This window comes from Luteimonas composti (assembly GCF_042678665.1).
Classification (GTDB): domain Bacteria; phylum Pseudomonadota; class Gammaproteobacteria; order Xanthomonadales; family Xanthomonadaceae; genus Luteimonas; species Luteimonas composti.
Genome location: NZ_JBHTKU010000004.1, coordinates 280,466 through 391,737 on the forward strand (window position 1 = coordinate 280,466; position 111,272 = coordinate 391,737).

Sequence of the window (111,272 nt, forward strand, 5' to 3'; positions counted from 1 at the left end):
CCATGGTCTCGGGCCTGCTCGGCGGGCTGTCGGTGGGCGCCTTCAGCCTCGACATCCCGCCGCAGGCCTACCTGGCGCGCATGCACCAGGAGATGGAGCTGCGCCATTTCCTGATCGGCATGTCCAAGGCGCCGCTGTTCGCGATGGTGATCGGCCTGATCGGCTGCCTGGAGGGCATGCAGGTCAAGGGCACGGCGCAGTCGGTGGGCGAGCGCACCACTTCGGCGGTGGTGCAGACGATCTCGCTGGTGATCGTGTTCGATGCGTTCGCCGCGATCTGGTTCATGTACATGGATTGGTGATCGGTGACTGGGCATTCGAAACAGCAGGGAAGCCAAGGCCGGGATGCCGGAGGTGATGCCCTGGCCCGGTCCAGCCGGGAATCCCCGATCGCCGATCACGCCAGCAGCGCGCACGCGCCGCTGATCCAGGTCCGCGGCATGGTCAACCGCTTCGGCGCGCAGACCGTGCACGAGGGCCTGGACCTGGAAGTGCGCCGCGGCGAGATCATCGGCGTGGTCGGCGGCTCGGGCAGCGGCAAGTCGGTGCTGATGCGCTCGCTGATCGGCCTGCGCCAGCCCGACGCCGGCGAGATCTCGGTGCTGGGCGTGGATCCTCGTTCGGACGATCCGGGCGAGCGCCTGCACCTGGAGCGCAACACCGGCGTGCTGTTCCAGGACGGCGCGCTGTTTTCCTCGCTGACCGTCGGCGAAAACGTGCAGGTGCCGCTCAAGGAGCACCACCCGGACCTGCCCGAATCCCTGCGCTACGAGCTGGCGCTGCTCAAGGTGCGGCTGGCCGGCCTGCCCGCCGATGCGCTGGACAAGCTGCCCTCGCAGCTCTCGGGCGGCATGCGCAAGCGCGCGGCGCTGGCGCGGGCGCTGGCCCTGGACCCGCCGCTGCTGTTCCTGGACGAGCCCACCGCGGGACTGGACCCGATCGGCGCGGCCGCGTTCGACCGGCTGATCCGCACCCTGCAGCAGGCGCTGGGCCTGACCGTGTTCCTGATCACGCACGATCTCGACACCCTGTATGCGATCTGCGACCGCGTCGCGGTGCTGGCCGACCGCAAGGTGGTCGCGGCGGCGCCGCTGGACGAGATCGAGCGCATCGACCATCCCTGGATCCACGACTATTTCCATGGCCCGCGCGGGCGTGCGGCGCACGCGACGGCGGCCATCGCTGAGGACACCTGACATGGAAACCAAGGCCAACTACGTGCTGATCGGCGCGTTTACCATCGGGGTGACGCTGTTCCTGCTGCTGTTCGCGCTGTGGGCCGCGAAGTACTCGTCGGACCGCAGCTGGAACGAGTACCACGTGGTGTTCCGCGAGCCGGTGACCGGCCTGACCGAGGGCAGCAGCGTGCACTACAACGGCATCGCCATCGGCACGGTGGACGACCTGATGCTGGCCCCCAACGATCCGCGCCAGGTGATCGCCAGGCTGAAGCTGCAGGCCGACGCCCCGGTCAAGGCCGATACCCGCGCGCGCCTGTCGATGACCAGCCTCACCGGCCCGCCGATCATCCAGCTCACCGGCGGCAGCCCGGAAGCGCCGCCGCTGGCGGCTGGCCCCAACGGGGGTCCGCCGGTGATCGAGACCGAGGCCTCGGCGCTGCAGAACATCGCCGACACCGCCAACCGCCTGGTCGAGCGCCTGGACAACATGCTCAGCGAGGAGAACGTCCAGCGATTCACCGACACGCTCGACAACATCCAGACCATGACCGGCACCATCGCCGAGCAGCGCGAGGACATGCGCGAGATCCTGATCAACGCGCGCAAGGCCAGCGAGCAGCTGAACGTCACCATGTCCTCTGCCAACCGCACGCTCGACACCTTCGACCGCGAGCTGGTGCAGAAGCTGCCGGCGCTGGTGGCGCGGATCGATTCCACGCTGTCCCGGCTCGACTCGGCCGCCGGCGGCGCAGACGCCATCCTCAGCGAGAACCGGGCCGCGATCAGCAGCTTCGCCAACGACGGTCTCGGCCAGCTCGGCCCGACCCTGGGCGAGCTGCGCGGGCTGGTGCGCGACCTGCGCCGGATCAGCGACCGCCTCGAAGGCAACCCCGCCCGGTACCTGCTCGGCCGCCAGGGCCCCAAGGAGTTCGAACCGTGAGTCCAGCCCCCGCCCGCCCCGCGTTGACGATCCGGCATGCCGTCGCCGTCCTGCTACCGCTGGCCCTGGCCGGCTGCTCGCTGCTCGGCGGCGGCGATCGCGAACCGTCCACGATCTACGCACCCGATCCGCGCGTCACGCTCGACGCCTCCGCGCCGACGGTGGAGTGGCAGCTGGCCCTGGTCGCGCCGCAGGCCGCGCGCATCGTCGACAGCTCCCGGATCGCCGTGCGCCCCCTGCCCGGCGAACTGCAGGTCTATCGCGGCGCCAGCTGGGCCAAGCCGCCGCCGGACATGCTGCAGGACGCGCTGCTGCGCGCGCTGGAGGATTCGGGCCGGATCCCGGCCGTCGCGCGCCAGGGCGCCGGCGTGTTCCCCGACTACAAGCTGCTGACGGACGTGCGCCGCTTCGAGGCCGACTACGCCGGCAAGGCCGTGCCGGCCGCGGTGATCGAGGTCAACGCCAAGCTGGTCCATGGCCGCGACCAGTCGATCGTGGCCTCGCGCACCTTCGAGCGCGTCACCCCGTCGGCGGGCACCGACATCGCCCTGGTCGCCGACGCTTTCTCGCGCGGCATGGAACAGCTGACCGGCGAACTGGCGCTGTGGATCCTGACCACGGGCGACGCCCACCAGCGCAGCCAGCACCCCGGCGAGCCGCGCTGAGCCGCGCCGCCCGCCATCGTGCGGTCACGAGGGCGGCGCAGGCGATCGCACCCGGCGGAAGGTGAGGTTGATCCTCGCGCCGGCCGCCCTGGCGGTCCGCGGCAGCGCATGCCGCCAGCCGGCCTGGGTGTCGCCGCGCATCAGCAGCAGGCTGCCGTGCGGCAGCTCCAGCGCGAGCTTGCGCGCGGGATCGTCGCGTCGTCGCAACACGAACCTGCGCGTGGCGCCGATGCTCAGCGAGGCGATCAGCGGGCGCGGACCCAGCTCGGGTTCGTCATCGCTGTGCCAGCCCATGCTGTCGCGTCCGTCGCGGTACAGGTTGGCCAGCACGCTGTTGAAGTCCGCGCCGGTCTCGGCGGCCAGCCGCCCGCGCAGCGCCGAAAGCGCCTGCGGCCAGGGATGCGGCGCATGGCGCACGCCGGAGTAGCGATAGGACGCGCCGGGATCGCCGATCCAGCAGCTCAGTCGCGGCGAGTCGATCTCGCGGCCGAACATCCGTACGCGGTGCACCTGCCAGGGCAGGCCCGCACGCAGGGTCTCGAACAGGGCCGACGCCGCCTCCGGGGCCAGCCATCCCGGCAGCAGAACCACGTCCGGTCCGCCGCCTTCCCCATCGGCTCCGGTCATCACGCGGGAAGGGCCGCACGCCGGTCCGGGCGCGGCTCCATGCGGGTCCGCACCGGCCTCAGCGGACCTCGGCGATCTCGACGCCGTCCAGGCCCTGCGACAGCGTGCGCGCGTCGCCGCCCTGGGCGAGCTTGATCTTGAGCCGCACCTCGTTCTGCGAGTCGGCGTAGCGCAGCGCGTCCTCGTACGAGATCTCGCCGGCCTGGTACAGCTCGAACAGGGCCTGGTCGAAGGTCTTCATGCCGAGGTTGGTGGACTCCTTCATCACTTCCTTGAGCTTGTGGATCTCGCCGTCGCGGATGTAGTCCTGCACCAGCGGAGTGCCGAGCAGGATTTCCATCGCCACGCGGCGGCCCTTGCCGTCGGGCGTCGGGATCAGCTGCTGGGCGACCACGCCCTTGAGGTTGAGCGAGAGGTCCATCAGCAGCTGGCCGCGGCGGTCCTCGGGGAAGAAGTTGATGATGCGGTCCATCGCCTGGTTGGCGTTGTTGGCGTGCAGGGTGCACAGCACCAGGTGGCCGGTTTCGGCGAAGGCGATGGCGTGGTCCATGCCCTCGCGGGTGCGCACTTCGCCGATCATGATCACGTCCGGCGCCTGGCGCAGGGTGTTCTTGAGCGCGTTCTCCCAGCTGTCGGTGTCGATCCCGACCTCACGCTGGGTGATGATGCAGCCCTCGTGCTTGTGCACGAACTCGATCGGGTCCTCGATGGTGATGATGTGCCCGGTCGAGTTCTGGTTGCGGTAGCCGATCATCGCCGCCAGCGAGGTCGACTTACCCGTGCCGGTGGCGCCGACGAAGATGATGATGCCGCGCTTGGTCATCGCCAGGGTCTTGATGATCGGCGGCAGGTTGAGCTCTTCCACGCTGGGGATCTTGGTCTCGATCCGGCGCAGCACCATGCCCACCTGGTTGCGCTGGTAGAAGCACGACACGCGGAAGCGCCCGACGCCAGCGACGCCGATCGCGAAGTTGCACTCGTGCGTCTTCTCGAACTCCTCGCGCTGCGGCGGCGACATCACGTTCAGCACCAGGTCGCGCGACTGCTGCGGCGTCAGCGGATTCTGGGTGATGGGCTGGATCTTGCCGTGGACCTTCATCGACGGCGGCATGCCGGCGGTGATGAACAGGTCCGACGCCTTCTGGTGCGCCATCAGCTTGAGGAAGGAGGTGAAGTCGATGCTGCTCATGGTGGCTCCTGCGGAGCCGGGAACCGTGGGCCAGGGACGGGGCTTGCCCCGGCCGCGGCCAGCAGCTCCTGGCCTTTATCGCACCCGGGCGTCCGGGTGCCTCGAAAACGTCGTTGCCGGCGCGCGCCCGCTCATTCGAACAGGCGCTTTTCCTTGGCGTATTCCCGGGCCTGCTGGCGGGTGATCATGCCGCGCTTGACCAGGTCCTGCAGGTGCTGGTCGAGCGTCATCATGCCGTGCTGCTGGCCGGTCTGGATCGCCGAATACATCTGCGCCACCTTGTCCTCGCGGATCAGGTTGCGGATGGCGGGGATGCCGACCATGATTTCCCAGGCCGCGGTCCGCCCGCCGCCCACCTTCTTCAGCAGCGCCTGCGAGATCACCGCGCGCAGCGATTCGGACAGCATCGAGCGCACCATCGGCTTCTCGCCGGCGGGGAACACGTCGATGATGCGGTCGATGGTCTTGGCCGCCGAGCTGGTGTGCAGGGTGCCGAACACCAGGTGGCCGGTTTCGGCGGCGGTCAGCGCCAGGCGGATGGTTTCCAGGTCGCGCAGCTCGCCGACCAGCACGATGTCCGGGTCCTCGCGCAGCGCCGAGCGCAGGGCCTCGTTGAAGCCATGCGTGTCGCGGTGCACCTCGCGCTGGTTGATCAGGCACTTCTGCGAGGTGTGCACGAACTCGATCGGGTCCTCGATGGTGAGGATGTGCCCGTACTCGTTCTTGTTGATGTGGTCGATCATCGCCGCCAGCGTGGTCGACTTGCCCGAGCCGGTCGGGCCGGTGACCAGGATCAGGCCCTGCGGCTGCTCGATCAGCTCGCGGAAGATCGGCGGGCAGCCCAGGTCCTCGAGCGTCAGCACCTCGGAGGGAATGGTACGGAACACCGCACCGGCGCCGCGGTTCTGGTTGAAGGCGTTGACGCGGAAGCGCGCCAGGCCCGGGATCTCGAACGAGAAGTCGGTTTCCAGGAACTCTTCGTAGTCGCGCCGCTGCTTGTCCGACATGATGTCGTAGACCAGCGCGTGCACCTGCTTGTGTTCCAGCGCCGGGATGTTGATCCGGCGCACGTCGCCATCGACCCGGATCATCGGCGGCAGGCCCGCGGACAGATGAAGGTCGGAGGCCTTGTTCTTGACCGAGAACGCCAGAAGTTCGGCGATATCCATGCAAGCTCCCCTGGCTGCAGTGTGTCGTGATGCGGCCGCCACGACGGTTGGCGACAGCCTATCCCCGGTCGGGAGTATAGCCATGTACGCGGGTCACAATTCAGCCCTGCCCGTGCCGTGCCGGACGGGTCGCCGGCCGGCCGCAGGCGCCGCCGGCCGGTCCTGGCCGCGGCGCACGGCGATGACCCGTTCGCCCGCGCCGCCTGCCCGTCCGCGACATGCGATGGGCGCGGGTTCGCGCTAGGGTGGTGGCCCCGTCCCGCCCCCCGTCCGCCATGACCGAGTCCGCTACCGCCGCGCCCTCCCTCGCCCCGATCGCCTTCATCGGCGGCGGCAACATGGCGCGCAGCCTGATCGGCGGACTGGTGGCCGCCGGCGCGGACCGCAACCGCATCCGCGTGGCCGAGCCCGATGCGCGCACCCGCGCCGGCCTGGCCGAGGACTTCGGCGTGGCCTGCTTCGCCAGCGCGGCGGAGGCCGTGCCCGGCGCGGCGACCTGGGTGTTCGCGGTCAAGCCGCAGGTGATGCGCGAGGTCTGCGAATCGCTGACGCCGATCGCCCGCGCCGAGCGCCCGCTGGTGGTCTCGATCGCCGCCGGGATCACCGCCGCCCAGCTCGACCGCTGGCTGGGCGGTGGACTCGCGGTGGTCCGGGCGATGCCCAACACCCCTGCCCTGCTGGGGGCCGGGGTCACCGGCCTGTTCGCCAACGCCCGGGTCGATGGCGGGGAACGCGAGCGCGCCAACGGGCTGCTCGCCAGCGCCGGACAGACCGTCTGGATCGCCGACGAGGCGCAGATGGACGCGGTCACCGCCACCTCCGGCAGCGGCCCGGCCTACGTGTTCCTGCTGGCCGAGGCGATGGAGGATGCCGCGATCGCGCAGGGCCTGCCGGCCGACGCGGCGCGCATCCTGGCGCAGCAGACCATCCTCGGCGCGGCGCGCATGCTGACCGGTTCGGGCGAGCCGCCGGCCGAACTGCGCAGGCGCGTCACCTCGCCCAACGGCACCACCCAGGCGGCGATCGAGACCTTCGAGGCCGGTGGTTTCCGGGCGCTGGTCGGCCGTGCGATCGAGGCGGCCACCCGCCGTGGCGCCGAACTGTCCGCCGCCAATGACTGAGGGGTCGGCGAGGCTGCGTGCGCTGGCGGCGACGCTGGCGCTGGGCCTGCTCGCCGCCTGCGGCGGCGCGCCGGCCGACCCGGTCGAGCTGTCTGCGCAGCGCACGGCGTCCCTGCAGCCGGCCACGCTGGAGGTGGGCGACCTGCGCATCAGCGCAAGCGTCGCGCCCTCCGCGTCCTTGGGCCCGGCCATCGCCGCCCGCTATGGCGTGTCGCCCGACCGCGGCGCGCAGCTGCTGCTGGTCGGCCTGCGCCAGGGCCCCGAGCACGACGAGACCGCGCTGCCGGCGCAGGTGAGTGCCCGTGCGCGCGACCTGCGCGGGGTCTGGCAGGACGTGGCCATGCGCGAGGTGCGCAGCGAGGGCTTCATCGACTATGTCGGCATGGTCCGGGTGGCGCCGCCCGATACCCTCGCGTTTGAGGTCACCGTCCTGCGCGAGGGCGCCGAGGCCCCGCAGGTGCTGCGCTTCAGCCGCGACGTCTTCGCGCAGTAGTCCGCCCCGTTCCGCCGCCCTTCCCGTCAGGCGCGGCGGTCGGCCCAGCGCCGGATGATGCGCGCGATCTCGCCCACCCCGTCGGTCAGCGCCGCCGGGCCGGGCTGCAGGATCAGCGGCGAGCGGATTTCGTGCAGCTCGCCGTCGCGTACCGCGGGGATCGCGCTCCAGCCCGGCCTTGCGGCAACCTTCTCCGGCCGGAACTTCTTGCCGCACCACGAGCCGAGAATGATGTCCGGCGCTCGCGCGACCACCGGCGCGCCGTCGGCCAGGATCCGCGCCTTTGCAAGCGGCTCGGCGGCGAGCTCGGGGAACACATCGTCGCCGCCGGCAATGCGCACCAGTTCGGCGACCCAGCCGATGCCGGTAATCAGCGGATCGTCCCATTCCTCGAAATAGACCTTCGGCCTGGCGTGCAGCGCCGCCGACGCATCGGCGATCGCCTCCAAGCCGCGCGCCAGCGCGTCGGCATAGGCGTCGGCGCGTGCGCTCGCACCGACCAGTGCGCCCAGCCGGCGTACGTAGTCGAGGACGCCGTCGACGCTGCGGTGGTTGCTGATCCACACTTCGACCCCGCGACGCACCAGCTCGGCAGCGATGTCGGCCTGGATGTCGGAGAAGCCGACCACGAAGTCGGGCCGCAGCGCCAGGATGGCCTCGATCTTCGCACTGGTGAAGGCGCTGACCTTCGGTTTCTCGCGGCGCGCGCGCGCAGGGCGCACGGTGAAGCCGCTGATGCCGACGATGCGGTCCTGCTCGCCGAGCGCGTACAGGACTTCGGTGGGTTCCTCGGTCAGGCAGACGATCCGCCGCGGGCCGATGCTCATGCCAGCGACTTGCGGAAGCAGACCACGCGTTCGGTTTCCTCGAATCCGCAGCGCCGGTGAGCGCCCACCGAGGCGTGGTTGTCGATCAGCGCATCGGACGCCAGCTCCACGCAGCCACGGCTGCGCGTCCACGCTTCAACGCCGTCGACCAGGGCACGGCCCACGCCGCGCCCGCGCCATTCCGGGACCACGTACCAGGCTTCGAGGAAGCCGACCGGCGAGGTCGTGGTGCCGTTGACGTACTCGCTGCGCAGGCGCGCCTCGGCGAATCCCACCGCCTCGCCGCCGGCGACGGCGAGCAGCACGCAGGCGGCATCCTGCGGGTGGGCGGCGGCGAGCAGTTCGGCGAGCGTGCCGACGGCAGGCTCCTCGGGCCACAGCGCCTGGCGCATGCCTCCCCAGGCAGCCGCATCGTCCGGCAGCCTGGCCGGGCGCAGCGCCACGTTCGCGGTCACGGATACAGCATCCGCTTGGCGCACTGGCCGGTCAGGTCGAACTCGTACAGCCAGCGCTCGTGCAGGCGGAACATGCCGCCGTACCAGAACTCGATCCGGTCCGGGCGCACGCGCAGGCCGGTCCAGCGCGGTGGCCGCGGCACCTCGCGCCCGGCGAATTCGGCCTCCAGCTCGCTCACCCGCTGTTCGAACTGGTCGCGCGATGCCAGCACTTCGGACTGCTTCGACGCCCAGGCCCCGAGCTGGCTCACCCGCGGCCGCGTCGCGAAATAGGCGTCGGCCTCTGCGTCGTCGACGATCTCGACCGGCCCCTCGATGCGGACCTGCACGCCGCTGCGCACGCGCGGCCAGTGGAACAGCAGCGCCGCGTGCGGGTTGAGCTGCAGTTCGCGGCCCTTGCGCCCGTCCAGGTGGGTGTAGAACACGAAGCCGCGCGCGTCGTGCGCCTTGAGCAGCACGGTGCGCGCCGAGGGCAGGCCGTCGCGCGTGGCGGTGGCCACCGTCATCGCGGTGGGATCGGGTTCACCCGCCGCCAGCGCCTCGGCGAACAGGGCATCGAAAGTGGCCAGGGCCTCGGCCTGCAGGTCTGCGCAGCTCATTGGGCTATTGTGGCGCGATGCCCCCCGATGCGCACGCGGCTCCGCCGCACGGATTCCCGGATGCGCTGGTCGCGTGCGTGCTCGACGACGCGCTGGAGGCGGGCGCGGAGGTCTACGGCATCTCGGGCCTGCAGGGCAGCGGCAAGTCGACGCTCGCCGCGCAGCTGGTCGCGGCGGCGCAGGCGCGGGGGTTGCGCGCGGTGGCGGTGTCCATCGACGACTTCTATCTCGACCCGCCCGAACGCCAGCGCCTGGCGCGCGAGGTCCATCCGCTCCTGGCCACGCGCGGCCCGCCGGGCACCCACGACCTCGCGCTGGCCTGCGACACGCTCGACGCCCTGCGTTGCGGACGCGCGGTCGCCGTACCCGCCTTCGACAAGCTGGCCGACCGGCGCCTCCCGCGTCCAAGTTGGCGCTGCGAGGCGGCGGACCTGGTGGTGTTCGAAGGCTGGTTCCTGGGCACGCCTGCCGAACCGGAGGCCGCGCTGCAGACGCCGGCCAACGCGCTCGAACGCGAAGAGGACGCGGACGGACGCTGGCGGCGCCACGTCAACGCGGCCCTCGCCCGGGACTATCCCGCGCTGTGGCGGCGCATCGACCGTCTGCTGTTCCTGCAGCCACCGGGCTTCGACGTCGTGCCGGCGTGGCGCTGGCAGCAGGAGCAGGCGCTGCAGGCGCGCGATCCCTCGCGTGCCGGCATGACGCTCGAGCAGGTCGAGCGCTTCGTCCAGCACTACGAGCGCGTCAGCCGGCAGGCGCTGCGCACGCTGCCCGGTCTCGCCGAGGCCGTGGTCGCGCTGGACGCGCAACGCCGGCCCGGGCCGCTGCGGAAGCGCGGGTCCGCCGCCGCGCGGCGCTGATCGCCGCGCGGCACATGCTCAGCCGCATTTCGCGTAGGGCGAACCGCGCAGCCAGTCGCGGAATCTTTCCGGCATCGGCGGCCCACCCGGCCAGCCGAAGTCGTGCGGCTCGACCACCAGCGCACCGGGCTTCTCGTCATGGTCGGTGATGACCAGGATCGGATTGCCGCCGGCGTCGCTCCAGTAGGGCCAGAACGCCCCCGACATGCCTTCGTAGGTCGGGCCGAAGAAGCTGGCCGAATACTCCACGGCCGGTGCGCGCTCGACCCTGCCGCCGCCGCGGTCCAGCGCGAAGCCGGTGGCGTCGATCAGCACCTGCGGGTACTTCGCGCAATCGCCGCCGGGCCCATAGCGCCCGTACAGCGAGGGGAAGTCCTGCAGGTGCTCCAGCGTCACCGCGCTGGCGGGGCCGGCGCTGGCGAGGTAGGTGGCCGCGGCCAGCGCGAGCGGTGCCAGGAAAGAACGGGTGTGCATGGCGACCCTCCGCGTCAAGCCTGCGCGGCGGCTGGCGGGGACACCAGCGCCTGGTAGGCATCGTCGATCACCTTCAGGTTGCCACGGACCTTCCAGTGCACCCAGCCGGCGATGGCCAGCATCGGGATGCCGAGGATGGCGCCGATGATGGTGATGGTCAGGAGTCCGCCGATGGCCAGGAAGGCCAGCGAACCGATCTTCGCCGGTTGCTGGCGCTGCAGCAGTTCCTGCCTGCGCGCTTCCAGCACCACGGGATTGGCGGTGCCGGCCTGGGTGATGTAGCCGCTGGCGTATTCGGGGGTCAGGCTGAGCATATGGACCTCGCGTCGGTGGTGGAGTACCGGGCCGTGCGCGGCCCGGCGCGGAAAAATCCTTCAGTCGGAGCGGCGGTAGCGCATGCCCACCGGACCGGACAGGGTGTCGGCATCGACCCTGGTGAGCACCAGCGCGGCGGCGGCATCCTCCGACAGCCGCACCCGGATCCGGTCGCCATCGACCTCGTAGGCCAGTTCCTGCTCCACGCCCGCCAGCGGGCTGCTCATCACTACCCGGCCGTCGGGATGGAAGCTGAGCACGCTCATGCCGTGCTCGTCCTCGAACGTGCCGTCCAAGCCGCCGCCGCAGGCCGACAACAGCAGTCCCAGCGCCACGGCGACAGCCCGTCTGCAGGTCCGGTGTACGCGCATCGCCTGTCCTCCCTCCCCCGCGTGCCCCCATCCTCGCCGCGGCCGGTACGCAAGTCCTCAAGACGGGTTCAAGGAACCTTCAAATCGCGCGCCGGAGCGGGGGGACGGTGCCCGAGCGGCCCGCCCGCGTGCAGGCGCGGCTATGATCCGGACCCATGCCCCAGGCCCTCCCGCCGCCCGACGACCGGGTCTACCGCTGGCGCTTCGGCGCGGTGGAGTTCGACGAGGCGCGCCACGAACTGCGGGTGTCCGGCCTGCCCGTCGAGGCCGAGCCAAGACCGCTGCAGGTGCTGGCCCTTCTGCTGCGCCACGTCGGCGAGGTGGTGACCAAGGAGGAACTGTTCGAGTCGGTCTGGGCCGGCCGGGTGACCGTGGACCATGTGCTCGCCACCGCCATCGGCAAGCTGCGCAAGGCGCTCGATGCCGGCGGCGAGTCGCGGATCGTCACCGTGCCGCGGATCGGCTACCGCTTCGACGGGCCGGTCGAGCGCATCGCGCTCGGCCACCGCCCCAGCGGCGAGCTGACCTTCGAGCCCGGCCAGCCGGTGCCCGGCCGCGAACACTTCCTGCTCGAGCGCCCGCTCGGGCAGACCCTCGGCAGCGAGGTCTGGCTGGCGCGCCAACCGCGCAGCCGCGAGGCGCGGGTGTTCAAGTTCGGCCGCGGTGGCGAGCGGCTGTCGGCGATCAAGCGCGAAGCCACCCTGATGCGGGTGCTGCGCGACACGCTGGGCGAGCGCGAGGATCTGGTGCGGGTGCTGGACTGGAACTTCGAGACCGAACCGTGCTTCCTCGAATGCGAGTACGGCGGCGACTCGCTGGTCGAGTGGGCCGCGGCGAACGCGGCCTTCGCCGGCTGGGATCGCGACCAGCGCGTGGACTTCTTCCTCCAGGTCGCGTGCGCGGTCGACGCCGCCCACGGCGTAGGCGTGCTGCACAAGGACATCAAGCCGGCCAATATCCTGGTCCGGCAGCGCCACGGCGGCGGCTGGCAGGCCTGCCTCACCGACTTCGGCAGCAGCCGGCTGCTGCAGCCCGGGCGGCTGGCCGAGCTGGGCATCACCGGCCTGGGCCTGACCGTGACCCGGCCCGACGCCGGCAGCGGCGGCACGCCGCTGTACCTGGCGCCCGAACTGGTGGCCGGGCAGCCGCCGACGGTGCGTAGCGACCTGTACGCGCTCGGCGTGCTGCTCTACCAGTTGCTGGTCGGCGACCTGCGCCGACCGATGGCGCCCGGCTGGGAGCGCGACATCGACGACCCGCTGCTGACCGGGGACATCTCCCGCGCCACCGACGGCGATCCGGCCAGGCGCCTGGGCAGCGTGGCCGAGCTGGTCGAGCGGCTCTCGACGCTGCCGCAGCGTCGTACCGACGCGCAGCGGCGCGCCGGATCGGCACGCGCCGCCGAACAGGCGCAGCGGGCGCTGGAGCAGGCGCGCGCGCGGCGGCCGTGGATCGCGGCCACCATCGGCGTGCTCAGCATCGGCCTGCTCGCCAGCTCGCTGCTCTGGTACCGGAGCGAGCGCCTGCGCGAGGCCGCGGCCATGCAGGCCGCGCGGGCCGAGGCGGTGTCCGGCTTTCTCAGCGACGACCTGCTCGGCGCGCTCAGTCCCGGCGGCAGCGGTTTCGAGCGCGACCCCAGTGTGCGCGAGGTGCTCGAGCTGGCCTCGGACCAGGTCGGCCGGCGGTTCGCCGACGACCCGGCCACCCGCGGCGGCGTGCACGCCGCGCTCGGCCAGGCCTGGCGCACGCTGGGCGACCGCGAGCGCAGCGTGGCCCACCTGCGCGAAGCCGAGCGCCACTATGCGCGCGCCTTCGGCCCCGCTGATCCGCTCACCCTGCGCACGCGTTACGCGTTGGTGCGCACGCTGGCCTACTCGAACACCGCCGCGCACATCGCCGAGGCAGGCACGCTGCTCGAAGCCACCGATGCAGAGGTCGGGCCGCGCCTGCAGGAGGATGGCGAGCTGGCGCTGGAAGCGGCCTACGCGCGCGGCGTGTTCCACTTCCAACAGCTGCAGGTCGAACCGGCGCTGGAGGCCTATCGTCGCGCCGACCGGCTGCAGCGGAAGCTGCGGCCGGACGATGCGCAGATGGCCGCGAACATCCGCAGCAACCTCGCCGACGGCACGCTGCGCCAGGGCGATCTGGCGAGCGCGATCGCGCAGCTGCGCGCGATGCTGGCCGAGCCGCTGTTCGACGCGCGCCGGATCGGCGAGGGCAAGGTGGCCGGCCACCGCATCATGCTCGCCCGCGCGCTGCGCAACCTCGGGCAGTATGACGAGGCGCTGCCGCTGGCCGAAGCCGCCGCGGCCGCCACCGGGCGCATCCTCGGCCCGGACGACTACACCACCCTGGTCCAGCTCTCCACCGTGGCCAGCATTCATGACTACGCCGGGCGCTGCGAACAGGCGCTGGAGATCGCGCGCGTGGTGCGCACGCGCATGGCCGCGCGCTACGGCGAAGAACGGCAGGCGACGCTGGTCGAAACCGGCAACCTGGGCTTCAAGGAATACGACTGCGGCGATCGCGAGACGGGCCTGGACTATCTGCGCCAGGCCGAGTCCGGCCTGCGCCGGCATTTCGGCGAGGACAACGTCGCCGCCCACAGCTTCCGCTATGCGCTGGCCAAGGCCCTGGCCGAGGAAGGCCGGCACGCCGAGGGGTTGCGCGTGCTGGACGGACTCAATGTCGCATCGCTTACCGCCGGCGACTCCACGCCGGGCTGGGACCAGCGCCTGCGCGCGCTCCGCGGACGACTGCTGCTGCAGTCCGGCGAGACTGGCGCAGGCCGCGCGCTGCTCGCCGAGGCGGTGGAGGCCCTGTCGGCGCTGGGCAGCGCGGATCCCCACGAGATCGCCAGCCTGCAGGCCTTGCTCGCCGATGTCGACGCCGGTCAGGCGCTCGCCTCCCCGTCGACGCCCAACGGCGTCCCGGTGCCTGCCACCGCGCGATAGGGTCGACCGCGTGTGCGGGCCGCACCGGCGGGTGGGCTGTGCAGTGCGCAGGAGTTTGGGAGCGGCCCGCGTACTTGCCGCTGCTGCTGACGTCGTGATTCGTCGAGGCGGACCAAGCCTCCTACGGCGGACGGGACCAGCGTCGCGATGCGCAGGTCACACAGAATCGGCGCGGGGCTCCGGCGTAAGGAAACTGGCGCAAGGACACGCGCAAGGAAGTTGGCGCAGGAAACGGCAGTAGCGAGCGGCGGCAGGAGCGGACCGTGGGGACACTGTCCCGGGGACGCTGGTCGTCAAGACGGTTGCGAGGAGAAGCCGGCAGGGAACGGTCGCGGTTGCAACCGTCCATGTCGCGCTCGCCACCGCGGCGACCGGTGGCCGCGGACTGCTACGATCCACGGCATGAACCCCGCCCCCAACCTGGTGCTGGTCGGCCCGATGGGCGCCGGCAAATCCTCGATCGGCAGGCGCCTGGCCGGGCGCTTCGGCTTGGCGTTCGTGGATGCAGACCGCGAGATCGAGACGCGGACGGGCACCACCATCCCCACCATCTTCGAATGCGAGGGCGAGGCCGGCTTCCGCGCGCGCGAATCGGCGACGCTGGCGCACCTGCTGCTGGACGAGGGCCAGGTGATCGCCACCGGTGGCGGCGCGGTGCTCGATGCCGGCAGCCGCCAGCGCATGCGCGAGCGCGCCTTCGTGGTGTACCTGCAGGTCAGCCTGGCGCGCCAGCTCGACCGCCTGGCCCGCGACCGCAGCCGCCCGCTGATCGCCGGGGACGACCGCGAGCAGGTGCTGCAGCGCCTGTCCGAGCAGCGCGCGCCGCTGTACGAGGAAATCGCCGACCTGCGTTTCGACACCGACCCCTGGTTCCCGCCGCAGGCGGCCGTGCAGCTGGCGCGCCTGCTGCAGGCGCGCTGGCATCGCGGCCCGGATCCGCAGCTGAAGGACACCGCCAGCGCATGACCCAGCCACGCCGCGAGGTCGCCGTCGGCGGCGACCGCGCCTACACCATCACCATCGGCCCCGGCCTGCTCGACGACGGCGCCCTGCTGGCCGCCACCCTGCGCGGCGGCGACGCCTTCGTGGTCAGCGACGACGCGGTCGCCCCGCTCTACCTGCAGCGCGTGCTCGACGCGCTGCGGGCGGCGCGCCCGGGGCTGCGGGTCGGACACTGGACGCTGCCGGCCGGCGAGGCCTCCAAGACGCTGGCGCGCTTCGGCGAGGCCATCGACGCGATCGCCCGCGCCGGCGCGCGCCGCGACGCCACCGTGTACGCCCTGGGCGGCGGCGTGGTCGGCGACCTGGCCGGCTTCGCCGCGGCGGCCTGGATGCGCGGCGTCGACTGCGTGCAGCTGCCGACCACCCTGCTGGCGATGGTCGACTCCTCGGTGGGCGGCAAGACCGCGGTCGACCTGCCGCAGGGCAAGAACCTGGTCGGCGCCTTCCATCCACCGCGCGCGGTGCTGGCCGACACCGCCACCCTGCGCACCCTGCCCGCGCGCGAACTGCGCGCCGGCCTGGCCGAGGTGGTGAAGTACGGGGCCATCATCGATGCCGCCTTCCTCGACTGGCTCGACGCCAATGCCGCGGCGCTGCTGGCGATGGACGACGGCGCGCTGGCCGAGGCGATCGCGCGCAGCTGCGCGCACAAGGCCGCGATCGTCGAGCGCGATCCGTTCGAGCACGGCGAACGCGCCCTGCTCAACTTCGGCCACACCTTCGGCCATGCGATCGAGACCGAACAGGGGTATGGCGGGCTGATCCACGGCGAAGCGGTGGCCGTGGGCATGGTCCAGGCCGCGCGCCTGTCCGAACGCCTGGGCCTGGCCGGCGCAGCCGACACCGCGCGCCTGCGTGGCCTGCTGCAGCGCTTCGGCCTGCCGGTCGATCCGCCCGCCGGCCTGGACACGGGAGCCCTGCTGGGCCACATGCGCCTGGACAAGAAGGCCCAGGCCGGCGGCCTGCGCTTCATCGTCTGGGACGGCCCGGGCCGCGCCCGGGTGCAGGCCGACGTCCCCGAGGACGCGGTGCGCGCGGTCCTGGAGGCCTGATCCGGCCGCCGGCGCGCGGGGTCGGGCCGCGGCCGCGCCGCGACGTACAATGGGCGGCCCATGCGCCTGCTCCTGCAACAACGTCCCGACGGTCGCGAAGCCCCGCGCTTCGTGCAGCTGACCCTGCAGCCGGACCTGCTGGGCGCCTGGACGCTGCTGCGCGAAACCGGCCAGACCGGCGGCCGCAGCACCCTGCGCCGCGAGCAGTACCTGGACCACGCCAGCGCGCTGGCCGCGCTCGAACATGCCCGCGACGCCCAGCTGCGCCGCGGTTTCCAGCTGATGTACGCCGAAGGCACGGGCGCGCCGAAGTGAGCATCGCCACGCCGCGGACCCTGCCGCCCCGGCCCGTTCCACCCATTCCCGCCCTGCCCGCGCACCGTCGCTGCGGGCCGCCCGGTCGCGCGCTGCGCGCGACGGGCCGTCCGGGCCGACGACCGCCGATGGAAACGCCATGACCAGCCCCCTGAAGAACGATCGCTTCCTGCGCGCCCTGCGCCGCGAACCCGTGGACCGCACGCCGGTGTGGCTGATGCGCCAGGCCGGGCGCTACCTGCCCGAGTACCGCGAGACCCGGCGCCAGGCCGGCAGCTTCCTGGGCATGGCCAAGAACCCGGACGTGGCCTGCGAGGTCACCCTGCAGCCGCTGCGCCGCTTCCCGCTGGACGCGGCGATCCTGTTCTCCGACATCCTCACCATCCCCGACGCCATGGGCCTGGGCCTGTACTTCGTCGAGGGCGAGGGCCCGAAGTTCGAGCGGCCGGTGCGCAGCGCCGCCGACGTGGCGAAGCTGGGCGTGCCCGACATGGAGACCGAGCTGGGCTACGTGATGGACGCGGTGCGCGTGATCCGCCGCGAACTCGACGGCGCGGTGCCGCTGATCGGCTTCTCCGGCAGCCCCTGGACCCTGGCCTGCTACATGGTCGAGGGCGGCGGCAGCAAGGATTTCGCGCGCATCAAGGCGATGGCGCTCAACGAACCGGCCGCGCTGCACGCGCTGCTCTCGGTGACCGCCGACGCGGTGGTCGCCTACCTCGCCGCGCAGCGGGCGGCCGGCGCGCAGGCGCTGCAGGTGTTCGACACCTGGGGCGGCGTGCTCTCGCCGGCCATGTACCGCGAGTTCTCGCTGCCCTACCTGCAGCGCATCGCGCAGGGCCTGGAGCGCGGCGAAGGCGCGCAGCGCACGCCGCTGATCCTGTTCGGCAAAGGCACCGCCGCCTACCTGGAAGACCTGGCCGACACCGGCGCCGAGGGGATTGGCGTGGACTGGCTGGTCGAGCTGGGCGAGGCTGCGCGCCGCACCGGCGGCCGCGTCGCCCTGCAGGGCAACCTCGACCCCACCACGCTCTACGGCTCGCCCGATGCGGTGCGTCGCGAGGTGCGCCGCGCGCTCGACAGCTACCGCGACGGCAACGGCGGCTCGCGCGAAGGGCACGTGTTCAACCTCGGCCACGGCATGTCGCCGGACATGAACCCGGAGCACGTGGCCGTACTGGTCGACGAGGTCCACGCCTACAGCGCGCGCTGAGGCCTCGCTGGCGGTGGGGCGGACGGCCTCGCCCCGCGGGTCGGGCCGGCCTCATCTCGGCTCCATTGGCGGCATGTCGTGGCGCACGCGCAGGAAGCGTGCGAAACGCGGCACGCCCCGGCCGGTCACGCCGCTGTAGCGGTAGGTGACCAGGCTGCCGAGCGGCGGCGGCGATGCCGGCTGCGCATCGTCGAGCCCGCTGCCCAGGCGGAAGCGCAGCCCGTCGGGCCGCTCCACCACCAGCGCCCCGGTCATGCCCGCGTACTTGCCGCGCCCGGGCGTGTATCCGACCACGCGCGCCTCGGCGTCCTGCCAGGGCTTGAGCTTGAGCAGTCCGCTGCTGCGGCCGGCGAGGTAGCGCGCATCGCGATGGTGCAGCATCAGTCCTTCCCCGCCGGCTGCGACCACCGCCTTCAGCCGCGCCTGCAGCGCGCCGCCGTCGGCCAGGCGTTCCTGCCGGACGGGCAGCAGCCACGGCACCCCTGCATCGTCGAGCAGCCGGCACAGGCGCGCCAGGCGTGCTTCGAACCCGCCTGCGTGCGTCGGCAGGTCGAACACCATGAAGCGCACCTGCCGCCACGCGGCGTCATCGGCCTGCCCCGCACGCACGATCGCGCTGACCTGGTCGAAACGACCGCGCGCGACCCAGAGTTCGCCATCCAGCGGCACGGACGGCCAACCCGCGACGAACCACGCCGGCGCCGCGATCCGCCCGCCGCCGCGCGTCCACAGCGCGTGCCCGTCCCAGTGCCCGCGCACGCCGTCGAGCTTCTCGCTGACCCAGTAGTCCTCCACCCGGATGTCGGGCCTGTATTCCGTGGCCAGCATGACCCGCGGCGGCTGCGCCGCGCACGCGCCGGCCCAGACGGCGATGAAGACGAACAGCAGCAGCGCGCAGCGGGTTCCCATGGGGCGGCTCCGGTCGGATGGCGCTGCAAGCCTGGCCTGCCCGCGCAGCGGCGGGCATCGGTCGGATGCCGCCGGGCTTGTCGGAGAATTCCCAGTGCAGGACCGGACTACCGGAGCGGCTGGCGCGGAAACGCGTGGAGCACGGCGCAGCTCCGGGGCCGGCGCTCAGCGCCGCACGACCTCCGCCAGCACGCCGGCGAGCATCGCGCCGGTCACCGGCTTGCGCAGGAAGGCGTCGAATCCCGCCTCGGCGGCGGCGGCCTCGGCCTCGCCGTCGGCGCGCGCGGTCACCGCGATCAGCGGTGCGTCGAAACCGTTGCCGCGCATCAGCCGCGCCAGCGCCAGGCCGTCGATGCCGGGCAGGTCGAGGTCGAGCAGGGCGGCGTCGAACGCGTTCACCGGCAGCTCCGACAGCGCGGCCAGTCCGTGCGCGACATGCACCACGCGGTGGCCCTGGCCTTCGAGCAGGCCGCTGACCACGCGCGCGATGGTGGCATCGTCCTCGACCAGCAGCAGGGACAGCCCTCGCGGCGCGGCGACGATCTCCGCGGGCTCCTCCTCCGCCGGCGGCGCGCAGGCCTGCAGCGGCAGCTCGACGATGAAGGTGGTGCCCTGGCCCGGCGCGCTGTCGATGTCGATGCGGCCTCCCATCGCCGCGGCCAGTTCCTGCGAGATCGCCAGGCCCAGGCCGCTGCCGCCATAGCGGGCGCTGGTGCGGGCGCCCTCGGCCTGTTCGAAGCGGCGGAACAGGCGCTGCCTCTGCTCCTCGTTGAGCCCCGGCCCGGTGTCGCGCACGCTCAGGCGCACGCCTTCGGGCTGCATCGCGTCCACGTGCAGCGCCACGCTGCCGCGCTCGGTGAACTTGACGGCGTTGCCGAGCAGGTTGAGCAGGATCTGGCGCACGCGCCCGGCGTCGCCCAGCATCCAGCGCGGCACCCCGGGGGCGATCGCGTCGTCGAAGGCCAGGCCGCGCTGCCTCGCCTGCGGCGCGCAGAACGCCACCACCTCGCGCACCAGCGCATGGAGGTCGAAGGGCTGCTGGTCGAGCTGCAGGCGGTCGGCCTCGATCCGCGCCAGGTCCAGCGCGTCGTTGACCAGGCGCAGGAGGTGTTCGCCGGCGCGGCGGATCGATTCGACGTGCCCGCGCTGGCGCTCGTCCAGGTCGGTCGCGGCCAGCAGTTCGCTCATGCCCAGCACGCCGGTCATCGGCGTGCGCACCTCGTGGCCCAGGGTGGCCAGGAAGCGGGTCTTGGCCAGCGAGGCCTGCTCGGCCAGCTCGCGCTTGTGCTCGGCCAGCTGCCAGGCGTGGCGGCGCTTGAGCCGCGCGCGGTACTGGCTGGCCACCAGCGCCAGCAGCACCAGCACCGACAGGATCCAGATGGCGGTGGCCGTGCCCGTGCGCCACCACGGTTCGCGCACCCGCAGCTCGAGCCGCTGCACGGGCGTCCATTCGCCGTCGGCGGTGCGCGCCTGCAGCTCCAGCACGTAGCGGCCGTGGTGCAGGCTGGGAAACACGCGCTCGCCCGAGGCACCGGCCTCGACCCAGTCGGGATCGTAGCCCTGCAGCCGGTAGCGGTAGCGATGGGCGTGCGCGTCGGTGAACGAGAGCAGGCGCGCGACCACGCGCAGGTCGCGATCGTCGTGCTGCAGGACGATGGGCTCATCGACCGGAAGGTCGACCACGGCCTCGCCGCGGCGCAGGCTGACCGATTCGACCGCCAGCGTCGGCGCGCGGTCGCTCACCTGCACCTGGCGCGGGTGGAACAGCAGCAGGCCATCGGCGGTGCCGACGGCGATGTAGCCGCGCGACGAGGCCTCGAAGGGATAGTCGCTGAACTGCTGGCTGGGCAGGCCGTCGAGCACGCTGTACACGCGCAGGCGCTCGCGCTGCGGGTCATAGCGCACCAGGCCGCGCGGCGTGCTCATCCACACCACGCCCGAGGCATCCACCGCCAGGCCGCCGGGCGCGACCGCCGGCAGACCGTGGCGCGCGTCCACGGTGCGTTCGGCGATCAGCTCGGCGCCGGTCCAGCGGTACGACACCAGGATGCCGCTGCCGCCGACCCAGACCGTATCGTCCGGCGCATAGCCGAAGGCGAACACCTGCCACCCGGGCCCGCCCGGGACCGGCTCGAACGCGCGCGCGCCCGCATTCCACATCAGCAACCCGCGCGAGGTGGCCAGCCACAGCGCGCCGTCCGGGCCGCGCGACACCTGCTGCAGGGCGTTGCCGAGCGGAAAGCCTTCGGGACCACCCGCCGCCACGGTGGCGCGCAGCTCGCCGTCCGGACCGCGCAGCTGCAGCGCATCGGTCGAGGCGAGCCAGATCGCACCGTCGGGCTCCTCGACGATCTGGGTGACCACGCCCGGCGGGGCCGGATCCACCGCATCGCCCTGGAACCAGCGCCGCATCGCCCCGATCGCCGGGTCGTAGCGGGTGATGGAGCCATGGCAGCCGATCCACACGCTGCGGTCGCGCACCTCGCGCACCACATACGGCAGCAGGTCCCCGCAGACGCCGCTGGCGCGGTGCTGCACGCGGGCCGTGTGCGGATCGAGCCAGTCCAGCACGCCGCCGGTACCGACCAGCCAGAAACCGCCGTCGATGGCGGGCGTGGCGCTGTAGACGAAGGCGTTGCCGGAGGAGTCCGGATCGTCGAGGCGACGGCGCAGCGCGGTGAAATTGCGCCAGTTGGCCGGCAGGTGCCACAGCCCGGTCTCGGAGCTGGCCAGCCACAGGCCGCCCTCGCGGTCTTCGAGCGCGGCCGACCAGGCGGGCCGCACCAGGCCGCGACTGGTGTTGCTGTACAGCGGCACGTCCTCGATGCGGCCGCCGCGTTCGAGCGCCAGGCCGCTGCGGGTATCGAGCCAGTGCGCGCCCTGGCCGTCCTGCACCAGCATGCTCAGCACCGGCTGCCCCAGCACGGGATCGCGCCAGGGCGCCGGCTCGATCGCGCCGCTGGCGTCGCGATACACCCAGGCGCTGCTGGAGGTGCCGATCCACAGGTCGCCGGCCTGGTCGAGCACCAGTGCGTTGACCGCCGGGCTGGGCCGCACGTCCTGCAGCAGGCGGTCGAAGCCATCGCCGGTCCAGCGTGCCAGCCCATGGTAGGTGCCCACCCACAGCCGGCCACGCCGGTCCACGCGCAGCCAGGTGACCGAGGCCGAGGGCAGGCTGCGCGGATTGCCGACCTCGGGCATGAAGCGCCGGATCGTGCCGCCTTCGTCGATGCGGTGCAGGCCGCCGTCGGCGGTGCCGAACCAGATCGCGCCATCGGGCGTCTGCGCCACCGACCACACGTCGTCGCTGCCGATCTGCGGATGCGTGCCGCGATCGAAATGGACGAAGTCGCGGCGCGACGCGTCGAGCATCGCCAGTCCGCCGTTCTGGGTGCCGATCCAGACGCGGTCGCGGTCGTCCACGAACACGGTCCAGACGTGGTTGTCGCGCAGGCCGTCGCCGACGCGCCAGATGCGGTAGCCGACGCCATCGTAGCGGGCGAGCCCGTCGCGCGTGGCGATCCACAGGTAGCCCTGGCGATCCTCCGCCAGCGCGTTGATGCGGTTCGACGGCAGCCCGTCGTACACGCTGATCTGGCGCGGCATCGGCAGCTGCGGCGGCGCGAGCGGCTCCGGCGCGGCCGCCGCACCTGCCGCCGCCAGCCACCACAACAGCACTGTCAAGGCGATCGTCCGCACCGGCCTCCCCTGCTCGCCACGCCCGTCCCTGGCGCACCCGCGGCGCGCGACCCGGCATCGTCGCAACGCACCGTTGTCGGCGCAAGCCCGCGTGGCCGGCGTCGGCGCGGCCTAGAATGCCGCACTACCCGCCCGCGAGCCGCCGATGCCCCGCCTCCTGCCGCGACTGTCCGCGATCGCCTGCCTGCTGCTCGCTTCGGCCGTGGCCACGAGTGCCCGGGCCGCGCCGCCTGCCTATGCGCTCGATCCGGTGCATACGCGCATCCTGGTGGCCGTCGACCACGCCGGCTTCTCCACCGCGCTGGGCACGGTGTCGGGCAGCACCGGCACCATCCACTTCGCTCCCGGCGACTGGGCGCAGGCGCGCGTGGAGGTCGAGATCCCGCTGCAGCGGCTGGATTTCGGCGACGAGGCCTGGAACAAGGCCACGCTGGGGCGCAACCTGCTCGATGCCGGCACACATCCGGTCGCACGTTTCCGCTCCACCCGCGTCGAGGCGCTGGACGAGCGCAGCGCCATCGTCCACGGCGAGCTCGACCTGCGCGGCGTGACCCGCGAGGTGGCGCTGCAGGTGCGGCTCAACGATGCCAGTCGCCATCCGCTGCCGCCGTTCCGGCGCACGGTCGGATTCTCCGCGACCACGACCCTGAGCCGCGCCGAGTTCGGCATCACCGCCTGGCGCTCGATGATCGGCGATGCTGTGGAACTGCGGATCGAGGCGGAGGCCACCCGCACGCGCGATCCGGGCGCGGCGGAACCGCAGGACGATGTCGCCGGTCCAACGCCGCAGACCCGGCAGGCGCCCTCTGAATCTGAAAACGCCTCCGGGCAGGCCGAGCCCGAACCCGTTTCCCAACCGGAGTCCGTCCCGTGACCCTGCGCAACACCCGCGAACGCTGGGGCGCCGTCAGCCAGGCCTTCCACTGGCTGATCGTGCTGCTGATCCTGGTGCTGGCCATCGCCGGCCTCGTCATGGACGACCTGCCGCGCACGCCGAAGTACTTCTGGGTCTATACCGCCCACAAGTCGCTTGGCATCACCGTGCTGGCGCTGATGCTGGCGCGCCTGGGCTGGCGCCTGTACGCAGGCGCGCCCGCGCCCGTGGCCGGCACGCCCGGCTGGCAGGCCGCGATCGCCAGCCTCACCCACTGGCTGCTGTACGCGGTGGCGCTGGCGATGCCGCTGTCGGGCTGGCTCTACGATTCGGCCAGCGGGCTGCGCCCGTTCCGCTATTTCGGGCAGTTCGCGGTGCCGAAGCTGGTGGCGCCCAGCGAGTGGCTGGCCGATGCCGCGCGCGAGGCGCACGGCCTGCTGTTCTGGGTGCTGGTGGCGCTGGTGGCCGCCCATGCAGGGGCGGCCTTCTACCATCACCTGTTCCAGCGCGACGACACCCTGCTGCGCATGCTGCCAGCGCGCGGCGCCCGCGCCCGATCCGGCCAGGAGCCCTGACATGTCCCACCCCCTCACGACCCCCGCCGCCGTCGCCGCCCTGCTGGTGTCGATGCTCGCCCCCGCCCATGCCGCCGATTACGTGCAGGCGCCCGGTTCCTCGCTGGCCTTCGCGACGAAGTACGACGGCGAAGTGTTCAGCGGCCAGTTCGGCGGCTTCGACACGAAGCTGAGCTTCGACCCGGCCCAGCCGGGCCAGGCGCGGCTCGATGTCACCATCGACCTGGCCGGCACCCGCACCGGCAACGCCGACCGCGACTCCACCCTGGCCGGCGCCGACTTCTTCGATGTCGCCCGCTTCGCGCAGGCGCGCTACGTGGCCGAAGGCGTCCGTCCGCTCGGCGAGAACCGCTATGCCGCCGACGGCACCCTCAGCCTGCGCGGCGTCAGCCAGCCGGTCACCCTCGAATTCACCTGGACGCCGGGCAAACCGGCCCTGCTCTCGGGTCGTGCCACGGTCAAGCGGCTGCAGTTCGGCGTCGGTGGCGGCGACTGGGCCGATACCGGCACGATCCCCGACGAAGTGGCGATCAGCACCCGCGTCTACCTCCATCCGGCGCCCTGATCAGGGCGCCGACCGCAGCTCGAAGCGGGCGCGCGCACGGTCTTCCGACGCAAGCCAGCCTTACATTCCAGCCGCGTCGGAGTGGATCTCCAAATCCGGCACCCGCCGCGAACGCATCAGCAGCAGCGCATCCCACACCCCGTCACGCGACTGCAACGGCGGCCCTGGCGACCGGCTGCAGCGGCTCGGCACTGTCGCGAGCATCCGGCGCAGGTTGGCCAGATCCAGTTCGCGGGGCGCGCTGGTCGCCGCGCGCAGCACGACGATGCGTCCGATCCACGCGACGTCCACCACTTCGCCCACCGCCACGCCCTGCCAGCGGACCGGTTCGGTCGCGTCCGCGGGCTTTGCCCGGTGCACGCCGGGCGCGTCGCCCTCCGGCAGCGCCGGAGCGGCGGCCATCGCCATCGCCTTTACCGCGCGACCGCCTGCAGTTGCGCCGCATCGAACGGCCAGTCCAGTTCGGCTCCGGTCGCGGTGTCGTGCAGCACCGGCACGCGCGTTCCGTAGCGCGCTTCGAGTTCGGGGTCGTCGTCGATGAACACACTGCGCGGCTCGGGAAACCGGACCCGCGCCAGCAGGTCCAGGGCCTGGTCGCACAGGTGGCAGTCGTCGCGCTGGTACAGGATGTGGCGGGACATGCGGGCGCTGGATGCGGCGAAGGCGCAAGCGTAGCCGCAAGCGCCGTAGCGCGCCCGTTACCCATGCAACCAATACAATGGGCCTGTCTTCCGGGAGCCCGCCGTGTCCGTCAGTACCTTCGACCTCTACAAGATCGGCATCGGCCCGAGTTCGTCCCACACGGTGGGGCCGATGCGCGCGGCCGCGCGCTTCGTGCAGCGCTGGCTGGTGGAACCCGGTCGCCTGCACGAGGTCGCGCAGGTGCGCGCCGAGGTGTTCGGCTCGCTGGCCCTCACCGGCCGCGGCCACGGCACCGACAAGGCCCTGCTGATGGGCCTGGAAGGCCACCTGCCCAACCTGATCGATCCGGACATCATCCCCGCCGCGCTCGAACGCATCCGCGGCGAGCGGCGACTCCTGCTCGGCGGCAGCCGCCCGGTTGCCTTCGTCGAGAAGCGCGACCTGGTCATGAACAAGCGCCAGAAGCTGCCGCACCACACCAACGGCATGCGCTTCACGGCGTTCGACGCGGCTGGCGAAGTGCTTGCGACCCGTGATTACTATTCGGTCGGCGGCGGCTTCGTGGTGAACCAGGACGAGGCCGCCGAGGACCGCATCGTGGCCGACACCACGCCGCTGCCCTACCCGTTCCGCAGCGGCGACGAGCTGCTCGCGCAGGCCCAGTCCCACGGCCTCAGCATCGCGCAGCTGATGCTGGAGAACGAGAAGGCCTGGCGCAGCGAGGAGGACATCGCGCAGGGCCTGCGCGAACTGTGGGCGGCGATGCAGGCCTGCGTGGCGCGCGGCATCCGCGCCGAAGGCACCCTGCCCGGCGGACTGCACGTGGCGCGCCGCGCGCCCGCCCTGCACGCCGAATTGCGCTCGCGCCCGGAAGCGGCGATGCGCGATCCGCTGACGGTGCTCGACTGGGTCAACCTCTACGCGCTGGCGGTGAACGAGGAGAACGCCGCGGGCGGGCGCGTGGTCACGGCGCCCACCAATGGCGCGGCCGGCATCATCCCGGCGGTGCTGCACTACTACGACCGCTTCTGTCCCAACGCCAGCGAACAGGGCGTGTTCGACTTCCTGCTCACCGCGGCCGCGGTGGGCATCCTCTACAAGGAAAACGCCAGCATCTCCGGCGCCGAGGTCGGCTGCCAGGGCGAGGTGGGCGTGGCCTGCTCGATGGCCGCGGCCGGCCTGACCGCGGCACTGGGCGGGACGCCCGGGCAGATCGAGAACGCCGCCGAGATCGGCATGGAACACAACCTCGGCCTGACCTGCGACCCGATCGGCGGCCTGGTGCAGATCCCCTGCATCGAGCGCAACGCGATGGGCTCGGTGAAGGCGATCAACGCCAGCCGCATGGCCCTGCGCGGCGACGGCAAGCACAAGGTCAGCCTCGACAAGGTGATCCGCACCATGCGCGACACGGGCCGCGACATGCAGGACAAGTACAAGGAAACCAGCCGCGGCGGCCTGGCGGTGAACGTCATCGAGTGCTGAGAGCTCAGCGGCACCCGGTGCCGGCGGCGACGCAGTCGGCGCGGTTGTCGCGCTCGGCCACGTCCCTGCCGATCTGGTAGCCCAGCAGCGCCGCAAACAGGGCCAGCACCAGCAGCCAGCCGGTCGCGTGCAGGGCGCGCGTGGCGGCTGGCGGCGGCACGGGGGTGATGGGTGATCTCTGCGGCTGCATCCGTGGACTCCGTGTTGGCGGTCTGACGATGCTGGCCGCCAGGCCGGGCGGGCGCCACGACTGCCACCCGCCAGCGCCCCGACAGGCGGGCGACATCAATTGCGGATCAGTGGCTTGCGCGCGATCGCGGGCCGGTCAGCGGCAGTCGCCGCGGCCTTCCGCCTCGCACTCGGCGCGGGCCTCGCGATGCGCGAGATCACGCCCGACCTGATAGGCGACGCCGAAGGCCAGCAGGAACACGATCGCCAGGCCCACCAGCAGCAGGCCGTAGCGTTCGAGCGCCGTGCGCGCCCAGGGCGGCGGCGCGCCCGTGTCGCCGGACGGCGGCGACGCCGGGAATTCGCACGGGGCCGCAGGAGGCGAAGCGGACGCCTCGCACAGGGCGGCCGGCGCCACCTCCAGGGCCGAAGCCAGGGCCATCCGCGTCTCCGCGGACGCGGTGCCCCCGGTTTCCGCGCGCTGCACGGTGCGCACGCTGAGTCCAGCGACCTCGGCCAGCTGCTCCTGCGACCAGGCGCGGGCTGCGCGCAGCGCGCGAATCCGGGCGGGATCGATCTTCATGGCGTGCATGATGCATGCCTGCCGTCGAGCACGCATCAGGGCGCGGCGGCGCCGGCCGCCGCGGCAGGGTCAGCGCGCCGTCCAGATCCGCAGCACGTCGTCCAGAAGCGCGGCCGCGGTGACCCGTGCGCCGGCGCCCGGCCCCTGCACCACCAGCGGCTGGTCGCTGTAGCGGTCGCTGAAGATCGCCGCGCGGTTGTCGGTACCGTGGCCGCTGGCCAGCGGATGCGACAGCGGCAACGCCCGCAGGCCGACGCTGGCGCCGCGCTCGGCGTCGAAGCGGCCCACGAAACACAGCCGCGCGTCGTTGCGGTAGGCGTTGAGGAAGCGCTCGCGCAGCGGCGCGTCCAGCGCCGCCAGCTGCGCATCGACCGCCTCCGGCGCCGCATCGCGCAATGCATCGGGCACCAGCGACGACACCCGGATCTCGCGCGCCTCCAGCGGCAGGCCCGAGGCGCGGGCGAGGATCAGCAGCTTGCGGCGCACGTCCTCGCCCGAGAGGTCCTGGCGCGGGTCGGGTTCGGCGTAGCCGGCGTCGCGCGCCTCGCGGACGAGATCGGAGAACGGGCGGGTGTCGTCGTAGCGCGACAGCAGCCAGGCCAGCGAGCCGGACAGGACGCCCTCGACGGCGTGGATGCGGTCGCCGCCGGCGACCAGCTCGCGAATCAGGCGCAGCAGCGGCAGGCCGGCGCCGACCGTGGCCGAATCCCCGTAGCGCGCGCCTTCGCGCTGAGCCTCGACGATCGCCTGCGCACGCGCCAGGTCGCCGCCATTGCCGAGCTTGTTCGCGGTGACCACGTGGATGCCGCGCAGCAGCCATTCCGGATGCCAGCCGGCGACGGTGTCGCTGGCGGTGGCGTCGATGACGATGTCGCCGCGCGCCAGCGACTCGCCTTCGGCCCAGGGCGGGACGGGGCCGCCCGAGCGCGGCGCCGAGCGGGCCTGTGCGATTGCCGTCTCCAGGCAGTCGCCGGCGGCGACCTGCACGCGCGAGTTGCTCAGCCAGGCGAAGGGCGGCAGCGGCACGCCGCGCACGCGCAGCTGCCGGTAACGTTCGACCACGGCGCTGCCGACCACGCCGGTGCCGAGCAGGGCGACGCGGCCGGTGCGCGGGGGTGCGGCGGGGCGCAAGGGCGTCACCGTGCTCATGCGTCCACCCGAAGGCTGGCGGCGCTGGTGGCGAAGGCGAGCGCACGGTCCAGCGCAGCGGCCAGGTCGGCCTGCAGGTCCGCGCCGTCCTCGATGCCCACCGACAGCCGCACCAGCCCGTCCGGGATGCCCGCCGCGGCGCGCGCCTCGGGCGTCATCGCCGCATGGGTCATGGAGGCCGGATGCGCGACCAGGCTTTCCACGCCGCCCAGCGACTCGGCCAGGGTGAAGTGGCGCAGGCCGTCGACGAAGGCGCGGACCGCGTCGACGCCGCCGTCGAGCTCCAGCGACAGCATCGCGCCGAAGCCCTTCTGCTGGCGTGCGGCCAGCGCGTGGCCCGGATGCGAGGCCAGGCCCGGGTAATGCACCCTGGCCACGGCCGGGTGCGCCTCCAGCTGCGCGGCGATGGCCTGCGCGTTCTCCTGGTGCACGCGCAGGCGCGCGTCCAGCGTACGCAGGCCGCGCAGGGTGAGGAAACTGTCGAACGGCGAACCGGTGATGCCCAGCGCGTTGGCCCACCAGGTGAACCGCTCGTGCAGTTCGGCCGTCGCCGCCACCACCGCACCGCCGACCACGTCGCTATGGCCGTTGACGTACTTGGTGGTCGAATGCAGCACCACGTCGGCGCCGAAGGCGATCGGCGTCTGCAGCGCGGGCGAGAGGAAGGTGTTGTCCACCACCGCCAGCGCGCCGGCGCGATGCGCGGCCTCGATCACGAAACGCAGGTCGGTCACGCGCAGCAGCGGGTTGGACGGGGTCTCGATCAGCACCAGCTTCGGCGACTGCGCGAGCGCGGCGGCCAGCGAACGCGGATCGGTGAGATCGGCCGTGATCAGTTCGAAATGCCCCTTGCCCGCCAGCGCGTTGAACAGGCGCCAGCTGCCGCCGTAGGCGTCGTGCGGCACCACCAGCTTCTCGCCCGGCGACAACAGCGCATTGAGCACGAGCGTGATGGCACCCATGCCGGTCGCGGTGACCACGCCGCCGGCGCCGCCTTCGAGTTCGGCCAGCGCCTCGCCCAGCAGGTCGCGGGTGGGATTGCCGCTGCGGGTGTAGTCGTACTCGCGCTTGTGGCCGAAGCCTTCGAAGCTGAAATTGCTCGACAGCACGATCGGCGGCGTGACCGCGCCGAAGGCGCTGTCGCGATCGATGCCGGCGCGCACCGCGCTGGTGGCCGGTCGACAGGCCGCGGGGCCGGCAACGGACGTGGGGATGGCGGTCATGCGGAGTCTCCAGGGTTGCGCAGCGCGGCGGCGAGGATGCCGTCGATGCGGTCGGTTTCCTTCAGGAAGGCGTCGTGGCCATAGGCCGAGCGCAGCACGCGCAACTGCCCCGGCGTGCCGAGGGCTTCGACCAGCGCCACCGAATCGGACAGCGGCACCAGGCGGTCGCCTTCCACAGCCACCACCAGGGTGGGCACCGTCACCTGCGCGGGATCGATGCGGTGCAGGTCGATCGATTCGGACAGGCGCAGCCAGGCGTTGACCGGGGTGCGGGCGACGAAGCGCGCGCCGGCGGCATCGAGGTAGTCCTCGGCGGCGACGCGCACGCGGCCGTTGACCACCTCGGGCGGGGCGTCGAAGCGCTCCTCGAATTCCTCGGGCGTGCGGTAGCTGAGCATCGCGAACTGGCGCGCCAGCGACAGGCCCTGCACGTCGGCGCACTGCAGCTGGCCCAGCGCCACCGCCTTGCGCTGCAGCGCGCGCCAGGCCGCCGCGTAGGGATGCGCGCGATGCGCGCCGCTGACCGCGACCAGACGATCCAGCCGGCGCGGGTGGCGGATGGCGAACTGGAGCCCGACCAGCGCACCGTAGGAATAGCCGACGAAGGCACGCAGGGCATCGATGCCGAGCGCGTCGAGCACCGCAGCCACGGCATCGGCCTGGTCGGCGGTGTCGATCGGCGCGTCGATGCGGCCGTCCGCGCCCAGGTAGTCGACGCCGAGGATGCGCCAGCGCGCCGGATCCAGGGTGCGGCCCGCGCCGACCAGGTCGTTGGCCCAGCCCGCTTCCGGGAACAGGGCGTTGGCCGCGGCGTGGCGGTGGGCGGAGATGCCGCCGGCCACGAACACCACCGGGGCGTCGGCCGGGCCGTCGAGTTCCCAGGCGATCCGCACCGGACGCGGCCCCGCATGGCGCAGCGACAGGCCCAGTTCGAGCACGCCGCGGCGCGGGCCGGAGGCCGGAGCGTCGGGCAGGCGCAGGTCCGCCGCGGCCGCCAGGGGCGACGGGCAGTGGCTGGCGGTGGCGTGGACAAGACCCATGGCGCTATCCGGTGGAAAGGACGGCCAACGAGGCTTGCGGGGATCGGAAGGCGCCGGCTGGGCCGGCCAGATGCGCATCCACCCTGGGCGGGCGGCGCACAACCATCTTCCGGTGGACGCTCAGGTCCCCGCAGGACTTGGCACCGCGATGGAGCCGGCCTTGCGGCCGCTCCCATCAGGTTGCCCCGGCGTCTTCGGGCCTGTCCCTCAGCCGGTCTCGATGGATGGACGCAGGTTGCCAGCCCCCGGGGCGCTTGTCAATCGCTTCATGCCGATGAAGCGATATTCCGATTCGGCAAGGCTTGCGGCGATAATCCGTCCATGCGCATTGCCCTCCCCTTCCTGGCGGCCCTGGTGCTGGCCGCCTGCGCGACGCCGCGTCCGCCTGCCACCCCCGCCGCCTCCGGGGCCGCCCTCGCGCGCCCGGCCGAGGCCGTCACCGTCCCCGAGCGCTACGTAAGCCAGGAAAACCCGGACGACGAACTCGATTCGCTCGCCACCTGGCCCACCGAGGACGGCGCCGTCTGGCTGATCGCCACGGCCAAGAACACCCACGAACTGGTGGTGTTCGACGCCGACAGCGGCGAGCAGCTGCGCAGCGTCGGCCAGCGCGGCACGGCCGACGGGCAATTCCTGCGTCCCAACGGCGTGTTCGTGTACGGCGACCTGCTGCTGGTGTCCGAGCGCGACAACCGGCGCGTGCAGATGCTGTCCCTCCCCGGCTTCCGCTCGCTGGGCAGCTTCGGCCAGGACCTGCGCAGCCCCTATGGCCTGTGGGCGTACGAGGCCCGGCCCGGGGAACTGCAGGTCTACGTGACCGACAGTTTCATGGACGGCGCGGACTTCCGGACGGTGCCGCCGCTGGAGCAGCTGGGCCAGCGCGTGCGCCGCTTCCGCATCGACATCGCGCCGGACGGCCAGCCGCGCCCGGACGCGATCGGCGCGTTCGGCGACACCGCGCCCGACACCGCGCTGCGCATCGTCGAATCGCTGATGGGCGACCCGGCGCACGACCGCCTGCTGGTGGCCGACGAGGACATGCGCCACGGCACCGCGCTGCGCGAATACACGCTGGGTGGCCACTTCACCGGCGGCGGTGTTCCGCCCGGATCGTTCCTCGCCGAGCCCGAGGGCATCGCGCTGTGGGCCTGCACGGCCGACACCGGCTACTGGATCGTGGCCGACCAGCTGCGGCCGTTCACCGTGTTCCGCGTGTTCGACCGCGAGAGCCTGGCGCCGCGGGGCGCCTTCAGCGGCCAGGTGACCGCCTGGACCGACGGCGTGGCCCTGCACGCCGCGCCGACCGCGCGTTTTCCGCAAGGGGCGCTGTTCGCCGTGCACAGCGACCGCGCCGTCGCCGCGTTCGACCTGGGCGACGTGGCCCGGGCGCTCGACCTGGATCCGGCCTGCCTGCAATGAGCCGGCGCCTGCCGGCGGTGGCCGTGGCGCTGGTGCTGGCCGGCGCGACCCAGGCGGCCGACGTCTATCGCTGGACCGACGCCCAGGGCCGCGTCCATTACGCCGATCGCGTCGATCCCGGCATCTCCGCCGCCGAGCGCGTCGCGGCGCCGGTCGAAGCCGCGGCGGTGGCCCGCCTGCGCGTCGAGCCCGACGCCGATGGCGCGGCGGCCTGGGTCGACAACCTGCTGGCCGGTCCGATCGAGGTGATGCTGCTGGCCGAGGGACGCGGCGCCGTCCTCAGCGAACCGGCCCTGCCCGCGCGCGCCAGCGTGCCGCCGCATTCGGGCGCCCTGCTTGCGCGCATCCGCGGCGGCAATCCGCGCCTGTCGGTGATCGCGGTCCCCGGTTCGCCGAACGCGCGGCCGCGCGACGTGGAATACGCCTGGCCCCTGCCTTCTTCACCGCTGCGCGTGCAGCAGGCCTGGGGCGGGGCCTACAGCCACGGCGACGCGGAAAACCGCCATGCCGTGGATTTCGCCGCGCCGGTCGGTACCCCCGTGGTGGCCGCGCGCGATGGCGTGGTGATGCAGGCCGAATCCGGTTTCGACGAAGCCGCCGCCGGCGAGGACGAGGCAACGCTGCTGACGCGGGCCAACTTCATCCGGGTGCTCCACGACGACGGCACCATGGCGCTGTACGCCCACCTGCAGGCCGGCGGGGTGCTGGTCCGCGTGGGCCAGCGCGTGCATCGCGGCCAAGCCATCGGCCGCTCGGGCAATACCGGCCTGAGCAGCGCGCCGCACCTGCATTTCGTGGTCCACGCCAATCGCGGCATGCGCCTGGAATCGGTGCCGTTCCGCATGTTCGGCCCGCACGGGATCCTGCGCTTCGGCGAACCCCCGGAGGGGTGAGGCCGAGACCGGTCGCGCCGGGCCGCGGCCTGGAACCGCCCCGCGTATAATTCGCGGCTTTCCGCACCTACCCCGGCGCCACCGCGGCGGGGCACGCCATGCCCGACGTTTCCACCGAAGCCGCGCGCCGCCGCACCTTCGCCATCATCTCCCACCCCGACGCGGGCAAGACCACGCTGACCGAGAAGCTGCTGCTGTTCGGCGGCGCGATCCAGATGGCCGGTTCGGTCAAGTCGCGCAAGACCTCGCGCCACGCCACTTCCGACTGGATGGCGCTGGAGAAGGAGCGTGGCATCTCGGTGACGTCGTCGGTGATGCAGTTCCCCTACGAGGGCCGCATCGTCAACCTGCTCGACACCCCCGGCCACGCCGACTTCGGCGAGGACACCTACCGCGTGCTCACCGCGGTGGACAGCGCGCTGATGGTGATCGACGTGGCCAAGGGCGTGGAGGAGCGGACCATCAAGCTGATGGAGGTGTGCCGCATGCGCGACACCCCGATCATGACCTTCATCAACAAGCTCGACCGCGAGGGCAAGGACCCGATCGACCTGCTGGACGAGGTCGAGAGCGTGCTCGGCATCCAGTGCGCCCCGGTGACCTGGCCGATCGGCATGGGCCAGCGCCTGAAGGGCGTGGTGCACCTGGTCACGGGCGAAGTGCACCTGTACGAACAGGGCCGCAACTTCACCCGCCAGGACTCGACCATCTTCCCCTCGCTCGACGCCCCGGGGCTGGAGCAGAAGATCGGCGGCGAGATGCTGGCCAACCTGCGCGAGGAACTCGAACTGGTGCAGGGCGCCAGCCATCCCTTCGACAAGCAGGCCTACCTGGACGGCAAGCAGACGCCGGTGTTCTTCGGCTCGGGCGTGAACAACTTCGGCGTGCAGCCGCTGCTCGACTTCTTCGTCGAGCACGCGCCTTCGCCGCGACCGCGCGCGACCACCGGGCGCGACGTGGCCCCGCAGGAAGACAAGCTGACCGGCTTCGTGTTCAAGATCCAGGCCAACATGGATCCACAGCACCGCGACCGCGTGGCGTTCATGCGCGTGTGCTCGGGCCGCTTCAGCGCCGGCATGAAGGCCTTCCACGTGCGCAGCGGCAAGGAAGTGAAGCTGGCCAACGCGCTGACCTTCATGGCCAGCGACCGCGAGATCGCCGCCGAAGCCTGGCCGGGCGATGTCATCGGCATCCACAACCACGGCACCATCTCCATCGGCGACACCTTCACCGAGGGCGAGGCGCTGGGCTTCACCGGCATCCCCAACTTCGCGCCCGAGCTGTTCCGCCGCGCCCGCCTGCGCGATCCGCTCAAGCTCAAGCAGTTGCAGAAGGGCCTGGCCCAGCTGTCGGAGGAAGGCGCGACCCAGTTCTTCCGCCCGCTGATGAGCAACGACCTGGTCCTGGGTGCCGTGGGCGTGCTGCAGTTCGACGTGGTCGCCTACCGGCTCAAGGACGAGTACGGCGTCGACGCGATCTTCGAGCCGGTCCAGGTCGCGACCGCGCGCTGGGTGAAGTGCGAGGACGAGAAGAAGCTCGAGGAGTTCCGCGACAAGCACGCGCTCAACCTGGCGATCGATGCCGCGGGCGAGCTGGTCTACCTGGCGCCCACCCGGGTCAACCTGCAGCTGGCGGAGGAGCGCTCGCCGGCGATCCGCTTCATGGCCACCCGCGAACACGCGCACGCGGTGCGGACCGACTGAGTGACCGGTGGGCCACGCCGTGGCCCGGAATCCTCCGGACCGGCCGGCCTCGACGCCGGGTCCACCGACATGCGGTAACGTACGGGGCGTGAGCACTCCCCACAGCGAGTTCCGGGAAACGCGCGCGCGGCGCCGGGCCGCGCGCCTGTCGCATCTCCGCGACGAGATCGCCAGCGCCCTCACCCATGGCTTCGGCGCCGCCGCCGCGCTGGCCGGCGGCGCGGTGCTGATCACCCTGGCCGCGATCCACGGCGACGGCTGGCAGCTCGGCGCGGCCATCGTCTTCGGCGTCACCCTGCTGCTGCTCTACCTGGCTTCGACCCTTTACCACTCGATCCAGCATCCGGTCGCCAAGGGTCGGCTCAAGGTCTTCGACCACTGCGCGATCTACCTGCTGATCGCCGGCACCTACACGCCGTTCACCCTGATCGGCCTGCGCGGTCCCTGGGGCTGGAGCCTGTTCTTCGCGATCTGGACCCTTGCGCTGGCCGGCGTGGTGTTCAAGCTGTTCTACACCGGCCGCTTCAAGCGCCTTTCGACCCTGGTCTACGTGGCCATGGGCTGGCTGGTGCTGGTCGCGATCAAGCCGGTGATGGCCACGCTCGACGGCTGGACCTTCGGCTGGCTGATCGGCGGCGGCGTGTTCTACACGCTGGGCACGTTCTTCTACCACCGCGAATCGATTCCCTACGCGCACGCCATCTGGCACCTGTTCTGCATCGCCGGCAGCGTCTGCCATTACGTCGCGGTGTTCGCCCAGGTCGCGTCCGCCGCTTGATGCGCGCTTCGCGAAACTGAATCCGCACCGCGCCTTCGCGCCAGTGTGACGCGCGCCGCGCAAGCCTGCAGGGCATGCGCGCCCGCCTCCGCTTCCGCCCTCGCCTCCCACGCCTGCACACCCGGCCGTCCCGCCGCACGCTGGGAATCGTCGGCGCGGTGTGCGCGGCCATCGTGCTGCTGGTCCTGCTGTGGGACTGGAACTGGTTCCGCGGGCCCGTGGAGCGGCTGGTCGAGGCGCGCACCGGCCGCGAGTTCGATATCGGGGGCGATCTGGACGTGGACCTTGGACGCGTCACCACCGTGACCGCCGACGGACTGCGGCTGGGAAATCCCGGGTGGGCGGAAGATCCGGAGATGGCCAGCGCCCGGCGGCTCGTGCTGCAGGTCGAGTCCTGGCCGCTGCTGCTCGGCCGCGTGCGCCTGCCGGAATTGCGGCTGGTGGCGCCGGACGTTCGCCTGCAGTCCAACCCGGAAGGCGGCCCGGGCAACTGGGACTTCGGCTTCGAGGACGACGACGACGGGGAGCCTCTGCAGCTGCGGCGGCTGTGGATTGACGACGGCCGCCTGCGGTTCGCCGATGCCCGCACCCGTACTGACATCGACATCCGCCTGGCCAGCCGGGAGGCGACGAAACCCGGGGCGCCCCCGTCGGTGGCACTGGAGGGCAGCGGCGCCTGGAGCGGCAACGAATTCAGCCTGGAAGGGACGGCCGAATCGCCGCTGGAACTGCAGGACACCGAACGCCCCTTCCACCTCGACCTGCGCGCACGCGCCGGAGCGACACGCGCGCACGCGCGCGGCAGCCTCACCGATCCGTTCCGCCTGCGCGACTTCGACCTGCAGTTCGCGCTGGCCGGCCGAAACCTCGCCCACCTGTATCCCCTGCTCGGGCTGGCGTTGCCGGATTCCCCGCCCTATTCCATCGACGGCCGCCTGACCCGCGACGGCCGCACCTGGCATTACGACACGTTCACCGGCAAGGTCGGGCAGAGCGACCTGGGCGGATCGGCAGCGGTGACCACCGGCGGCGAGCGCCTGTTCTTCAAGGCCGACCTGGTCTCGGACCGCCTCGACTTCGACGACCTCGCCGGCTTCGTCGGCGGCGCGCCGGATCCGGAGGGCGAGCAGCTCGACCCGGAACTCGAGCGCCAGGCCGCGAAACAGCGGGCCGAGGGCAAGGTCCTGCCGTCGCGGCCCTACGAGCTGGGCAAGCTGCGGTCGATGGATGCGGACGTGCGCCTGCGCGCACGACGCATCAACTCGCCCGGCCTGCCGATCGACGACATGGACGCGCACCTGCTGCTCGACGCCGGGCTGCTGCGCCTGGCGCCGCTGAACTTCGGCGTGGCCGGGGGCGACATCCGCTCCGACGTGCGGATGGACGCGCGGCGCGACACCATCCATACCCAGGTCAAGGCCGAGCTGCGCCGGGTGGAGCTGGCGCAGCTGTTCCCGGACGTCGCGCTGGCCAAGGACACCGTGGGTCGGCTGGGGGGCAGCTTCACCCTGGCCGGCACCGGCAACTCGGTCGCGGCAATGCTCGGCTCGGCCGATGGCGACGTGGCAGTGGGCATGGGCCGCGGCGAAATCAGCAACCTGCTGGTCGAACTGGCCGGCATCGACATCTACGAAGCGGTGAAATACCTCATCGGCAAGGACCGCAAGGTGCCGGTGCGCTGCGCCTTCGCCGACTTCGGAGTGAAGCGGGGGGTCATGGACGCGCGCGCGCTCGCCTTCGATACCACCGACACCATCATCGTCGGCCGCGGCACGATCGACCTGGGCGAGGAAACGCTGGACCTCGAGCTGCGGCCGCGGCCCAAGGACCGCAGCATCCTCGCGCTGCGCTCGCCTCTGCACGTGGGCGGCACCTTCGCCGACCCCAGCTTCCGCCCGGATTTCGCGCGCCTGGGCCTGCGCGGCGCGATCGCCCTGGCGCTGGGCAGCATCGCGCCGCCCGCCGCGCTGCTGGCCACCCTCGAACTCGGACCGGGCGAAGACAGCAACTGCGGCGGCGAATACGCGAAGTAGACGCGGATGCGCCGCACTGCCTGCGCGGTCGCCTGCCAGGGGAATCGACGTGTTCCGTCGCGCCACCGCTCCCGTCGTCTCGCTCGCGGCCTTCGCATCGGTCGCATCGGCCCAGTCCCCCGTGAGGCGACCCCGCACAAGAGGTTCAGGATCGGGCAACCCAATGCCGCACTCCAGCGACAGTCCCCGGATCGCTACAACGAGCCGCCGCGCGTACTGCAGGCCTTTTTTGCCGATCTATCCCGCGAGTCGGCTTCTTGCGGGGAGGACCAGCAGTTGCAGCATCAGCTTCCGGATCGATCCCGACGGCCGCGCCAGCGATCCTTCACCGAGTCCGAATCCTGACGCGGACGAAAAGATATGCGCCCATGCGCTGTTGGCACTGCAGTACTGGCGCTTCAAGCCTGCGACGCGGGCGGCGAGGCGGTCCGCAGCCGGTTCAGGATGCCCGTCCACCACGCTATCCAACGCTGAAGATCAGCCGGCGATGTAGCGCTGCAGCTGGTCCAGTTCGTGCTGCTGGTCCTCGATCACCGCGGCGACCAGGTCGCCGATCGAGATCATGCCCACCACCTCTCCGCGCTCCACCACTGGCAGGTGGCGGATGCGGTTCCGGGTCACGATCTGCATGCAGGCCGGCACGACGTGGTCGGGCCCGACGGTGACGACTTCCCGGGTCATGATCGCGCTGACCGGCGTGTCCTTGGACGAGCGGCCTTCCAGCACGATCTTGCGCGCGTAGTCGCGCTCGGACAGGATCCCGGCCAGTCGCGAACCGTCCATCACCAGCACCGCACCGATCCCCTTGACCGCCATCAGGCGGATCGCGTCGATCACGGGGGCATCGGGCGCGACCGCGAACAGGTCAGGCGTCTTGGCTTCCAGCAGTTGCCGCACCGTACGCATGGCGCTTCCCTCCCGGTGGCTCCGATGCGTCCGAGGATACTCCGCTGGCGGTGGGACGCCAGTCGTCGACCAGGTACAGCGGCCGCTGCTTGGATTCTTCGTACAGCCGGCCCAGGTATTCGCCGATCAGCCCCAGCGCGACGAGCTGCACGCCGCCCAGGAACAGGATCACCACCATCATCGTCGGCCAGCCCGCGACCCGGTCGCCGTACAGCAGCGCCTTGGCCACGATCACCAGCGCGTAGACGAAGGCGAGCAGCGCCACCGCCAGCCCGGCATAGGTCGCCAGCCGCAGCGGCGCGGTGGAGAAGCTGGTGATGCCCTCCAGGGCGAAGTTCCACAGCTTCCACAGGTTGAACTTCGTGCGCCCGGCCACCCGAGCCTCGCGCCGGTAGGGCAAGGCGATGCGGTTGTAGCCGATCCAGCCGAACAGGCCCTTCATGAAACGGTGGCGCTCGCGCAGCTGGCGCAGCGCGGCCAGCGCGCGTGGCGAGAGCAGCCGGAAGTCGCCGGTATCGGTCGGGATCGGCGTCTTGGACAGGCGCTGGATCACGCGATAGAAGGCGTGCGCGCTCGCCCGCTTGATCCAGCCTTCGCCTTCGCGCTGCTCGCGCATGCCGTAAACGTCGTCGTAGCCCTCGCGCCAGAGCGCGACGAACCGGGGGATCAGCTCCGGCGGGTCCTGGCCATCGGCATCTAGGATGATCGCCGCGCCCTCGGTGACCTGGTCCAGGCCCGCGGTGAGCGCGGCCTCCTTGCCGAAGTTGCGCGACAGCCGCAGCAGCGCCACGCGCCGGTCGCCGTTGGCCAGGCCGCGCATCACGTCCCAGGTGCCGTCGCGGCTGCCGTCGTCCACATACAGCACCCGGCCCTGCACGCCGTCCGCCGAGAGGTCGTCAAGCACGCGCGCCAGGCGCAGGTGCAGCAGCGGCAGCGCCTCGGCCTCGTCGCGCGCCGCGATGACGACAGTCAGCAGTTCCTGGTCCATGCGTGCATCGTATCCGAGACCGGCGTAATGCCGGTGGCAGGGCCGGCACCGCGCGCGCGTCCGCCCGGCTCAGTCCAGTGCATCGACATAGGCCGCGCCCCCGATCTGCCGCATGTTGCGCTCGATCGCGACGGTGCGCCGCTGCACATAGGGTCCGGGGCGGGCCGCGCTGTAGCGACGCGGGCTTGGCAGCACCGCCGCCAGGCGCGCGCTCTGCGCGGCGCCGAGCGCATCCGCGTCTCGGCCGAAAAAGCTGCGCGCCGCGGCCTGCGCGCCATACACGCCATCGCCGAACTCGGCCACGTTGGCATAGACCTCGAGGATGCGGCGCTTCGGCCACATCAGTTCGATCAGCACCGTGTACCAGGCCTCGACGCCCTTGCGCACCCAGCGCGAAAGCCGGCCGCTGCCCTGCCAGAGGAACAGGTTCTTGGCCACCTGCTGGCTGATGGTGCTGCCGCCGCGCAGCCTGCCGCCCTGCTCGTTGCGCTTGCGCGCCTGCTCGATGGCCTTGAAGTCGAAGCCCGAGTGGCTCGCGAAGTTCTGGTCCTCGGCCGCGATCAGCGCCACCGGCAGGGACGGGGCCATCCGCTCCAGGTCGCGCCAGCGATAGGCCACGCGGAACCCGCCATCGCCCTGTGCCCAGGCCTCGACCTGGCGGATCGCCATGAACGCGGAAAACGGCGGATCCACGAACCGCAGCACGGCCACCTGCAGCACGGTGAACAGCAGCAGCCAGACCGGCAGCCACAGCAGGCGCCGCAGCCACCGGCGGCGCGGACGGCGGCCGGTCGCGGACGGCTGGCCGGTAGGCAAGGCTTGCGCCATCTTCTGTTCGCCCCAATCTCGACTTCGACGCGACATCCGCGTCGCCACTATTCGACCACGCAGCGCAGGCTGGAAGCGAACCGATGACCGACCCCCACCCCGCCGCCGGCCCCGACCGGCTGACCCGCTTCCTCCTTCCCGGCGCTGGCGTGCGCGGCGTGCACGTGCACCTGCAGGAGGCCTGGCAGCGTATCCGCAGCCGCGACGACTATCCCGCGGCGGTGTCCGAACTGCTGGGCGAAGCCGTCGCCGCCTCCGCCCTGTTCACCGGCCACGCCAAGGTCGAGGGCCGGCTGTCGGTGCAGCTGCGCGGCCAGGCCCGCGTGCGCACCCTGTTCGCCGAGTGCACGGCCGCGGGCACCCTGCGCGCGATCGCCCAGCTGGCCGAGGACGATACGACCCCGGTGTCCCGCGACCTGCGCGGACTGGGCGAAGGCGCGATCCTCGCCATCACCATCGAGAATCCCGGCCTTCGCGGCCGCGACCCGGCCCGCTACCAGGGCCTGGTGCCGCTGGAGTCCGATTCGCTGGCGGGCGCCTTCGAGGATTATTTCCGCCAGTCCGAGCAGTTGCCCACGCGCCTGCTGCTGGCCGCCGACGACACCCGGGCCGCCGGCCTGCTGCTGCAGAAGCTGCCCGGCGACGAGGGCGATGCCGACGGCTGGGCCCGGGCTGGCGCCCTGTTCGACACCCTCGGTCCCGACGAACTGCTGGCCACCGCCGCCGACACCTTGCTGGTGCGCCTGTTCCACGAAGAAGGCGTGCAGCAGTTGGGCGGCCGCGCCCTGGCGTTCGGCTGCTCCTGCTCGCGCGAGCGCGTGGCCGGCATGCTGCGTTCGCTCGGCGCTGACGAGGCGCGCGCGGCGGTCATCGACGGTGCCGCCCGGATCCGCTGCGAGTTCTGCGGCGAGCGCTACGCCTTCGACGCGGCCGAGGTCGAGGCCGTACTGGCCGACGACAGGGTTGACACGGAGGCCCCTGAGCGCGTTCAGTAACCGTGCAGGAAACCTGTGGCAGTGGGATTGTTAAATAAACATAAACGCGCTAGGCTCCACATCCGCATAGAGAGGGAACTCCCGCCGCCGAAGCGGGTCGATAGCACTCCATGGCACGCCACCCCGCCCGACTGCTGACCGCACTGCTGCTGGCCCTTGGCCTGGCGGCGAGCGCGCACGCGCAGGTCAAGCGCGAGCAGGCGGTGCTTCCGGTGGTCGACCACAGCAGCGGCAAGGTGCAGGCGTACCTGCTTCTGGAACCCACCTCCGCCAACCGCGCCGGCGCCCGCTGGCGCCCGGGCAACGACTCGCTCGACCGGAGCTTCGGCCTGCAGGCCGGCAGTTCGCTTGCCCTGCTGTGCAACCAGCGCAGCGGCGTGTTCAGCGCCGTCAGCAGTCTGGCCGACAACTGCCAGCTCGCCTCGCTCGACGAGAACGAGGGCGGCCGCGGCGGCAGCGCCACGGCCGCGTTCCACCGCCCGGGCGGCGGTTTCGGCGTGAGCCTCGGCCAGGGCAGCCAGAACCTTCCCGCCTGGATGACCCGCGGCGGCGCCAGCGGCAATCCCCAGCTGGACCTCAACGACCTGACCGTCTTCGCCCAGAAGAACATCGGCGATGCAGCTTACGTGACCATCGCCGGTACCGTGGCCAAGGCCACCCTGATCCCCTACGCCGAGGCGCCGGCCGACATCAGCGACCAGTGGAGCGGCAAGAGCCTCTCCATCGGCGGTGGTTACGGCGCCTTCAGCGCCAACGTCATCGGCCGCGTCATCGAAACCCCCGGCCAGCCCCGCTTCGAGGGCCTCGGTCTGGGTGTCACTTGGCGCACCCCGTGGAGCGGCCAGCTTACGGTGGGCGCGGAGAACGTGGTCACCCGCGGCCGCAATCCGTTCTCCCCGAATGGCGAGACGAACGATGAAGGTGCGGTACCGTACGTTCGGTACGAGCAGGATCTTTAGCAGGTCCGGACCCGCCCGTATTGTCAGTTTCGTGCGGTGACACCACCGTTCTGACTGCCGCGTTAACAAGAAATTTATTTGTTAACGACACTTTAATTTCTCTCCAAGGGTCGCTAGTATCGGCCGCAACCTTGCTGGCTTTGGTGTCCGTATTGGCCCCGGCGGGAAGGTTCCCGTGCGACAACATCACGAAAGACTGTTGGAGAGAGAATCAGATGACCTTTAAGACCACCAAGCTCCGCGACGCGATTAGTCTCGCGCTCGTGGCGGGTGCTACGTTCGGTGCCAGTTCTGCCTTTGCGCAGGAAGCGGAAACCGCCGGCGCCACCACCCTGGACCGGATCGAAGTGACCGGCTCGCGCATCCGCCAGGCCTCGGTCGAGACCGCCCAGCCGGTCGTCGTGCTGAGTCGCGAAAACATCGAGAACATGGGTGTCACCAGCGTCGCCGACATCCTGCAGAACCTGACCTCCGCAGGCTCGCCGGCCATCTCGCGCGGCGACGTGCTGGCTTCCGGCGAGAATGTCGGTGGCTACTATATCGACCTGCGTAACCTCGGTGCCTCGCGCACCCTGATCCTGGTCAACGGCAAGCGCCTGGGCGCCAACACGACCGGCCTTCAGGACCTGGGCCAGATCCCGGCCTCGGCCATCGAGCGCATCGAAGTGCTGAAGGACGGCGCCTCGTCGATCTACGGCTCCGACGCGATCGCCGGCGTGGTCAACGTGATCACCCGTCGCCGCTTCGAGGGCGCCGAGCTCAACGCCTACTACGGCCAGCTCAACGAAGGCAACGGCACCAACCAGACCGTCGACTTCACCATCGGCACCTCGGGTGACCGTGGCAGCGTCACCATGAGCATCGACTACGGCAAGGAAGAGCCGATCTGGGCGCGTGACGTGTGGTATGCGCGTGACGGATCGCGCGGTCCGGCCTTCCCGGGCGCCGGCTGGAGCCCGGTCAGCCAGAATGGTTCGTTCTGCGATCCCTGCACCCCCTCGAGCGCCGCGGTGTGGTGGACGCTGATCCCGGGCCAGGATCCCACGGATCGTGACAGCTACCAGGTCCACACGGCTGCCTTCAACGCGAACAGCAACGAGCAGATGATGGCGCGCACGGGCATCGAGCGCCGCTCGATCTTCGTGGCTGGCGAATACGACGTCACCGACAATGTCCGCTTCGTGGCCGACGCACTGTACAACCACCGCGAAACCACGCAGACCGTCGCCGGCTATCCGTTCCAGACGGCCGCGTTCGGCATCCCGCTGTCGGGCGACAGCGCGTTCAATCCGACCCCTGGCACCGACCTGACGATCCGTCGCCGCCTGTGGGAGGTGCCGCGCACCACCGAGAGCAACCTCAGCACCTACCGCCTGACCGCAGCGTTCGAAGGCTACTTCGAGCTCGGCAACACCACGTGGGACTGGGATGCCGGCGGCATCTGGAACCGCAACGAGATGCTGAAGGTCGGCCGGGGCGACGCCAGCCTGGCGGCGATGGACCTGGCCATGGGACCGTCGTTCGTCAACGCACAGGGGATCGTGCAGTGCGGCACGGCTGACAACCCGATCCCGCTGGGCACCAACCTCGGCGCCGGCGAATGCACCCCCGTCAACCCGCTTCTGCCGTACGGCGTCGCCGGTGCCGGCTCGTTGTCCGACCCGAATGTCCAGGCGTTCCTGTTCCCGTACTACCACGACCGCGGCCTTACCGAGTCGACCACGTACTTCGCCAACCTGTCCGGTACGCTCTTCGAACTGCCGGCCGGTGACCTCGGCATCGCGGTGGGCTACGAGCACCGCAACGAGCAGGGTCGCTTCGTTCCGGACGCCTTCAACCAGGCAGGCCTGAGCACCGGTCTCCCGGCGACCACCACCGCCGGCGGCTACAAGCTGGACGAGTTCTACGTCGAACTGGCCGTGCCGCTGTTGAGCGAAGTCCCCGGCGCCCACGAGCTGACGCTCAACGTCGCCAGCCGCTACTCCGACTACAGCACCTTCGGCGACACCACCAACAACAAGTTCGGCCTGGTGTGGCGTCCGGTCGAGGACCTGCTGGTCCGCGCGACCTACGCCGAAGGCTTCCGTGCCCCGAGCGTGGACAACCTGTACGGCGGCGTGGGCGGTAGCTTCGAGTCCTACACCGATCCCTGCGGTTCGACCGGTCCGGGCAATGTCGCCGGCGGCGCCACCTGTACGGCTTCGGGCGTCCCCGCCGACTACGTGCAGCTGGGCCAGGGCCTCGTGCCCTGCAGCACCTTCCCCTGCCAGACTCCCGACCAGTTCCTGTCCGGTTCGAATCCGAACCTGACGCCGGAAACGGCCGAGACGATGACCGCGGGCATCGTGTACAGCCCCGAGTGGGTCAGCGGCCTGGACATCAGCCTCGACTGGTACAAGGTCGAGATCGACAACCTGATCGCCTCCGACAGCGTCACCGACATCCTGCAGGACTGCTACCTGCGCGGCATCGCCGAGCGCTGCACGCTGTTTACCCGTGACCCCACCGACTCCCACATCAACGCCCTGAACTTCTCGTTGACGAACAAGGGCCGCCTGGAGACTGAAGGTTACGACCTCGGCGTGCGTTACCGTCTGCCGGAGACCGCCTACGGCAACTTCAGCTTCGACTGGCAGGTGTCGTACATCTCCGAGTACAACCTCTGGGCGAACAACAACCCGGACACGGTCGCGCAGCCCTCTGTCTCGTTCGCCGGTACGTTCCGTACCCGTTCGAACCTGGGCGTCGACTGGCAGTACGGCGACTTCGGTGCCACCTGGACCGCCCGTTACTACTCGTCGATGAAGGAAGGTTGTGCGGTGACGGCGTCGTACGACCCGACCTACTGCAACATCCCGGATTACGTCGCTCCGGACGTGCCGGACGGCCTGCCGCTGCGCAAGGTCGGTTCCAACACGTTCCACGACGTGCAGTTCCGCTACAACACCCCGTGGAATGGCACTGTGTCGGTCGGCGCCAACAACGTGACGAACCACCATGGTCCGATCATGTTCTCGGCCCCAAACAACCAGTTCGCCTACTACGGCGGCTTCGACTTCGGTCGTACGCTGTACATGAAGTACCAGCAGCGCTTCTGATCGAGTCCTGCTCGATGTCCAAGAACACGGCCCCGCAAGGGGCCGTGTTTTTTTTGCGCCCCCCGAATGCCGGAGGGCACTTGAAAAAAAAATATTTAACTGCTCTTTAATCTATGAACAAGCGCAGGTAGTATCCGACCGACCTTGCCGGTTTTGGCGGTTCGATTGACTTCCCCGGTGAGGTTCCCTGACGGCTCACACGGAGAGAGAGATGAGACTCAAGCGCAACAAGCTGCGGGACGCTATCGCGTTCTCGCTTGCAGTAAGTGCAGTCACCCTCGCCAGTACCGGCGCCGCGCTTGCCCAGCAAGCCGAGCAATCCCCACCAGAGGCCACCAGCCTCGACGCGATTACCGTCACCGGCTCGCGTATCAAGAGCCAGACCTTCACCGCCTCCAGCCCGATCACCGAAATCACGGCCGAAGAGTTCACCCAGTATGGTGCGACCACGGTCGAGGACCTGGTCAACCAGTACCCGCAGGTGGATCTGAGCTTCGACAACTTCGCCAACAACGGCTCGTTCGGCCACGCCACCATCTCCATGCGTGGACTCGGCCCGCAGCGCACCCTGACCCTGGTCAACGGCAAGCGCCTGCCCGCCAGCCGCAACGAGATCACCGACCCCTCCATCGTCCCGGCAGCCATGATCCGGCGCGTGGACATCCTCTCCGGCGGCGCCTCGGCGATCTACGGCGCCGACGCCGTGGCGGGCGTGGTGAACTTCGTCCTCGACGACAAGTTCGAGGGCATCAACCTCAACTTCGGTTATTCGGCCTACCAGCACGACAACGATAATGCCTACTGGCAGAACCTAAACGAGGAATCTGGCTACGAGGCGCCGAGCGGCAACTCGGGCTTCGATGGCATCAGTCGCAGCGCCGACCTCGTCATCGGCGGCAGTTTCGCCGAGGACAAGGGCCATGCGGTGGGCTGGATGACCTGGCGCGAGAACGAGGCGCTCTATCACGGCCAGCGCGACTACTCGCACTGCTCCGTGTTCTACGATTTCCCGGTCTGCGGTGGTTCCGGTACGGCCGATCCGGCACGTTTCGTGGTCAACGAGTTCGCCGACGGCGCCGTGCGCCCATGGCCGCCCGGCACCAACAACAACTACGTGTACAACGGAAGCGGTTACGAGAACGGCGTCTACCTCTACAACTACGCACCGATCAACTTCTACCAGCGTCCGGACAAGCGCGTCACCGCTGGCTTCATGGGCAGCTACAGGGTCAACGACTACTTCGAGCCCTATATCGAGGCACTGTTCCTTGAGCGTAACTCGGAAGTGCAGATCGCCGAGTCCGGTGCGTTCGGCGTGCCGATCAATGTGTCCTGCGACAACGAGCGTATCGGTACCCTGTGCGCCGACGCCGGCGTGACCACCGACATGGCCCGTGTGGTGCTTTGGAAGCGCAACGTCGAAGGCGGCCCGCGCATCAGCAGCGCCGACGACAGCACGTACCGCGTCACCGCCGGCCTGCGCGGCTCGCTGTTCGACACGTCCTGGACGTACGACGTCTCGCTGCTGTCGGGCAAGACCAAGACCATGGACGTGGGCAAGAACGACTTCCTGATCACGCGCATCGCCGCCGCTGCGCTGGGCTGCGAAGACCCGACCTACGGCACGTTCCAGGGCTGCCTGCCGTACGACATCTGGACCGATGAGATCGACCCCGATGCGGCCCAGGCGATGGCTGGCACCAGCTTCGCCGTCTACAAGACGACCTATCGCGCATTCTCGGCCGAAGCCAATGGCTACCTCGGCTGGGGCTTCCCGGGCGCGGATGGCGAGGAGATCGGCTTGGCGGTCGGCATGGAGCGCCGCGACTACTCTTACTACACCGAGTACGACAGCGACTCCGCAGCAGGCAACTTCGCCGGTGCCGGCGCGGCCAGCCTGCCGGTGAACGCCTCCAACTCCGTCAGCGACTTCTTCGTCGAGGCTGCACTGCCGTTCTACGTTGCCGACGGCGGGTTCAACCGCCTCGACGCCTCGCTCGGCTACCGCTATTCGGACGACGAGACCTCGGGCAACTACGACACCTACAAGGTCGGCCTGAGCGGCATGTTCTGGGACAGCAAGCTGCTGGTGCGTTCCGGCTACAACCGTGCGGTCCGCTCCCCCAGCCTGAACGACCTGTATTACACCCAGCGCATCGCCCTGAACACCGGCGGCACCGACCTTTGCGCCGGCCCCAGTCCGAGCTACAGCGCCGAACAGTGCGCACGAACCGGCGTGCCGCTCGATGTGTACGGCAACGTGCCGAGCAACCCCGCCAACCAGTACTACAACGTGACCGGCGGCAATCCCAGCCTAGCACCCGAAGTGGCCGATACCTACACCGTCGGCTTTGCGGTGGAGCCGATCGAGAATCTCAACCTCTCGCTCGACTGGTACCGCGTGGAGATCGAGGGCGCCATCGGCGGCATCGGCTACAACACCATCCAGATCCTCTGCATGGAGCAGAACCTCTACTGCGACCGGATCAACCGCGATCCGCGCGCCGGTGAGTACGATCTGTGGGTGGGTCCGGCCTCCGACCCGCTGTCGGGCCATATCAACAACCTGCCCGACAACATCGGCGTGTTCGAACGCTCCGGCCTCGATTTCGCCGCAAACTACTCGTTCGCGCTGGGTCCGGGCCGCCTGACCACCAGCGTCGCGGGCAACTACGTCCTCAAGGACTACACCCAGACACTGGCGTCAGAGCCGAGCACCGGCTACGAGTGCAAGGGTCTGGTCAACGAGACATACCTCTGCCAGACGCCGAAAATGCGCGCCATCACCTCGGTACGCTACGGCTGGGACCGCTATGCGCTGGGCCTTCGCTGGCGCTTCATCGACGGCATGGACTACCGCGATGTCGACGGCAGCGAGTTCACCGACGATGACCGGGTCATCTGGCTCGATGGCGGCGTTCCGTCCTACAACTACCTCGACCTGAACGGCAGCGTTAGCTTCGGCCAGGCCACGGTGACCTTGGGCGTGAACAACGTGCTCGACAAGGAACCGCCGTTCTCGGGCGACAGCGGCCTTTCCGCCAACGCCAACGCCCTGGGTGGTTACGACCAGGTCGGTCGCTACATCTTCGGCAGCATCTCGCTGAAGTTCTGATCCGGGCAGGAAGCCCCAAAAAGAAGGCGGCGGGCCTCGGCCCGCCGCCTTTCTTCATCCTGGATTCGAGTGCCGACGCCGCATCGTATCGACGCCGGCGCGCGACCTTCAGCCCTCGCCCACCTTCGGAATGGACCTGGCGTCCAGTTCGCGTACCGCCTCCCTGGCGGCCCGCTGCCGCGCTTCGTATTGTTCCGGCGTCATGCAGATCCGCTTTTTCATCCGGCTGCCCGTGACGTCCTCGTACTGGCAGATCTTCCCATTCTTGTCCGGCTGCGGCGCCGGGCGGACCGGCGCGTCCTCTGCCGTTCCCTCCTGCGCTGTCACCGCGCCCATGCAGAGCAGCCCGGCTGCGAGGAAAGACCAGCGCAAGCATGCGGCCCGAACGCTGGTGCGGGAGAGAGAACTCGAAGCGGCGTTCCAGGCGTTCATGGCGATGTCCTCGGACGGCGGATGATGCTGGCACGGGCAACAGCGAAATGGGAAGCACCGCTGGCTGTCTGCCGGGACCGAATCTGCACCCTGCGTGCGTCCGCAGGGTATTCCGCGGACCCTGCCGAGGCACCACGGCCGCAGGCGGCGCCGGGCCTACGCCTTCGGCTGCATGTCGAAGGCGATGGTCAGCCGCGGCTGGTGGTCATCGAACGGGACCGTACCATGCCACATATACGATGGGAACAATGCCAGATGTCCTGGTTTCGGCTGCACCAGGCGACGCGGCGGCAGGTCCAGCCCCAGTTCCTCAAGCGGCTCTCCGAACTGGATCCAGCCCTCGCGCGACCCGGCCCGGGGGGCGCGCACGCTGTCGGGCAGCGATACGTAGAACGCCGAGCTCAGCCAGCCCTTGGGATGGATATGGTTGGCGTGACGCCCCGCCGACCGCAGCCGCACCGACCACGAACCGGCGAAGCGGACGCTGCGCCGCCGGTACGACAGGAAGGGGTGGGCCGGATCCGGCGAAAGGGTCGCCAACCAGCGCTCGGCGGCGTCGCGCAATGCCTCCTCGGCCGCGCGGACGGGGGGATCGCTCCTCCCGAACAGCAGTCCCGTGGTCTGGGTGCCGCCGCGCACGCTCTGCCGCATGGGTTCGCGGCCCGCCAGGTGGAGGGCCTCCAGCGCAGGCGCCAGCTCTGCAAGGAACGCGTCCAGGCTGGCGAAGCCGCGGGGCGGCACGATCTCCACGTAGCCGACCAACCGGTCGTAATCGCACAGCCAGTGCTCGCGCTCGTCTCCGAGCAGCCTCCATGCAGTCCCCAAGTGGCTCCAGCCTTCCTGGTTGCGCGGCTCGACCTCCACCGCCTTCTGCGCGCAGGAGGCGGCCAGCTCGATCCGGCGCGTGCGGAACGCGTGGCGGGCATGGGCGTTGAGGAATTCGGGATGCCCGCCCAGCGCGCTGCGCGCGACCGATGCATAGAGCGTGCTGGCCTGGGCGTATTCGGCCAGTGCGTCCAGCGCGTCGGCGGCGAACCAGTCCAGCAGCGGGTCGCCGGGGTCGCGTTGACGCATCCGCTGCAGCAGCGGCAACGCCTCCGCGGGGCGCCGGACCGTCAGCAGGGTGCGCGCGAGCGACAGCTGGAGGGTGCGATTATCCGGCTGGGCGAGGGCCGCGGCGCGGAACGCATCGAGCGGGTCTTCGCCGGGCGCGAGTTCACGCCCGTGCTCCCACAGCAGGTGGCCCAGTGTTTCGTGTGCCAACGCATGCGCCGGGTGGCGTGCCACCAGCGCGCGCGCGCCGGCCAATGCCTCCGCGGGACGACCGGCATCGGCCAGCACGCCATTGATGGCGTCTTCCAGATCGACCGACTCCGCGCCGCGCTGCCGCTGCAGGTCCACCGCCCGGCGCATCGCTGCGAGTGCGCCGTCGACGGCGCCCAGCAGGCGCCTGACCGCGCCAAGGTCCGCCCAGGCGAACGCGAGGTCGGGTGCGAGCGCCACTGCCCTTGCCAAGGCGGGTTCGGCGGCCTCGAGCTCCCCCTGCTCCCGCAGTGCCTTGCCGTGCCGCGCCAGGAACAGACCGTAGTTGCGCGAGACTACCGCGCTGCCGGGCACCAGCGCCAAAGCGCGCTCGAATGCTTGGCGCGCTTCCTCCTGCCTCCTACTCCCTTCCAGGCACATACCCAGAAGCTGCCAGGCATCCGCCGCGGCCGGGGCCTGGCGGGCCAACGTCTCGGCGATGGCCAGTGCAGGCGCATGCGCGCCGGACTGCAGCAGCGCCATCGCCTGCCGGAAACGGTCCGCCTGTGCGCTGTCCAGCGCCTGGCTGCGCGCCGCGGACATCGGCCGCCTCAGCGGGTACGGCGCACGCGCAGGATGACGCCGTTGGGCATCACCAACTGGTAGGCACCCATCAATCCCTTGCGTACCTGCACGATGTCGCCCGGCTGCACTTGCCCGGTGCTGCGTGCGTCGGCCTGGATCCAGGCCTGCCCGTTCTCCAGGTGGAAGATGCGCTGCGCGCTGCCTGGATTGCCGATCCGGGCGACGCGGCTTTGGATACGCTCGGGATCGCGGGCATCCACCGGCGCAGCGCCCGCTTCCTTCTCGCGCGCCGCGGCCAGCCCGAACCGGGACTCGGCGCGTTCCCGGGCGGCCTCGTGCACTTCCGGCGGCGGCGGAAACGCCCTGTCGTAGCAGGCCAGGCGCGCGGCGGCTTCGGGCTCGCTCGCGCAGGGATGAGTCTGGGCCTGCGCCGCCGCGGCCATGTCCATCGAAAGCAGGGCAGCAAACACGAGCAAACGGGTCAAGGTCATTATCGGAGCCTCACCTGCTGGTCCGGGTCACGTGGTCGCCGGTACGCCAGTCGCGCATGGCGCTCGCCAGTGCCATGGCCATTTCCCGCTCAGCCTGGCTCAGCAGCGGATTCCATACGTCGAACATCAGGATCACGCGGAGCTGGTCGCTATCGTTTCGCGCCTCGTGCTCGATCGTGTCGTCGAACACCCAGCACTTGCCCTCCTGCCACTGCCGCCAGTCGTAGCCGACGCGGTAGCTGCACCGGTCCGGCACCACCAGCGGCAGGTGCGCCACCAGGCGCGCATTGGTCTCGCCGGTGTGCGGCGGAATGTGGGCACCCGGCGCCAGCGCCGAAAACATCGCATTGGGGCACAAGCCGGCGATGTCCACCGCGTCCACCAACGCCAGTGCGTCGGCCGTCCGGGGGCACTGCGCCAGGTGCTCGGCCACCGGTTCACCGTGCGCGTAGAGGTGAAATCCGCTCCAGTTGCGCGAATGGTTGAGCTTGTCCCACTGGTTCACCGGGTCGCCCGGTCGGTATTGGATGTACGGCACGAAGTCCTCGCCCTTGTTCGCGAGCATCTCCTGCAATTCGGCCTTGATCGCATCGGTGCGCGACTCGAGTTCGCGCATCCACGGGAACAAAGCATCGTCGTAGAAGGTGATCGCCGGCAGCCGCGGCACGTGCAGCTGGTTGCACTGCGAGTGGTAGGGCCGGGTGCGCCCGGCGAGGATCGACACTGCCTCGTCCCAGCGCGCCAACGATGCGCGGTTGATGGTGGCCTGCGTGGCCGCCACACGATGGCCGAGAAACTCGACGAGTTCCCGCGTGTCCTGCTCGACGATCTCGCGCGCGTGCGCAAGCCGTCGCCGCAGCGGCGCCGGCCATGTGGCTTCATCGGACGCGACCCTGAGCACATCACGATATGCCGCGGCCGCGACCCGCGCTCGGGCCTGCCGCTCAAGGAACTCCGCCTTGCCCAGCAGCGCGGGCAGGAAATACGGATCGATCTCCAGCGCGCCGATGAGCGAGCCCCACTCAAGATCCGCCTCCCCGGCCTCGCGATGGACCCGGCCGATGGTCAGCTGGATCATCGGGTCGCGCGGCGCGCGTGCGCGCGCCTGCTGAAGGTATTCCAGCGCCGCCTGCGCGTCGCCCCGCTGGAACGCGTGGACGCCAAGGCTGAAAAGCGCCTGCACATGGCCGGGGTCCGCGGCGTGGACGCGCGACCACAGCTGCTCGGCCTCCTGCCAACGACCTGCCGCCGCGGCCGCTCCGGCCGCGTTCACGATCGACGCCAGCTGCGTAGTCTCGGACACCCGAAGCCTCCAGGAGAGTTACCGCATTCTATCCAGAGCTTGCGCCGGTTTGACCAGCGTGCGCCTGGCGGGCGCGGCGTGCCACGGGCGAAGTGCGCGGCGCAGGCCGCGCCCTTATCTGATCAGACCAGCGGGGACGGCAGCCGGGGCCTGAAGCCCTGCAGATGCTGCGCGATCTCGGTCTGTTCCTGCGGCAGCCCGGCAGCATCGACCTGCAGCACGCGCTCCACGTCTTCCCTGCTGCAGGCAGGCGAGACGATCGCGCCCGCCTCCGGCAGCAGCCCGATCGGGCTGTCGACCGCGGCCGCGGTGCCCCGGATGCGCGCCACCATCCACTCCAGCACGCGCATGTTCTCGCCGAAGCCCGGCCACAGGAAGCGGCCGTCGTCGCCCTTGCGGAACCAGTTGACGTGGAAGATCTTCGGCAGCTTCGCGCCCGGCCGGTCGAACGACAGCCAGTGCGCGAAGTAGTCGCCGAAGTGGTAGCCGCAGAAGGGCTTCATCGCCATCGGGTCGCGACGCATCACGCCCACCGCGCCGGTGGCCGCGGCCGTGGTTTCCGAGCCCATCGCCGCGCCCACGCGCACGCCGTGCGTCCAGTCGCGGGCCTCGAACACCAGCGGCATGACGCTGGAGCGGCGGCCGCCGAACACGATCGCCGAGATCGGCACCCCCTGCGGATCCTCCGCGCGCGGAGACCAGCTGGGGCACTGCATCGCCGCGACGGTGAAGCGCGAATTGGGATGTGCGGCCGGGCCGTTGGCGGGGTCGTAGGGGCGGCCCTGCCAGTCGAGCGCGGGGACGCGATCGTCCAGGCCTTCCCACCAGGGCTGGCCATCGTCGGTGACCGCGACGTTGGTGTAGATCGTGTCGCGCTGGATCGTCGCCAGCGCATTGGGATTGGTCCTGGCCGAGGTCCCCGGGGCGACGCCGAAGTAGCCGGCCTCGGGGTTGATCGCCCACAGCCGCCCGTCCGTCCCCGGACGCATCCAGCAGATGTCGTCGCCGACCGTCCATACCTTCCACCCCAGGGCGCGGTAGCCTTCCGGCGGGATCAGCATGGCCAGGTTGGTCTTGCCGCAGGCGCTCGGGAAAGCCGCGGCGATGTAGTGGGTTTCGCCCTGCGGGTCCTCGAGTCCGAGGATCAGCATGTGTTCGGCCAGCCAGCCTTCCTGGCGCGCCTGCCAGGAGGCGATGCGCAGTGCGTGGCACTTCTTGCCCAGCAGCGCGTTGCCGCCGTAGCCCGAGCCGTAGGACTTGATCGCCAGCTCCTCGGGGAAGTGCATGATGAAGCGGCGGTCGGGATCGAGTTCGCCGGTCGAATGCAGGCCGCGCACGAAGGCCTTGCCCTGCGCGCCTTCACGCTCGATACGCGCCAGCGCGGCGGCGCCCATCCGCGTCATCAGCCGCATGTTGGCGACGACGTAGGGCGAGTCGGTGATCTCGACGCCGCAGCGCGCCAGCGGCGAATCGATCGGGCCCATGCAATAGGGCACGACGTACAGGGTGCGTCCGCGCATGCAGCCGTCGAACAGCCTGTCGATCGTCTCGTGCGCCTGCGCGGGCGCCATCCAGTGGTTGTTGGGACCGGCGTCGTCGCGCTCCCGGGTGCAGACGAAGGTCAGGTGTTCGACGCGCGCCACGTCCTGCGGATCGGAGCGGTGCAGATAGCACCCGGGGTGCGTGTCCTGGTTGAGTTCGACCAGGGTGCCGTCTGCCAGCATCCCCGCGACCAGGTCGCGGTACTCGGCCTCGCTGCCGTCGCACCAGTGGATGCGGTCGGGCTTGGTCAGGGCGGCGACCTGGTCCACCCAGTCGTTGAGCGCGGCAAGCCGGCTCCCCTGCGCAGGCGGCGGCTGCGGGCGCGGAACTGCATTCATCGATGTCCTCTCCAAACTCCGGCAAGCGCCGGCAAAGTCCGTATCAATTGCAACAGTCTATGCGCGCGGAGGACGGGCGCGCTCGCTGCAACGCGGCACGGGAGATGACAGCGTTATCAGTCGCGCGCGCGGCGGTACGGTGCGAACAGGCGCAGCAGCCAGGGCTTCTGCGCCAGCACCAGGCTCACGCCGACGCGCTCGGCGGCGGGCAGTGCGGCATCGCGCGCAAGCAGCCCGTCGAACTCGCGGGCCACCTCGTCCAGGCGCTGCTTCATCTGTCTCGCCCCTTCCGGGCTGAGCGCCCCGGAGAGCAACAGCAGGCGGTCCTGTTCGCCGTCGAAGGGATCGGCGAAGTAGTCGCCCAGCAGTGCATCGCGGAAGTGGCGCTCCATCGGCCCATCGGTGCGCCAGCGGAAGTTGCGAGCGGTAAGCGGCCGCACGCGGTTGCCGGGCTGCAGTTCGATGATGCCCAGCCGGTCGAGACGCGCCAGCAGCCCCGTCCACTGCGGCAGGGTGAAGGCGAAATGCGCCATCACGTCGTCCTGCCGCCAGCGGTTGATGCTCAGGAACATCGCCAGCATCAGCGCCGGATCGTCCACCAGCGCCTGCTCCTGCGCCTCGTCCAGGCGCGCCATCGGCTCGACGCCGCGGCCGGCGTCGGCACCGAGCTCGGCCAGTCCGATGCCGAGCGCTTCGCAGATCTGCTCCAGTCGCAACAGGCTCATCGCGCGCCGGGAGAACATGCGCTTGACCGCGGCTTCGCTCAGCCCGATCCGCTGCGCCAGTTCGCGATAGGTCAGCCCCTGCGCGCGCAGGCCGCGCTTGAGCGCGTTGACCAGGTCGATCGAGACGCTCAACGCGGAGCGCTCCGGCCGGACTGGCTTGCCGCGCTGGACATCGCGCCGGTCAGGCCGGCACGAGCGTGGCCGTGAGGTGCTCCACGTACGCCTCGAATTCCTCCTGCGGCATGCGCGCCTGGTGCAGCTGCAGGTTGAGCTGTAGGAAGCCGACATAGGCCGCATAGGTCAGGCGCGCCCGGTGCAGCGCATCTTCGCGGCCGAGCCCGGTCTGGCGGAAGGAAGCGGTGAGGTAGTCGAGACGGCGCTTGGACACGCGGTCGATCACCGGCTGCACCGCCGGGTGGTCCAGCGCCTTGAGCAGTGCGCTGTAGATCACGTGCGACTGGTATTCGTGGGCCACCATCTGGAACAGCGAACGCAGGCGCTCGCGTGGATCGGGTACCCGCTCCAGGGTGCCGAACACGGCCTGCTGTTCGACCGTCTCCCAGCGCTCGAGCGCGGCCTGCAGCAGCGCCTCGCGCGAGGGGAAATGCCAGTAGAAGCTGCCCTTGGTCACGCCAAGCCGACGCGCCAGGGGTTCCACTGCCACCGCGGCCACGCCCTGCTCGGCGATCAGTTCCAGCGCGGCCTGGGCCCAGTCGTCGGCGCTGAGGCGGCCGCTGCGTTCGGGCTTCGCGGCGGTGGCTTCGGCGTCGGCTGTCGTCCGGGTTGCAGCAGCCTTGCTGGCGGATCTGGCCATGTCGATCGTTGTCCATACGCTGGCGTCGGGAAGCGTATCGTCACCCATTCGATACTCCGTTGACAAGTGCGAATCCGCTGACCATACTCGACCGTACGGTCAGGCTCGTCACGGCGGATCCCGCTGCGCGGGCCACTATTCCTTCCTGGAGGCATCGCATGAGCGTCGTCGTTCCCTTCCTCGCACTGCTGCTCGCGAGCGCAGTCGCGGCCTATCACCGCATGCGCCTCGCGACCTGGGTGGTGATCAGCGCCGTCGCACTGCTGGCCTGCTGGTTCCTCGGCGCGGACCGCACCGCCACGGTCGTGGCCGGCGCCCTGCTCGCCCTGGTCGCGGTCCCGCTGCTGCTGCCATTCGTGCGCAAGCCGCTGCTCACCGCGCCGGCGCTGGGTTTCCTGCGCAAGGCGCTACCGCCGCTGTCGCAGACCGAACGCATCGCGCTGGAAACCGGCTCGGTCGGCTTCGAGGGCGAACTGTTCTCCGGCGATCCGGACTGGAACACGCTGCTGTCCTATCCCAAGCCCGAACTCACCGCCGAGGAGCAGGCCTTCCTCGACGGCCCGGTGGAAGAACTGTGCCGGATGACCAACGAGTGGGAGATCAACCACGTCCACGCGGACCTGCCGCCGGAACTGTGGGAGTTCATCAAGAAAAACCGCTTCTTCGGCATGATCATCCCGAAGGAGTACGGCGGCCTCGGCTTCAGCGCGCTGGCGCACCACAAGGTGATCCAGAAGCTGTCCTCGGTCAGCTCGGTGGTGAGTTCGACCGTCGGCGTGCCCAACTCGCTCGGCCCGGGCGAGCTGCTGATGCACTACGGCACCCAGCAGCAGAAGGACTACTACCTGCCGCGCCTGGCCGTCGGCCAGGAAGTGCCCTGCTTCGGCCTGACCGGCCCGTTCGCGGGCTCCGACGCCACGTCGATTCCGGACTACGGCATCGTCTGCAAGGGCGAGTGGAACGGCCAGGAAGTGCTGGGCGTCAAGCTCACCTTCGACAAGCGCTACATCACGCTGGCGCCGGTGGCCACGCTTATCGGCCTGGCTTTCCGCATGTACGACCCGGACGGACTGATCGGCGACAAGCGCGACATCGGCATCACCCTGGCCCTGCTGCCGCGCGATACCGAAGGCGTCGACGTGGGCCGCCGCCACTTCCCGCTCAACTCGCCGTTCCAGAACGGCCCGGTGCGCGGGCAGGACGTGTTCCTGCCGCTCGACCAGCTGATCGGTGGCGTCGAGAAGGCCGGCCTGGGCTGGAACATGCTCAACGAGTGCCTGGCCGTCGGCCGCTCGATCACCCTGCCCTCCACCGCCAGCGGCGGCGCCAAGTTCGCGGCCGTGGTCGGCGGCGCCTATGCGCGCATCCGCAAGCAGTTCGGCCTGTCGGTCGGCCGCTTCGAGGGCGTCGAGGAAGCGCTGGCGCGCATCGGCGGCAAGGCCTACGCGATCAGTGCGCTGTCGCAGGCCACCGCGGCGGCGGTCGACCGCGGCGACGTGCCGTCGGTGCCGTCGGCCATCGCCAAGTACCACTGCACCACGATGGGCCGCGAGGTCGCCAGCGACTTCATGGACATCGTCGGCGGCAAGGGCATCATCCTCGGCCCGCGCAACCTCGGCGGCCGCGCCTGGCAGGCGTCCCCGATCGCGATCACGGTCGAGGGCGCCAACATCATGACCCGCAGCCTGCTGATCTTCGGCCAAGGTTCGATCCTGTGCCATCCCTACATCATGAAGGAGATGAAGGCGGCGCAGGACCCGGACGGCAAGGCCGGCCTGGAGGCGCTGGACGACGCGCTGTACAGCCATATCGGCGGCGCGATCTCCAACGCGGTGCGCTCCTTCTGGTTCGGCCTCACCGGCTCGAAGATCGGTGCGGCCCCGGGCGACGCCAACACCCGCCGCTACTTCCGCAGGCTCGACCGCTACGCCGCCAACCTGTCCCTGCTCACCGACGTGTCGCTGGGCGCGCTGGGCGGCAAGCTCAAGTTCAAGGAATCGTTGTCCGGACGCCTGGGCGACGTGCTCAGCCACCTGTACATGATGAGCGCAGTGCTCAAGCGTCATCACGACCTGGGCGCGCCGGAATCCGACCGCCAACTGCTGGCCTGGGCCTTCCACAACAGCGCGCACCAGATCGAGCTGGCGCTGTCGCAGGCGCTGCGCAATTTCCCGATCAAGCCGCTGGGCTGGCTGCTGTGGCCGGTGGTGTTCCCGCTCGGCCGCCGCGCCGTACCGCCGGGCGACCGCCTGAGCCATCGCGTGGCCGCCTCGCTGATGGCGCCCAACGAGGCGCGCGACCGGCTGGCGCAGGGCGTGTTCCTGACCCCGTGCGAGAACAACATGGGCGGGCGCATCGACAGCTACCTGGCGAAGGCCATCGCCGCGGAGCCAGTGGAGCGCAAGTTCCTCAAGGCGCTCAAGGCCAGCGATATCGAGGCGCTGGACTTCGCCTCGCAGCTGGACGAAGGCGTGCGCGAGGGCTGGATCACCGCCGACGAGCGCAGGCAGCTGGAAGAGCTGCGCGCGCTGACCCTCGACACGATCACCGTGGACGACTTCGATACCCACGAGCTGCGCGCGGCCAGCTACTACGACCTGCCGCAGCACAAGCGCCAGCCGCGCGAAGCGGCCTGACGAGCGACAAGGCGACACGACGACGGCGGGCACGACCCGCCGTCGTCACGACTGGAGACCGGACATGGCCGCCACCGTCCTGCAGCTCTACCGCAAGTGCGAAGCCCTGCCCCTGGGCAAGTGGCTGTTCTCCCGGCTGGTGTGCTGGAAGGCGCCGTACTTCGCCAGCATCTCGCCGCGCATCCTGCGGCTCGAGCCGGGCCGCGGCGAAGCGCGCATCGCCCACCGGCGCGGCGTCACCAACCACCTCGGCACCGTGCATGCGATCGCGATGTGCAACCTGGCCGAGTTCATCGGCGGGCTCGCCACCGACGTCAGCATCCCGGCGTCGATGCGCTGGATCCCGCGCGGGATGACGGTGGAATACCTGAAGAAGGCGCAGGGGACACTGCACGCGGTCGCGACCTTCGACCAGCCGCCGCATGCCGCGGACGCGGGCTACGCCCTGCCCGCACGGGTGCAGATCACCGATCCGGGCGGCGAGACGGTCTTCCGCGCCATCATCGACATGTGGGTGTCGCCGAAGCGGACCGACTGACGTGGAGACCGGCACCGTCCTGCTGCTCTGCGCCCTGCACAGCTTCGGATTCGCCCTGTTCCACCTCGGGTTCTGGCGGCTGTTCGACTGGCCGCGCACGCTGCAGGCCACCACCCGCCCCAACCGGGCGATCTTGCAGATCGCCAACCTGCAGCTGGTCTGGGTGTTCGCGGGCGTGGGCCTGCTGTGTCTGCTCCACCCCGACGCACTGGCGGGAACTCCGCTGGGTCGCGCCGTGCTGGCCGGCATGTCCATCTTCTGGCTGATCCGGCTCGCGGCGCAGCTGGTCTGGGTGCGGATCCATCATCCGCTGGTGCACGCGCTGACCGCGCTGTTCGCCTGCGGCGCTGTGTTGTTCGCCTGGCCGCTGCTGCGGGCCTAGGCGCGCCGGATCCTCAAGCCGTAGCGGCCGCGTCGTCGCCCGCCGCCGGGCGCGGCGCGCGTTCCGGCGGCAGCTTCGCCTCTTGCTTCAGCAGGCGCCAGGCGCTGAAGGTCATGCCCGAGGCGATCAGCAGCCCCGCGCCGAACACCACGTTCGAACCAAATGCGGACAGGAACTTGTGTAGCCAGACGAAGGCCAGGTCGCCGCCGCGGTAGATCACGGTGTCGATCGCCGCGCCCGCCTTGTAGCGCCATTCCCGTCCAACCCGGGTGTAGATCGTCTCGCGCGCCGGCTTGGCCAGCGAGAACTCGCTGGCGCGGGTGACCACCTGCACGATCGCCACCATCAGCGGCAGCGGCGAAGCGGCCAGGATCGAGAAGCCCAGGATGACCGCCGCGCCCGGGACCAGCAGCGCCGGCGCGATCCCGAAGCGCGACATCAGCGCGCGCGTCACCAGCAGCTGCACCACCAGGGTGAGCGAGTTCACCGCCAGGTCGAGCGTCGAGAAGAACGCCGCGCGCTCTTCCGCGCTGGCGAAGGCGGTACGCGCGATCCGGTTCTGTTCGTTGTACAGCAGGGTGCCGATGCCGACGCCCAGCACCACCATCAGCGCCAGCCAGCGCAGCAGCGGTTCGCGCGCCACCAGCTTGAGCCCCGCCAGCACCTCGCCCCCCATCGGCTTCTCGCCGCTGGCCTGTCCCCGCCCGGCCTCCCGCGCGACCGCGTAGCGGCGCAGACGCAGGATGCAGAGCACGCACGCCACCAGCAGCGCCGCCGAGACCAGCATCATGTTGGGAATGCCGACGCGCTCGACCAGGGTGCGGGTCAGCACGGGCCCCACGAACGCCCCGATCGTGCCCGCCGCGCCGATGTAGCCGTAGTAGGCGCGCGCCTCTGCGTTGCCGAAGACATCGGCCATGAAGCTCCAGAACACCGCCACCGCGAACAGGTTGAACACGGTGATCCAGAGGATGAAGGCGAGCCCGCGTCCGGCCATCCCGCTGTCGAACATGGCATAGAAGCCCAGCAGCGTGGCGATGAAGAAGCCGTAGATCACCGGCAGGAACACGCGCCGCGCGAAACGGCTCACCAGCCATCCGTAGACCGGCTGCAGCAGCAGCATGATCACGAACACCGCGGTGAAGATGAACTGCAGCGTGAACTCGCCGAGGGCGACGCCGCGGTCGGCGAAGAACGCGATCAGCGCGGGCGGGAACACGGCCTCGACGTCGCTGGAGGCGGCCATCGCCTCGCGCACGGGACGCAGCACGTAGTAGCCGCTGAGCAGGCAGAAGAAGTACAGGAACGACCACAGCAGCGGCGGCGAGTCCGCGAGCGCGGCACGGAATCGCGCGACCCGGCCCGCGGGAACTTGGTGATCGGGTGCGCTGCTCATCCTGGGTCCACGCGTGGGGCGCGCAAACGGTAGCCGAATGCGGCGGGGCGCACCAGCGGCCGAGCATATGCTCTAGGGTCCGCGCCTACCGTGCCGCGGATGCGCAAACGCCCCGTCGCCGCCACGCCCGCCTACGATTACATCATCATCGGCGCCGGCTCCGCGGGCTGCGTGCTCGCCAACCGGCTCTCCGAGGATCCGCAGGTGCGCGTGCTGCTGCTCGAGGCCGGCCCGCGCGACTGGCATCCCTTCATCCACATGCCAGCCGGACTGGCGCGGCTGGTCAGCCGCACCGACATCAACTGGAACTACCACACCGCGCCCCAGCCGCAGCTCGACGGGCGGCGGCTGTGGTGGCCGCGCGGCAAGGTGCTCGGCGGCTCGAGCTCGATCAACGCCATGTGCTACGTCCGAGGCACGCCGCGCGACTACGACGTGTGGGCGGCGCTGGGCGCCAGCGGCTGGCACTGGGACGCCGTGCTGCCCTACTTTCGCCGCAGCGAAGCCAATGCGCGCGGTGCCGACCAGCTGCACGGCGCCGACGGCCCGCTTTCGGTGTGCGACCTGCGCCACGTCAATCCGCTGTCCCGCGCCTTCGTCGAGGCCGGCGTACAGGCGGGGTTTCCCCGCAATCCCGACTTCAACGGACCGCGGCAGGACGGCGTCGGCCTCTACCAGGTCACCCAGCGCAGGGGTGCGCGCTGCTCGGCGGCCGTGGCCTACCTGCGTCCCGCGCGCGGCCGGCCCAACCTCGCCGTGGTCACCGGCGCGCAGGCCCAGCGCATCACCATCGATCGCGGGCGCGCCAGTGGCGTGGTCTACACGGTGCGCGGTCGCGCGTTCCACCACCCGGCCGCGCACGAGGTGATCCTGTCCGGCGGCGCGATCAACTCGCCGCAGCTGCTGATGCTCTCCGGCGTTGGACCCGCCGCAGAGCTGCGCCGACATGGGATCCGCGTGCTGCACGACGCGCCGGGGGTCGGCGCCAACCTGCAGGACCACCTCGACATCTGCACCCTCTATCGCGCCACCAGCGCGGTGTCCTACGACCGCGCCAGCGAACTGCGCATGGCGTTCGACTACTACCTGCGCGGCCACCGCGGCGCCGGCAGCAGCAACATCGCGGAGGCCGGCGGCTTCGTGCGTTCGCCGCTCGCGCCGGATGAACGCCCGGACATCCAGTTCCATTTCGTGCCGGCCATGCTCGACGACCATGGTCGCCGGCGCCTGCCGGGCGACGGCTACACCTTGCACGCCTGCTTCCTGCGTCCGCGCAGCCGCGGCCGGATCCATCTGGCCAGCGACCGCGGCGGCGACGCGCCGCGGATCGAGCCGGGCTATCTGTCGGATGCGGAAGGCTTCGACCTGCGGATGATGGTCGAATGCGCGCGCATCTCGCGCACGATCCTGGCGCAGCAGGCGTTCGACGCGCACCGGGGCGCACCCATCCATCCCCCGCGCGAGGATCTCGACGACGCTGCGCTGGCCGGCTTCGTCCGCGCCCGTGCCGAGAGCGTCTACCACCCGGTCGGCACCTGCCGCATGGGCGACGACGACAAGGCGGTGGTCGATCCACAGCTGCGCGTGCGCGGGGTCGAACGCCTGCGGGTGGTGGACGCCTCGGTGATGCCCACCCTTCCCGGCGGCAACACCAATGCGCCGACGATCATGATCGCCGAGCGCGCTTCCGACCTCATCCTTGGCCGCTGACCGCGGTGCCGGCCTTGCCGGCGCTCAGCGCTCCAGCAGCGGCGGCAGCGGGCAGTGCAGCACGCCGCAGATCGTGCGCAGCAGTTCCGCCTCCGCCACCGACACGCGTCCGTCGTGCGATACCGCGTCGGTGATCGCTTCCACCGCCACCTGCTTGGCCAGCGGGTCGAGCGCGTCGAGCGCGCCCCAGACCTCGTCCAGCGCCAGCACGCCGTCGGCCGGCGGCGCATACGGCAGGTGGTCGCGCGGCAGCACGCGCTGCATTCCGGCGAGGTAGGCGCGCCGGGCGCCATCGGGATCGCCCGGGTGCCCGGCCTGGGCGACCACCGCCAGCAGGGTGGCGAACTCGCGGCGTACGCCGCCCGGCTTGCGCCGCCCGAAGCGCGCGTAGCGGCCCGGGTCGAGCGCTTCGCGCAGCTGCACCTCCAGCAGGCGGCCGAGGCAGTATTCGAACAGGCTCACGCGGCCGTCGGCATGGACGATGGCGTGCACGGTGTCGAGGAAGGTGGCCAGCTCCGGCCGTGGCCGCAGGCGCATGGCGGGGAAGGCAAGCGCGGCCAGCGGCATGCGCAGGGCCGGATGCAGGCTGCGCAGGTGCTCGTCGCGCAGGCGACGCGCCTCTGCCGCCGCCTGCACGCCCAGGCGCGCCACGATCTCGCTGCGCTGGCGGTCGGCGACGTCCGGGTCGGCATCCAGCAGCAGGCCCAGCAGCAGCGCGCCTGCCGCATCGCGACGGCCGGCCAGCGCGCGCAGTTCGGCGGGCATGGAAGCGACGATCGCGTCGGCGCGGCGGTAGTCGTCCTCGCGCGGGTCGGCCACCTGCGACGCCACCATCGGTGGCGTCACGGACAGCTGGGCCGAGGCCTGCGGCAGCGCAGTGCGCGTCGAACCCGCCAGGCCCAGCTGCACGTCCTCCTCCAGGCCGCTGGGCGGCGCGGCCAGCCATTGCGCGCGCAGCCGCTCCAGGCTTTCGGCCTTGAACGACGGCTCCAGCGCCTGGATCCGCTGCAGCACCGGCGGGTGGGTGGCGAACAGCCCGCTCAGCCCGGTGCCGTCGCCGAACAGCATGTGGCTGACTTCCTCGGCCTCGGCGCGTTCGCCCAGGCGCGAACCATCGTGCAGGCCCGCGATCTTCTTCAGCGCACCGGCCAGCCCGCTGGTCTGGCGGGTGAACTGCACCGCCGAGGCATCGGCCAGCACCTCGCGGCTGCGGCTGACCGCGGCCTTGATCATGCGTCCGAAGAACAGGCCGACGTAGCCCACCAGCAGCGCGATCAGCGCACCGACCAGCACGGGCATCGCGCCGCGCCCGCGCACGCGTCCGCCGTGCTGCAGGATCTTGCGCCCGATCAGGCCCAGCATGAGGATGCCGAACAGCACGCCGATCAGGCGGATGTTCAAGCGCATGTCGCCATTGAGGATGTGGCTGTACTCGTGCGCGACCACGCCCTGCAGCTCGTCGCGGTTGAGCCGGTCGAGCGCGCCGCGCGTGACCGCGATCACGGCATCGGAGGTCGAGTAGCCGGCGGCGAAGGCGTTGATCCCCGGCTCGTGCTCCATCACGTAGATCTTGGGGACCGGCACGCCGGAGGCGATCGACATCTCCTCGACCACGTTGCGCAGGCGGCGCAGGTGCAGGTCGGTGGTGTCCTCGGGCACCGGCACGCCGCCCATCTGCTGCGCCACCGATTCGCCCCCTCCGCCCAGCGATGCCACGCGGTAGAGCGAGCCCACGCCGATCACGCCCAGCGCCAGCACGGTCGAGGCCGCGAGCAGGGCCGGGTCGCTGCCGAACACCAGCATCACGCCCAGGTCCACCGCCACGACGATGCCGGCCACCGCCAGTGCGAACAGCAGCACCAGCCGCGTCGTACTGCGGCGCGCCCGCGCCTGGCGTTCGAAGAAGTTCATGGGCAGCCGGGATCGAGGGAGAGGGCCGGGGCCGGGACAAGCGGTCTCGCGGCAGCGGCTTGCCGCGGCACGGGCCGCGGCGGCGCTGGCGGGTGCCTCAGAACTGCACCTTCGGCGCCTCGCGCACTTCCGCGCGCTCGGCCGGGATCTCGAGCAGGGCGGCGGGCGCGAAATTGAACATGCCGGCAACGATGCTTGACGGGAACACCTCGCGCCGGTTGTTGTAGGCCATCACGGAGTCGTTGTAGGCCTGGCGTGCGAACGCCACCTTGTTCTCGGTGCTGGTCAGCTCTTCCGTGAGCTGCATCATGTTCTGGTTGGCCTTCAGGTCGGGATAGGCCTCGGCCACCGCCAGCAGGCGGCCGATCGCGCTGTTGAGCATGCCCTGGGCCTGGCCGAGCTCGGCCATCGCGGCCGGGTCGCCGGGGCTGGCCTTGGCGGCCGAGAGCCCGGACACGGCCGCGCCGCGCGCGGCGATCACGGCCTCGAGCGTCTGCCGCTCGTGGGCGAGGTAGCCCTTCACGGTCTCGACGAGATTGGGGATCAGGTCGAAGCGCCGCTGCAGTTGCACGTCGATCTGGGCGAAGGCGTTCCTGAACGCGTTGCGCGCGGTCACCAGGCCGTTGTAGACGCCGATGGCCCAGCCACCGAACACCACCACGATTCCGACCACGATCGCCAGCAGAATCAATCCACTCACGAAGATTCCTCCCCTTGTTCATGCAACTGCGATAGCAGGCGCATATGATCGCCTGCAGCGAGAGCATACGCAGGGGGCAGTCCCGATGAAAGCGAACCTTCCCCGGCCGCGCAGCACACGCCTGCATCGCGCACTGCTGCTCGGCCTGCTGCCGGCGATCGCCCTGACCGTCGCCGCGCAGACACCGCTGCCTTGGAACCCGGACGCGGCAAGCGCGGCGGATGTGACGCCCGAACCGATCGTGCCCATTGTGCCGGGCGATCGCCCCACCCCGCTGCCGGCGGAGATCAAGCGGCTGCCGCTGGCCGAGGGCTTCGACGTGCGCCTGTTCGAGGCGATGGCGCAGGACCTGGTGGCCAACCAGCGCGTGCCCGGCCTGGCGATGGCCATCGTGCACAACGGCCAGGTGCTCAGCGCGCGCGGCTACGGCATCACCGACGTGTCGCGGGCCGAACCCGTGGACGCGCACACCGTGTTCCGCCTCGCCTCGCTGTCGAAATCGTTCGCCGGCACCGTGACCGGCATGCTGGTCGCCGAAGGCGCGCTGCGCTGGGACAGCCGCGTGGCCGACTTCATGCCCAGCCTGCAGTTCGCCGATCCCACCGCGGCGCAGCGGCTCACCGTGGCCGATGTGCTCAGCCACCGCGTCGGCCTGCGCCACCACACCTACGACCGCGACATCGAGAGCAACGCCGACTACCACACGCTGGTGCAGCGCTTTCCCGCCGCGCCGATGGCCTGCGCGCCCGGCGAGTGCTACGGCTACCAGAACGTGGCCTTCAGCCTGGTCGGCGACGTGGTGTTCGCCGCCAGCGGCCAGTTCTACAACGAGGCGGTGAGCCGGCGGATCTTCAAGCCGCTGGGCATGAACGATGCGAGCCTCGGCCTCGAAGGCATCACCGCCAGTCCGCGCTGGGCGAAGCCGCACGTGCGCGCGGGCGGCGGCTGGAGGTCGCTGATGCCCAAGCCTACCTACTACCGCCTCGCGCCCGCGGCTGGCGTCAACGCCAGCGCCGCCGACATGGCGCAGTGGCTGCTCGCGCAGGGCGGGCATCGCCCGGACGTGCTGCCCGCTCCGCTGCTCGCCACGCTGCAGGCGCCGATCGTCGGCACGCCCGGCGAGATCCGCGGCAGTTCCTGGCGACGCGAGCGCCTCAACTCGGCCGGTTACGGCCTGGGCTGGCGCGTGTACGACTACGCCGGCCACCGCCTGGTCTTCCACGGCGGCGCCGTGCAGGGCTATCGCGGACTGATGGCGATGCTGCCCGAGCGCGACCTCGGCATCGCGGTGCTCTGGAACAGCGACAGCTCGCTGCCCTCGGGGCTGCTGCCGACGATCCTGGATCGCGCCATCGGCCTGCCGGCGCAGCAGTGGCTCGACGTCGACATCGACATGGAGACCCTCTACGCCTCCGACGGCGCGGAGGCGGCTCCCGCCAGCGGCGGCACGCAGTCCGGCCGCGCCCAGGCCCGACCCGAGTAAGCCGGGCGGGCGCCGCCTGGCGACGGTCGTTCGATCCGCGCCCGGACAACGACGGGGCATGGCATTCGGTCCGCGGCGGATCGGCGGAGGGCGATCGGCCGGACGCGCTGCGGCTCCCCTCCCCGCGATCGAACCTGCAGTCGCGGGCGCCTCCCCGGGCAGGACGGCGCATCCACGCGATGTCGCCCACCCCGGGATGCCGCGACCCTTCGATCAGAGCACATCCTCCCAAGTGCGCCGATGAGGCGCCGACCGGCCGTCCATCCGGCCGCGATCCCGCGTCCCCCATAAAGAAAAACTCCCCCTCCGCCTGGGCACGGAGGGGGAGCTTCGATTACGGCTGACCGGGGTATCAGATCAGGGGCGTCGGCATCGGCGGGATCGCCACGGCCGCACCCTTCTTGGCGGTGCGCTTCTTGGCCGCCTTCTTGGTGGTCTTCTTCGCAGCCGCCTTCTTGGCGGTCTTCTTGGTCGCCTTCTTGGCCGTCTTCTTCGCGGCCTTCTTGGCAGGACGCTTGGTGGCCTTCTTGGCTACCTTCTTCTTGGCGGCCTTCTTGGTGGTCTTCTTGGCAGCCTTCTTGGTGGTCTTCTTGGCGGCCTTCTTCGCCGTCTTCTTGGTGGCCTTCTTGGCTACCTTCTTCTTGGCGACCTTCTTGGTGGCGGCCTTCTTCGCCGTCTTCTTGGCGGCCTTCTTGGCTACCTTCTTCTTCGCGACCTTGGCGGTCTTCTTGGCAGGTGCCTTCTTGGTCGCTTTCTTGGCGACCTTCTTCTTTGCAGCTTTCTTCGCGGCCATGGGATGGCTCTCCTCGTCAGTTTGACTTGCAGTACGACTGCCCAGGGGTCAAGCAGCGCGCGGGTATCGGACCCGTGCACTACCGCCGGCGCGCCAGGCGCACCGGAACGGATACGGCAGGGACAACACGCTCGGGGGAACGCGGTCCCGACAACACGAAAACACCTGCGATCCGGAGCGGCGCAGGTGTCCTGAAACAGATGGTCTGGTTTTCGCAGCGGAGACGGTGCCGGCATCCACCTTGTAGAAGTTCGGGGCGGAGGTGGTTTTTTTGCTGCTCGTTTTCGCTGTGTGCTGACTCACTCGCTTCTGCGGCAACGTCGGTTGGGCGAAACCTAATCACGGTTTTTTCGGCTGTCAACACCCCGCGCCGCGAATTCTTCGCGCCGTCTCCACGGAGCAGGTGCGCGCGCCCTCGACCGGACGCGCGCCACCGACGCGCGGGCGAGTACGGCGACGCATCGCGCGCCGGCCGATGTCGAAACGAAAGCGCGGAAAACAAGCGTGTTTTGAAAATTCGCATGCGACGCATGCGCGTTCGGCCCAGCCGGGCGCGACGCGTCGCACGTCGTTGCGTGCACCCTTCCGTCGAGCACGACGCGGGTTGAACGAAAGCTTGCGGAAGGACGCGTTGCGCGCCGCACAACGGTCGTTTGCGCGAAAAGTGCGCAAACTTTTTCGGGGAGGGAGTGGCGTCCGCGGTCGCGAAACGATCCGCGTGCGAGGTTGGCCTGGACGAAAGTCGCGGCGCGTTGGCGGCGCGCGCGTTCCGGAATTCTCCGGAAGCGGAGGTGCCGCGACACGGTCGACGGCACCCGGTGCGGCGGACGTCGCGTCCGCCGCGTGATCGATCAGTGATCGTCTTCCTCGAGCAGCTCGGCGTAGTCGTCCGGCTCGAGCAGTTCGTTGAGCTGGTCCGGCTCGCTGGCCTCGACCACGTACAACCAGCCCTCGCCGTAGGCGTCTTCGTTGATCGTCTCGGGCTTGTCGGCCAGGGCGCTGTTGACCGCGACCACCGTGCCCGACACCGGCGCGTACACGTCCGAGGCGGCCTTGACCGACTCGACCACCGCGCAGGCGGTGCCGGCCTCGACGCTGTCGCCGACCGCCGGCAGTTCGACGTACACCAGGTCGCCGAGCAGCCCCTGCGCGTGGTCGGAGATGCCGACGGTCACCTTGCCGTCGCCCTCGACGCGCGCCCACTCGTGGGACTTCATGAACTTCAGGTCGCCAGGGATCTCGCTCATCGTGGACTCCGCTCTCGTACGGGCATCAGGGGAAGGGGCGGATAGTGTAGCCAAGCCCGGCGTCGCCGCCGCAATCGGCGCCGGGTCCGATCAGAGGATCCTGCCTTCGCGGACGAACGGGAAGTTCACCACCCGCACCGGGATCTCGCGGCCACGGATGTCCACCCGCACTCCCTCGCCCATGTCGCCGGCCGGCACGCGCGCGAACGCGATCGCCTTGCCGATGGTGGGCGAGAAGGTGCCGGACAGGATCTCGCCCTCCCCCGCAGGGGTGAGCACGCGCTGGCCGTGGCGCAGCACGCCCTTCTCGTCCATGACCAGGCCGATCATCTGCCGCGGCGCGCCGTCGCGCTTGTGCTGCTCGAGCGTCGGGCGGCCGATGAAGTCGCGTCCCTCGTCCAGCGCCACGGTCCAGCCGAGCGCGGCCTCGAACGGCGACACCGACTCGTCCATGTCCTGGCCATAGAGGTTCAGACCAGCCTCCAGGCGCAGGGTGTCGCGCGCGCCCAGCCCAGCCGGCTTCACCCCGGCCTGCAGCAGCGCATCCCACAGCGCCACCGCGCCGGATTCCGGCACGACGATCTCGAAACCGTCCTCGCCGGTGTAGCCGGTGCGGGCGATGAACAGGTCGCCGAACGGCGTGCCGGCAGTCTCGCGCGCGGCGAACCTGCCGAGCTTGCCGAGCGCGGCCGCGTCCTCGCCGCCGACCAGGCCCGCTACCCGCTCGCGCGCGTTCGGACCCTGCACAGCGATCATCGCCAGGTCCTCGCGCTCGCGGACCTCGACGCCGAAGCCGGCGGCATGGCTGCCGATCCACGCCAGGTCCTTGTCGCGGGTGGACGCGTTGACCACCAGGCGGAACCAGTCCTCGCGCAGGAAGTAGACGATCAGGTCGTCGATGATGCCGCCCTGCCCGTTGAGCATGCAGGCGTACAGGGCCTTGCCGGGCTGCTTGAGCTTGTCCACCGAGTTGGCCAGCAGCTTGCGCAGGAACGGGCGCACCTGGTCGCCATGCAGGTCGACCACGGTCATGTGGCTGACGTCGAACATGCCGGCGTCGCGGCGCACCTGGTGGTGCTCGTCGATCTGGGAGCCATAGTGGATCGGCATGTCCCAGCCGCCGAAGTCGACCATCCTGGCGCCGAGCGCACGGTGGCTGTCGTTGAGGATGGTCTTGCGGGTCATGGCGCGGTCCGGTAGCGGGAATGCGCGGATTATCCCAGAACCCGCCGCTCCGGGCCCCTGCGCCCGGGCCAGTCAGTGGCGATGGGCGTGGCCGTGGTGATGGGCATGCGCGTCGTGGGCCGCAAGCGGGTGCGCGTCGTCGCAGTCCGGCCCGTGGCAGTCGCCGGCGCCCTCGACCTGCAGCGTCGCGTGGCCGATATCGAAGCGCTCTCGCAGCAGGCCGGCCGCCAGGTGGCGCAGCGCGCGCGGATCGGCGGAGGCGTCCACCACCAGGTGCGCGGTCATCGCCGCGCGGCTCGACGCCAGCGACCACACGTGCAGGTCGTGTACGCCGGCCACGCCCGGCAGGCCGGCGAGCGCGGCGCGCACCTGGCCCAGGTCGATCCCCTCGGGCACGCCCATCATCAGCACGTTGCCGGCCTGGCGTACCAGTGTCCACGCGCGAGGCAGCACCCACAGGCCGATCGCCGCGGCGATGATCGGGTCGGCGGCCTGCCAGCCGGTGAAGCGGATCACCAGCGCGGCGACGATCACGCCGATCGAGCCGATCATGTCGGCCCAGACCTCGAGGTAGGCGCCCTTCATGTTCAGGCTTTCGCCACTCCCCGCCTGCAGCAGGCGCATCGCGACCAGGTTCACCACCAGCCCGGCGATCCCGACCACCAGCATGCCGATCGAAGCGACGGGCGCAGGTTCCAGGAAACGCTGCACCGATTCCCAGAGGATGTAGGCCGACAGGCAGAACAGCAGCAGGCCGTTGGCCATCGCCCCCATCGCCTCGGTACGCACGTAGCCAAAGCTGCGTTGAGCGTCGGGCGGCCGGCGCGACAGGCGCACCGCGACCAGGGCGATGCCCAGGGCCAGCGCGTCGGTCGCCATGTGCGCCGCGTCCGAGAGCAGGGCCAGACTGTTGGTGGCGAAGGCGGCGGCCAGCTCCACCAGCATGAAACCGGCGATCAGTCCGAGCGCCCACCACAGCGGCTTTTCGTGACGGATGCTGGCGGCGCTGGCGTGGTCGTGGTCGTGTCCCATGGGCCGGCACGCTAGCGGCGACGGTGGCTGTTACACAATCGCCATGGCCGGAGGATGCGGTTCGTCCCGCGCCGCAGCCTCGGCAGGCAAACGCATCGACCCGCGTGCTGCCGGACCCGACGCCGCGGGGCGGAGACCCGCCCGAATCCCGCGGCAGCCGGCCGCCGGACGGATCAGGTTCCGGCCGGCTCCACCCGCAGCGCCACGCCGTCGGTCCCGACCACGCGCACCGGCGTGCCGGCGGCCAGGTCCGGCCCCTCGACCACCCAGAATGCGTCGCCGATCTTCACCCGCCCGCGTCCGGCGACGATCGGCTGCTCCAGCGGCACCACGCGACCGATGTGGTGCAGCGCGCGGCGGTTGAGCGTGGGGTGATCGCTTTGGCGGCCACGACCGCGGAACCATTTGCGATAGACCTGGATCGACGCGAAGCTCAGCACCACGAAGGCGGCCACCTGGGCCAGCAGCGGGATCCCCGGGACCGCCAGCACGGCGAGGAACACCGCCACGGCGGCGAACGCCATCCACAGCATGAAGGCACCCGGCGCCAGCGCTTCGGCCGCGAACAGCAGCAGCGCGACCGCGGCCCAGGCGACCACGTCCCAGCGCAGGTCCATGGCTCAGTCCCCCGCCGGGAAGGTGGCGCGGTTCTGCGGCGGGTTGCGCGGCGCCGCCTGCTGCTTGCCCAGCGCCTCCCTGGCGAGTTCGGCGACGCCCGCGATCGAGCCGATGATGCCGCTGGACTCCATCGGCATCAGCACGAACTTCTGGTTGGGTGCGGTCGCCAGCTTGCCGAACGCCTCGACGTACTTTTGCGCCACGAAGTAGTTGATCGCCTGCACGTCGCCCTGCGCGATCGCGTCCGAGACCATGCGCGTGGCGTTGGCCTCGGCCTCGGCCAGGCGTTCGCGCGCTTCGGCCTCGCGGAACGCCGCCTCCTTCTCGCCCTCGGCTTCCAGGATCGCCGCCTGCTTCTCGCCCTCGGCGCGCAGGATCGCCGACTGGCGGTGGCCCTCGGCCTCCAGGATCACGGCACGGCGCTCGCGCTCGGCCTTCATCTGCCGGGCCATGGAATCGACCAGGTCGCGCGGCGGCTGGATGTCGCGGATCTCGATGCGGGTGACCTTCACGCCCCAGGGATTGGTGGCGTGGTCGACCACGTTGAGCAGCTGCGCGTTGATCGTCTCGCGCTGGCTCAACGACTCGTCCAGGTCCATCGAACCGATCACGGTGCGGATGTTGGTCTGCACCAGGGCGATCATCGCGACCTCCAGGTTGGCCACCTCGTAGGCCGCCTTCGCCGCGTCGAGCACCTGGAAGAAGACCACGCCGTCGACCTTGACCACCGCGTTGTCCTTGGTGATCACGTCCTGGCTGGGCACGTCCAGCACCTGTTCCATCATGTTGACCTTGCGGCCCACCCCGTAGACCACCGGGATCAGGAAGTGCAGGCCCGGCGTCATGGTGTGGGTGTAGCGGCCGAAGCGCTCCACCGTCCACTCGTAGCCCTGGGGCACCATCCGCACCGTCTTGAACAGGATCACGATGCCCGCCACCAGCAGCACCGCGGTCAGGAACATGCCTCCACCCATGGTCTCGCTCCCCTTATTCGATGAATCCAGTATAGGTCCATGACGGCGGCTGCCGGCCGGATGTGACCGTGGCGGCCACGCCCCTGACCGATGCCACGCGCCCTGGCGCACGGTGGCTGCGACGCTTCCGGCCGCTGCCGCATCCATAGCCGTACATGCCGCCCGAACCGCCCGCCTCCTCCAGCTTCGCCATCGCCGTGCCCGCGGCGCTGCTGGCCCGCGTGCGCGCCGGCGAGCGCGCGGCGTTCGAACAGGTCTACCGCTGGTTCGAGCGGCCGGTGTTCACCCTGGCGCTGCGGATCTGCGGCGATCGCGAGGAGGCGGCCGAGGTGTTGCAGGACACGATGCTCAAGGTGATGGACAGGATCGACGGCTTCCGCGGCGACAGCCCGTTCTGGGGCTGGCTGCGACAGATCGCGGTCAACGAGGCGCTGATGCGGCTGAGGCGCACGCGCCAGCAGCCCGACGGGCTGGACATGGAGCTGCACGAGCCCGCCGACGACGCCACGCCGCTGCCGCCAGCCGCGGCCGACGCGGCGATCCTGCAGCGCGCCCTGGCGTCGCTGCCCGCGTCGACCCGCAGCGTGCTGTGGCTCTACCACGCCGAGGGCTATACCCATGAGGAGATCGGCGTGCTGATGCAGCGCACCACCAGCTTCTCGAAATCGCAGCTCGCGCGCGGCACCCGCCGCCTGCGCGTCCTGCTCGAACCGGACGCGCGTCCGGTGGAGGCCACCAGCCATGCATGACCATCGCCCGCCCGCGCCGCAGGACTGGCGCGACGCGTTCTCCGCGCTTCCGCTGGAAGCGCCCCCGCCCGGAGGCTGGGAGGCGCTGTCGGCGCGGCTCGATGCCAGGCGCCCCGCGCCTGCGACGTCGCGGCCGGCGCGCGCCGTCCGCTGGACGCGCTGGGCCGCCGGCGTGGCCGCCGCGGCCGTGGCGTTCACCCTCGTCTCGCCCTGGCGCAGCATGCCGGAACAGGCACCCGAGGCCGCGCCGGAACCGGTCGCCACCGTCGGGCAGGAGTCGCTCGAGCGGCTGTATGCCGAGTCGGCGCAGCTGGAATCGCTGCTGGCGGCCGCCCGCGACGAGCGCGTGTCCAGCGCGACCGCGGCCTTGCTCGCCGACACCCTGGAAGCGCGCCTCGCCGCGATCGACGCCGCGCTCGCCCAACCCGATCTCGACCGCAAGACACAGGCCGCGCTGTGGGAACAGCGCGTCGAAGGCCTGCGTGCGCTGACCGGCTTCGAAAGCAACCGTCGCTGGCTTGTCGCCCAGGGCACGCGCTACGACGCCGCGCTGGTGCTCGTCGACTGACCTTTCAAGCATTGGAGACCTGCATGAAATCCCCATCCGTTTCCCTGCTGGCCATCGCCATGGCCGCACTGCTGGCCGGAACCGCCGCGGCAAGCGATCCCGTGCGCGCGACCGCCGCGGAGTCGCGGGAACTGGCGCAGGCGCACGAGGCGCTGCGCAAGGCGGCGGCGCGCGTCGCCGAGCTCTCGCGCGAACACGGCGAACTGGCCCACCGCATGCACGAACGGAGCGAGCGCGCCCGTGCCCGGCCGCTGATCGGCGTGCTGCTCGACGGAGACGCGCGGCCGGGCGTGCGCGTTACCGGCGTCACGCCCGATGGCGCGGCCGCCAAGGCCGGGCTGCGCAGCGGCGACCGGCTGATCTCGGTCGACGGCGTGCAGATCCTCGGCAGCAACCCGGACCTGCGCCTGGAAAACACGCGCAAGCTGCTCGGCAACCTCACCGCAGGCAAGGCCGCGCGCCTGGGTTACGAACGCGATGGCCGCATCGCCACCGCCACCGTGACCCCTGCGACGCGGACGCATGCGCTGGCGCTGGCCACCGGCGACGGCGGCCGCTTCGAATGGTTCGACGACGGCCAGCTCGAACGCGCCATGGCCTCCGCCCGCGAAGGCATCGACGCCGGCCTGCTGGCGCTGGAATCGGTGCCTGGCATCGCGCCGGACGTGCGACGCGAGATCCAGCGCATCAGCCGCGATTCCGCGGGGTGCAGCGGCGAAGACTGCGGCGTGCCGCGGCTGCTGTCCGCGTTCCGCTGGAACGGGCTGAACCTGGCGGCACTGGATGCGCAGCTGGGCCGCTACTTCGGCACCGATCGCGGCGTGCTGGTGCTGTCGACGGGCGAACTCGAGGGCCTGCAGGCGGGCGACGTGATCCAGCGCGTCGACGGCAAGGCCGTGGCCACGCCGCGCGAGGTGATGGCCCAGCTTCGGGGCAAGGACGAGGGTACGCGCGTCCCGTTGGAGTACCTGCGCGAACGCAAGGCCGGACGCACCCAGGTGGTCGTACCCACGTTGGCCTGGCCGCCGCGGCCACCTGCGCCGCCCGCGCCACCTGCGCCGCCGCCGCGGCCCAGCGGCAACGCTCCCACTGCCCCGGCGCCGCCGTCGAAGCCACCCGCGCCACCGGCTCCGCCGCGCGCTCCTGCGGTCGCCGATGCCGTGAAGATGGCCGGCCCGATCATCGGAGTCGTCTGACGCGGGACCGCCCGCCCCCTGCCGCGCCGCGCGCAGGCACGCGCGACCATGACGCAGGCAACCGGTGGCGTCCCGCGTTCAAAGGGCGGCCCGCAGAATCGCCGCGGCCGCCGTGCAGAGCCGCCGCACGCCCGGCCGGGCGCCGATCCTGCTCCCGCTACGCGGTTGGGGAGGTCCGCCCCTTCGACGACTTCAGCCGGACTCCGCACGCCGGCCAGGGCGTCGTGCGCAATCGTGCGTACGCATCGGGCCGTTCTCGCAGCAGCGATGGCCGACACCGCGACACCGCATCGCCTGCTCTGCGTTGAAGGCAGGGCGATGCCCAGGTCGATTCACCTGAAGCCGGAAAGCGCCCGCTACCGCACCTGTCGCGCATGCGCGTCCACGTTCTCACGTCCTCGCGACCTTGCGCGACGGCAGAGAATCATGGGGCGGCCGGCGTGCCGGACAAGGGAAAGATGGGTGGCAGTGGCCGATGGCGGATCGGTGCGAGGCCCGCCGGCACTTCTGGCGCCGACGCCACCGGGCGTGGGACTACTTGGTGAGGATCAACTTGTCGTTGCGGGTATGCCGCAGGCGGTACCACTCGTTGCCGTGGCGGATCCGCACCTCGCGCTGGCCCTGGAGCAGGCGGAGGCTATCGAGTTCGACGGTGGGGGCGGTCGCACGCGGCTGCTCGTGGCCGAGGGCCGGCGCATCCTGGACCGGCGTGGCGGGTTCACAGCTCGACAGCATCGCGGCACTCCTCGGAGGCGGGATGAGGATGCTAATGATTCTCATTGGACTGTCAACCGCCGCTGGTCGGCGACCTGGCCTAGCGCGTCACGCATTCCAGCCGTCGCCAGGTCGGCTCGTCGAAGCGATCCACCAGGTCGAGCGCGCCGAGGTTCTCGCGCAGCTGGCCGGTGGAACTGGCGCCGAGGATCACCGTCGAGACATGCGGGTTCACCAGGCACCAGGCGATGGCCAGCTGTGCGGGCGCCACCCCCATTTCGCCGGCCAGCGCGGTGAAGCGGCGGGCACGCTCCAGCCGCGACATCCAGCGCTCGCGATCGTGCACCGGGCTGTGCTCGCCGAGATGGGCGAAGCGGCTGTCCTCCGGCACGCCGTCGTTGTACTTGCCGGTCAGCAGGCCGGAGGCCAGCGGCGACCAGATGGTGGTGCCCAGGCCGTGCTCGGCGTAGAGCGGCGCGTACTCGAGTTCGACCCTGTCGCGGTGCAGCAGGTTGTACTGGGGTTGTTCCATGGTCGGGCCGTGCAGATGATGGCTGCGCGCGACGTGGATGGCTTCGCGGATCAGCGCCGCCGGCCATTCCGAGGTGCCCCAGTACAGCACCTTGCCCTGGCGGACCAGCGCATCCATCGCCCACACGGTCTCGGCCACCGGCGTGTCCGGATCCGGTCGATGGCAGAAGAACAGGTCGAGATAGTCCACGCGCAGACGGCGCAGCGCGTCGTGGCAGGCGTCGCGCACGTGCTTGCGCGACAGCCCCACCTGGCTCGGACGCGGGTCGGCGGCCGAGCCGAAGCGCACCTTGCTCGAGACGCAGAAGCCGTCGCGCGGCAGGCGCAGGTCGGCGATCACATCGCCCATGACCCGCTCGGCCTCGCCGTGAGCGTAGTTCTCGGCGTTGTCGAAGAAATTGACCCCGCTGTCCCAGGCCAGCGCGACCAGTTCGCGCGCCTCGCCGCGGCCCAGGCGGGACCCCGCGGTCAGCCAGGCGCCCAGCGACAGTGCCGAGAGCTTCAGCCCCGAATTCCCCAGTCGGCGGTAGTGCATCTCTCCGGCTCCGGCGTTGCCATCCACGCCCGACAGTCTATGCGAGCGCGCGGTATCCTCGCGCGGCGATCCCGCCTGCCCGGCCCGACCATGCACGAACCCGCCCCGCTCAAACGCGTGCTCGCCACCCTGTTCGGGCGGCCCGACGAAGTGATGCTCGAGCTCGGCGCGGGCGGCGAGCTGCTGGTGGCGAAAGTGCGCGCGCTGCTGTCGCTGCTGGTCCTGGTGCTGCCGCTGGCCGCCGCGCTCGATGGCGCCGCCACCAATCGCACCCTGGTCGGCCTGGGCGTCGCGGTGCTGGTCAACATCGTGGCGCAGGTGTGGCTGGCGCTCGCCCGCAACCACCGCCGCCACCACTGGCTGCCCTATGCCACCGGCGCCTGGGACATCACCGCGACCACCGGCGTGCTGGCAATGCTGTCGCTGGACGACCCCGGCGCCGGTCTCGACAGCCTGGTGGTGTGGTGCTTCTACCTGTTCGCCATCGCGCTCACCGCGCTGCGCAGCGACGGGCGCCTGACCGCCTTCGTCGGCGGGATGGCGATCGTGCAGTACGCCGCGCTGGCCGGCACCGTGCTCTCCCTCGCGCCGGCGGCCTCCGCGGCGATCTCCGAAGACGCCCCGTCGCTGGCCGAGCAGGGCCAGCGCCTGCTGCTGCTGGCGATGATGACCCTGCTCACCAGCACCATCGTCTACCGCATGCAGCGGCTGATCGAACTGTCCGGCCGCGACGCCCTGACCGGCGTCCCCAACCGTGCCTGGCTGCTGCAGCGCCTGCCGCGCATGTTCGAGGCCGCACGCCGGGAAGGCAGCACGGTCACCATCGGCCTGGTCGACGTGGACCACTTCCGCCGCGTCTACGAGCAGATCGGACACCTCGGCGGCGACCGCGCCATCCGCCACATCGCCGAACACCTCGGCGCGATGCTCGGCGAGGACGAATACCTGGCGCGCATCGGCGGCCAGGAGTTCGTGCTGGTGCTGGGCTGTCCGATCGGCAGCGCCTGGGAGCGGATCGACCGCTCCCGCCGCAGCCTGGCCGCCCAGCCCTTCCACTCCGAGCGCGGCACCGAACCGGTCGCCCTGGCCTTCAGCGCGGGCCTGGCCGCGTTCCCGCAGGACGGGGCCACCGCCTCGGCCCTGCTGGGCAGCGCCGACCGGCGGCTGCAGGAGGCCAAGCGCACCGGCCGCAACCGGGCCATCGCCCGGGACAGCTAGTCCGGCCACCCGTCGCGGTCGCCGCGGGCACTTTACGGCCGCCCTCGCCCCTCCGCCGCGTGCATCGAAGTTGCCGCAGGCTGCCCGCTGCTCTAGGCTGCCGCGTCTGTTTTGCACGAAAACACTCCGGGGAAAGGGATGGATGCACTGGTGCGCGCCGGTTTCGGCCTGTTCGGGCTGGCGGTGCTGATTGCGCTGACCTGGCTGTTTTCGAACAACAAGCGCCGGGTCGACTGGACCCTGGTCGGCACCGGCATCGCCCTGCAGATCGGCTTCGCCGCGGTGGTGCTGCTGGTGCCGGGCGGACGCGACGTGTTCGACGCGCTCGGCCACGGCTTCGTGAAGATCCTGGGCTTCGTCAACGCGGGCTCGGAATTCATCTTCGGCAGCCTGATGAACACCGAGACGTACGGCTTCATCTTCGCCTTCCAGGTGCTGCCGACCATCATCTTCTTCGCCGCCCTGATGGGCGTGCTCTACCACCTGGGCGTGATGCAGTTCGTGGTAAGGATGATGGCGCTGGCGATCACGCGGGTGATGCGCGTCTCCGGCGCCGAGACCACCAGCGTCTGCGCCAGCGTGTTCATCGGCCAGACCGAGGCGCCGCTGACCGTGCGCCCCTACATCTCGCGCATGACCGAGTCGGAGCTGATCACGATGATGATCGGCGGCATGGCGCATATCGCCGGCGGCGTGCTGGCCGCCTACGTCGGCATGCTCGGCGGCGGCGATCCGGTCGAGCAGGCCTACTACGCCAAGCACCTGCTGGCCGCTTCGATCATGGCCGCGCCGGCCACCCTGGTGATCGCCAAGATCCTGATTCCCGAGACCGGCGAGCCGCTGACGCGCGGCACGGTGAAGATGGAAGTCGAGAAGACCTCCAGCAACATCATCGACGCGGCCGCCGCCGGCGCCGGCGACGGCCTGCGCCTGGCACTGAACATCGGCGCGATGCTGCTGGCCTTCATCGCCCTGATCGCGATGGTCAACGCGCCGCTGACCTGGCTCGGCGAAGTGACCGGCATCCAGGCCGCGATCGGCAAGCCGCTCGACCTGGCCGCGATCTTCGGCTGGGTGCTGGCCCCCATCGCATGGCTGATCGGCGTGCCCTGGCAGGACGCCGGCACGGTCGGCTCGCTGATCGGCCAGAAGGTGGTGATCAACGAATTCGTGGCCTACCTGCAGCTGGCCGACATCGTGAACGGCCGCGTGGACGGCGTCGTGCTCAGCGAGCAGGGACGCCTGATCGCCACCTACGCCCTGTGCGGCTTCGCCAACTTCAGCTCGATCGCGATCCAGATCGGCGGCATCGGCGGGCTCGCGCCCGACCGCCGCCAGGACCTGGCCCGCTTCGGCCTGCGCGCCGTGCTCGGCGGCACCGTGGCCACCCTGATGACAGCGACCATCGCCGGCGTGCTGACCAACCTCGGCGCCTGACCGACGGAGGAACTGCCCATGTCCGCTGCAGCGCAGGTGGTCGTGGTCGGCTCGTTCAACATCGACCACGTCTGGCACGGCGAGGCGCTGCCGCGCCCGGGCGAGACCCTGGTCGGCAGCTACGCCACCGGCCCAGGCGGCAAGGGTTTCAACCAGGCCACCGCCTGCGCGCGCAGCGGCGCGCGCACCGTGTTCGTCTGCGCACTGGGAACCGATGCCGGCGCCGAACTGGCGCGGGGCCTGGCCGCGCGCGACGGCATCGACCTGCGCGCCGAGTCGCCCGACGCACCCACCGGCACCGCCGGCATCTACGTGGCCCGCGACGGCAGCAACAGCATCGTGATCGGCCCCGGCGCCAATGGCCTGCTGTCGCCGGAATTCATCGCTCGCCAGGCCCAGGCCATCGCTGCCGCCCGCCTCGTACTGGCCCAGTTGGAATCGCCGGTGGAGAGCGTGCTGGAAGCGATGCGGCTGGCCCGCGCCGCCGGCGTTCGCACCATCCTCAACCCGGCCCCGGCCAACGCGCCGAGCACGCGCGAGCTGCTGGCGGTGGCCGACGTGCTGACGCCGAACGAAACCGAGTTCGCCGCCCTGCTCGCGCGCCACGCGGGCGAAAGGGTCGATGCCGGCGCACTGGCCGAGTTCGACGACGCGCGCCTGCACCGGCTGTGCCGGCTGCTGCTGCCACGCGGCACGGTGGTGATCACCCTGGGCGCCGCGGGCGCCTTCGTCTCGCACCGCGAAGACAAGTGCCGTGGCGACGAGGTCGCCTGTTACCGGGTCCCTGCGTTCGAGGCCGCAACCGTGGATACCACCGGCGCGGGCGACGCGTTCAACGGCGCGCTGGCCAGCTCGCAGGCGGTCGCACCGGACCGCAGCTTCGCCGACCACGTCCGCTTCGCCAGTCGCTACGCCGCGCTGTCGACCGAGCACGAGGGCGCGGCGGCGGCGATGCCGAAGCTGGCGACCCGCTGAGCGTTGCCGGCAGCGGGTTCGCGCCCCTTGGCGCGCGGGCCGCGGCCGGCCAGCCCGTTACAATGCCGCGATGCAGATCGGCCCCTACCGCATCGAGCCGCGCGTGATCCTCGCCCCGATGGCGGGGGTCACCGACAAGCCGTTCCGGCAGCTGTGCAAGCGGCTGGGCGCGGGCCTGGCCGTGTCGGAAATGACCACCAGCGATCCGCGCTTCTGGAACACGCGCAAGTCGCTGCACCGCATGGACCACGAGGGCGAACCGGATCCCGTGAGCGTGCAGATCGCCGGCACCGTGCCCGCGGTGATGGCCGAGGCCGCGCGACACAACGCCGACCAGGGCGCGCAGATCATCGACATCAACATGGGCTGCCCGGCCAAGAAGGTGTGCAATGCCTGGGCCGGCTCGGCGCTGATGCAGGACGAGGCACTGGTTGCGCGCATCCTCTCGGCGGTGGTCGCCGCGGTGGACGTGCCGGTGACGCTGAAGATCCGTACCGGCTGGGATGCCCGCCATCGCAATGCGCCCACCATCGCCCGCATCGCCGAGGACAGCGGCATCGCCGCCCTGGCCGTGCACGGCCGCACCCGCGACCAGCAGTACGCCGGCGTGGCCGAGTACGACACCATCGCCGCGATCAAGGCGCAGCTGCGCATCCCGGTGATCGCCAACGGCGACATCGATACGCCGCGCAAGGCGCGACAGGTGCTGGACCGCACCGGCGCGGATGCGGTGATGGTCGGCCGCGCCGCGCAGGGACGGCCCTGGCTGCTGGGGGAGATCGCGCAGTTCCTCGCCACCGGCGAAGAACGCGCCCCGCCTCCGCTCGATGAAGTCCGCGACGTCCTGCTGGGCCACCTCGAGGCCCTGCACGCGTTCTACGGCGAGCAGGCCGGCGTACGCATCGCCCGCAAGCACCTGGGCTGGTACGCGAAGGACCGGCCCGAGAACGCCGCCTTCCGCAGCGTGGTCAACCGCGCCGAGACCGCCGAAGCGCAGCTGCGACTGACCCGCGAATACTTCGACGCGCTGGCCGCTGGCGTGCCCCCGGAACTGCCGGCCGCAGCCTGATCCGGCGCCTTGCCAGCGCTCGCGGGCGCGGCCAAGATGCATCCGCGCCGGACCAGCCGGCTCGGGGAACACCGCATGGAATCGCAGGCACAGGGAGCCGACGCGTCGCGCCGGCCGATCAAGGCGCGCGGCAATCGGCTCATCCAGGGGATCGCCGCCGCGCTGGCGCGCTCGCCGCTGACGCCGAACGCCATCTCGGTGCTGAGCATCGCCTTCGCCGCCGCCGGCGCCGCCGCGCTGTGGTGGCTGCCGGCCTGGGGCGCGTGGCTGTGCGCGCTCGGCATCCAGCTGCGCCTGCTGTGCAACCTGCTCGACGGCATGGTGGCGGTGGAAGGCGGACAGTCGACGCCCACCGGCGCGCTGTACAACGAAGTACCCGACCGCGTCGCCGACAGCGTGCTGCTGGTCGTCCTCGGCTACGCCGCCGGCCTGCCCTGGGCCGGATGGCTGGCCGCACTGCTCGCCGCCGCGACGGCGTACATCCGCACGCTCGGCGGCGCGCTCGGCCAGCCGCAGGACTTCCGCGGACCGATGGCCAAGCAGCACCGCATGGCGCTGATGACCCTGGCCTGCCTCGTCGCGCCGCTGGAAGCGCTGTTCTCAGGCGGCGCCCATGCGCTGCAGGTCGCGGTGCTGGCGATCGCGATGGGCGCGCTGCTCACCTGCTTCACCCGCCTGCGCGCCATCGCCGTGCGGCTTGAGTCCGCACCGTGATCGCGCGCCTCGCCGGCGCCGCCCTGGTCGGCTTCACCCGCATGATGGTCGGCGCACGCGCGCAGTGGCGCGCCTCGCCGCCGCCGGGCCAGTGCATCTACTTCGCCAACCACACCAGCCATCTCGACACGGTGGCGATCTGGTCCGCGCTCGCGCCGCGGCTGCGCGCGGACGTGCGTCCGGTGGCGGCGCGCGACTACTGGGACAAGCCGGGCCTTCGCGCCTGGCTGTCGGGCCGCGTGCTGCGCGCGATCCTGATCGACCGCCAGCGCGCGCAGCCCGACGCCGATCCGCTCGCTCCCGTGCGCACCGCGCTCGAGCATGGCGACTCGCTGATCCTGTTCCCGGAAGGCACGCGCAGCAACGAACGCCTGCCGCAGCCGTTCAAGGGCGGCCTGTACAAGCTGGCCGCGGAATATCCGCACGTGGAACTGGTGCCCGTGTACCTGGACACCCTGCACCGCAGCCTGCCCAAGGGCGCGCTGCTGCCGCTGCCCCTGCCGCTGTACTGCAACGTCAACTTCGGCGCGCCGCTGGCGCGCCTCGCCGGCGAATCCCGCGAGCACTTCCTGGAACGCGCGCGCGCCGCGGTGGAGGCGATGGCATGAGTCCGCAGGCGAAGATGCTCTGGGTGTTCGGCGGCATCGTCGGCGTGCTGCTCGTCGCATCGGTCGTGGGCTGGCTGCTGTCGCGGCGCGGGCCCGACGGCGGCGGCGCCACCGTGCAGAACCTCAACGCGCGCGTGCGCGCCTGGTGGGGCATGGTGGCGGTGCTGGGCGCGTGCTTTGCGATCGGGCCGGTGGCGACCTTGGTGGTGTTCGCCTTCATCTCGTTCTTCGCGCTGCGCGAGTTCATCACCCTCACGCCGACGCGCGCGGGCGACCACCTGCCGCTGGTGGCCGCGTTCTACCTGCTGATCCCGATCCAGTACTGGCTGATCCACGACCAGTGGTATGGGCTGTTCGCGATCTTCATCCCGGTCTACGCCTTCCTGGCGCTGCCGGTGCTGGCGGTGTTCGGCGGCGACACCACGGATTTCCTCGCGCGCAGCACCAAGATCCAGTGGGGCGTGATGATCGCCATCTACTGCATCAGCCATGCGCCGGCGCTGATGATCCTGCAGCCCGATGCGCCGGCAGGCACCGGCCAGCTGCTGCTGCTCTACCTGATGCTGGTGGTGCAGATCAGCGACGTGATGCAGTACGTGTTCGGCAAGCTGTTCGGCCGGCGCAAGCTGGCGCCGCAGGTCAGCCCGTCCAAGACGGTCGAAGGCCTGCTCGGCGGCGGCCTGGCGGCGGTCGGCATCGGCACCGCGCTGTGGTGGATGACGCCGTTCACGCCGCTGCAGTCGGCCGGCATGTCGGCGGTGATCGTGCTGGCCGGCGTCTGCGGGGGACTGGCGCTGTCGGCGGTCAAGCGCAGCCTGGGGGCCAAGGACTGGGGCCGGATGATCGAGGGCCACGGCGGGATGATGGACCGGATGGATTCGGTGGTGTTCGCCGCGCCGGTGTTCTTCCACCTCACCCGGTACTGGTTCCCGGCATAGGGCATCGGCGCGGGCCGTGCGGGGGCAATCGGTAGGGGCGATTGCGCCAATGGGCCTGCGGCGTCCGCAGCCAGGAGCGCCTTCCCCGGCGCGAGGTGCCCCGCCGGCCGGGCGACCGCTCCGGCCCGCAGCCTTCAGCGGCTGCCGGGCTGGACCGGAGGCGAGTCCGGCTCGACCCAGATCCGCTCCCACATCTGCGCCAGCCGTCGACGCGCCTCCCAGGGCCAGGACAGCTGCTCGGGCGGCACCGCGCGCCAGCCGTCGCCATCGCGTTCGGCCACCACGAAGTTGAAGCTGTAGTCGGGTTCGCTGCCCATGCGCAGGTCGCTCAGCACCAGGCGCCCGTCGCGCACCTGCGCTTTCATGAAGCCGCGGTTGAACCACTGCAGCCGCGCAACCGCCGGAATCTCCCCGGCCGCGGCCAGGGCATCGACCTCGGAGCGGTGGTGCCGGAACGCGATCGGACGCGAGTCGGCGACCAGCGAATGCTCGCCTTCGACGAAACCCTCGGGCGTCATCGCCACCACCCGCCACAGCAGGGTATTGAACGGCATCGGCACCGTGAAACGCGGCGCATCGGCCAGCCCCAGCGCCGCCAGCGAACGCTCCGCCTCGCGCTCGACCAGGCCCTTGGCCACGAGCGACCAGCCCAGATAGCCACAGCTGAGCGCCAGCCCCGCAAGCAGCGCGCGCCGCGCGGCTGGTTTCGGCCCGGCGAAAATCGCCACTGCCACGCCGGCCAGCAGCCACAGCGTGTAACCCGGATCGATGATGAAGACACTCGACCACATGACCGGCGGCATCGGCAGCGGCCACAGCAGCTGGGTGCCGTAGACGGTGAAGGCGTCGAGCAGCGGATGCGTGAGCAGCGCCAGCTGGATCGCCCAGAACCAGCCGCGCGGCGCCTGCGACACGCGCCCGCCCCGCCGGCGCAAGGCCGCCCAGATCGCCCAGCCCAGCAGCGGCAGCACGAACAGCGAGTGGCTGAAGCCGCGGTGCAGGGTCATCAGCGCCACCGGATCGTCGGTGAACAGCGCGATCGGGAACGAGTCCAGGTCGGGCAGCGTGCCGAGCGCCGCGCCGGCGAGCATGGCGGCGCGCCGGTGCATGGCAGGCACCGTGGCGCCGGCCACGGCGGCGCCAAGCAGGAGCTGGGAGATCGAATCCATCGCTGCATTCTAGGCGGCGATGGAACCGGTCCACGCCCGCCTGCGGCCGCGCGGCGCACCGGGCCGGCGCGCGTTAACCTGCGGTGCGGCTGGCGGGGTGCGCAGCCGGTTTCGCCCGTGTATCATCCGCACCCATCTTTTCATCCGAATTGAAGGATATAGCCGATGTCCAGCTACCTGTTCACCTCCGAATCGGTCTCGGAAGGCCATCCGGACAAGATCGCCGACCAGCTGTCCGACGCGGTGCTGGACGCGATCCTGGCCCAGGACAAGCGCGCGCGCGTGGCCTGCGAAACCCTGGTCAAGACCGGCGCGGCGATCGTCGCCGGCGAGGTCACCACCAGCGCCTGGGTGGACATCGAGGCGCTGGCGCGCAAGGTCATCAACGGCATCGGCTACGACAATTCGTTCGTCGGCTTCGACGGCCACACCTGCGCGATCATCAACATGCTCGGCAAGCAGTCGCCCGACATCAACCAGGGCGTGGACCGCAAGAAGCCCGAGCAGCAGGGCGCCGGAGACCAGGGGCTGATGTTCGGCTACGCCTGCAACGAGGCGCCCGAGTACATGCCCGCGCCGATCTACTACAGCCACCGCCTGGTCGAGCAACAGGCCAAGGTGCGCAAGAGCGGCAAGCTCAAGTGGCTGCGTCCGGACGCCAAGAGCCAGGTCACCCTGCGCTACGACGGCAATACCGTGCTCGGCCTGGACGCGGTGGTGCTCTCGACCCAGCACGACCCGGACATCAAGCAGAAGGACCTGGTCGAGGCCGTGCGCGAGCACATCCTCAAGCCGGTGCTGCCGAAGAAGTGGCTCGAGGCGCTGGGCAAGAACAAGGTGCACATCAACCCGACCGGCAAGTTCGTGATCGGCGGGCCGGTGGGCGACTGCGGCCTGACCGGCCGCAAGATCATCGTCGATACCTACGGCGGCATGGCCCGCCACGGCGGCGGCGCGTTCTCGGGCAAGGATCCGTCGAAGGTCGACCGTTCGGCCGCCTACGCCGCGCGCTACGTGGCCAAGAACATCGTGGCCGCCGGCCTGGCCGACAAGTGCGAGGTGCAGGTCTCCTACGCCATCGGCGTGGCCGAGCCGACCTCGATCTCGGTCACCACCTTCGGCACCGGCAAGGTCGGCGACGACGTGATCGAGAAGCTGATCCGCCGCCACTTCGACCTGCGCCCCTACGGCCTGACCCGGATGCTGGACCTGGAGCACCCGATCTACCAGGCTACCGCCGCCTACGGACATTTCGGCCGCAAGCCGAAGGAGATCAGCTACGTCGACGGCGCGGGCAAAAAGCACACGGCGACCGCCTTCTCCTGGGAGAAGACCGACCGCGCCGAGGAGCTGCGCAAGGCCGCGAAGCTGAAGTAGGCCAACGCTGCGGATGCTGTCCCGAGCGGGCCGCCTTGTGCGGCCCGCTTTTTTTTGGTGACGGACCGGCGCACGGGACGTGCCTGTGCAGCGGGGAGTGCGCGAAGGCTCCAGCCGCACCATGGTTGCCCTTGCCCCCACCCCAGCCCTCCCCCGCCTTGCGGGGGAGGGGGCACGACGCAGCGGTGGCCCCGGCCCTCAGCCCCGGCCCCGGCCCCGGCCCCGGCCCCGGCCCCGGTGACGGTGACGGTGACGGTGACGGTGACGGTGACGGTGACGGTGACGGTGACGGTGACGGTGACGGTGACGGTGACGGTGACTGTGGCAGTGGCGGAACCCGCCGCGACGGTCGCTCCTCCCTCCGCACAGCGGGGGAGGCTGGGAGGGGGGCGGATCAGGTCGCCGCGCAGCAGGCTCGCCGCGTCCGGTCGGGGAACGTTGCCGACGACCGTACCGCCAACCGCGATCATCGCCCTCCGATCAGTACATCCGCGTCGCGCTGCCGCCATCGACACAGAGCACCGCGCCGTTCACGTAGCTGGCCTCGTCCGAACACAGCCAGGCAATGGCCTTCGCCGCTTCCTCCGCCTCGCCCAGCCGCTGCATCGCGCAGTGGCGCGCCACCATCCGACCGTAATGCTCGGCGCCGCCCGGCCGCTCCGGGTCAACCATCTCCGAGCGCGTGAAGCCCGGTGCCACCGCGTTGATGCGCAGGTTCGCCTGTCCGTAGTCGGTGGCTGCGGAGCGGGTCAGGCCGATCACGCCATGTTTGCTGGCCGCATACGGCGCATGGCCGACGTCGCTGGGCTTGAGCCCGTAGATCGATGCCACGTTGACGATCGCGCCGCCGCCGACAGCCAGCATCGCCGGAATCTCATGTTTCATGCACAGCCACACGCCCTTGAGGTTCACGCCCATCACCGCGTCCCATTGCGCCTCGTCCACGTCGGCAACCGGCGTGCGCATGGGGCCGGCGACGCCCGCGTTGTTGACGGCGCAGTCCAGCCGGCCGAAGTGGTCCAGCGTGGCGGCCACCATGGCGCGCACGTCGTCCGGCCGTGCCACGTCGGCGCGTACCGGGAGGGCGGTCCCGCCCCCTTCGCCGATCCGCCGCGTCAGGGCTTCGCAGCGCTCCGCGCGGCGCGCGGCCAGCACGACGCTGGCGCCCTGTCGCGCGAACTCCAGCGCGGTGGCTTCGCCGAGACCGGAACTGGCTCCGGTGACCAGCGCGACCTTGCCTTCGAACGCGCGGCTGCGAGATGTCATGGCGGTCGCTCCGATGGGGACACGGCAAACCGGTGTGGCGCCCGGGCGGGGCGGCGCATGGATCAGGCCGGCTCGGCCTGTGCATGCGCCTGCGCGCTGGCCACCTCGCGCTCGGCCTGGGCGAAGCCGTACTTGGGCACCAGCTGCCCGGCCGGATCGGACACCGCCTCCCAGGCCTGCACCAGGCGCTCGCCCGTGTCGTTCCCGCCGCCGAGGTGGCGACCTTGGGTCAAGGTCACGTAGGCGCGCGCGAAATGGCCTCCGCCGGCGCAGACGATGGCGCGGGTCGGCGCGTCGTCGCCCACCAGCGGCAGCAGCGCGGGACTCACCAGGGCCGGGGCCAGCGCGCGCAGGCTTTCTTCGGGCAGCACGCCGGCAGTCATGCCGGTCGACGCAGTCGGCGCCAGGCAGTTCACCCGGATGTCGTACTTCGCGCCCTCGATCGCCAGGGTCTGCATCAGGCCCACCAGCGCCATCTTGGCCGCGCCGTAGTTGGCCTGGCCGAAGTTGCCCCATAGGCCGGACGACGAGGTCGTCATCACGATCCGGCCGCGCCGCTGCGCGCGCATCGGCTCCCACACCGCCTGGCTGCAGGTCGCCGCGCCCATCACGTGGACCTCGAGCACCTCGCGGAACGACGCCAGGTCCATCTTCGCGAAACTGCGGTCGCGCAGGATCCCGGCGTTGTTGACCAGGATGTCCACGCGGCCCCACTCGCCCAGCGTGCGCTCGACCATCGCGGCCACCGCGGCGTCGTCGCAGACCGAGCCGGCCCAGGCCAGCGCCTCGCCGCCGCCGGCGCGGATCTCGGCCGCCACCGCCGCGGCCTGGGCCTCGCCCACGTCGTTGACGACCACCCGTGCGCCCTTGCGCGCCAGGTACAGCGCGTGCTGGCGGCCGAGGCCGCCGCCGGCCCCGGTGATGATCGCGGTACGTCCCTCAAGCGGCATGCGTCGTGACTCCGTCCGGGACAGTCGTTGCGGACGGGGTGCTGCCCGGAATCAGCGCGCGCTCGCGCCTCCCCGCCGCTTGCAGATGGAGCGGAAGCCGGCGGCCATGAACGTGGCCATGCGCGCCTTCACCGCCTCGTAGTCGTCGGACCGGCACAGCCCGCCCGACAGCCGGTCGATGCGACCGGTGCGCGCCAAGGTCAGCATCAGCGCGCCGGTGACGAAGTGGTACCCCCAGAAGATGTCTTCCTCGGCGCAGTCGGGCATCGCCTTCTTCAGCAGTCCGATCAGCCGCAGAACGACCGGGTCGAAGTGCTGGTCCATCAGCTCCGCGCCATAGGGCGTGGTCGAGGCCAGCGCGCTGAGGGCGCCGTAGTTCTTCCAGTTCTCGCCGCCCTGCAGGTACAGGTCCAGGTCGGTGTCGAGGAAGGCATGCAGGGCGCCCTCCAGCGTCGGCTTGCCGCCGCAGCCGGCCTCGTAGTCGTCCAGCGCCTGCATGCGCCGCCCGCTGGTCACCGGCGCGCGCCGCGCCATCACCGCGTCGAACAGGGTCTTCTTGTCGTTGAAGTAGTAGTTGAGCAGGGTGTGGTGCACGCCGACGCGGCTGGCCACGTCCTTGAGCGTGACGCCGTACAGACCGTGCTGCGAGAACAGCAGCTCCGCCGCGTCCAGGATCTGCTCGGTCATCTCGGCGCGCTGCTGGGCCTTGGTCGGCCGCTTCTCCTTCGGCGCGGCCTTCTTCGCGGCCGGACGTCGGGAACGCGCTGTCGCCTCTGTGGCCACCCTGCCTCCATTGCATCGCGGCGTGCGCGCGGCGGCGTGTCACGTGCCGGTCTCCGCGGGCGCGCCACCGAACTCTGCCCTGAGCCGCATTCTGTCAATTTTCCCGGTCGCTGCCAAAGGCATGCGCTCGAGCCGGATCACCTCGTCCGGCAGCCACCAGGACGCCACGCGATCGCGCAGCGCATCCATCAGCGCGGCATCGCTGGGGCCGTCGCCGTTGCGCGTCTCCAGCACCAGCACCGGACGTTCGCCCCATTTCGGATGCTCGCGGCCGATCACCGCCGCCAGCGAGACCTCGGGCAGGCCGCCCACGATCTCCTCGATTTCGGCGGGGTTGATCCACTCGCCGCCGGACTTGATCAGGTCCTTGGCGCGGCCGGTGATGACCAGGTTGCCGTCCGCCTCGATGCGCGCCAGGTCCCCGGTGTCGAACCAGCCCCTGGCGTCGACCGCCGGCTGCGTGTCGCCGAAGTAGCGCTGCACCGCGCTTGCGCCGCGCACGCGCAGGTAGCCTTCGTTGTCGCGCTGGCGCGCCAGCGGTACGCCCTCGGCGTCGGTGAGCAGCAGGTCCACGCCGATCGACGGCCGCCCCGACTGGTGGGCGGCGCGATGCGGGTCGCCGGCGGGGGCGACGGTGCCGGTCGGCGAGAGTTCGGTCATGCCCCAGCTGGTCTGGACGCTCACGCCGAGGTGCTGTTCGATGCGCTGCATCAGCGCCGGGGCGATCGGCGCGCCGCCCACGATCACCCGGGTGAGCGACGGCGTCCGCCCCCCCGTCGCCTCCAGGTGCTCGACCAGCGACAGCCACACGGTGGCCACGCCGATCGCGACGGTGACTTCCTCGGCGTTGATCAACGCCGCCAGGCTGGCGCCGTCGAGGTGGCGCCCAGGCAGGACCAGTCGCGCGCCGGCCGCCGGCGCGGCGAAGGGCACGCCCCAGCCGTTGGCATGGAACATCGGCACCGCCAGCAGCACGCGTTCGCGCATCGACAGCGCCATGCCGTCGGCCTGCAGGGTGCGCAGCGTATGCAGGAATACGCCACGGTGGGTGTAGGTCACGCCCTTGGGCGCACCGGTGGTGCCCGAGGTGAAGCACAGGCCGCAGGGCGCGTGCTCGTCGAAGCCGCCCCAGGCGACCTCGCCCTGCGCGGCGGCGAGGAGCGGTTCCAGCGGCTCGACCATGACGATGCCGTCGTCGTCCACCGCCTCCCCGTCGATCGACCACACCCGTTCCAGCGCATCGGCCTTCGCGGCGAGCCGGCGCGCCAGCGGCGCCAGGTCGGCGGATACCACCAGGGCCCGCGCGCGCGACTGCGCCAGCATCGAAGCCAGGTGCGCCTCGCCCAGGCGCGGGTTGAGCGTATGGCAGACCGCGCCCATGCCCATCAGCGCGAACCAGGTTTCCAGGTGTCCCTGCGTGTTCCAGGCCAGGGTGGCGACGATGTCGCCCGCGCCGATGCCTATTGCCGCGAATGCAGCCGACAGCCGCCGGCTGCGCGCATGCAGTCCCGCGTAGCCGATCCGGTCGACCTGCCCGCCTTCGCGCGCGGTAACGACCTCGGCCTGCGGATGCCACTTCGCGCCGTGCGCCAGGAACTGGTCCAGGGTCAGTGCGAACGGCTGCATCTCGCCATGGATCACGGACATCCGTCCACCTCGTCCGGCAACGGCGGCGAGATGATGCCGACGTTCCAGTGCCAGGGCAGGCCGCCGTGCGCGCGACGGCGGCAGACCACCGTCTCGACCAGTTCGAACATGCCGGGCATCAGGTGCTCGCCCGGCGTCGGCGTGCCATCGAACGCCATGTAGGCGCGCGACTCGCCGTAAGGCGGCCAGTCCGGTGCGCCATCGGCCACGGGCGCGCCGGAACGGGCGAACGAGGTCCAGTAGTCCTGCATGGCGGCGGCCAGCGCGCGCTCGGCGCCGGTGTCGGGCGGAACGGGCCAGTTCGGTGGCGTGCCGGCGCCCGTGCCCAGCGCATAGGGAATCTCGGCGGCGTGGAAGGCATGCATGCCGGCGTCATCGGCGGCCGGATAGCCGTGGTCGAAGTAGTACAGGTAGGACGGCTGGCCCAGCGCGGTCTGGCTGCGCGCCAGCCGCTCGGCGGTCCAGCCGTACATCGCGTCGCGGGTCGTGGCGAGCATCGCCTCGTCGAGGTTGTCGGGTGGATAGCGCGCCAGCATCGCGTCGGACAGTTCGCCGTAGGCGGCGCGGATGGTCGCCTCGTAGGTGGCCGCATCGGCCGGCGGAGGCGGCAGCAGGAAGCGCAGCGAACGGATCTCGCCGTCGTTGAAGCCGGCCAGGATCGGCACCGGCGCCTGGTCGCCACGGTCGAACACCTCCACCAGCTGCGCGGGCAGGACCCGCCCGTCCACCACGCCCAGCGGGAAGAAGCCTGCCAACGCCGCCTGCACGGTGAGCGCCTGCGCATCCATGGCGCGCAGGCGCGGCAATCCACGGACCTCGAGCTTGCGCGACAGCGCCACGCCCGCTTCCTCGGCAGAGGGCGTACCGTGCACGGACTCGCGCAGCGCGGGCGTCGAGATCATGTACGCGCTCTGCGCGATGGCGCGATGGAACAGGCCGCGCGCCGGCGGCGCCGCCAGCAGGTACATCACGCTCAATGCACCCGCGGATTCGCCGGCGATGGTCACATTGCCGGGATCGCCACCGAAGGCGGCGATGTTGCGCTGGACCCAGCGCAGCGCCTCGATCTGGTCGAGCAGGCCGTAGTTGCCGGACACGCCGTCGTCCGATTCCGCGCCCAGGTCGGGATGCGCCAGCCAGCCCAGCACGCCCAGCCGGTAGTTGATGCTCACCATCACCACGCCCTTGCGGGCGAGCGCCGCGCCGTCGTACATCGCCTCGCGGCCGCTGCCGGCGACCAGCGAACCGCCGTGGATCCAGACGAAGACCGGCGCGCCCCTCGCATCGGCTGGTGCCCAGACGTTGAGCGACAGGCAGTCCTCGCTGGTCGGCAACGCTTCGGCCGGCGAGTAGATGCTGCCCGGCCGCGGCGGCGGCTGGTGGCAGGCCGGCCCGAAGCGGGTGGCATCGCGCACGCCGTCCCAGCGCGCTGCCGCGACCGGCGCGCGCCAGCGCTGCCGCCCCACCGGCGGCTGCGCATAGGGAATGCCGCGGAAGACGTTCACGCCGCCAACCGCCTCGCCACGCAGTGCGCCGGCGGGCGCTTCGACGACCGGGGCATCAGCGGCGAAGGCGGGGGCCGCCAACAGCACGGCGGCCGCAGCGAAGATGCGGAAACGGATCACAGCTGCTTCTCCCGAGCGGGCTGGCGGCGGATGCTGCGCGCGAGCAGCAGGAACAGGCCGATCGCCAGCAGGTAGAACGGAACCAGGGTGTAGAACGCCATCTGCAGCGAGCTGTCCGGATGGCTGGCGCGGAAGAAGTCGCTGGCCATGCCGAGGTAGGTCGGGCCGAAGCCCAGGCCGATCAGGTTCATCACCAGCAACAGCAATGCGCCGGAGAGCACGCGCTGATCGGGCCGCACTTCCTCCTGGACCAGGGTGACCGCCGGCGAGAGGTAGAAATAGTTCAGGCCGGTGGGCAGGAACAGGAACAGCAGCGCCAGCTCCCAGCGGCCCGCGGAGACGAAGCCGATGAAGAACGGGATGGCCAGCGCCAACCCCGCCGCCGGCAGGTAGGCGTACGCGGTGCGCGAGCGACGCGCCAGCCGGTCGATCAGGCGCCCGGACAGGAACATGCCCAGCGCACTGCCGAGACCGAACACCAGCGCGTACCACACCGCCACCTCTTCCAGGCTCATGCCCTTCTCGCGCATCAGCATCAGCACGGTGAAATTGAGCATGGCGTAGGTGACGAACTGGGTCGCGCCGCAGGCCAGCGCCATGTTGCGCAGCACCGGATTGGCGAAGAAGCCGCGGCAGGTTTCGGCGAATCCCGGCGCAGGAGCGGCGCCCTCCATGGACGCCTGCGCGGGCGCCGCATCCAGGCCGCCCTTGCGCGGCTCGCGAATGAAGGCCCACACCCCGGCGGCGGTCATCACGCCGACGACGCCGACCCAGATGAACGCCATCCGCCAGGAATACGCCGCCGCCACCGAGGCGCCGAAGGCCACGCCCAGCGCCGCGCCGATCGGTGGACCGAGGTTGAACAGGCCCAGCGCGGTACCGCGCGTGCCGGGCGGGAAATAGTCGGAGATGATCGCGTACGAGGGCGGTACGCCGCCGGCCTCGCCGATGCCCACCGCCATGCGCGCCAGCGCCAGCTGCGGATAGCTGGAGGCCATGCCGCAGGCGGCGGTGGCCGCGCTCCAGAGCCCGCACGAGAAGGCGAGCACCCGTACCCGGTTGCTGCGGTCGGCCAGCCAGCCCACCGGGATCGCCAGGATGCAGTAGAACATCGCGAAGTACAGCCCGCCGATCAGGCCGAGCTGGCCGTCGCTCACGCCGAGTTCGTCCTGGATCGGCTTGGCCAGGATCGACAGCAGCTGCCGGTCGAGGAAATTGAGCACGTAGACGAAGCACAGCACCGCGAGCACGATCCACGCGCGCAGGCCCGGGCGCGCCGCCTGCGCACCCGGAACCGCCGCGGCGGCCGGCATGCCGGCCATCAGAACCGGACCCCCACGCGCACGCCGACGGTGCGCGGCGGCACCCGTGCGTAGCGCCCGTCGAGGAAGGCCTCGGGATGAACGTAGGTGACCGAGCGGTCGTCGAACAGGTTCTCGACGTAGGCCCCCACCGTAACGCGCTCGAAGTCGAAGGCCAGGTTGGCGTTGGCGATCGTGTACGACTCGGTGTAGTCGAACATCGGACTCACCACGCCCGGCTGGCCGGGAACGTTGGGGAACATACCCGGATAGTCGCCCACATGCACCAGCGAGACCGACGCGTTGCCCGCCGCGTCGCCGAAGGCGTCGAAGCCGTAGTCGACCACCATCGAGCCCTGGAAGCGCGGCGCCGACAGCCGCGCGCCCAGGACCGCGCCGGAGATCGCCGCTTCCTCCGGCGTCAGGCTGTCGACTTCGGTGCGGTTGAACGAGCCGTTGAGCGAGAACGTCCAGTTCGCGCTGGGCCGCGCCATCACCTCGAACTCCAGGCCCTGGCTGATCGCGCCGCCGATGTTCGTGGCGAACTGCACGGAGTCGGAGACGCGGTTGGCCTGCACCTGGATGTCGTTCCAGTCGATGTGGTAGAGCGCCAGGTTCGCCGCAAGGCGGCCGTCCAGCCAGCGGCCCTTGAGCCCGAGCTCGTAGTTGATCAGTTCGTCGGAGTCGGCACCGAAGGGAATGATGATGTCCTCGGCGTTGACCAGGCTCGGCGCACCAGCGCGCGCGTTGACGATCGGCGCGCGGAAGCCGGTGGCCACGGCTGCATACGTGGTGATCGCCGGCACTGGTCGCCAGGACAGGCTCAGCCGGTACGAAGGTCCCTTCTCCTTGGCGACCAGGCCGACGATCTCCTCGACCGGGAACACGACCAGGGGGCCGGTCGCCCCGGTCAGCGCGGCGGTGAGGTAGTTGCTGTTGTAGCCGCCGGCCAGCTGGGTGGCCTGGGCTTCGGTGCTGCCGTAGCGCAGGCCGCCGGTCGCCCACAGGTCGTCGTTGAAACGGAACGTCAGCTCGCCGAACAGCGCGCGTTCGCGCTGGTCGATGATGTTGCGGAAGCGCAGGTAGTAGGGGCTGATCGGCAGGTTGGTCATGCCGCGCGACTCGAGGAACTCCTGCGAGGAGCGGTAGAAGTAGTCGCCGGTGCGCTTCTGCTCGAACCAGAAGCCGCCGACCACCCAGTCCACGCGGCCGCCGGTCTCGGAGACCAGGCGCACTTCCTGCACGAAGCGGTCGTCGTGGTACGGCACTTCCAGCCCGAACGGGATGAGATGGCCGAAGGTCGCCGCCAGGTCCACGTCGAAGTGGGCGTCGTAGTCCGACCAGGTCGAGGAGCTGGTCAGCCTCGCGCCGTCGAACTGGTAGCCGATGGTGGCGTTGTAGTTCGTCATCGTGCCGGCGAAGCGGTCGGGCTGGTCGGAGTAGCGGACATCCTCGCCCAGGTCGGGGTTGGTGAGGCCCGAATCCTCCGGCGTGCTCTCTTCGCGCGAGGCGCGCAGCTGGACCGAGAGGCGGTCGCCGGGCTCCCACAGCAGGGTGGCGCGGCCGCCCCAGGTGTCCATCACGTTGGCATCGTCGACTCCGGTGCCGATGTTGTCGACATAGCCTTCCTCGTGGCGCTTGAAGGCGACCACGCGCAGCGCCAGCGTGTCCTCGGCCAGGGGGACATTGAGCATGGCGTTGTAACGCTGCCGCAGCGAGCCCGAGCCGCGGATGCCGAGGTCGCCGAGGAACGAGCCCTCGAACACGTTCGGATCCGGCGCGCGGGTAAGGATGCGCAGCGCGCCGGCCAGCGAACCGGAGCCGAACAGCGTGCCCTGCGGCCCGCGCAGGAATTCCACCCGCTCCACGTCGTACAGGCTCGGGTCGAGGATGGTGGAGTTGCCGTTCGAGGAAATCGGCAGTTCGTCGATGTAGATCGCCACCGTGCTCTGCAGGTTGGCGTTGTAGCCGTTGGTGGCGATGCCGCGCGCGGTGAAGTTGTTGAAGTTGGCGGTGGGCCGGTTGAGCACCACGCCCGGCGTTTCGTAGGCCAGGCCCTCGTAGCCCACGATGCCTTTGGCGTCGAGCTGGTCCTGCGCCAGCACGGTCACGCTGAGCGGCACGTCCTTCAGCGGCTGGCTGCGGCGCGTGGCGGTGACGATGACCCGGTCCAGCTCCTTCGCGTCGACGGACGCGTCGGCCGGCGCTTCCCGCGCCCCGGAGTCCAGTGCCTCGGCGGTGGCCTGGGCCAGCGCGGACACGGGCATGGACAACAGCGCGGCCAGCGAGGCGCACGCGAACAGACGACTTCCCATACAGATCCCTCCCACAGGATGCTGGTTCAGCAAGACGCGATGGACCGGATACTGGGCGCGGCCCGGGCCCCTGTCAATACTCACTCACACGTTTGTGAGTATTTCTGCGGTGCAGCATGGGGCGGGGTCCCTGCCCCCTCCGGGGAACCCACGCCACCCGCCAATTCGCCGGTGGGCTGGGCCGGTGCGCGCGGACCCTTGCGCAGGACCCGCGCGCACCGGGCAGGGCTTATAATTGCGGGCTACGCCGAGGGGCGCTGCGACCGCGGAAATCCGCGGCCAGGCTCGGTGGGAAACGACCGCGACAACGGCGCCCGTCAACACGAGTCCCCCACGGACTCCCGACGACGGAGCACCACATGAACGCGCAAGTGAAGACCTTCTCCCAGGATGGCGACTACAAGGTCGCCGACATCTCGCTGGCCGACTGGGGCCGCAAGGAACTCGACATCGCCGAGCACGAGATGCCGGGCCTGATGTCGATCCGCCGCAAGCACGCCGCCACCGCGCCGCTCAAGGGCGTGCGCGTGACCGGCTCGCTGCACATGACCATCCAGACCGCGGTGCTGATCGAGACGCTCAAGGACATCGGCGCCGACGTGCGCTGGGCCTCGTGCAACATCTTCTCGACCCAGGACCACGCCGCCGCCGCGATCGCCGCCACCGGCACCCCCGTGTTCGCGTGGAAGGGCGAGACGCTGGAGGAATACTGGGACTGCACGCTCGACGCACTGAGCTTCCCCGATGGCAAGGGCGGCTTCCTCGGCCCGGAGCTGGTGGTGGACGACGGCGGCGACGTGACCCTGCTGATCCACAAGGGCTATGAGCTCGAGCAGGGCGACGAAAGCTGGGTGAACTCGGCTTCCCGCAGCCACGAGGAGCAGGTGATCAAGAACCTGCTCAAGCGCGTGCAGAAGGAGCGTCCGGGCTACTGGACCCGCGTCGTGGCCGACTGGAAGGGCGTCTCGGAAGAAACCACCACCGGCGTGCACCGCCTCTACCAGCTGGCCGAACAGGGCAAGCTGCTGGTGCCGGCGATCAACGTCAACGACTCGGTCACCAAGAGCAAGTTCGACAACCTCTACGGCTGCCGCGAGTCGCTGGCCGACGGCCTCAAGCGCGCGCTCGACGTGATGCTGGCCGGCAAGGTCGCAGTTGTGTGCGGCTACGGCGACGTGGGCAAGGGTTCGGCGGCGTCGCTGCGCGCCTACGGCGCGCGCGTGATCGTCACCGAGATCGACCCGATCTGTGCGCTGCAGGCGGCGATGGAAGGCTACGAGGTCACCACGATCGAGGACACCCTCGGCCGCGCCGACATCTACGTCACCACCACCGGCAACAAGGACATCATCCGCCTCGAGCACATGCAGGCGATGAAGGACCAGGCCATCGTCTGCAACATCGGCCACTTCGACAACGAGATCCAGGTCGATGCGCTGTACGCCTCGGGCGCGGAGAAGACCAACATCAAGCCGCAGGTGGACAAGTTCACCTTCGCCAACGGCAACAGCATCTTCCTGCTGGCCGAGGGCCGCCTGGTGAACCTGGGCTGCGCCACCGGCCACCCGAGCTTCGTGATGTCCAACTCGTTCTCCAACCAGACGCTCGCCCAGATCGACCTGTGGGCCAACAAGGACCGCTACGAGGCCAAGGTCTACATCCTGCCCAAGCAGCTGGACGAGGAAGTGGCGCGCCTGCACCTGGAGAAGATCGGCGTGAAGCTGACCAAGCTGACCCCGGAACAGGCCGACTACCTCGGCGTGCCGGTGGAAGGCCCGTACAAGCCGGAGCACTACCGCTACTGAGCCGCGCCAGCCGCGGAACGACGCCGGGCGCCTCCGTGGCGCCCGGTTCTTTTTTGAGGATCCACCGCCGAATGACCAGTGTTGCCCAACCGGTGCCCGTGGCCGGACCGGTGTTCCTGCGCCAGCTGGCCCGCCTGGGCGGCGGCGCGGACGTTGGCCAGGGTCCGCCGCTGGCGGCGACGCTGGCGCAGTGGATCGACTGGCACCGGGCGGTGGCGCTCGCCGGCGCGCTCGACGACCGCCTGCCCGAGGCTACCGAGCCGCCGTCCGCCGAGTCCGCTCCGGGCGAAGCCTGCGCGCAGCGCCACGCGCAGCTGCGGGAGGCCATCCTCGCCGATCCCCTGCTCTCGACCCATGGCCGGACGACCGAAGTCGCGGCCACGGAGTTCGCGCCGTTCCGCGCGTGCCATCTCGCCCACCAGCGCGCCATGCTCGCCGCCACCGGGCGCCTGCGCGGCCGCCTGCGCGACCTGCTGGGAACCGTGCCGCGCCTGGCGCGCCTGGGCGAAGTGGACGCGGCGCTGGAGCGGGCACTCGCTCCGCGCGAGCACGCCCTGCTCGGCCAGCTGCCCGACCTGCTCGCCGACCACTTCGAACGCATGCGCGCCCAGGCCGAAGCCGCCGGCACGGCGACCGGGGCCTGGCTCGACCGGTTCCGGCTCGACCTGCGCGAGCTCCTGCTGGCCGAACTCGACCTGCGTTTTTCCCCCGTCCAAGCGCTGCTCGCCGCGCTTCGCACTGCCGACTCCACGCCATGACCCGACGCATCTCCACGATCCTCCCGCCCTGCATCTTCGCCGCCGGACTCGCCGTCGTCGGCTGGATCGGCGCGGGTTACCTCGGCACCAGCCTGCTCGGCGTGGCCGTGGTCGCGCTGATCGCCTCCTGCTACCTGGCCGGCGTGCTGGACCTGCGCCGGCACCGCGCCGGCAGCGCGGCCCTGGCGAGCGCCCTGGACGAGGCGGACGGGGCCATGGAGCTGTCCTCCTGGCTGTCGCGGCTGCCGGAACCGCTGCGCCAGCCGGTGCGGCTGCGCATCGAGGACGGCCGGGGCGCCCTGCCTGCCCCGGCGCTGGCACCGTCGCTGGCGGCCCTGCTCGTCCTGCTGGGCATGCTCGGCACCCTGCTGGGCATGATGGCCACCCTGCGCGGCACCGGCCTGGCGCTGGGCAGCGCGCTCGATCTCGACGCGATCCGCGGCTCCCTGGCCACGCCGGTGCGTGGGCTGGCCATCGCCTTCGGCACCTCGATCGCCGGCGTCGGCGCCTCGGCCGCGCTGGGGCTGCTCACCACCCTGGCGCGGCGCGAACGGCTGCAGGTCGTGCAGCGCCTGGACGCGGCCATCGCCGGACCGCTGCGCATGCACACGCAGGCGCACAGGCGCGAACAGGCGTTCGCGCTCCTGCAGCGCCAGGCCGACCTGATGCCCGCCCTGGTCGATCGCCTGCAGGCGATGACCCAGGCCATCGAACAGCAGGCCGCCGCGTCCGGCGCCCAGCTGCAGGCGCGCCAGGACGCCTTCCACGCCGAAGTCGAACGCAGCTACGCGGCACTGGCCGCATCCGTCGGGCAGTCGCTCGCGGCCAGCGTGGCCGAAGGCAGCCGCGCCGTGGCCGACTCCCTGCAGCCGGTGGTGGCCGATACGCTCGCCGGCATGGCGCGCGAGACCGACGCGTTGCGCCAGGCGGTGGCGGCGGCGGTGCAGCAGCAGGTCGCGCAGGTCGCGTCGGGATTCGAATCGGCCAGCCGCCACGCCGCCGAGAGCTGGCGCGAGGCGCTGGCGGCGCAGCGGCAGTCCAACGAAGGCCTCGCGGCGGGGCTTGGCGGCCTGTTCGAGCGCGCCGCCGAGGCGCAGGAGCGCCGCGCCTCCGAACTGCTCGACGGCATCGCCACGCGCATGGACGCGGCCGGAAACGGCGTCGCGGCCGCCTGGTCGGAGGCGCTCGCGCGCCAGGAAGCGGCCGGCGACGCGCTGGCCCGGCGCAACGAGGCCGCGCTCGCCAGCGCAGCCTCGGGACTGGAGCAGCAGGCGGCCGCGCTGGTGGCCGGGCTGCGCGAATCGGGCGACGCGCTGCAGGCGACGCTCGCCGCGCGCGACGAGGCCCGGCTGGCCGCGTGGAGCGAGCGGCTCGACGCGATGTCCAGCGACCTCGCCCGCCGCTGGGAGCAGGCCGGCGAGGAGGTCGCCGGTCGCCAACAGGCGATCTGCGAGACGCTCGAGCGCACCGCCGCGGGGATCGCCACGCAGTCGCAGGCGCACGCCGACGCGACGATCTCCGAAGTCTCGCGCCTGGTGCAGACCGCCTCGGAAGCGCCGCGCGCGGCCGCGGAGGTCATCGCCGAACTGCGCCGGTCGCTGTCGGACAGCATGGTCCGCGACACCGCCATGCTCGAGGAGCGCACCCGCCTGCTCGCGACCCTCGAAACCCTGCTCGATGCGGTGAACCACGCCTCGGGCGAGCAACGCGCGGCGGTGGACGCGCTGGTCGCCACCTCGGCCGACCTGCTCGAACGCACCGGCGCGCGCCTGTCCGAGCGCATCGATGCCGAAGCCGGGCGGCTCGACGCCGCGGCCGCGCAGCTCACCGCCAGCGCGGTCGAGGTCGCCAGCCTGGGCGACGCGTTCTCTGCCGCGGTCGAGTCGTTCGGCGCCGCCAACGAATCACTGCTCGAACGCCTGCAGCAGGTGGCGGCCGCGCTCGACGGCTCGATGGCCCGCAGCGACGAGCAGCTGGCCTACTACGTGGCGCAGGCGCGCGAGGTGGTCGAACTGAGCGTGTCTTCGCAGCAGCAGATCGTGGCGGAACTGCAGCGCGTCGCCAGCGCTGGCGAGTCCGCGCCGGCATGAGCGCGGAGATTGGAGGCGACGAGGGCGACACCGCCACCGTCTGGGCCGCCTTCGGCGACCTGATGGCGGTGATGCTCGGCGTCTTCGTGCTGATCCTGCTGGGTGTGGTCGGCGTGCACCTGCACACCGCAACGAAGCTGGAGGCCATCGAGCGCGAGCAGGCGCGCATGGCCGCGCAGCGCGACGCGCTTGAGCGCGCGCTCGCCGCGCCGCTCGCGGCCGGGCGCGTGACCCTGGTCGACGGCCGCATCGGCATCCGCGGCAACCTGCTGTTCCCGCTCAACTCCGACGCGCTGCAGGACGAAGGACGTGCGCTGCTGCGCGAGCTCGCCGCGCCGCTGACGGCCTACCTTGGGGCGCGCGAGGAGATCCTGATGGTCAGCGGCTTTACCGACGACCGGCCGGTGCTGCAGGGCAACCGCCGCTACGCCGACAACTGGGAGCTGTCGGCGCAGCGCGCGCTCACCGTCACCCGCGTGCTGATCGAGGAAGGCCTGCCCGCCGATTCGGTGTTCGCCGCCGCCTTCGGCGCGCAGCAGCCGGTCGATTCCAACGACGACGAGGCCGGCCGTGCGCGCAACCGGCGCGTGGAGATCGCGCCGATGCCGCGTCCGCGCAATGCACCGGGCGCAGGCGATGGGCGATAGCGCGCCGCGCAGGCAGGCGTTGCCGGCGACGCTGGACGCCACGGGCGCAGGCCGGGGCGAGCGGCTGCGGCTGCACCGCATCGAGGCGCTGGCCGCCCGCATGTCCGGGCTGGAGGGGCGCGCGCGCGCGCTGCTGGAAAGCAGGCTGCAGCGGCTGTTGCAGGACGTCGCGCCAGCGACGCCGGACGACGGATCGCCTCCGCCGACGCCTGCCGTCGGGAGTGGCCTGGCCGCGCTGACGCAACTGCTGGCGGAACTGCGCGCAGGTTCGGCGAGTCCGGCGCGGCCCGAAGCCACGCGGGATGTCCCGGGCGACCGGGTTTCGCCGCCCGTCGGCCCCCCTCCGCCAACGCTGCCCGCCCTCGAAGTCGCGCGCCAGACCTGGGCGCGGCTGCGCATGGACGATCACCTGCGCCACGTGATGGCCGAGGTTCCCGACGACGCCGGTCCGATGCACTCGACGGTGCTCGTGCATCGCGCCATCGCAGTCATGCACGAGGTCGCCCCCGGCTATCTGCAGCACTTCCTCGGCTATGCGGATGCCTTGGCGGCACTGGAGCGGTTGTGCCCCGCGCCTGCCGCCGCGGCGCCGACGCGGACGCCGAGGAGCCGTGCATCCGGGTCCGGCGGCCCCGCCGCCGCTGGCGCGCGGTCGCGTACGCGGGGGAAGCGGCGACCGCAGTAGGCCGACACCCGAGGGGTCGTCATCCCCCGGACCGCGTTCACCTGCTTGCGAGGTGGCCCTAGACCCAAGGAGCTGCAAACCGCAGCGCGCGGCACGCGCGAACAGCGACTGAACGCGGGCGCGCCAGGCAAGGGAGTTCAGCTGCGGTTTCCCGCTTTCGGACGATGCGTCCACGCCCGGGTGTCGATCATTCCCGCGTGCCGCTCAAGGCATGCCAAGTGCCGCCGCCATGCGCCCGCTCCTCGTGTCCTTCCTCGCCTGCGCCGCGATTTCGACCTGCGCCATTGTGTCCCCGTCCGGCTCCGCGCAAGCATCGACCGGAGTGGCCCGCTGCGCGATGCCGGACGGCACCTACGCCTATACCAATGTCTCGTGCAACCGCCTGGGCGGGCGCCACGCCGCATTGCCCGCCGATGTCCAGAACCGCATCCGCAGCGAGCGGCGCCGAGAAGCACTGGCGACCGGTGCATCCCTGCCTGCCGCCGAAGGCCTGCTCGCGAGCCTGCCCTCCGAGTCCCGACGGCCGAGAGGACAGGGGTGCGCCACGTCCCCGAGGCAGCTGGCCGCCGACCTGCGCGCCTCGATGGCGCAGGGAGACGTGAACCGGATCGCGGAAAGCTTCGACTGGGCCGGCATGTCGCACGGGCAGGCCATGCAGATGATGGCGCGCATCCAGCGGCTGGGTGGCGTCTCGATGGTCGGCGCCGAGTTCTTCGGCTCGACCCATGCCGGGGATCAGTACGCATCGGCAGGCGGGACGCTGCAGGTCACGCTGCAGGACCGCGGCGGCCCCAGGGTCGCCGACTTCGACGTCCGCCGCAATGCCGGCTGCTACTTCCTGCAGCACACCTGGGCGGTCTGACCCAGGCCACCGGATGGGCTGCCGGCCGGGGGCCTGCAGGTTGCCCGATCCGTTTCGAGCGCGGGCGCCTGACAGCACAGGTGGTCCACGAGGAGCCGGCATGGCGCCGGCACCTTGTTCCCAAGCCGCAGCTGTCGTGAGCCAGGAGACGGCCGGCTGCCGCGACACCGGCCGCCTCCGGCGGCCGGCAACGCCACAGCGCGCGTCCGGATATACGGCGCGCCGCTCAGGACCGGCGAAGCAGGCCCCAGGCCGCCAGCGCCACCGCACCGATGCCCAGTACCGTGATCGCGGCCTTGGCTGGCGAACGTCGCGCGTCCTCGCACAGGCCTTCGACGATGTTCACCCGGTCGGCGGCGATCAGCATGAGCCAGTGGCCGATATCGTTCTCGCTGCGACGAAACGCGGCGCGGCGGATCGCGCCGCTCAGTCCCCTGGGCGGCAACCGCGTGCCGAACGTGCGCGAATGTTCAGGCCGTTCCACCGACTTGAGCACTTCGACCGTCATCGGCTGCTGCGGCGGCGGATCGCTCCAGGGCACGTCGAGCCGCGGAGGCGTGCGTTCCATCGGGACCGCCGGGCGGTTCTCGCGCGGCAGGTCCGAGCCCCATCCGGGGATATGCGCATACCTGGCGTTGCTGGTTTCCATGTCGTTCTCCGTGGCCGCGCTCATGCCGCGTCCCGCGCGGTCGGCGGAATCAGCACCGGCTTGATGCACTGGTCGCGCTTGTTGACGAAGATCTCGTAGGCGTCGGCCACGTCCTCGAGCGGGATCCGGTGGGTGATGACCTCGCGCGGCGAGATGTGTCCGGCGCGGATGTGCTCGATCAGGCGCGGCAGGTGCCGCTTCACGCTGGCCTGGTTCATGCGCAGCGTCAGCCCCTTGTTCACCGCATTGCCGATCGGGATCATGTTGAACGTCGGCCCGTAGACGCCGACGATCGAGATGCGTCCCCCCTTGCGCACGCTGTTGATCGCCCAGTGCAGGGCGATGGGCGAGCCGGCCTGGATCATCGCGATCTTGCCGGTGAAGCTGTGGAAGACGCTGCCGCTGGCATCGCAGCCCACCGCGTCGATGCACACGTCGGCACCGAGCCAGTCGGTCATCTTCTTCAGGTGGGTCGCCATGTCGTCGACCTCGCGGAAGTTCACCGTCTCGGCGTGGGCGAACTTCCGGGCGAACTCCAGCCGGTAGTCCTCGCAGTCGACCACGATCACCCGGCCGGCGCCGAAGAACCAGCTGCTCTTCGCCGCGAACAGGCCGACCGGGCCGGCACCGAACACGACCACCGTATCGCCCTCGCGGATGCTGCCCATCTCGGCCGCCTGGTAGCCGGTGGGAAAGGCGTCGGTCAGCAGCACCGCGTCCTCGACATGGATGTCGTCCGGGATCACGTAGGGGCCGACGTCGGCGAACAGCACGCGCACGTACTCCGCCTGGCCGCCGTCGTAGCCGCCGGCCGTATGCGTGTAGCCATAGAAGCCGCCCATCGCGCTGGCCTGCGAGTTGACGTTGTGGCAGTTGCCGTAGAGCTCCTTCTGGCAGAAATAGCAGCTGCCGCAGAAAATGTTGAACGGCACCAGCACCCGGTCGCCCACCTTCAGGTTCTGCACCGACGGGCCGACTTCCTCGACCACGCCGCAGAACTCGTGGCCGATGATCGAACCCACCCGCGTGTCCGGCACCAGGCCGTTGTAGATGTGGATGTCCGACCCGCAGATGCAGGTACGCGTCACGCGGACGATGGCGTCGTTGGGATGCTCGATCCGGGGTTCGGCGACGTGTTCGATGCGCATCGTGCGCGGTCGCCGGTAGGTGGTGGCCAGCATTGCGGTCTCCGGGAAAGTGGCGCCGGCAGGACGCCGGCGCAATGCAGACCTTCGCGCGCACGGCGTGAACATCACGCGTGGAAACCGTGCGCGTCGCGTGATCGCCAGTCAGCTTCGTGGAGATGCGGCGCGCGCGCCCGGTGCGCGGCGCGCTCCCGCGTCAGCGCCAGTTGGCGTTGCGCTCCCAGAACTCGACGCTGCGCCGGTAGGCCTCGCGGTCGATCGGCACGCCCGAGCCGCCCTCCGCCACGCCGAGCGCGTTTCGCATCATCGTGATCGGCGCCATCGGGATCTCGTCGGGTTCGGCGGTGTACAGGCAACCGACGACGCCCCAGTCGCCATCGATCGGCGAGCCTTCCTTCTCCAGCTGCGCGGCGCTGTAGAGGATCGGGACCAGGTAGTTGGCCACCGGCGGTTCCACGCCCTCGAACCAGCGCACCAGCACCGGCAGTTCGGCGCGGTTGCGCGCCTCGTAGGCCGAGCGCAGCAGGTGGCGGTTGTCGTCGGTGACGGGCACCGTCAGGCAGCGCGTGCTGGTCCAGTTGCGGTGCACGTGCAGCCGGCAGAACGGCGCGTAGCCCTCGACGACCTTCAGCGGCGGCTCCTCGTTGAGGCGACGCTCGAACGCCTCGGGACTGCAGTCCTGGATGGTGTTGGGCCGCGGCTCGCGGGGAAACAGGCGGGGCCTGGCGAAGGGCGTGAGGACGATGCGCATCTGGAACGGCGGGAGCGGACGGGACGGCAGCTTAGCCCGGGCCGGGCGCCAACACGGCCAGCGGTCGTTCCGCCGCCGGCATCGATCTTCTCTTTCATCGCGATATAGAGATACAATCGCCCCGACCTCGCCCGGGCCGCGTCGCATGACCCCGATCAGCTTCGAGTTCTACCCGCCCAAGACCGACGAGCAGCGCAGCCAGCTCGACCGCACGGTGCGCAGGCTCAAGGAGCACGCCCCCGAGTACGTGTCGTGCACCTTCGGTGCCGGCGGCTCGACGCTCAGCTACACCGCCGACACCGTGCAGTCGCTGCTGCAGGCCCACGGCCTGGACGCGGCACCGCACCTGTCCTGCGTGGGCGGCACGCGCGAGGAAATCGCCGGACTGCTGGCCAGGTACCGCGACCTCGGCTGCCGCCGCATCGTGGCGCTGCGCGGGGACCTGCCCTCGGGCATGGGCCAGCCCGGCGACCTGCGCTACGCATCGGACCTGATCGCCTTCATCCGGGAACTGCACGGCGACCATTTCCATGTCGAAGTGGGCGCCTACCCCGAGACGCATCCCCAGGCCGAAGACGCGCTCGCCGACCTGCGCCACTTCAAGGCCAAGGTCGATGCCGGTGCGGATGCGGCGATCACCCAGTATTTCTACAACGCCGACGCGTACTTCCACTTCGTCGACGCGGTGCGCGCGCTCGGCGTCGAGGTGCCGATCGTGCCGGGCATCATGCCCATCTCGAACTTCTCCCAGCTGAGGCGTTTCTCCGAGCAGTGCGGCGCGGAGATCCCGCGCTGGATCGGCCGCAAGATGCAGGCGCTGGGCGACGATGCCGAGGCGATCCGCGAGTTCGGCGCCGACGTGGTCGCGCGCCTGTGCGAGCGCCTGGTCGCGGGCGGCGCGCCCGCCCTGCACTTCTACACGCTCAACCTCGCCCGCCCCACGCAGGCGGTGCTGTCACGCATGCAGTGAGTCCGGGCGTCGGTGCGCCGCGGTCTCCCGCGTCCCGCTGAACGCGCGACGCAGTGCCCTTCCCGCGCGCCGGCGCCGGCGCTAGGCTGGCGCGATGCGTTCCGTGCTGCTGGCCTGCTGCATCCTGCTGTCCCTGCCCCCGGCAGGCGAGGCGCAGGCGCAGATCCGCCGCTGCGTCACCGAGGACGGCGGCCACGTCTATACCGACCGCCAGTGCAAGGACCTGGGCGCCAGCGAGCGCGCGCCGCGCCAGAGCATGGTGCAGCAGGGCGGCCGCCTGATCCGGCGCGACTGCAGCCGCAACCTGCAGGACCTGGTGCACGAGCTGACCGCGGCGATCGACAACCGCGACGTCAACCGGCTGGCCGGCATCTATCACTGGCCCGGCACCTCGACCCGCAGCGCCAACGCGATCATGGGCCGCCTCGACGGCATCGTGAACCGCCCCCTGGTCGGCATCCTGCCGGTGCAGCCCGCGCCGCCGACCATGCCGGTGGCCGCCTCGCGCAGCACGCTGTCGTGGCGGACGCCCGGGCGCGACCCCGCCCACGCCGGCGCCGAGGATGACGCGCTGCCGCCAGCGGTGCTCGCCGCCGCGGGCCAGGCCTCCAGCGCGCGCCGGCCGCCCACGGCCCTGGTGGTCGAACAGTCGGTCAACGACCGGATCACGCCACTGCAGACGCTGTTCTCGCTGCGCCGCCACCTCGACTGCTGGTGGCTGAGTCTCTAGGCGCGTCGTCCGCCTGCGGCCGTTCCGGCCTCCCTCTTGCGGCATGCGATGCCCGGTGCCGGCCCGGGATCGGGCAGAATGATGGTTTCACCCGTATCGAGGCGTTCCATGCAGTACCCGCAATGGATCTGGCAAAACGGCGCGATCAAGCCGTGGGCCGAAGCGACCACCCACGTGATGTCCCACGCGCTGCACTACGGCTCGTCGGTGTTCGAGGGCATCCGCTGTTACGACACCGCCTCGGGGCCGGCGATCTTCCGCCTGACCGACCACAACCGGCGCCTGTACCTGTCGGCGAAGATCCACGAGATCGACATCCCCTACTCGCTCGACGAGATCAACGCCGCCTGCCGTGAGGTGATCGCCGCCAACGGCAACACCACCGACTACCTCCGCCCCGTCGCCTATCGCGGCCTGGGCGGCTTCGGCCTGTCGGCCGAGACCCCGGTCGACGTGGCCGTGGCGACCTGGAAGATGGGCAAGTACCTGGGCGACGAGGCGCTTTCGAGCGGCATCGACGCCTGCGTGTCGAGCTGGCAGCGCTTCGCGCCCAACACCATCCCGGCCGGGGCCAAGGCCGGCGGCAACTACCTCTCCGGCACCCTGGTGGCGCGCGAGGCGCGGCGCCTGGGCTTCGGCGAGGGCATCGCCCTGGCCTCCACCGGCCTGCTCAGCGAGGGCGCGGGCGAAAACCTGTTCCTGGTCTTCGACGGCGCGCTGCACACCACGCCGGTCAGCGCCGCCCTGCTCAACGGCATCACCCGCAATTCCATCATCACCCTGGCGCGCGACGCCGGCCTGCAGGTGATCGAGCGCGACCTGCCGCGCGAATACCTGTACCTGTGCGACGAGCTGTTCATGTGCGGCACGGCCGCCGAGATCACGCCGATCCGCTCGGTCGACGGCCGCCAGGTCGGCGCCGGCAAGGCCGGCCCGGTCACGCGCCGGATCCAGGAACTGTTCTTCGGCCTGTTCGACGGAAGCACGCCCGACCGCTACGGCTGGCTTGAGGCGGTGTGAGCCTCCGCGCCCGCCTTCCCATGCGATGGGGCGGCGGGCGTTATCTCCCGCCGCGGTCGCGATCGGCCGCGTCGCCGGTCAGCGGCACGAAACGCACCGGCGACACCACGCGCTCGACCAGGCTGCCGTCGGCGCGCTTTTCGATCACCCGCAGTTCCTGCACCGCATGCACAGGCCCGACCGGCACCACCATCCGCCCGCCGCGCGCCAGCTGTGCCAGCAGCGGCGGCGGGACGCGCTCGGGTGCCGCGGTGACCACGATGGCATCGAACGGCGCGTGCCCGGGCCAGCCGGCGTAGCCGTCGCCGTTGCGCACCGCCACCGTGTCGTAACCGAGTTCGCGCAGCACCCGCCCCGCGCGCTCGGCCAGCGGCGCCACGATCTCGATGCTGTACACCTCGGCGCCCAGTTCGGCCAGCACCGCGGCCTGGTAGCCCGAGCCGGTACCCACTTCCAGCACCCGCATGCCCGCGCGTGGGCGCGCCAGCTGCGTCATCAGCGCGACGATGTAGGGTTGCGAGATGGTCTGGCCATGCCCGATCGGAAGCGGCTGGTCCAGGTAAGCCTGCGCCGCGATGTTGGCGGGAACGAAGCGATGGCGCGGCACCCGACCCATGGCCGCGAGCACGCGCGCGTCATCGATGCCGCGGCCGGCGAGTTGCCGTTCGACCATATGGACGCGGGCCGCAGCCTCCCCGCCGCCGGCGACGGGCGGCGCCGCGCAGGCGGTCGCCTGGATGCACAGCAGGCCCGCGACCCATCCGCGCCAGCGGCCGAGCGCCCTGTCCGTTCCGGATTCCGCCATCGCCCGCCCCTCCCGTGCACGGCCTTCGGGCGCGATGCTACGCCCGCCGCGAGGGCGGGCGTCAGGGCGCAGCTGGCTCTGGCGCGAAGGTCAGCGTCGCGACCACGCCCTGCACGTCGCCGGGCACCACCCGCACGTTCCAGCCGTACAGCGCGCACAGGCGCCGCACGATCGACAGGCCGATGCCGCCACCCTGCGAGTGCTCGGCGTGGGTGCCGCGGTAGCCGCGCTCGAACAGGCGCGCCGCGTCCTCGGCGCTCAGGCCCGGCCCCGAATCGACCACGTCCACCGCGTTGCCGCGCAGGCGCACCACCACCTCGCCCTCGCGCGTGTATTTGACCGCGTTGCCGACCAGGTTGCCCAGGGCGACGGTGACCGCCGCTTCCGGCGCATCCACCACCACCTGGCCCGGCTCGCCCTCCACCCGCAGCTGCAGCGGCTTGCTGCCGAGCTGGCCGCGGTGCGCGTCGAACAGCTGTTCGGCCACCTTCGCCACGTCGGTGGCGCCGTGGCCGCGCTCGTTGCGCGAGAGCAGCAGCAGCGCGCTGATCAGGTCGGTGCACTGCTGCTCGGCGCGCTGGATGCGCAGCAGGCGGTCGCGGGTCTTGGCGTCGAGCTCGGGCCGCGAGAGCAGCAGTTCCACCGCGCCGCGGATCACCGCCAGCGGCGTGCGCAGTTCGTGGCTGACGTCGGCGTTGAATTCGCGGTCGCGCTGCACCACCTCGGTCAGGCGCACCGCGTAGTCGTCCAGCGCCTTGGCCAGTTCGCCGACCTCGTCGTCCGGAAAGTGCGGCGCAAGCGGCTGCGGCGACGTGCTGCCGCCACTGCGGCCGAGCCGCTTGGCCAGCTCAGACACCGGGCTCATCACCCGCGACGCCGACCACCAGCCGATCAGCAGCGAGAGCAGGGTGAACAGGATCACTGCACCGTACACCGCGCGCCGGAACTGCTCCTCGCCCTTCACCGCCTGGGTCATGTCGTGGGCCAGGAAGAACCAGGCTTCCGGCGTCTTGCGCACGGCCAGCTTGTACGCCATCGGCTCGCCGTTCTCGTCGGTGCCGCTGATGCCGTGGATGCCGTCTGGCAGGTCGTACCATTCGGGACGGTTGGTGCGCACCGATTCGAAGCGGTCGGGCGTATAGATGAACGCGCGGATCTGCGTGACCGGCGCGATCGGCGCCTGCGGGTTGATCGCGAACTGGCGCGCCGCCTCGTCGATGTTGCGGTTCATCACGTCTTCGACGAGCGCGTTCTCGACGCGGTTGCGCGCCTCCTGGGTCATGAACGCGAACAGTGCCGTCAGCCCGAGCCCGAGCAGCACGAACGACAGGATGATGCGGCTGCGCAGCCGCCGGCGGTAGCGTCGACCCCGTTGGCTGCTGCGGGCGCTCGGGCCGGATGCGGGGTCGTCAGGCTGCGCCATCGGGCGCGGCGATCCGGTAGCCGATGCCATGGCGGGTCTGGATCAGCGGCACGTCGAAGGGCTTGTCGATCACCGCGCGCAGGCCGTGGATGTGCACGCGCAGCGAATCCGAATCGGGCAACTCCTCGCCCCACACCCGGGTCTCCAGGTCCTGTCGCGTCACCACCGCCGGCGAGGCTTCCATCAGCGCCTGCAGGATCTTCAGCGCGGTGGGGTTGAGCTGCACCAGCTTGCCCTGCCGGCGCACCTCCAGCGTGTCGAGGTTGTACTCCAGGTCGCCCACGTCGAGCACCCGCGTCTGCACGCCCTTGCCGCGGCGCGACAGGGCATTCAGGCGCACCTCCACCTCCTGCAGGGCGAAGGGCTTGACCAGGTAGTCGTCGGCGCCGGAATCGAAGCCGGCCAGCTTGTTGTCCAGGCTGTCGCGGGCGGTGAGCATCAGCACCGGCGTCTGCTTGCGCGCGTCGTTGCGCAGCTTGCGGCAGACCTCCAGGCCATCCATGCCCGGCAGGTTGAGGTCGAGCACGATCGCATCGAAGTCGTGGACCACCGCCAGGTGCAGGCCGGTGACGCCATCGGCGGCGAAGTCGACGGTATGGCCGCGATCCTCCAGGTAGTCGCCGAGATTGGCCGCGATGTCCTGGTTGTCTTCGATGACGAGAATGCGCACGTTACGGTGATCCTTCCGGCCTCATGGTACGGTTGACGGTCCGGGCCCAGT

General features: G+C 70.9%; 104 protein-coding genes and 2 riboswitches (2 of these 106 running past the window's edge). Of the genes, 50 read left to right on the plus strand and 54 right to left on the minus strand.

The features are described 5' to 3' along the window. The 4 genes from ACFQ2D_RS13335 to ACFQ2D_RS13350 form a co-directional block, all read left to right on the plus strand. A protein-coding gene (locus tag ACFQ2D_RS13335; RefSeq protein WP_280942628.1) for an MlaE family ABC transporter permease crosses the window boundary here: on the plus strand, positions 1-302 show its final stretch. 817 nt of this gene lie to the left of the window's left edge; the window shows 302 of its 1,119 coding nt (coding positions 818-1,119); its start codon lies off the left edge, out of view; its stop codon occupies positions 300-302. Positions 303-389: 87 nt separating this feature from the next. After that, positions 390-1,196 (plus strand): ABC transporter ATP-binding protein, encoded by an 807-nt coding sequence (locus ACFQ2D_RS13340; protein ID WP_280942676.1) that lies wholly within the window; start codon positions 390-392, stop codon positions 1,194-1,196. Between the two features lies 1 nt (position 1,197). After that, a complete protein-coding gene (locus ACFQ2D_RS13345; protein ID WP_280942627.1) occupies positions 1,198-2,121 on the plus strand; it encodes an MlaD family protein in 924 nt (307 codons plus the stop codon). After that, positions 2,118-2,786 carry an ABC-type transport auxiliary lipoprotein family protein gene (locus ACFQ2D_RS13350; RefSeq protein WP_386795677.1) on the plus strand — a complete coding sequence of 223 codons (669 nt, stop codon included), beginning with the start codon at positions 2,118-2,120 and terminating at the stop codon, positions 2,784-2,786. Before ACFQ2D_RS13345 ends, ACFQ2D_RS13350 begins: the two co-directional genes overlap by 4 nt. Positions 2,787-2,810: 24 nt before the next feature. Here ACFQ2D_RS13350 and ACFQ2D_RS13355 read toward each other — a convergent pair whose 3' ends face one another. From ACFQ2D_RS13355 to ACFQ2D_RS13365, 3 genes are all read right to left on the minus strand, one after another. Then, positions 2,811-3,413 carry an alpha-ketoglutarate-dependent dioxygenase AlkB family protein gene (locus ACFQ2D_RS13355; RefSeq protein WP_280942626.1) on the minus strand — a complete coding sequence of 201 codons (603 nt, stop codon included), beginning with the start codon at positions 3,411-3,413 and terminating at the stop codon, positions 2,811-2,813. Positions 3,414-3,471: 58 nt separating this feature from the next. Continuing rightward, on the minus strand, positions 3,472-4,602 hold the full coding sequence (locus ACFQ2D_RS13360; RefSeq protein WP_280942625.1) for a PilT/PilU family type 4a pilus ATPase: 1,131 nt from the start codon (positions 4,600-4,602) through the stop codon (positions 3,472-3,474). A 131-nt stretch (positions 4,603-4,733) separates the two neighbouring features. After that, positions 4,734-5,771: a type IV pilus twitching motility protein PilT gene (locus tag ACFQ2D_RS13365; RefSeq protein ID WP_280942624.1), complete on the minus strand. Its 1,038-nt coding sequence runs from the start codon at positions 5,769-5,771 to the stop codon at positions 4,734-4,736. Positions 5,772-6,046: 275 nt separating this feature from the next. Between ACFQ2D_RS13365 and proC the strand changes: the two genes are divergently transcribed. Both proC and ACFQ2D_RS13375 read left to right on the plus strand, forming a co-directional pair. Next, positions 6,047-6,892, plus strand: coding sequence for a pyrroline-5-carboxylate reductase (proC, locus tag ACFQ2D_RS13370; RefSeq protein WP_280942623.1), 846 nt, complete (start codon positions 6,047-6,049; stop codon positions 6,890-6,892). Continuing rightward, on the plus strand, positions 6,885-7,385 hold the full coding sequence (locus tag ACFQ2D_RS13375) for a DUF4426 domain-containing protein (RefSeq protein WP_280942622.1): 501 nt from the start codon (positions 6,885-6,887) through the stop codon (positions 7,383-7,385). The genes proC and ACFQ2D_RS13375 overlap by 8 nt, the downstream gene beginning before the upstream one ends. 26 nt (positions 7,386-7,411) lie before the next feature. Here the strand turns inward: ACFQ2D_RS13375 and ACFQ2D_RS13380 are convergent, their stop codons facing one another. Genes ACFQ2D_RS13380 through pdxH form a run of 3 tightly spaced genes read right to left on the minus strand, consistent with a single transcriptional unit; the run spans position 7,412 to position 9,266 of the window. Continuing rightward, positions 7,412-8,206, minus strand: a complete 795-nt coding sequence (locus tag ACFQ2D_RS13380; protein ID WP_280942674.1) for a cobalamin-binding protein — start codon at positions 8,204-8,206, stop codon at positions 7,412-7,414. A gap of 2 nt (positions 8,207-8,208) precedes the next feature. Next, positions 8,209-8,667, minus strand: a complete 459-nt coding sequence (gene aac(6'), locus ACFQ2D_RS13385) for an aminoglycoside 6'-N-acetyltransferase (protein ID WP_280942621.1) — start codon at positions 8,665-8,667, stop codon at positions 8,209-8,211. After that, positions 8,664-9,266, minus strand: a complete 603-nt coding sequence (pdxH, locus tag ACFQ2D_RS13390; protein ID WP_280942620.1) for a pyridoxamine 5'-phosphate oxidase — start codon at positions 9,264-9,266, stop codon at positions 8,664-8,666. The genes aac(6') and pdxH overlap by 4 nt, the downstream gene beginning before the upstream one ends. A gap of 17 nt (positions 9,267-9,283) precedes the next feature. Between pdxH and ACFQ2D_RS13395 the strand changes: the two genes are divergently transcribed. Continuing rightward, complete coding sequence (locus ACFQ2D_RS13395) at positions 9,284-10,126, plus strand: kinase (RefSeq protein ID WP_280942619.1); 843 nt, start codon at positions 9,284-9,286, stop codon at positions 10,124-10,126. A gap of 18 nt (positions 10,127-10,144) precedes the next feature. Here the strand turns inward: ACFQ2D_RS13395 and ACFQ2D_RS13400 are convergent, their stop codons facing one another. The 3 genes from ACFQ2D_RS13400 to ACFQ2D_RS13410 are packed head-to-tail and all read right to left on the minus strand — an operon-like array spanning position 10,145 to position 11,250. After that, positions 10,145-10,600, minus strand: a complete 456-nt coding sequence (locus ACFQ2D_RS13400) for a hypothetical protein (RefSeq protein WP_280942618.1) — start codon at positions 10,598-10,600, stop codon at positions 10,145-10,147. Positions 10,601-10,614: 14 nt separating this feature from the next. Then, positions 10,615-10,914: a hypothetical protein gene (locus tag ACFQ2D_RS13405; RefSeq protein ID WP_280942617.1), complete on the minus strand. Its 300-nt coding sequence runs from the start codon at positions 10,912-10,914 to the stop codon at positions 10,615-10,617. Between the two features lie 60 nt (positions 10,915-10,974). After that, positions 10,975-11,250 carry a hypothetical protein gene (locus ACFQ2D_RS13410; RefSeq protein WP_280942616.1) on the minus strand — a complete coding sequence of 92 codons (276 nt, stop codon included), beginning with the start codon at positions 11,248-11,250 and terminating at the stop codon, positions 10,975-10,977. Positions 11,251-11,441: 191 nt separating this feature from the next. Here ACFQ2D_RS13410 and ACFQ2D_RS13415 point away from each other — a divergent pair, with 191 nt between their 5' ends. From ACFQ2D_RS13415 to hemE, 5 genes are all read left to right on the plus strand, one after another. Further along, a complete protein-coding gene (locus ACFQ2D_RS13415) occupies positions 11,442-14,240 on the plus strand; it encodes a protein kinase domain-containing protein (RefSeq protein WP_280942615.1) in 2,799 nt (932 codons plus the stop codon). A gap of 402 nt (positions 14,241-14,642) precedes the next feature. After that, entirely contained in the window at positions 14,643-15,206 is a 564-nt protein-coding gene (locus ACFQ2D_RS13420) for a shikimate kinase (RefSeq protein WP_280942614.1), read from the plus strand. Then, positions 15,203-16,294: a 3-dehydroquinate synthase gene (aroB, locus tag ACFQ2D_RS13425; RefSeq protein WP_280942613.1), complete on the plus strand. Its 1,092-nt coding sequence runs from the start codon at positions 15,203-15,205 to the stop codon at positions 16,292-16,294. The genes ACFQ2D_RS13420 and aroB overlap by 4 nt, the downstream gene beginning before the upstream one ends. Before the next feature lie 60 nt (positions 16,295-16,354). Then, entirely contained in the window at positions 16,355-16,609 is a 255-nt protein-coding gene (locus ACFQ2D_RS13430; protein WP_280942612.1) for a WGR domain-containing protein, read from the plus strand. 139 nt (positions 16,610-16,748) lie between these two features. Continuing rightward, the gene (gene hemE, locus ACFQ2D_RS13435) at positions 16,749-17,822 is read left to right on the plus strand and encodes a uroporphyrinogen decarboxylase (protein WP_280942611.1); all 1,074 of its coding nucleotides are present in this window, start codon (positions 16,749-16,751) and stop codon (positions 17,820-17,822) included. Positions 17,823-17,873: 51 nt separating this feature from the next. Here the strand turns inward: hemE and ACFQ2D_RS13440 are convergent, their stop codons facing one another. Together ACFQ2D_RS13440 and ACFQ2D_RS13445 are read right to left on the minus strand one after the other, a co-directional pair. Further along, on the minus strand, positions 17,874-18,731 hold the full coding sequence (locus ACFQ2D_RS13440) for a DNA ligase (RefSeq protein ID WP_280942610.1): 858 nt from the start codon (positions 18,729-18,731) through the stop codon (positions 17,874-17,876). 165 nt (positions 18,732-18,896) lie between these two features. Beyond that, positions 18,897-22,409, minus strand: coding sequence for a sensor histidine kinase (locus tag ACFQ2D_RS13445; RefSeq protein ID WP_280942673.1), 3,513 nt, complete (start codon positions 22,407-22,409; stop codon positions 18,897-18,899). A gap of 187 nt (positions 22,410-22,596) precedes the next feature. Here ACFQ2D_RS13445 and ACFQ2D_RS13450 point away from each other — a divergent pair, with 187 nt between their 5' ends. Genes ACFQ2D_RS13450 through ACFQ2D_RS13460 form a run of 3 tightly spaced genes read left to right on the plus strand, consistent with a single transcriptional unit; the run spans position 22,597 to position 24,444 of the window. Then, entirely contained in the window at positions 22,597-23,304 is a 708-nt protein-coding gene (locus ACFQ2D_RS13450) for a YceI family protein (protein WP_280942672.1), read from the plus strand. After that, positions 23,301-23,879, plus strand: coding sequence for a cytochrome b (locus tag ACFQ2D_RS13455; RefSeq protein WP_280942609.1), 579 nt, complete (start codon positions 23,301-23,303; stop codon positions 23,877-23,879). The genes ACFQ2D_RS13450 and ACFQ2D_RS13455 overlap by 4 nt, the downstream gene beginning before the upstream one ends. A 1-nt stretch (position 23,880) precedes the next feature. After that, on the plus strand, positions 23,881-24,444 hold the full coding sequence (locus ACFQ2D_RS13460) for a YceI family protein (RefSeq protein ID WP_280942608.1): 564 nt from the start codon (positions 23,881-23,883) through the stop codon (positions 24,442-24,444). Between the two features lie 60 nt (positions 24,445-24,504). On the opposite strand, the gene ACFQ2D_RS13465 is transcribed toward ACFQ2D_RS13460, so the two are convergent. Beyond that, positions 24,505-24,846, minus strand: coding sequence for a hypothetical protein (locus ACFQ2D_RS13465; RefSeq protein ID WP_280942607.1), 342 nt, complete (start codon positions 24,844-24,846; stop codon positions 24,505-24,507). Positions 24,847-24,857: 11 nt separating this feature from the next. Then, positions 24,858-25,085 (minus strand): glutaredoxin family protein, encoded by a 228-nt coding sequence (locus ACFQ2D_RS13470; RefSeq protein ID WP_280942605.1) that lies wholly within the window; start codon positions 25,083-25,085, stop codon positions 24,858-24,860. A gap of 103 nt (positions 25,086-25,188) precedes the next feature. On the opposite strand from ACFQ2D_RS13470, the gene ACFQ2D_RS13475 reads away from it, so the two are divergent. Beyond that, entirely contained in the window at positions 25,189-26,571 is a 1,383-nt protein-coding gene (locus ACFQ2D_RS13475; protein WP_280942604.1) for an L-serine ammonia-lyase, read from the plus strand. A gap of 4 nt (positions 26,572-26,575) precedes the next feature. Here ACFQ2D_RS13475 and ACFQ2D_RS13480 read toward each other — a convergent pair whose 3' ends face one another. From ACFQ2D_RS13480 to metX, 5 genes are all read right to left on the minus strand, one after another. Further along, positions 26,576-26,731: a hypothetical protein gene (locus ACFQ2D_RS13480; protein WP_386795678.1), complete on the minus strand. Its 156-nt coding sequence runs from the start codon at positions 26,729-26,731 to the stop codon at positions 26,576-26,578. Positions 26,732-26,896: 165 nt separating this feature from the next. Then, positions 26,897-27,322 carry a helix-turn-helix domain-containing protein gene (locus ACFQ2D_RS13485; RefSeq protein WP_280942602.1) on the minus strand — a complete coding sequence of 142 codons (426 nt, stop codon included), beginning with the start codon at positions 27,320-27,322 and terminating at the stop codon, positions 26,897-26,899. A gap of 69 nt (positions 27,323-27,391) precedes the next feature. After that, on the minus strand, positions 27,392-28,471 hold the full coding sequence (locus ACFQ2D_RS13490; RefSeq protein WP_280942601.1) for a homoserine dehydrogenase: 1,080 nt from the start codon (positions 28,469-28,471) through the stop codon (positions 27,392-27,394). Then, positions 28,468-29,694, minus strand: a complete 1,227-nt coding sequence (locus ACFQ2D_RS13495; RefSeq protein WP_280942600.1) for an O-succinylhomoserine (thiol)-lyase — start codon at positions 29,692-29,694, stop codon at positions 28,468-28,470. Before ACFQ2D_RS13495 ends, ACFQ2D_RS13490 begins: the two co-directional genes overlap by 4 nt. Then, the gene (metX, locus tag ACFQ2D_RS13500; RefSeq protein ID WP_280942599.1) at positions 29,691-30,734 is read right to left on the minus strand and encodes a homoserine O-succinyltransferase MetX; all 1,044 of its coding nucleotides are present in this window, start codon (positions 30,732-30,734) and stop codon (positions 29,691-29,693) included. The genes ACFQ2D_RS13495 and metX overlap by 4 nt, the downstream gene beginning before the upstream one ends. A gap of 99 nt (positions 30,735-30,833) precedes the next feature. After that, positions 30,834-30,961, minus strand: a riboswitch (SAM riboswitch). Between the two features lie 94 nt (positions 30,962-31,055). Between metX and ACFQ2D_RS13505 the strand changes: the two genes are divergently transcribed. The 5 genes from ACFQ2D_RS13505 to ACFQ2D_RS13525 all read left to right on the plus strand — a co-directional run bounded on the left by ACFQ2D_RS13505 (position 31,056) and on the right by ACFQ2D_RS13525 (position 37,560). Beyond that, on the plus strand, positions 31,056-32,153 hold the full coding sequence (locus ACFQ2D_RS13505) for a phytase (RefSeq protein WP_280942598.1): 1,098 nt from the start codon (positions 31,056-31,058) through the stop codon (positions 32,151-32,153). Further along, positions 32,150-33,046 (plus strand): M23 family metallopeptidase, encoded by an 897-nt coding sequence (locus ACFQ2D_RS13510; protein ID WP_280942597.1) that lies wholly within the window; start codon positions 32,150-32,152, stop codon positions 33,044-33,046. Before ACFQ2D_RS13505 ends, ACFQ2D_RS13510 begins: the two co-directional genes overlap by 4 nt. Positions 33,047-33,144: 98 nt before the next feature. Then, positions 33,145-34,749, plus strand: a complete 1,605-nt coding sequence (locus tag ACFQ2D_RS13515; RefSeq protein ID WP_280942596.1) for a peptide chain release factor 3 — start codon at positions 33,145-33,147, stop codon at positions 34,747-34,749. A gap of 145 nt (positions 34,750-34,894) precedes the next feature. Beyond that, positions 34,895-35,527: a PAQR family membrane homeostasis protein TrhA gene (gene trhA, locus ACFQ2D_RS13520; protein ID WP_280942671.1), complete on the plus strand. Its 633-nt coding sequence runs from the start codon at positions 34,895-34,897 to the stop codon at positions 35,525-35,527. A 74-nt stretch (positions 35,528-35,601) separates the two neighbouring features. Next, a complete protein-coding gene (locus tag ACFQ2D_RS13525) occupies positions 35,602-37,560 on the plus strand; it encodes an AsmA family protein (RefSeq protein WP_280942595.1) in 1,959 nt (652 codons plus the stop codon). Positions 37,561-38,037: 477 nt separating this feature from the next. Here the strand turns inward: ACFQ2D_RS13525 and ACFQ2D_RS13530 are convergent, their stop codons facing one another. From ACFQ2D_RS13530 to mtgA, 3 genes are all read right to left on the minus strand, one after another. Continuing rightward, positions 38,038-38,466: a CBS domain-containing protein gene (locus ACFQ2D_RS13530; protein WP_280942594.1), complete on the minus strand. Its 429-nt coding sequence runs from the start codon at positions 38,464-38,466 to the stop codon at positions 38,038-38,040. Further along, positions 38,426-39,454 carry a glycosyltransferase family 2 protein gene (locus ACFQ2D_RS13535; protein WP_280942593.1) on the minus strand — a complete coding sequence of 343 codons (1,029 nt, stop codon included), beginning with the start codon at positions 39,452-39,454 and terminating at the stop codon, positions 38,426-38,428. Before ACFQ2D_RS13535 ends, ACFQ2D_RS13530 begins: the two co-directional genes overlap by 41 nt. 69 nt (positions 39,455-39,523) lie before the next feature. Further along, positions 39,524-40,282 (minus strand): monofunctional biosynthetic peptidoglycan transglycosylase, encoded by a 759-nt coding sequence (mtgA, locus tag ACFQ2D_RS13540; protein ID WP_280942591.1) that lies wholly within the window; start codon positions 40,280-40,282, stop codon positions 39,524-39,526. Between the two features lie 83 nt (positions 40,283-40,365). Here mtgA and hslO point away from each other — a divergent pair, with 83 nt between their 5' ends. The 4 genes from hslO to ACFQ2D_RS13560 all read left to right on the plus strand — a co-directional run bounded on the left by hslO (position 40,366) and on the right by ACFQ2D_RS13560 (position 48,449). Beyond that, positions 40,366-41,277 carry an Hsp33 family molecular chaperone HslO gene (gene hslO, locus ACFQ2D_RS13545; RefSeq protein ID WP_280942590.1) on the plus strand — a complete coding sequence of 304 codons (912 nt, stop codon included), beginning with the start codon at positions 40,366-40,368 and terminating at the stop codon, positions 41,275-41,277. Positions 41,278-41,423: 146 nt separating this feature from the next. Then, on the plus strand, positions 41,424-42,236 hold the full coding sequence (locus ACFQ2D_RS13550) for an XOO1806 family protein (protein ID WP_386795697.1): 813 nt from the start codon (positions 41,424-41,426) through the stop codon (positions 42,234-42,236). A gap of 215 nt (positions 42,237-42,451) precedes the next feature. Continuing rightward, positions 42,452-45,334, plus strand: a complete 2,883-nt coding sequence (locus ACFQ2D_RS13555) for a TonB-dependent receptor plug domain-containing protein (protein WP_280942589.1) — start codon at positions 42,452-42,454, stop codon at positions 45,332-45,334. 211 nt (positions 45,335-45,545) lie between these two features. Continuing rightward, entirely contained in the window at positions 45,546-48,449 is a 2,904-nt protein-coding gene (locus ACFQ2D_RS13560; RefSeq protein WP_280942588.1) for a TonB-dependent receptor domain-containing protein, read from the plus strand. Positions 48,450-48,557: 108 nt separating this feature from the next. On the opposite strand, the gene ACFQ2D_RS13565 is transcribed toward ACFQ2D_RS13560, so the two are convergent. The 7 genes from ACFQ2D_RS13565 to ACFQ2D_RS13595 form a co-directional block, all read right to left on the minus strand. Then, positions 48,558-48,881 carry a hypothetical protein gene (locus tag ACFQ2D_RS13565; RefSeq protein ID WP_280942587.1) on the minus strand — a complete coding sequence of 108 codons (324 nt, stop codon included), beginning with the start codon at positions 48,879-48,881 and terminating at the stop codon, positions 48,558-48,560. Between the two features lie 156 nt (positions 48,882-49,037). After that, positions 49,038-50,726, minus strand: coding sequence for a putative 2OG-Fe(II) oxygenase (locus ACFQ2D_RS13570; protein ID WP_280942586.1), 1,689 nt, complete (start codon positions 50,724-50,726; stop codon positions 49,038-49,040). An 8-nt stretch (positions 50,727-50,734) separates the two neighbouring features. Continuing rightward, entirely contained in the window at positions 50,735-51,193 is a 459-nt protein-coding gene (locus ACFQ2D_RS13575) for a hypothetical protein (protein ID WP_280942585.1), read from the minus strand. Between the two features lie 16 nt (positions 51,194-51,209). Further along, positions 51,210-52,502 (minus strand): aspartyl/asparaginyl beta-hydroxylase domain-containing protein, encoded by a 1,293-nt coding sequence (locus ACFQ2D_RS13580; RefSeq protein ID WP_280942584.1) that lies wholly within the window; start codon positions 52,500-52,502, stop codon positions 51,210-51,212. 122 nt (positions 52,503-52,624) lie between these two features. Beyond that, on the minus strand, positions 52,625-54,382 hold the full coding sequence (locus ACFQ2D_RS13585) for a phosphoenolpyruvate carboxykinase (GTP) (protein ID WP_280942583.1): 1,758 nt from the start codon (positions 54,380-54,382) through the stop codon (positions 52,625-52,627). A 116-nt stretch (positions 54,383-54,498) separates the two neighbouring features. Beyond that, a complete protein-coding gene (locus ACFQ2D_RS13590; RefSeq protein ID WP_280942582.1) occupies positions 54,499-55,239 on the minus strand; it encodes a helix-turn-helix domain-containing protein in 741 nt (246 codons plus the stop codon). 49 nt (positions 55,240-55,288) lie between these two features. Next, positions 55,289-55,921, minus strand: a complete 633-nt coding sequence (locus ACFQ2D_RS13595) for a TetR/AcrR family transcriptional regulator (protein WP_280942581.1) — start codon at positions 55,919-55,921, stop codon at positions 55,289-55,291. Positions 55,922-56,079: 158 nt separating this feature from the next. Between ACFQ2D_RS13595 and ACFQ2D_RS13600 the strand changes: the two genes are divergently transcribed. From ACFQ2D_RS13600 to ACFQ2D_RS13610, 3 genes are all read left to right on the plus strand, one after another. Next, a complete protein-coding gene (locus ACFQ2D_RS13600; RefSeq protein ID WP_280942580.1) occupies positions 56,080-58,557 on the plus strand; it encodes an acyl-CoA dehydrogenase in 2,478 nt (825 codons plus the stop codon). Positions 58,558-58,621: 64 nt separating this feature from the next. Further along, the gene (locus ACFQ2D_RS13605) at positions 58,622-59,095 is read left to right on the plus strand and encodes a hotdog fold domain-containing protein (protein WP_280942579.1); all 474 of its coding nucleotides are present in this window, start codon (positions 58,622-58,624) and stop codon (positions 59,093-59,095) included. Between the two features lies 1 nt (position 59,096). Next, a complete protein-coding gene (locus ACFQ2D_RS13610) occupies positions 59,097-59,477 on the plus strand; it encodes a hypothetical protein (protein ID WP_280942578.1) in 381 nt (126 codons plus the stop codon). A 13-nt stretch (positions 59,478-59,490) separates the two neighbouring features. Here ACFQ2D_RS13610 and ACFQ2D_RS13615 read toward each other — a convergent pair whose 3' ends face one another. After that, positions 59,491-60,873 (minus strand): NTP/NDP exchange transporter, encoded by a 1,383-nt coding sequence (locus ACFQ2D_RS13615; RefSeq protein WP_280942577.1) that lies wholly within the window; start codon positions 60,871-60,873, stop codon positions 59,491-59,493. 99 nt (positions 60,874-60,972) lie between these two features. Here ACFQ2D_RS13615 and ACFQ2D_RS13620 point away from each other — a divergent pair, with 99 nt between their 5' ends. Then, positions 60,973-62,583 (plus strand): GMC family oxidoreductase, encoded by a 1,611-nt coding sequence (locus tag ACFQ2D_RS13620; protein ID WP_280942576.1) that lies wholly within the window; start codon positions 60,973-60,975, stop codon positions 62,581-62,583. A gap of 24 nt (positions 62,584-62,607) precedes the next feature. On the opposite strand, the gene ACFQ2D_RS13625 is transcribed toward ACFQ2D_RS13620, so the two are convergent. Both ACFQ2D_RS13625 and ACFQ2D_RS13630 read right to left on the minus strand, forming a co-directional pair. Beyond that, positions 62,608-64,494 carry a M48 family metallopeptidase gene (locus ACFQ2D_RS13625; RefSeq protein ID WP_280942575.1) on the minus strand — a complete coding sequence of 629 codons (1,887 nt, stop codon included), beginning with the start codon at positions 64,492-64,494 and terminating at the stop codon, positions 62,608-62,610. A gap of 97 nt (positions 64,495-64,591) precedes the next feature. Beyond that, the gene (locus ACFQ2D_RS13630; protein WP_280942574.1) at positions 64,592-65,194 is read right to left on the minus strand and encodes a LemA family protein; all 603 of its coding nucleotides are present in this window, start codon (positions 65,192-65,194) and stop codon (positions 64,592-64,594) included. An 85-nt stretch (positions 65,195-65,279) separates the two neighbouring features. On the opposite strand from ACFQ2D_RS13630, the gene ACFQ2D_RS13635 reads away from it, so the two are divergent. Continuing rightward, the gene (locus tag ACFQ2D_RS13635; protein ID WP_280942573.1) at positions 65,280-66,677 is read left to right on the plus strand and encodes a serine hydrolase domain-containing protein; all 1,398 of its coding nucleotides are present in this window, start codon (positions 65,280-65,282) and stop codon (positions 66,675-66,677) included. A 352-nt stretch (positions 66,678-67,029) separates the two neighbouring features. On the opposite strand, the gene ACFQ2D_RS13640 is transcribed toward ACFQ2D_RS13635, so the two are convergent. The 6 genes from ACFQ2D_RS13640 to ACFQ2D_RS13665 form a co-directional block, all read right to left on the minus strand. After that, on the minus strand, positions 67,030-67,470 hold the full coding sequence (locus ACFQ2D_RS13640; RefSeq protein ID WP_280942572.1) for a hypothetical protein: 441 nt from the start codon (positions 67,468-67,470) through the stop codon (positions 67,030-67,032). Between the two features lie 851 nt (positions 67,471-68,321). Beyond that, positions 68,322-68,717, minus strand: coding sequence for a glycine cleavage system protein GcvH (gene gcvH, locus ACFQ2D_RS13645; protein WP_280942571.1), 396 nt, complete (start codon positions 68,715-68,717; stop codon positions 68,322-68,324). 90 nt (positions 68,718-68,807) lie between these two features. After that, a complete protein-coding gene (gene gcvT, locus ACFQ2D_RS13650) occupies positions 68,808-69,902 on the minus strand; it encodes a glycine cleavage system aminomethyltransferase GcvT (protein ID WP_280942570.1) in 1,095 nt (364 codons plus the stop codon). A 72-nt stretch (positions 69,903-69,974) separates the two neighbouring features. After that, on the minus strand, positions 69,975-70,934 hold the full coding sequence (locus tag ACFQ2D_RS13655; RefSeq protein WP_280942569.1) for a cation diffusion facilitator family transporter: 960 nt from the start codon (positions 70,932-70,934) through the stop codon (positions 69,975-69,977). A 173-nt stretch (positions 70,935-71,107) separates the two neighbouring features. Beyond that, complete coding sequence (locus tag ACFQ2D_RS13660; protein ID WP_280942669.1) at positions 71,108-71,545, minus strand: NfeD family protein; 438 nt, start codon at positions 71,543-71,545, stop codon at positions 71,108-71,110. Between the two features lie 9 nt (positions 71,546-71,554). After that, positions 71,555-72,526 (minus strand): SPFH domain-containing protein, encoded by a 972-nt coding sequence (locus ACFQ2D_RS13665; RefSeq protein WP_386795679.1) that lies wholly within the window; start codon positions 72,524-72,526, stop codon positions 71,555-71,557. Between the two features lie 155 nt (positions 72,527-72,681). Between ACFQ2D_RS13665 and ACFQ2D_RS13670 the strand changes: the two genes are divergently transcribed. From ACFQ2D_RS13670 to ACFQ2D_RS13680, 3 genes are read left to right on the plus strand one after another with little or no spacing between them, the layout of a single operon-like run. Beyond that, positions 72,682-73,275: an RNA polymerase sigma factor gene (locus tag ACFQ2D_RS13670; RefSeq protein ID WP_280942566.1), complete on the plus strand. Its 594-nt coding sequence runs from the start codon at positions 72,682-72,684 to the stop codon at positions 73,273-73,275. Continuing rightward, entirely contained in the window at positions 73,268-73,843 is a 576-nt protein-coding gene (locus ACFQ2D_RS13675; protein ID WP_280942565.1) for a hypothetical protein, read from the plus strand. Before ACFQ2D_RS13670 ends, ACFQ2D_RS13675 begins: the two co-directional genes overlap by 8 nt. A 23-nt stretch (positions 73,844-73,866) precedes the next feature. Beyond that, positions 73,867-75,039: a PDZ domain-containing protein gene (locus ACFQ2D_RS13680; RefSeq protein ID WP_280942564.1), complete on the plus strand. Its 1,173-nt coding sequence runs from the start codon at positions 73,867-73,869 to the stop codon at positions 75,037-75,039. Positions 75,040-75,573: 534 nt separating this feature from the next. Here the strand turns inward: ACFQ2D_RS13680 and hemP are convergent. Both hemP and ACFQ2D_RS13690 read right to left on the minus strand, forming a co-directional pair. Next, the gene (hemP, locus tag ACFQ2D_RS13685; protein WP_280942563.1) at positions 75,574-75,774 is read right to left on the minus strand and encodes a hemin uptake protein HemP; all 201 of its coding nucleotides are present in this window, start codon (positions 75,772-75,774) and stop codon (positions 75,574-75,576) included. Positions 75,775-75,853: 79 nt separating this feature from the next. Then, positions 75,854-76,819: an aldo/keto reductase gene (locus ACFQ2D_RS13690; RefSeq protein WP_280942562.1), complete on the minus strand. Its 966-nt coding sequence runs from the start codon at positions 76,817-76,819 to the stop codon at positions 75,854-75,856. A 90-nt stretch (positions 76,820-76,909) separates the two neighbouring features. Between ACFQ2D_RS13690 and ACFQ2D_RS13695 the strand changes: the two genes are divergently transcribed. The 7 genes from ACFQ2D_RS13695 (at position 76,910) to ACFQ2D_RS13725 (ending at position 83,778) form a co-directional block, all read left to right on the plus strand. Continuing rightward, positions 76,910-78,037, plus strand: coding sequence for a GGDEF domain-containing protein (locus tag ACFQ2D_RS13695; RefSeq protein ID WP_280942561.1), 1,128 nt, complete (start codon positions 76,910-76,912; stop codon positions 78,035-78,037). A 138-nt stretch (positions 78,038-78,175) separates the two neighbouring features. Beyond that, positions 78,176-79,474 carry a NupC/NupG family nucleoside CNT transporter gene (locus tag ACFQ2D_RS13700; RefSeq protein ID WP_280942560.1) on the plus strand — a complete coding sequence of 433 codons (1,299 nt, stop codon included), beginning with the start codon at positions 78,176-78,178 and terminating at the stop codon, positions 79,472-79,474. 18 nt (positions 79,475-79,492) lie between these two features. Beyond that, positions 79,493-80,449, plus strand: a complete 957-nt coding sequence (locus ACFQ2D_RS13705) for a ribokinase (protein ID WP_280942559.1) — start codon at positions 79,493-79,495, stop codon at positions 80,447-80,449. A gap of 70 nt (positions 80,450-80,519) precedes the next feature. Beyond that, the gene (dusB, locus tag ACFQ2D_RS13710; RefSeq protein ID WP_280942558.1) at positions 80,520-81,518 is read left to right on the plus strand and encodes a tRNA dihydrouridine synthase DusB; all 999 of its coding nucleotides are present in this window, start codon (positions 80,520-80,522) and stop codon (positions 81,516-81,518) included. 75 nt (positions 81,519-81,593) lie between these two features. After that, a complete protein-coding gene (locus tag ACFQ2D_RS13715) occupies positions 81,594-82,232 on the plus strand; it encodes a CDP-alcohol phosphatidyltransferase family protein (RefSeq protein WP_280942557.1) in 639 nt (212 codons plus the stop codon). Beyond that, complete coding sequence (locus tag ACFQ2D_RS13720; protein ID WP_280942556.1) at positions 82,229-82,840, plus strand: lysophospholipid acyltransferase family protein; 612 nt, start codon at positions 82,229-82,231, stop codon at positions 82,838-82,840. The genes ACFQ2D_RS13715 and ACFQ2D_RS13720 overlap by 4 nt, the downstream gene beginning before the upstream one ends. Then, entirely contained in the window at positions 82,837-83,778 is a 942-nt protein-coding gene (locus ACFQ2D_RS13725) for a phosphatidate cytidylyltransferase (protein WP_280942555.1), read from the plus strand. Before ACFQ2D_RS13720 ends, ACFQ2D_RS13725 begins: the two co-directional genes overlap by 4 nt. Positions 83,779-83,912: 134 nt before the next feature. Here the strand turns inward: ACFQ2D_RS13725 and ACFQ2D_RS13730 are convergent, their stop codons facing one another. Further along, positions 83,913-84,947: a metal-dependent hydrolase gene (locus ACFQ2D_RS13730; protein ID WP_280942554.1), complete on the minus strand. Its 1,035-nt coding sequence runs from the start codon at positions 84,945-84,947 to the stop codon at positions 83,913-83,915. A gap of 165 nt (positions 84,948-85,112) precedes the next feature. Here ACFQ2D_RS13730 and metK point away from each other — a divergent pair, with 165 nt between their 5' ends. Continuing rightward, positions 85,113-86,324 (plus strand): methionine adenosyltransferase, encoded by a 1,212-nt coding sequence (gene metK, locus ACFQ2D_RS13735; protein ID WP_280942553.1) that lies wholly within the window; start codon positions 85,113-85,115, stop codon positions 86,322-86,324. Positions 86,325-86,804: 480 nt separating this feature from the next. Here metK and ACFQ2D_RS13740 read toward each other — a convergent pair whose 3' ends face one another. From ACFQ2D_RS13740 to ACFQ2D_RS13770, 7 genes are all read right to left on the minus strand, one after another. Then, a complete protein-coding gene (locus ACFQ2D_RS13740) occupies positions 86,805-87,590 on the minus strand; it encodes an SDR family NAD(P)-dependent oxidoreductase (RefSeq protein WP_280942552.1) in 786 nt (261 codons plus the stop codon). 62 nt (positions 87,591-87,652) lie between these two features. Beyond that, entirely contained in the window at positions 87,653-88,540 is an 888-nt protein-coding gene (locus ACFQ2D_RS13745) for an SDR family NAD(P)-dependent oxidoreductase (RefSeq protein WP_280942551.1), read from the minus strand. Positions 88,541-88,591: 51 nt separating this feature from the next. Further along, the gene (locus ACFQ2D_RS13750) at positions 88,592-89,323 is read right to left on the minus strand and encodes a TetR/AcrR family transcriptional regulator (protein WP_386795680.1); all 732 of its coding nucleotides are present in this window, start codon (positions 89,321-89,323) and stop codon (positions 88,592-88,594) included. 39 nt (positions 89,324-89,362) lie between these two features. After that, on the minus strand, positions 89,363-90,970 hold the full coding sequence (locus ACFQ2D_RS13755) for an AMP-binding protein (RefSeq protein WP_280942549.1): 1,608 nt from the start codon (positions 90,968-90,970) through the stop codon (positions 89,363-89,365). After that, entirely contained in the window at positions 90,961-92,595 is a 1,635-nt protein-coding gene (locus ACFQ2D_RS13760; protein WP_280942548.1) for a carboxylesterase/lipase family protein, read from the minus strand. Before ACFQ2D_RS13760 ends, ACFQ2D_RS13755 begins: the two co-directional genes overlap by 10 nt. Beyond that, a complete protein-coding gene (locus tag ACFQ2D_RS13765; protein WP_386795681.1) occupies positions 92,592-93,908 on the minus strand; it encodes a spinster family MFS transporter in 1,317 nt (438 codons plus the stop codon). The genes ACFQ2D_RS13760 and ACFQ2D_RS13765 overlap by 4 nt, the downstream gene beginning before the upstream one ends. 8 nt (positions 93,909-93,916) lie before the next feature. Continuing rightward, positions 93,917-96,211: a TonB-dependent receptor gene (locus ACFQ2D_RS13770; RefSeq protein ID WP_280942546.1), complete on the minus strand. Its 2,295-nt coding sequence runs from the start codon at positions 96,209-96,211 to the stop codon at positions 93,917-93,919. A 243-nt stretch (positions 96,212-96,454) separates the two neighbouring features. Beyond that, positions 96,455-96,534, plus strand: a riboswitch (S-adenosyl-L-homocysteine riboswitch). A gap of 36 nt (positions 96,535-96,570) precedes the next feature. Here ACFQ2D_RS13770 and ahcY point away from each other — a divergent pair. The 6 genes from ahcY to ACFQ2D_RS13800 all read left to right on the plus strand — a co-directional run bounded on the left by ahcY (position 96,571) and on the right by ACFQ2D_RS13800 (position 103,058). Continuing rightward, entirely contained in the window at positions 96,571-98,016 is a 1,446-nt protein-coding gene (ahcY, locus tag ACFQ2D_RS13775) for an adenosylhomocysteinase (RefSeq protein ID WP_280942545.1), read from the plus strand. A 71-nt stretch (positions 98,017-98,087) separates the two neighbouring features. Continuing rightward, a complete protein-coding gene (locus tag ACFQ2D_RS13780) occupies positions 98,088-98,774 on the plus strand; it encodes a DUF3348 family protein (RefSeq protein ID WP_280942544.1) in 687 nt (228 codons plus the stop codon). Further along, entirely contained in the window at positions 98,771-100,864 is a 2,094-nt protein-coding gene (locus ACFQ2D_RS13785; RefSeq protein WP_280942543.1) for a DUF802 domain-containing protein, read from the plus strand. The genes ACFQ2D_RS13780 and ACFQ2D_RS13785 overlap by 4 nt, the downstream gene beginning before the upstream one ends. Beyond that, positions 100,861-101,511, plus strand: coding sequence for an OmpA family protein (locus ACFQ2D_RS13790; protein ID WP_280942542.1), 651 nt, complete (start codon positions 100,861-100,863; stop codon positions 101,509-101,511). The genes ACFQ2D_RS13785 and ACFQ2D_RS13790 overlap by 4 nt, the downstream gene beginning before the upstream one ends. Then, positions 101,483-102,196, plus strand: coding sequence for a DUF2894 domain-containing protein (locus ACFQ2D_RS13795; protein ID WP_386795682.1), 714 nt, complete (start codon positions 101,483-101,485; stop codon positions 102,194-102,196). The genes ACFQ2D_RS13790 and ACFQ2D_RS13795 overlap by 29 nt, the downstream gene beginning before the upstream one ends. A 322-nt stretch (positions 102,197-102,518) precedes the next feature. Further along, on the plus strand, positions 102,519-103,058 hold the full coding sequence (locus ACFQ2D_RS13800) for a hypothetical protein (RefSeq protein ID WP_280942540.1): 540 nt from the start codon (positions 102,519-102,521) through the stop codon (positions 103,056-103,058). Positions 103,059-103,284: 226 nt separating this feature from the next. On the opposite strand, the gene ACFQ2D_RS13805 is transcribed toward ACFQ2D_RS13800, so the two are convergent. From ACFQ2D_RS13805 to ACFQ2D_RS13815, 3 genes are all read right to left on the minus strand, one after another. Then, positions 103,285-103,731: a hypothetical protein gene (locus ACFQ2D_RS13805; RefSeq protein WP_280942539.1), complete on the minus strand. Its 447-nt coding sequence runs from the start codon at positions 103,729-103,731 to the stop codon at positions 103,285-103,287. Further along, positions 103,728-104,888 (minus strand): zinc-dependent alcohol dehydrogenase, encoded by a 1,161-nt coding sequence (locus ACFQ2D_RS13810; protein ID WP_280942538.1) that lies wholly within the window; start codon positions 104,886-104,888, stop codon positions 103,728-103,730. The genes ACFQ2D_RS13805 and ACFQ2D_RS13810 overlap by 4 nt, the downstream gene beginning before the upstream one ends. Before the next feature lie 160 nt (positions 104,889-105,048). Next, positions 105,049-105,603 carry a DUF3228 family protein gene (locus ACFQ2D_RS13815; RefSeq protein WP_280942537.1) on the minus strand — a complete coding sequence of 185 codons (555 nt, stop codon included), beginning with the start codon at positions 105,601-105,603 and terminating at the stop codon, positions 105,049-105,051. 145 nt (positions 105,604-105,748) lie between these two features. Here ACFQ2D_RS13815 and metF point away from each other — a divergent pair, with 145 nt between their 5' ends. The 3 genes from metF (at position 105,749) to ACFQ2D_RS13830 (ending at position 108,323) form a co-directional block, all read left to right on the plus strand. Then, complete coding sequence (gene metF, locus ACFQ2D_RS13820) at positions 105,749-106,573, plus strand: methylenetetrahydrofolate reductase [NAD(P)H] (RefSeq protein WP_280942536.1); 825 nt, start codon at positions 105,749-105,751, stop codon at positions 106,571-106,573. A 94-nt stretch (positions 106,574-106,667) separates the two neighbouring features. Further along, positions 106,668-107,303 (plus strand): hypothetical protein, encoded by a 636-nt coding sequence (locus ACFQ2D_RS13825; RefSeq protein ID WP_280942535.1) that lies wholly within the window; start codon positions 106,668-106,670, stop codon positions 107,301-107,303. Positions 107,304-107,411: 108 nt separating this feature from the next. Further along, the gene (locus ACFQ2D_RS13830; RefSeq protein ID WP_280942534.1) at positions 107,412-108,323 is read left to right on the plus strand and encodes a branched-chain amino acid transaminase; all 912 of its coding nucleotides are present in this window, start codon (positions 107,412-107,414) and stop codon (positions 108,321-108,323) included. Between the two features lie 40 nt (positions 108,324-108,363). On the opposite strand, the gene ACFQ2D_RS13835 is transcribed toward ACFQ2D_RS13830, so the two are convergent. The 4 genes from ACFQ2D_RS13835 to ACFQ2D_RS13850 all read right to left on the minus strand — a co-directional run. Then, positions 108,364-109,128 carry a protein-L-isoaspartate(D-aspartate) O-methyltransferase gene (locus tag ACFQ2D_RS13835; RefSeq protein WP_280942533.1) on the minus strand — a complete coding sequence of 255 codons (765 nt, stop codon included), beginning with the start codon at positions 109,126-109,128 and terminating at the stop codon, positions 108,364-108,366. Positions 109,129-109,189: 61 nt separating this feature from the next. After that, the gene (locus ACFQ2D_RS13840; protein ID WP_280942532.1) at positions 109,190-110,551 is read right to left on the minus strand and encodes a sensor histidine kinase; all 1,362 of its coding nucleotides are present in this window, start codon (positions 110,549-110,551) and stop codon (positions 109,190-109,192) included. Continuing rightward, positions 110,538-111,221, minus strand: coding sequence for a response regulator transcription factor (locus ACFQ2D_RS13845; RefSeq protein WP_280942531.1), 684 nt, complete (start codon positions 111,219-111,221; stop codon positions 110,538-110,540). The genes ACFQ2D_RS13840 and ACFQ2D_RS13845 overlap by 14 nt, the downstream gene beginning before the upstream one ends. 1 nt (position 111,222) lies before the next feature. After that, positions 111,223-111,272, minus strand: partial view of a hypothetical protein gene (locus ACFQ2D_RS13850; RefSeq protein WP_280942530.1) — the 3' portion only. Its footprint extends 421 nt past the window's final position; only the last 50 of its 471 coding nucleotides appear in the window; its start codon lies beyond the right edge, outside the window — the gene reads right to left on this strand; the stop codon is at positions 111,223-111,225.

What these genes read in the sequence shown, in the direction of transcription:
- ACFQ2D_RS13715 (WP_280942557.1), top strand. Translation starts at nt 81,594, where the DNA reads ATGGAATCGCAGGCACAGGGAGCCGACGCGTCGCGCCGGCCGATCAAG.
- hslO (WP_280942590.1), top strand. Translation starts at nt 40,366, where the DNA reads ATGACCGACCCCCACCCCGCCGCCGGCCCCGACCGGCTGACCCGCTTC.
- ACFQ2D_RS13470 (WP_280942605.1), bottom strand. Translation starts at nt 25,085, where the DNA reads ATGTCCCGCCACATCCTGTACCAGCGCGACGACTGCCACCTGTGCGAC.
- ACFQ2D_RS13705 (WP_280942559.1), top strand. Translation starts at nt 79,493, where the DNA reads ATGTCCGCTGCAGCGCAGGTGGTCGTGGTCGGCTCGTTCAACATCGAC.
- ACFQ2D_RS13670 (WP_280942566.1), top strand. Translation starts at nt 72,682, where the DNA reads ATGCCGCCCGAACCGCCCGCCTCCTCCAGCTTCGCCATCGCCGTGCCC.
- gcvT (WP_280942570.1), bottom strand. Translation starts at nt 69,902, where the DNA reads ATGACCCGCAAGACCATCCTCAACGACAGCCACCGTGCGCTCGGCGCC.
- ACFQ2D_RS13365 (WP_280942624.1), bottom strand. Translation starts at nt 5,771, where the DNA reads ATGGATATCGCCGAACTTCTGGCGTTCTCGGTCAAGAACAAGGCCTCC.
- ACFQ2D_RS13535 (WP_280942593.1), bottom strand. Translation starts at nt 39,454, where the DNA reads ATGGACCAGGAACTGCTGACTGTCGTCATCGCGGCGCGCGACGAGGCC.
- ACFQ2D_RS13355 (WP_280942626.1), bottom strand. Translation starts at nt 3,413, where the DNA reads ATGACCGGAGCCGATGGGGAAGGCGGCGGACCGGACGTGGTTCTGCTG.
- ACFQ2D_RS13415 (WP_280942615.1), top strand. Translation starts at nt 11,442, where the DNA reads ATGCCCCAGGCCCTCCCGCCGCCCGACGACCGGGTCTACCGCTGGCGC.
- ACFQ2D_RS13785 (WP_280942543.1), top strand. Translation starts at nt 98,771, where the DNA reads ATGACCCGACGCATCTCCACGATCCTCCCGCCCTGCATCTTCGCCGCC.
- ACFQ2D_RS13560 (WP_280942588.1), top strand. Translation starts at nt 45,546, where the DNA reads ATGAGACTCAAGCGCAACAAGCTGCGGGACGCTATCGCGTTCTCGCTT.
- ACFQ2D_RS13825 (WP_280942535.1), top strand. Translation starts at nt 106,668, where the DNA reads ATGCGTTCCGTGCTGCTGGCCTGCTGCATCCTGCTGTCCCTGCCCCCG.
- ACFQ2D_RS13465 (WP_280942607.1), bottom strand. Translation starts at nt 24,846, where the DNA reads ATGGCCGCCGCTCCGGCGCTGCCGGAGGGCGACGCGCCCGGCGTGCAC.
- metF (WP_280942536.1), top strand. Translation starts at nt 105,749, where the DNA reads ATGACCCCGATCAGCTTCGAGTTCTACCCGCCCAAGACCGACGAGCAG.
- ACFQ2D_RS13695 (WP_280942561.1), top strand. Translation starts at nt 76,910, where the DNA reads ATGCACGAACCCGCCCCGCTCAAACGCGTGCTCGCCACCCTGTTCGGG.
- ACFQ2D_RS13510 (WP_280942597.1), top strand. Translation starts at nt 32,150, where the DNA reads ATGAGCCGGCGCCTGCCGGCGGTGGCCGTGGCGCTGGTGCTGGCCGGC.
- ACFQ2D_RS13345 (WP_280942627.1), top strand. Translation starts at nt 1,198, where the DNA reads ATGGAAACCAAGGCCAACTACGTGCTGATCGGCGCGTTTACCATCGGG.
- ACFQ2D_RS13485 (WP_280942602.1), bottom strand. Translation starts at nt 27,322, where the DNA reads ATGAAGATCGATCCCGCCCGGATTCGCGCGCTGCGCGCAGCCCGCGCC.
- ACFQ2D_RS13730 (WP_280942554.1), bottom strand. Translation starts at nt 84,947, where the DNA reads ATGGATTCGATCTCCCAGCTCCTGCTTGGCGCCGCCGTGGCCGGCGCC.
- ACFQ2D_RS13460 (WP_280942608.1), top strand. Translation starts at nt 23,881, where the DNA reads ATGTCCCACCCCCTCACGACCCCCGCCGCCGTCGCCGCCCTGCTGGTG.
- ACFQ2D_RS13430 (WP_280942612.1), top strand. Translation starts at nt 16,355, where the DNA reads ATGCGCCTGCTCCTGCAACAACGTCCCGACGGTCGCGAAGCCCCGCGC.
- ACFQ2D_RS13515 (WP_280942596.1), top strand. Translation starts at nt 33,145, where the DNA reads ATGCCCGACGTTTCCACCGAAGCCGCGCGCCGCCGCACCTTCGCCATC.
- ACFQ2D_RS13505 (WP_280942598.1), top strand. Translation starts at nt 31,056, where the DNA reads ATGCGCATTGCCCTCCCCTTCCTGGCGGCCCTGGTGCTGGCCGCCTGC.
- ACFQ2D_RS13555 (WP_280942589.1), top strand. Translation starts at nt 42,452, where the DNA reads ATGACCTTTAAGACCACCAAGCTCCGCGACGCGATTAGTCTCGCGCTC.
- ACFQ2D_RS13765 (WP_386795681.1), bottom strand. Translation starts at nt 93,908, where the DNA reads ATGCCGGCCGCCGCGGCGGTTCCGGGTGCGCAGGCGGCGCGCCCGGGC.
- ACFQ2D_RS13420 (WP_280942614.1), top strand. Translation starts at nt 14,643, where the DNA reads ATGAACCCCGCCCCCAACCTGGTGCTGGTCGGCCCGATGGGCGCCGGC.
- ACFQ2D_RS13790 (WP_280942542.1), top strand. Translation starts at nt 100,861, where the DNA reads ATGAGCGCGGAGATTGGAGGCGACGAGGGCGACACCGCCACCGTCTGG.
- ACFQ2D_RS13770 (WP_280942546.1), bottom strand. Translation starts at nt 96,211, where the DNA reads ATGGGAAGTCGTCTGTTCGCGTGCGCCTCGCTGGCCGCGCTGTTGTCC.
- hemP (WP_280942563.1), bottom strand. Translation starts at nt 75,774, where the DNA reads ATGCTGTCGAGCTGTGAACCCGCCACGCCGGTCCAGGATGCGCCGGCC.
- pdxH (WP_280942620.1), bottom strand. Translation starts at nt 9,266, where the DNA reads ATGAGCTGCGCAGACCTGCAGGCCGAGGCCCTGGCCACTTTCGATGCC.
- ACFQ2D_RS13565 (WP_280942587.1), bottom strand. Translation starts at nt 48,881, where the DNA reads ATGAACGCCTGGAACGCCGCTTCGAGTTCTCTCTCCCGCACCAGCGTT.
- ACFQ2D_RS13600 (WP_280942580.1), top strand. Translation starts at nt 56,080, where the DNA reads ATGAGCGTCGTCGTTCCCTTCCTCGCACTGCTGCTCGCGAGCGCAGTC.
- ahcY (WP_280942545.1), top strand. Translation starts at nt 96,571, where the DNA reads ATGAACGCGCAAGTGAAGACCTTCTCCCAGGATGGCGACTACAAGGTC.
- ACFQ2D_RS13680 (WP_280942564.1), top strand. Translation starts at nt 73,867, where the DNA reads ATGAAATCCCCATCCGTTTCCCTGCTGGCCATCGCCATGGCCGCACTG.
- ACFQ2D_RS13815 (WP_280942537.1), bottom strand. Translation starts at nt 105,603, where the DNA reads ATGCGCATCGTCCTCACGCCCTTCGCCAGGCCCCGCCTGTTTCCCCGC.
- ACFQ2D_RS13840 (WP_280942532.1), bottom strand. Translation starts at nt 110,551, where the DNA reads ATGGCGCAGCCTGACGACCCCGCATCCGGCCCGAGCGCCCGCAGCAGC.
- ACFQ2D_RS13620 (WP_280942576.1), top strand. Translation starts at nt 60,973, where the DNA reads ATGCGCAAACGCCCCGTCGCCGCCACGCCCGCCTACGATTACATCATC.
- ACFQ2D_RS13665 (WP_386795679.1), bottom strand. Translation starts at nt 72,526, where the DNA reads ATGGGTGGAGGCATGTTCCTGACCGCGGTGCTGCTGGTGGCGGGCATC.
- metX (WP_280942599.1), bottom strand. Translation starts at nt 30,734, where the DNA reads ATGGGTCTTGTCCACGCCACCGCCAGCCACTGCCCGTCGCCCCTGGCG.
- ACFQ2D_RS13570 (WP_280942586.1), bottom strand. Translation starts at nt 50,726, where the DNA reads ATGTCCGCGGCGCGCAGCCAGGCGCTGGACAGCGCACAGGCGGACCGT.
- ACFQ2D_RS13655 (WP_280942569.1), bottom strand. Translation starts at nt 70,934, where the DNA reads ATGGGACACGACCACGACCACGCCAGCGCCGCCAGCATCCGTCACGAA.
- ACFQ2D_RS13585 (WP_280942583.1), bottom strand. Translation starts at nt 54,382, where the DNA reads ATGAATGCAGTTCCGCGCCCGCAGCCGCCGCCTGCGCAGGGGAGCCGG.
- ACFQ2D_RS13530 (WP_280942594.1), bottom strand. Translation starts at nt 38,466, where the DNA reads ATGCGTACGGTGCGGCAACTGCTGGAAGCCAAGACGCCTGACCTGTTC.
- ACFQ2D_RS13780 (WP_280942544.1), top strand. Translation starts at nt 98,088, where the DNA reads ATGACCAGTGTTGCCCAACCGGTGCCCGTGGCCGGACCGGTGTTCCTG.
- ACFQ2D_RS13805 (WP_280942539.1), bottom strand. Translation starts at nt 103,731, where the DNA reads ATGAGCGCGGCCACGGAGAACGACATGGAAACCAGCAACGCCAGGTAT.
- ACFQ2D_RS13595 (WP_280942581.1), bottom strand. Translation starts at nt 55,921, where the DNA reads ATGGCCAGATCCGCCAGCAAGGCTGCTGCAACCCGGACGACAGCCGAC.
- ACFQ2D_RS13740 (WP_280942552.1), bottom strand. Translation starts at nt 87,590, where the DNA reads ATGACATCTCGCAGCCGCGCGTTCGAAGGCAAGGTCGCGCTGGTCACC.
- ACFQ2D_RS13395 (WP_280942619.1), top strand. Translation starts at nt 9,284, where the DNA reads ATGCCCCCCGATGCGCACGCGGCTCCGCCGCACGGATTCCCGGATGCG.
- ACFQ2D_RS13795 (WP_386795682.1), top strand. Translation starts at nt 101,483, where the DNA reads ATGCACCGGGCGCAGGCGATGGGCGATAGCGCGCCGCGCAGGCAGGCG.
- ACFQ2D_RS13625 (WP_280942575.1), bottom strand. Translation starts at nt 64,494, where the DNA reads ATGAACTTCTTCGAACGCCAGGCGCGGGCGCGCCGCAGTACGACGCGG.
- gcvH (WP_280942571.1), bottom strand. Translation starts at nt 68,717, where the DNA reads ATGAGCGAGATCCCTGGCGACCTGAAGTTCATGAAGTCCCACGAGTGG.
- ACFQ2D_RS13725 (WP_280942555.1), top strand. Translation starts at nt 82,837, where the DNA reads ATGAGTCCGCAGGCGAAGATGCTCTGGGTGTTCGGCGGCATCGTCGGC.
- ACFQ2D_RS13755 (WP_280942549.1), bottom strand. Translation starts at nt 90,970, where the DNA reads ATGTCCGTGATCCATGGCGAGATGCAGCCGTTCGCACTGACCCTGGAC.
- ACFQ2D_RS13615 (WP_280942577.1), bottom strand. Translation starts at nt 60,873, where the DNA reads ATGAGCAGCGCACCCGATCACCAAGTTCCCGCGGGCCGGGTCGCGCGA.
- ACFQ2D_RS13830 (WP_280942534.1), top strand. Translation starts at nt 107,412, where the DNA reads ATGCAGTACCCGCAATGGATCTGGCAAAACGGCGCGATCAAGCCGTGG.
- ACFQ2D_RS13810 (WP_280942538.1), bottom strand. Translation starts at nt 104,888, where the DNA reads ATGCTGGCCACCACCTACCGGCGACCGCGCACGATGCGCATCGAACAC.
- ACFQ2D_RS13490 (WP_280942601.1), bottom strand. Translation starts at nt 28,471, where the DNA reads ATGAGCACGGTGACGCCCTTGCGCCCCGCCGCACCCCCGCGCACCGGC.
- ACFQ2D_RS13675 (WP_280942565.1), top strand. Translation starts at nt 73,268, where the DNA reads ATGCATGACCATCGCCCGCCCGCGCCGCAGGACTGGCGCGACGCGTTC.
- ACFQ2D_RS13405 (WP_280942617.1), bottom strand. Translation starts at nt 10,914, where the DNA reads ATGCTCAGCCTGACCCCCGAATACGCCAGCGGCTACATCACCCAGGCC.
- ACFQ2D_RS13640 (WP_280942572.1), bottom strand. Translation starts at nt 67,470, where the DNA reads ATGGCCGCGAAGAAAGCTGCAAAGAAGAAGGTCGCCAAGAAAGCGACC.
- hemE (WP_280942611.1), top strand. Translation starts at nt 16,749, where the DNA reads ATGACCAGCCCCCTGAAGAACGATCGCTTCCTGCGCGCCCTGCGCCGC.
- ACFQ2D_RS13360 (WP_280942625.1), bottom strand. Translation starts at nt 4,602, where the DNA reads ATGAGCAGCATCGACTTCACCTCCTTCCTCAAGCTGATGGCGCACCAG.
- ACFQ2D_RS13440 (WP_280942610.1), bottom strand. Translation starts at nt 18,731, where the DNA reads ATGGGAACCCGCTGCGCGCTGCTGCTGTTCGTCTTCATCGCCGTCTGG.
- ACFQ2D_RS13700 (WP_280942560.1), top strand. Translation starts at nt 78,176, where the DNA reads ATGGATGCACTGGTGCGCGCCGGTTTCGGCCTGTTCGGGCTGGCGGTG.
- ACFQ2D_RS13745 (WP_280942551.1), bottom strand. Translation starts at nt 88,540, where the DNA reads ATGCCGCTTGAGGGACGTACCGCGATCATCACCGGGGCCGGCGGCGGC.
- dusB (WP_280942558.1), top strand. Translation starts at nt 80,520, where the DNA reads ATGCAGATCGGCCCCTACCGCATCGAGCCGCGCGTGATCCTCGCCCCG.
- ACFQ2D_RS13835 (WP_280942533.1), bottom strand. Translation starts at nt 109,128, where the DNA reads ATGGCGGAATCCGGAACGGACAGGGCGCTCGGCCGCTGGCGCGGATGG.
- ACFQ2D_RS13525 (WP_280942595.1), top strand. Translation starts at nt 35,602, where the DNA reads ATGCGCGCCCGCCTCCGCTTCCGCCCTCGCCTCCCACGCCTGCACACC.
- mtgA (WP_280942591.1), bottom strand. Translation starts at nt 40,282, where the DNA reads ATGGCGCAAGCCTTGCCTACCGGCCAGCCGTCCGCGACCGGCCGCCGT.
- ACFQ2D_RS13495 (WP_280942600.1), bottom strand. Translation starts at nt 29,694, where the DNA reads ATGACCGCCATCCCCACGTCCGTTGCCGGCCCCGCGGCCTGTCGACCG.
- ACFQ2D_RS13375 (WP_280942622.1), top strand. Translation starts at nt 6,885, where the DNA reads ATGACTGAGGGGTCGGCGAGGCTGCGTGCGCTGGCGGCGACGCTGGCG.
- ACFQ2D_RS13635 (WP_280942573.1), top strand. Translation starts at nt 65,280, where the DNA reads ATGAAAGCGAACCTTCCCCGGCCGCGCAGCACACGCCTGCATCGCGCA.
- ACFQ2D_RS13690 (WP_280942562.1), bottom strand. Translation starts at nt 76,819, where the DNA reads ATGCACTACCGCCGACTGGGGAATTCGGGGCTGAAGCTCTCGGCACTG.
- metK (WP_280942553.1), top strand. Translation starts at nt 85,113, where the DNA reads ATGTCCAGCTACCTGTTCACCTCCGAATCGGTCTCGGAAGGCCATCCG.
- ACFQ2D_RS13605 (WP_280942579.1), top strand. Translation starts at nt 58,622, where the DNA reads ATGGCCGCCACCGTCCTGCAGCTCTACCGCAAGTGCGAAGCCCTGCCC.
- proC (WP_280942623.1), top strand. Translation starts at nt 6,047, where the DNA reads ATGACCGAGTCCGCTACCGCCGCGCCCTCCCTCGCCCCGATCGCCTTC.
- ACFQ2D_RS13400 (WP_280942618.1), bottom strand. Translation starts at nt 10,600, where the DNA reads ATGCACACCCGTTCTTTCCTGGCACCGCTCGCGCTGGCCGCGGCCACC.
- aroB (WP_280942613.1), top strand. Translation starts at nt 15,203, where the DNA reads ATGACCCAGCCACGCCGCGAGGTCGCCGTCGGCGGCGACCGCGCCTAC.